Here is a 115,343-nt window from a genome sequence, read left to right as displayed (position 1 = left end):
ACCGTTCTCGCAAAGAGCGCGCTCATCAGGACGAGCCCAGGCACGGCTACGCTGGGGGATCGACCCACGTCCAAACCTCCGAAAAGAGGCAGGCGTAGATTGTCGCCTTTCCGAATGCCGGTCCGGCGTCCACATCCGGCACGATTTCATTTCCAAGCTCCGGCGGGATCGTCTGGTAACCGGGGTATGCGGCTTCGATCTCCGCTGCAATTGCTTCCGGTTTTTCGTCGGGGTCCCCCCTATCGTGAATCCCGTAATACGGCCCGAGCAAGCTCACGTGGAAGCTGAGCGAAGCCCTGTTAGAGAGCGAGGGAACGGGCTCCAAGTCCTTGGGTCGATAAATGCGAGCCGAATAGGCTGGGGTTACCCACCCCGCCAACAGACAGATCGACTCGTTTTGAAGACTGTATCGATCCCCCAAACGTCGGATCATCGTTTCCCAGATTGGGTATTGCACTCGTCCACGGTTCGCCGCCTCCACCAAACGGCGATGCTCTTCGGTATCCTCGTAGACAGGCTCGCCGGGAGGTACGTGGACGCGGTCAATATGTAGCATTCCCCGCGGGTAGAAGCGGTAGACGACGTCGAGCAGCTCGAAACGCGTAATTTCATTCACAACTTTACCCTTGCGCCCAAGCCCGGGTACATGGTCGGAAACGCCGCCCGCACGCCAGTGCGGAACGTATCGCAGAAGATCCCCTGGGGAAGTTTGTAGTCCATGCCAGCTCCGACGCTGTTGGCGACCGTTGCGCTCATGGTGGCCGCACGGCTGGGCGGGATTGCCCCCAGCGCCTCGGTCCGAAGTGGCATGCCGATGGTGATAGGGCAGTACCACTTGATGTAGGTGATTGGGAGACTGATTCTTATGAACTCCAGGTTGGCTTTGGCCTCTTGCCACCCGCCCGGGCCCGTACCGTTATGCTGGAGGATGGTGACAAACGGGAACTCCGATGGCTTGAAGTTCGGAAACGTGACCCCGTCCGGTGCTTCGGTCGGCTCCGTGTGATCCACTGGAAGGTTGACATCGCCCGAGGCCGGTGCTCGGACCCCGACGTCACCACCGCCGCCCAACGCGAGTCCCACGAAGCCGACGCTGAGCAATGCGCGAAAGGCAATCATCTCAATCTCCTTGCGGCCGAATACACCAGCATTGCAATCATTGCAAGCACGCACCTCGACCCTGATTTGCTGCTCGCAAGTCAATATCAGCCCATCGAAGATGAATTGCGCGTCGCTTTGCAGATCGCCGAAGACACGGGGACGCAAGCAGGGTCCGAAGCGTGGGAGGCATTCTTGGCGTATTACGGTGTGCTCTCGTCGATGGCCCAGCGCATGCCGGACTTGGCCGCCGAGCTGCAACCGGTGGTCGATTTCATGGCCACAGGCCCGCGAAAGAAGGCGACGTAATCGAATGCAGCAGCCCCAGTCGCTACGTCGTTTGGGGGCGCTCGAGCCAGGCTTCCAACTCCGCGGGAGTCCGTTCGATCACCATCGGCATCACCTGATCGGCACCGAGGTTCCGAATCCGCTGCACCAACGTCTTCCGTTCGGTAGCCGTGAGCGCTCGCCCAAGGCGGAGCTCGAACAATCGAACACGCTCCTGCATGAACTGCTGTGTGACCCGTCGCGTGACCCGTTGCGTGACCTGTTGCGTGACCTGTTGCGTGAGCTCAGCGCGCTCTTTCTTCTCGATCTCCCGGTACCACTCGAGCATGTTCATGATTAAACTCCCCGTTGTCGCAGGTGCCGGCGACGTGGGACTCGGCAACTGCAATTGTACCCGCTTCACCCAGCTCTTTGCAAGTCCCTTTTCCCAGGCATCTTCGGGCAACGCATCCAACTCGCGCAGGGCTTCCTCACACAGCCGTTCGTCCCCGAGCAACCTCAGCAGAAGCGTTTCCCGCGTTTTCGCTAGCTCGCGAATCACCACGAGGTCCACCTGCCAACCAGGATGCATCGTCTTGTAGTGCCCTGACGAACCCGCTATCGGTTGGAACCCAAAACGATGCAGCACCAAATTGGGGCGCCCTACGGTCAGATGCCACAAGCTTGGTCGCCGACAAACCGCCTTTGCACGTTCCTCGAGGATGCCCCACCACGCGTGGCGCTTGCCATACGAATCGTGAAATTCCCGCTCGTCGACACGATCGCTCCAAATCTCGATCACCGCCGGCGTCAACGCGATCTCCGCCAATACCCCGCCAAACCTCGGCGCGTCCCGCTGTTTGACCTCGTCCGGGACGTACCAAACATCGAAACGCTTCGCGTCCATCGGCGGAATCTCCACTTCGACGAGCGTTTCACCGTGCAATTCGAACAACCCGCTCACGAGTGTTTTCCCGAGCAGATCATGGGCTTTGGTGATCATGTTGAGGCGAGCCTCGTCTACCGTATGGCCTTGTCAAGGCATTCGTCCGTCCAGTCGATTCCTTTTCCCACACCGTTCGTCATAGTCAATGGGTTTGGCACGGGATCCTGAAAAAAACCCGGCCCAGCCAAACGTGACGCATGTCGACATCCTTCACGTTTGGCGCGACGCTCGATACACGTCCGCGAGCCAATCGGCTGTAGCAATGACCTGGGCTTGCCAAGGAGCTCCGGCGAGATCAAATGCATCGCCAAAGATGGGAACGAAAGCAATCGCTATGACCCACCAAGGGTCTTCCAATTCGGCAGTGCGGTCGCCCAATCAAAACCGCATCGTCACCGTTGTCACTTCACCACCGGGCAAATCCGGCAATACGACGACCATTCCGTCTTCGAGCGGCGATATCGTCGCGCCCGACGGCGCATCGACACCAACGATTTCCTTCGATACGCGGAGTCCAAGACCCGCAACGGGCGCGCTCGGGAAAAGTGTCACGGTGAGCGTCCGCGCGAATTCGTCGTATTCCATTCGGCGAATCTCCACATTGCCACGCGCCGCCCAGAATTGACCGAATGGAACGGGGCCCATCGCCTTCACTCCTTCGGGAAGCTTGGCAATGATCTCTTGCTGCGCCTCGAGCTTGTAATCGGTCACGTTCGGATGCACGAGCAGCGATGTGGGTGCTCCATTATCGGCATTCGCCGCAATGATGTCGAGCGCCTCGGCCGTACGCATGTCGAGCCGCGGCGGCAACTCGTCCTCGAGCGTGACGGGCAATTCAATGACAGGCACACCTCGCGCATCCGGCCATTCCGTGAGAAGCTCGAATGGGAAATTCGAAAGCACTTCGCCAATGGCTCGGGTCGAATCAATCGAATATCCGAGACGCGGAAGCGTTTCGGGCGAATTCGCATGATAACTCAGCTCGCCAGCCCGAAACGCAATGGTCTCGTGCTCGACTCCAATCGAGCGAAGCGCTCCGTCGATGAGCGACTTGGAGACCATGAGCTCGCCAATGAGCGATCCGTCTTTGGTGAGCAGCGGAGTGACATTGAAAGGTTGATAGGTGGGATATTGTTCGCTGCCGTCACCGAGCGGCAATTGGTCGAGCATTTTCGAATGCGCGACGGTATGTGACCCGACCGTATGACCAAGGGCGAGCATTTCAGCGAGCTGACAACCTCGCAAGGGTGTAAAAAATGGATTGTCCTGGCTATCGGGGACGTACTTGGTATGCGCAAAGTAGGTCGACGTGGCGCCTTGCGCTTTTTCCGCGGCCGCGAAAATGAGCGAATTGTCGTAACTGGGTCCCCAATCGAGATCGTGCGAGACGAGCAGCGCCGAACGGAGGCCAAACGGCGCGGTGTGCAATCGGACGCCAAATCGAACGCGGGCGTCATAAATGTCGCGCACCATGAGGAGCCACGTATCGGTCCCAGGCTCGAATACGTTGATGTAAGCGCGCGCCGCGCCCGAAAGCGGGTGGCCCAAATGATTGCGGATGACCGTGTCGCGGAAATCGACGCCAAAGACGTAGACGACACCCGGACCAACGACGCGGCGAGTGATCGCGGGAGCGCCATCGTCGAAACGCGCGAGCACTTCGGCATCCGAATTGGGCGCAAGCTCGAGCGCCCATGTATTGAGATAATCGCTGCCCTCCGACCCGAGCCGAATTTCACGTTCCTCCGGCCTATCGAGCGACGGAAACGCCGCCTCGCCGGCGCTCGTGAGCGTCACCGTCGAATGCTTTTGGTCGAACTTCGCCCCTGAAAGACCGGCAATTTCTGATAATTGCGGAACGTCTGAATGGCGCATGACGAGCGTTCCGCCCTTGGCGAGATAATCGATGATCGACTGCATTTCGAGCTCGCCCGGTATGACTTGCTCCGGATATGCCTCTGGGAAAAACATGGCCATGTCGTGCTGCAATGCGAGCTTCGGGGCCGTCGTCGTCGCCCAGGGCAGCCCCATGGCGGACGTGATACGCAGGACCGCACGAAGATCCTCGGGTTGGGGCGACAGCAGGAGCACACCAATTTGTTTTGGCCAATGCTCCGAAGGCGGCGTGAGCGTGATTTTATCGAGCTCGATGGGAGGCGCGAGCGAAACGTCTGCGACGGGCAAATTCGTAATGATGCCCGTCTCGTATTTGGTCTGGTCGATGCTCGCGCATATTTGCACGTAATCGAGTGCGGGTGACGCGTCGGGCGGATTGTCGTTTACATCAATTCCGCCGCAAGCGGGAACGCACGCGAGCAGACACGCAAGACGGATCGCCGGAGTTTTTCGATATGAAGCCAATGCCATGAACGCGAGCATGGCATGAAATTCGTTTTGAGTCCGGCAATCGAATGTTTTTTGATCCTCCTTCGGCGCTTCCGTTCTGAAACGAAACCATTGTGTCGAGATCGAGCTACCGAATTATCCATTTTTCCATTTTCATCGCTGGTAGAATTGGCGTCGCAACAAATGAGCAGTCTGGCGTGAGCGTGGGTACTGGCGGCTGCACACCGCTTCCGACGCGTTCGAGAGCAGCAGGATCCCGGTGCCCAACCAAGATGCAGCCGCGGGAATTTTCGCATGAGTGCACGCAAAATCACTTGAAAGTTCATACCATCAGGTGAGATAGTCCCCGTCATGCTTGGGGCGGCGCTTGTCGGCGAACGATTTGAACTTTTGGAAACAGCGGGCAGTGGGGGGATGGGCACGGTGTACCGGGCCATCGATCACGCCACGGGTAGCGTGGTTGCGGTCAAGGTGCTGCGAGATTCGGGGCCGGAGTCGATCAGTCGATTTGCGCAAGAGGCGCGCGTTCTGGGTGAAGTCGAGCATCCGCATGTCGTGCGTTATGTCATGCATGGCATTAGCAGCGCAGGCGAGCCGTTTCTCGTCATGGAATGGCTCGAGGGGCAAAGTTTGGCTGAACGTTTGAAGCAGAAACCGCTGAGCATCGAGGAGACGGTGGATCTCGGGCGGCGGGTGGCGAGTGCCCTCGGAGCGGCACATTCGCGTGGTTATGTGCATCGGGACATCAAGCCCACGAATCTATTTTTGGTGAATGGGGAAGTAGCGCGCGTCAAGCTGCTCGATTTCGGCATTGCGCGTCTCGATCGAGTGACCACGGCATTGACGAAAACGGGGATGCTCATCGGAACGCCTGGATACATGGCGCCCGAGCAGGCGAAGGGCGAGCGTGGGGGAATCGATGCGCGAGCGGATATATTTTCGTTGGGTTGCGTGTTATTCGAATGTTTGACGGGGCAGCCTGCATTTCACGGAATGCATGTGATTGCGCTGCTCGCCAAGCTGCTCATGGAGGAGCCGCCGCGCGTACGCGAGCTGTGTCCCGACGTGCCGCAGCCACTCGACGATTTGATTGGCCGCATGCTATCGAAAGAACCGGAACGACGACCTGCCGATGGTAGCGCGGTATTCACGGCACTCGATCGACTGGGCTCGTGGGATGCAATGGCCATTTCCCACCGGCCAGTTCACCCGGATTCGCTCACGCATGCGGAAAAGCGGCTCGTTTCGGTGGTTGCGGTGGTACCGTCGACGGCGGAGCACGTGGAAGAATCTGGGGTGACATTGGGGAGCATGCCGATTCCGGGAAAATTGCTCGCCGAGGTGCGTCGTGCGGCTCAACCCTTCGGTGCGAAGCTCGAAGAAATTGCCAATGGAATGCTCATTGCGCTGCTCGTCGGAACCGGGCCGGCGACGGACCAGGCGGCGGTGGCTGCGCGTTGCGCATTGCGGATGCGACTGCTGCTGCCGAATTCTCCCATTGTGCTGCTCACGGGGCGCGGAGAAAGCACGGGGCGATTGCCCGTCGGCGAGATATTCGAGAATGCCGTATCGCTGCTCGAAAAGGTGCAGACCGCGGACATCGAAGGGATGATTTGCATCGACGACGTGACACGCGCATTGCTCGATGTGCGTTTCGACGTGGTGGAGGCACATGGCTCCATCGTGTTGCAAGGCGAGCAGGACGTGGGCGCCGAAGCGCGGACGCTTTTGGGCAAGCCGAGTCCTTTTGTCGGGCGCGATCGGGAGCTCAGGAATCTGCTGGAGATCGTGGACGAGGCCATTGACGAGCAGCGGGCTCGCGCAGCATTGGTAACGGCGGAAGCGGGGGGCGGCAAGTCGCGATTGCGGTATGAATTCTTGAAGCGATTGAAAAGCGCCCATCCGGACATGGTCGTTTCCACGGGAAGAGGTGATTCGATTGGTGCCGGGTCGGCATTTGCTTTGCTGGGATCGGCATTTCGGAGCGCGCTGGGAATCACCGCGGACGAACCGCTGGAATGCCGCCGGAACAAGCTCGAATCCGCTGTGCGACCGTATTTGGGGGCGGACGATTCGAAGCGCGTGGTGGGATTTCTGGGTGAAATGATCGGAATTCCTTTCGCCGACGAAAATGACCCTCGCGTACGAGCAGCTCGCCAAAATCCATCGATCATGGCGGATCAAATTCAGTCGGCGTATGTTGATTTGGTTCGCGCGGTCGTCGCGAGCCATCCGGTGTTGGTGGTGCTGGAAGACCTGCATTGGGGCGATGGGCCTTCGATAAAATTGCTCGATGCAGCATTGCGGGAGCTTTCGGACAAACCATTCGTGGTCGTCGCCTTTGCGCGTCCCGAGGTTCGGGATATTTTTCCGCGGCTATGGGCTGGGCGGGAAATGCAATTGATGACGCTGGGCGGATTGCCCAAACGAGGCGCCGAAAGTTTGGTTCGGAGCATGCTGGGCGACGCGGCTGACGCGCAAACCATGGCGACCATCGTCGAACGCGCGGGTGGTAATGCATTTTACTTGGAAGAGCTGATTCGCGCGGTGAATGAAAGTCGCAGACAAACCTTTCCAGAAACCGTGCTGGGAATGGTCGAGACACGGATCTCGGCGATCGATCCCGAAGCGCGTCGAACATTGCGTGCAGCGAGCGTGTTTGGAAAAACGTTTTGGAATGGCGGACTCCACGAGCTCTTGCGCGACCAGCTCGCCGGCGACGCGACAGCGCACATCAAGCAGCTCCTCGACCAAGAATTGATCGTGCGTCGTGGATCGAGCCGGTTTTCAGGGGAAATCGAATACGAGATTCGGCACGCGCTCGTGCGTGAGGGAGCGTATGCGATGCTCACGGATCGCGACCGAGCGCTGGGGCATGAATTGGCAGGTGATTGGCTCGTACACGTCGGCGAGCAGGATCCGATGGTGCTTGCCGAGCACTTCGAGCGAGGGACGACGCCGGCGAAAGCGGCACCGCATTATGCAAAGGCGTCGGTGCAGGCCATGCGGGGCGCAGATTTCGCATCGGCCATTGCACGAGCGGAAAAAGGTCTGGCGGTGGGGGCCGAGGGCAAGACGAGCATTGCGCTGCGAGATACGCTAGCCCTCGCATATTTTCTGACGGCGCAATATGCCAAGTGTTTTGAAACGGCCGAAGGGATGATTGCGGAGGCGACGACGACCGATTCGGGTTACGCGCGATCCCTTGGAAATGCCGTGGCCAGCGCGATTTTCCTGGGCAAATTCGACGTATTGGCGAACCTCGTGCCCAAACTGCTGGCCGTCGAACCTCTGCAGGACGACGTTGCGGAATTTGCGCGATCCTTGTACGGGGTGTTCATCACGCTCGTCGTGGCTGGTCAACAAGACAATGCGCGCATCTATTTGGACCGATTGCAGCAAGTCACCGTGCCTTACCGCGAGACCGAGCTACTTGCCGCTGCGTGGGCGGATTTCGCGCTGATTTTCAGCGCCCGCGAAATCGATCACGATGCTTGGAAAGGGCTCGAGCATTGTAAAACCTCGGCATCTCGGTTCGAGGCTGCTGGCGCGCGTGAATTTTTGGCCATCACGAATGCCCACTTGGGTTTGTCTTACCTGCAGCTTGGTTTGCTCCGCGAAGCCGACGCGCTTTTCGACCGAGTGCTCGCGACGCCCGATGCCGGAAACCTCGCATTGACCTACGCCACGTATTACAAAAGCTTGCTGCTCGTCGAGACAGGAAAGCTCGAGGAAGCGTTCGCCGTCGCCGGATCGCTCGTGAAGAGCGCGCTGGCTGCGAGTGATTTCGTACTGCTATGGTGCGCACGGCTGACGATGGCCGAAGTGTTCATTGCCCAGGACAAACTCGACGAGGCGGACGGAGTGCTCGACGAATTGGGCGAAGCCAATGCTTTTTTACCTTTCTTGCGAGCGAAATTTTGGTCGCTACGATCCGAAATCAGGCGGAAGCAAGGTCGCGCCGCAGACGCCGTGGTTTTGGCGGCCGATTCCATCGCCTCGGGCAAAGCTGGTCCACGTTATAATTATGGCGAAGACCCATTGCAATTGCGCCACGCCTTGGCGCTGCATGCCGCGGGCGACCTCGATGCCGCTCGACGAGCCATTCGAGAAGCGCGGGACGATATCCTCGAGTGTGCCGTGAAAGTCACGGATGAAAGCGTGCGTCGCGCGTATTTGGAAAACCTCGGCGCTCACAAGCTGACGCTGACGCTTGCTCGGGAATGGTTGGGGGAATGATGCTCGAGAGCGCCTTCGTGCTTCCCTGAAAACTCGTCACTTTTTCCGCGCTCGTGGATTGTGCGCTTCGACCATCGAGCGGTAATCGAGCGTCGGCTGTTCACGCGCTGCAAGCGGACGAAGCTCGGGGACCATTTTCTCGAGCGACGCGACCATGGCGCCAAGCTCGCTGGCGCTCGTGGGCCGGCCATGCGTCATTTCGCGATACGCCGCCGCAATATCGGCAATGCCGCGACCCGATACGTGCCCGCGACGAGAAAGGTCGAGGAAACTGCGTCCGAGCGACGCACCATCGAAATTATGGGCTCCAATGAGGTCCTGCGCGACACGTAAAACGGCGCGACCAGGAATGCGGCCGGCTTCATGGAGCACGAAGGCGGCCTGAAGATAATTGTAAAATGGCACGACACGGGGGCCATATTGACGAAAATCAGCCGGTGACGATTGCCTGTCGAGATGAATCAAAATATGCTCGACGACGGGACCTTTTTCGACCATCCGAGCAAAATGAAGCGTATCGGCAATGGTGTCTTCGTACGCGCGCCCGCGCCGCATGATGTCGAGGATTTCTTCATTGGATACGCGCCCTTCACAAATGTCTGCATAAAGTGAATAAACAAAAGCATCGGCTTCGGCATCGTCGCCGAGCAAGACTTCGCGCACGATTTCCCCCGATTCGTCACGCTGTCCCAAAAGCTCGCAGCGCCTCTGCAAAAGCGCCGGAAGTTTATAACCGAGCTGACCGCGCAACGCGCGAAACCGCAAACGCAAAATATTCTGCAAATTGGGCTTCAATGTGAGCGACGCCCATTTCGCTCCATCGAGACGAAGTTTTTGTTCGATGCGCGAACGGAGCTGTTCAGGACTGCCGGAAAGAATGTGCGTCTCGACCCCCGCCCGTCCAAGCTCGCGAAGAAGCGCTGCCGCGCCCGGGACGGTGCGTTTTTGATCGGGTCTTTCAATAGCCGTGCGAGCCAAGTCGCGCAGGGTGTCGAAGTCGGTGCGCAGGTAGGTTTTGTCGAGGTCCCAACGCGCGACGTAACGTGGCCCGATGCGTCCCCCCGATTGCTTGGCGAATTCGGTTCCGGAAGGTTGTTCGGCAATCACACGGCAGCCCAATCTCTTCGCATTTTTTCGAGAGACGCGACGAGATCAGAGGCCCCGTGCGCTCTCGCATTTTCGAGAGCCTGAGCGTAGAACATCACGGCATCTTTGGCACGGTCGCGTTTGTGCGCAACATGCGCCAAGACGCCGAGCAGCCATGCACGTTCGACGCCCGCAGGGCCTGCAAGATCGAGCGCCTCGCGGAGGACACCGTCCGCATCGGTCAATGCGCCCGACGTTGCGAGCACTTCGCCGAGCTTGCGGCTGAAAATGAGGACGGCTTTTTCCGGCTCGTCGAGCTCACCTCGAAACATTTCGCGGCGTGCGAGCTCGAGACCCCGGCGAAGCGCGAGAACGGCCCCTTCGCGATCGCCGCGTTCGTTGGCCCTGTCGGCGACCTGTTCGAGCAGCATGAGCGCTTCGAGCGAATCTTGCGCGTGCTGCGCGTGGAGCGCTCGGACTTCGATGGGAAATGGCAATGGATCGCCCTCGCGATCGACGAGCGCACGGGCGTGCAAATCGCGACGCACGGCGACGGGCGTCGTGGCCAAAGTAATTTCACGAATCATGGGGTGCGCCGCGCGGAAACTGCCGAGGTCCTGCTTGACGAGCCCGGCGTCTTTGAGTTTCGTGAGCAATGCCGAAACTTCTTGGCTGTCTTGCAAGATGCGGCCGATATCGTCGAGGCCCGCGTCGTCACCGAGCACCGAAACGGCTTGGAGCACGCGCCTCGCTTCGAGCGGCAATCGTTCGATACGCTGCGCGATGAGGTCGGCGAGCTGCAGGGGTGGATTGGTGCCACCTTCCACCGAAAACCGCAATGCTTGATCGACGTAGAGCGGAGATAGCAGCGTTTCTTCCGTGATGTCGGTACGGTACGACAAGACGGGCGCTGCAATGTGCATGAGGAGCGTCGCGGGTATTCCTTTGAGCTTCAGCGTGGGACCAATCCACGCGGCGTCGAATTCGGGTGCGTGCGTGGCAATGAGGAGCAGCGAATGCATCGGCGGCTCGGCAACGACATCGGCGATTGCATTGCGACTGGCACCATCGACGGCATGGAAGTCATCGATCGCGAGAATGACGAGGCGCCCCCGATGGCGCTCGTTGGCCCGCATGATGGCCCATCGCAAGGCTTCGGCGGCCGTGAAACGTCGATCGTCCGGTAAAACTGCACCGAGCGTCGGCTTCGACCAGACCTTGGTGCTGGACGGAGGCGGCGGAAGATCGTTTTTCCCGAATACGGCCATGAGGCCAGCGCGAGCTTCCGGAGTGGCGCCGCGCCAATCGGAGACCTCGCCGCCACCTTCGGGCAATCCCGCAAGACGCGTAATGGCGGTACGGAGAGCATGATAACCCACGTCGGCTCCCCATGGATCCGGGGTCATTTTGACCACGACGTCGCCCGATTCGGCATTCCTTTGCAAGAACTCTTCGAGCAGCCTCGTCGCGCCGGTGCCAGGCTCGGCCACGATGCTCGCAGCGACGAGCGAGTTTTCCATGCCAAACCGCCGCGCTCCGAGCCAATCGAGGTCGCGTTCGCGTCCAACGAACCTGAGCGGAAATTCGGGCACTTGGGATGGTGCCGGCGATGGCGCTCGCGTACGGCCCGATCCTGCGGGCTTTTTGGCCGACCGGGGCTGCGAGGCGGGCGCAGGCGCAAGAACCCGCTCGCCACATTCTCCGCAAAACTTTTGCCCTCGAGGGACCATGGTGCTGCACGATCGGCATTGAATGCCCGCATCACCCAAGGGCATCGATATGGGCGCAGCTTCATTTTCGGCGAATACCGTGCGTAAATCGGCTGCGAATTGGTCCGCCGTTTGGTACCGCTTGTTGACGTCCTTTTCGAGCGCTTTCAGCGTAATGTTCACGAGCGCCTGAGGAATGCGCCTCGTGGGTGCTATGACCGACGGGTTTGGCGGTGGCAACGTGAGGTGCATGAGCACCACTTGGGTCGGCGATTCCGCCTCGAAGGGAAGCCGTCCCGTCAAAAGCTGAAAAAGCAATACGCCACAAGTATATAGGTCGCTCCGCCCATCGATGGGATCACCACGGCCTTGCTCGGGTGACATGTAATCGGGCGTTCCGCACACAATCCCCGGACTCGTGATGTGCGAGCTCGGCAATTCGCGCATTTTTGCCAAGCCAAAATCGACGACCTTGACGAAATCGCCCGCCTTGCGCATCGGCTCGAGCACGATGTTCTCCGGCTTGAGATCCCGATGAATGATTCCAAGCTCGTGCGCTTCCCCAAGACCCGCGAGCACCTGCATCATGACATCGACGATGCGCTTGAACGGCAGAGGCCCATCCTCGTAATCGACCCGCGCCAAGTCCCGCCCACGCAAGTACTCCATCACGAGGTAGAGTTGGTTGTCACTCTTACCGAAGTCGAAGACACTAACGATGTTCGGATGGTTGAGCCTGCTGGCGGCGCGAGCTTCCGTAATAAAACGAACGGATGCGCTTTCGTCACCGAGCAAATAGGGATGGATGATCTTGACGGCGACGGTGCGTCCGAGGGCTTTCTGCTCAGCGCGATACACGCGGCCCATGCCGCCGACGCCGAGCAGGTCGAGGATGACGTAGCCGCCGGGCAATGTGGTGCCGATCAGTGGATCGTCGGCGCGCGAGACAGCTTCGGAGATAGGAAAGCCGCAGATATGACAAAATCGATGTACCGGATCACACGAGGTTGCGCATTGGGGGCAGCGAATCTCCGACACGAGCGCACGGTATCACGGTCGGCGATGAAATGGGGGCCTCGATGAACATGTTCGCTGCCGTCGGCAACGTCGGCAGCACGAATCAGGCGCCCAAGACTTTCATCTTCCCCGCGTTTTTGGCTGGGACGACAACCATCGGTTAATCTGCACAACATGCCCACCGCGCGCATCCGCCTCGGCCAACTGCTCGTCGACGCGAAACTGATTCGCCAAGCCGACCTCGACGAAGTGCTCGCCCTCCAACGCTCCGACGGCCGCCGCCTCGGTACGCTCCTTTTGGAACGCGGACTCATCAACGAGACACAGCTTACACAAGTCCTCTCGCATCAACTGAGCGTGCCGTGGGTGTCACTCGTTCACATCGAATTTTCGCGGCAATTGCTGAACCTCGTCCCGCATCACGTCGCCGAGCGGTACTGCATGGTGCCCATCTACGTTCGGCACGTACGCAATCAGGGACAAACCCTGTACGTCGCGATGGACGACCCGTCGAACGACGAGGGACTACGCGAATGCGCAACGCACGCGGGGCTGCCCGTGAAGGCGATGATCGCTCCACCGAGCGACATTCGAAGCGCGATCCGCGTCTACTACGGAACCCGAGGAGCCCCGTCGATTCCTCCGGCACCCGAACCGCGACCGAGTCGACAGCCGACGCCGATGCCATCGATCGAAAGCCCATCGATCGAAGTGCTTCCTTCCGCTCAAGTTGCGTCGCTCGCGCCATCGGTCGACATGGAGATGGCGAGTGCTCCGCCGAGCGAAACGGCAAGCTCATCATCGGCGTTGCCTGCGCCAGAGCTCGACCTCGTTTTGCCCGAAGCGCTCGACATGAGCGCACCCGCGACCCTCACGGGCGTAGGTTCACTCGATGGTGCATCCGAGCTTCCGCCAGAGACGCTTCCGGACGCGGGCGCGAGTCTTCGGTTCGCCGATGCGGTCACGACAAACGTGCGCGTGCCGGTCGTCAGCGCGCGCGACGTGCCAAGCAGAGAGGAACGACTTCGGCTGTTCGACCTGATCACGGACGACACGAAGATGGAAGACTTCGAGCAACCACCGACGTCGACACCGGTCACCGAGATCCCGCAGCCGAAAGGTCCTGCGCCACGCATGATCGCTTTGACGCTGCTCGATGGAACGACGATCTCACTGCCTGCGCCGCGTAAGTCGAAAGCAGGAGCGGAGCACGCGGCGACAGCAGCACCCGCGGTCGAAGAAGACGAGCCGCCGCCGTCGACGTTGACGGACACGCGATCGGGTCTGACCGCGCGTGATCTGGTCGCAGCGCTCCGAGCGATCTGTCACGGAGCAAATCCGAACGAGATCCTCGGGCCGAACGAACGAATGGAAGCGATCGTCGCGGCGCTCTTGTCGGTGATGTTGCGGAAAGGCGTCGTCGCAGACTGGGAATTCGTCGACGAGCTGCGAAAGATTTGATGGTCAATCGCCCTGACGAATGGCGCCGACACGGATGAGCTCGTCGATATCTGCATCGGAGAGCCCTGCATCGAGCAAGACGCTGCGCGTGTGCTGACCGGGTCGAGGCGGCGGTTCGAAGGCGACATCGCGGGGCGTGACGGGCGTGCGGTATTGCGGACTCGGTCCTTTGGGCGTCTCGATGTCGAAGAACAATCCGCGCGACTCGATGAACGAATCTTTACGCAGATCCTCCTGCATCACGACCGGTTCGAGACAGCAGTCGGCCTTTGCTTGGATCTCGATCCATTCGGCGCGTGTCTTCTGCGCGATGGCATTGGCCACGATTTGTTTGAGCTCCACTTGATGCGGCCCTGGAAGGAGCGCCTCCATGCGTGGCTCGATGCCCGCAGCGGAGCAGAACGACAGCCAAAATTTTGGCTCGAGAGCTCCGAGGGCAAACGGATGACCGTCCTTGGACATGTACGTGTTGTACGCGGCGATTCCCCCGGTCAAACCACTCGCTCCGCGCGGCAAGCTCTCGCCTGAAAAAGCGGCGGCCAACGTTGCGGTGGCGAATCCGAGCACGCCGTCGGTCATCGATATGTCGAGCACGCGGCCTTGTCCCGTTCGTTCGCGTTCGGCGAGCGCTGCGAGGATCGCGATGACGCACCACATGCCACCGCTGACGTCCGCCATTTGGAAGCCCGGAAGCTGGGGCGGCGCGTCGGTTGGACCTTGGCTACCGAGCAGGCCCGAGCGCGCGAGGTAATTGATGTCGTGTCCCGCGCGATGAGCGAGCTCGCCGGTTTGTCCGTATCCGGTGAGCGCACAGATGACGAGACGCGGATACTTTGAACGCAAAACATCGTGCCCAAGACCGAGGCGTTCGAGGACACCTGGACGAAACTGTTCGAAAAGCACGTCGTACGATCCGAGGATTCGTTCGAATGCGGCTCGTCCTTCGGGCTTTTTCAGATCGAGCAGCGCGCCTCGTTTTCCGCGGTTGAGCAGGTCGAATGCGCCGGGAACCAAATGGCGCAAGTAGTCGCCACCTCCAAGGTCCTCGAATTTGTCCACCGTCGCTCCGAGGTCCGCGAGGACGAGCGTCGTGAAGGGACCTGGCAAAAGGCGTGAAAGGTCGAGAATTCTTTTTCCAAGAAGAGGGCGCATGGCGTTTTGTACTCAAACCGAATGCTGGAGTCGACGTGCAAAGGCCGGCTACCCGTGAAGGGACAGCCGGCCTTTTTTCGACGATCGAAAATCGATCAGAGAGAGAAGAGCTTCTGCAGTTTCATGGCGAGCATGTTGTTGCCCGCAACCTTCAGCTTGCCGCCGAAGAAGAGCTGCATGCCGTTGGCTTGGGGGTTCTCCATGAGCTTTTGGAAGTCTTCGGCCGCGAGCGTCATGGTGCATTCCGCCGTGCCAGGATTACCCGCCTTGCAGCTCGGATTGTCCTTCACGTCGATGAACCAATCACCGCCACCTTCGCCGGTGATGACGAATTGATACGTCGCGCCGATTTGCTTGGCAGCATCGGGGTTCTTGGCGATTTTGGCGGGAACTTCCTCGTTGAAGAGCTTCTGAATGTCGACGGCCATGTTGCCTCCTGAGGGGAGCCGGGGGTGTAGCCGGTATTGACCGTTCGCGTCAAGCGATCGGATTGAGGCCCAGACAGGATTTGGACGCTCGCTAAGCGCGTGCGCGTGACGTGCGGCGGCTCGCCTGTGGTGCGGTGTCCAGTGCGGACCTGACGGGCAACACGAAAAGCCGATCAATCGCGACACGGGCATCTCGCGGCGGAGGGTCCTCGGGCGCTGCTTGAACGAGGCGCAGGTCGCGCAGCATCGCTCGGTCGAATTGCGCCCAATCTCGCACCTCGAACGGAACGAACGAAGGCAAGAGCGACACGAGCACCGTTTCGCTGCCGCCTTGGCGAATCGATGTGCCTTGGTACACGGTCACCGATTGCCCGAATGCTTCCTGAAAGACGAAAGGCCGCCACTCGAGCGGTGCTTCCAGATCAAAACGTCGTTCACCGACGACGAGCTCGCGGCCGTCGAGCGTAAACGGAGCGCCGCGGGCATCCGAGAGCACGAGGCGCTGCTGGCATTCGGGATCGAGCTCTTCGACTGCGAGAACGAGCGATGCAAAATCCGAAGGGGTAAGCTCGAGCGGATCGCCGTCTGGTCCAATGGCCTCGAGCGCGGCGTCATCGCCGAGCACGGTAAAAGCGCGATCGACGAATGCGCCAAGCGTACGGCGTCCTGATTTTTCGAGACTCGTCCCGACGTAAAACAGGCCGTCATGCGAGCTCCACACGGCCACGATGCGATCGCGTTCGGGGCTTTTCACGAGCGTGAGGCCGAACGGATCACCTAGGTACGTGACAGCTCTGGGCACATCGCCGTGCGGCTGAAAATAGAGGCGCGGTCCGTCGAGCAAGATGCCTCTGCGGGCAGCTTTTCGTGGCGAACGTGTACGCGCTCGAATGGCTATCGCCAAAGCCATGAGGACGACTGGAACGGCGAAACGCACGAGGGGACTCGTCGCGCCCAAGGCGATGACGATCGAAGCGAGCACGAGGGGCAACACGAGATGCCACAGGCGTGAGCGCGGAGGTGGAGGTTCGTCTTTCGAAACGGCGGAGAAAAAACGCGCTCGCTTGGTTGGAGCGGTTGTCGCGGAACCGTCCGTGCCGGAGGAAAAACCTACGCTCGGCCTTGACGATGCGTCCGAAGTCGTCGACTCATCCGCCCGGTTCGCGGCTTCGTTGCGATTTTGGTCGCGTGCCATCGAACCTCCCGGGTACGTGTCGCCCAAGAGAAAGGTAGCACCCACGCCCACGCCAAGGGAGGGGTCTGGTAGCCCCGGCGATGCAAAACCATTTCCGATTTTGCATCGATGTGCACGAACCGGGGGAACGCCACCAAACGCGGTGCGTCACAGGCGTATCGTTCGAAGGCGCAACGAATTGGCGATGACCGAAACGCTGCTCAGACTCATCGCCGCGCTTGCAAACATGGGGCTCAGCAAGATGCCGAAAAACGGGTAGAGGAGCCCTGCGGCAAGAGGCACACCAATACCGTTGTAAACGAACGCGAAGAACAGGTTTTGCCGGATGTTCCGCATCGTGGCGCGACCGAGTCGACGAGCTCGCACGATGCCGCGCAAGTCGCCCTTCACGAGCGTGATGCCTGCGCTCTGCATCGCGACGTCGGTGCCCGTTCCCATGGCCAAACCCACGGCCGCTTTGGCGAGCGCTGGAGCGTCGTTGATTCCATCTCCTGCCATCGCAACGACTTTGCCGCTTTTCGACAATCGCTCGACGGCGGCGCTCTTCTGCTCGGGAAGCACCTCCGCCTCGACCTTGTCGATGCCGAGGTCGGCAGCAACGGCCATGGCAGTCGTGCGGCTATCGCCCGTGAGCATGACGATGTCGATACCTTCGACACGAAGCTCGGCAAGCGCTTCGATGGCCGAGGGCTTGATGGGATCGGCGATGCCGACGAGGCCGATCACGCGTCCGGCGCGCGCGATGAACACGACGGTTTGTCCCTTGGTACGAAGCGCTTCGGCGCGTGATTCGACATGACCGGTGTCGATGCCGAGCTCGTTCATGAATCGCTTGCTGCCGAGTGCGGTCGGTTCACCATCGATGCGTCCCGTGAGCCCATGACCAGCCACGACGCGGAAGTCGGCGACATCAGCGAGCGCGATGGATCGCGACTTGGCGGCTTCGAGGATCGCGGCGGCGAGAGGATGTTCGCTTCCGCGTTCGAGGCTCGAGGCAATGCGCAAGACGAACGCTTCATCGTGATCGTCCAGTGAAGCGACCGATACGACTTTGGGTTTGCCCTCGGTGAGTGTGCCGGTCTTGTCGACGACGAGCGTGTCGACGCGTTCGAGGACTTCGAGTGCCTCGGCATTTTTCACGAGCACGCCGGCGCGCGCACCGCGACCGGTGCTGACCATGATCGACATGGGCGTGGCGAGACCGAGCGCGCACGGACAGGCGATGATGAGAACCGCGACGGCGTTTGCGAGGGCAAACGCAAGACGAGGTTCGGGGCCGACGAGCATCCACACGATGAACGTGGCGATGGAGACGAGGATGACGGCCGGGACAAACCAGCCGGAAACGACGTCGGCGAGGCGCTGAATGGGAGCTCGCGTGCGCTGCGCTTCGCTCACCATGCGGACGATTTGCGCGAGGAGTGTTCCTTGCCCGACGCGATCGGCACGCATGACGAAGCTGCCCGTTCCGTTGACCGTTGCTCCGGTCACGGGGTCGCCCGCGCGTTTCTCCACGGGGATGGGTTCGCCGGTGATCATGGACTCGTCGACGACACTCGAGCCTTCGATGACGACTCCATCGACGGGAACGCGTTCGCCCGGACGAACTCGCAGTCGATCACCCACGGCGACCTTTTCGATGGGCACGTCTTCATCGGTACCGTCGTCACGCACGCGTCGTGCGGAGCGGGGAGCAAGCCCAAGAAGCGCTCGGATGGCGCCCGAGGTTTGTCTGCGCGCACGGAGCTCGAGCACCTGACCGAGGAGCACGAGCGTGATGATCACGGCGGAGGCTTCGAAGTAGACGGGGACGGATCCGCCATGGCCACGCATCGACGGCGGAAAGAGGCCGGGCGCGAGGACGGCGACGACGCTGAAGACGTACGCTGCGCCGGTACCGATCGCGATGAGGGTGAACATGTTGAAGCGGCGGGTGACGATGGAGCGCGCGCCGCGCTCGAAGAACGGAAAGCCGCCCCATGCAACGACAACGGTCGCGAGAGCGAGCTCGATCCACTTTTGCGGGGGCCATGCATGCACGGGCCAGCCGGGGATCATGGGTCCCATGGCAAAGACGAGCAGCGGGAGGCTCAACGCGGCCGACACCCAGAAGCGTCGCGTCATGTCGACGAGCTCGGGATTGGGCGGCTCTTCGACGGTCATGACGGCTTCTGGCTCGAGGGCCATGCCGCAGATGGGGCAAGGTCCGGGTTTGGACTCCCGAACCTCGGGGTCCATCGGACAAACGTAAACGACTGCCTCACCCCCTAACCCCCTCTCCACAAGTGGAGAGGGGGAACTGGCCTCACCCCCCGACCCCCTCTCCACTGCGTGGAGAGGGGGAGGAGAAGGTGCCAACCACTCTTGTGGTTCTGCCGCGAACTTGTCGCGGCACCGCGGATTGCAGAACCAGTACGTCGCCCCCTCGTGCTCGTGCGACCCGCCTTTGGCCGCCCCGGGCGTCACCATCATCCCGCACACGGGATCCTTGACCTTGGCCACCGCGGGCGACGGTGCCGCAGAAGGTGCCAGCTCCTTTTGTGGATGGGGTTCCGCCTTACTTTCCAAAGGTGCCAACCACTTTTGTGGTTCCGCCGCGAACTTGTCGCGGCACCGCGGATTGCAAAACCAGTACGTCGTCCCCTCGTGCTCGTGCGACCCACCTTTGGCCGCCCCGGGCGTCACCATCATCCCGCACACGGGGTCTTTGACTTTGGCCACGGGCGGAGAATCACCCATAGGTGGCTGGCCGCTTGCACCCTGTTCCATGCGACGCACGATGATTCACGAGTGACGCCGTGGCCAGTCTGCCGCTCAGCGCGACTGCTCGTCGCACTTTCCCTTCCCCTTTGGCATTTCTCGGCTAAGCTCCGCGCCCCCAACTCGCCTGGCGGTTCGCCGCCCCGGTTTCAGCGCTTCGAACCGGCCCCGCCATGGGCAAACCATGCTGCCGAGGATGCGATGAGGGAACGCGCATCACGCATGCGCAAGCACTTTGTCCGTTCGAACCCAAGAAGCGCGAAAAACGAGGCACATCGTCATGAACAAGAATCCCGGCATCGTCGGCACCAAAATCGGGATGACCCAGATCTTCAACGAGAAGGGTGAAGTCCTCCGCTGCACCGTCGTTCAAGCAGGCTGCGTCGTCGTCGGCAAACGCACCGTCGAGAAAGACGGCTACAGCGCGCTCATCGTGGGCGTCGGCGAACGCAAAGAAAAGCACACCAACAAGCCCTTGCTCGGTGCCTACCGCAAGGCGCAACAAACGCCGAAGCGCACGCTGCGCGAGCTTCGCATGTCGCCGGAAGAAGCAGCCAAGTTCGAGGTTGGTCAGAAGATCGGCGTCGATCAGGTCTTCGAAGAAGGACAATTCGTCGACGCGCAAGGCGTGACCCGCGGACGCGGCTTCACCGGCGTCATGCGCCGCTGGAACTTTGCAGGCGCCGTCAGCTCACACGGCACGCACGAGTACTTCCGTCACGGCGGCTCGATCGGTACGAACATGACCCCCGGTCGCACTTTGCCCGGCTTGAAGATGCCCGGCCACTACGGCGCCGAAACGTGGAGCACCTTGAACCTCCGCATCGCCAAGCTCATCCCGGAAGAGGACGTCGTCCTCATCGAGGGTGGCGTGCCTGGCGCCAAGAACGGCATCGTCATCATCCGTGGCGCCGTGAAAAAGAAGAACGGCGGCAAGAAGAAGACGGCGTAACGTCGCGGCCATGAAAAACCCCTACAAGAAGCCCGACGCCTTCACCAAGGCTGCCAAGGCTCAGGGGTTTCCCGCCCGCAGCGTATTCAAGCTCGAAGAAATCGACCGCCGGGTGCGCCTGTTCCGACAAGGACAACGCGTGCTCGATCTCGGCGCCGCACCCGGCTCATGGTCGATGTACGCCTCGAAAAAGGTCGGCCCCAAAGGTCGCGTCTTCGCCGTCGATCTGTCCGAAATCCCCCAATTTCTCGGCGCAAACGTCACCGTACTGCGCGGCGACGCGCTCTCGCTCTCGAGCGCAGAGCTCGCCCAAGCAGCGCCCTACGACGTCGTTCTGAGCGACATGGCACCCGCCACGACCGGCAGCAAAATCGCCGATCAAACGCGTAGTTTCGAACTCTTCGATCGCGCCGTCAGCGTCGCCGAAGCCCTGTCCGCTCCGGGCAGCGCGTTCGTGGGCAAACTCTTCATGAGTGAAGAATTCGTCAAAGCCCGCGACCGCCTTCGCTCGCTCTACACCGACGTGCGCGTCATTCGCCCCGAAGGCACTCGCAGCCAAAGCTCCGAAGTGTTCCTCGTAGGGCTCGGACGCAAAGCTCCCTGAAGTCGCTTCACACGACCTGCACGTACCCAGACTCCGCAAGCTTTACGATCGCTCGCGCCGTGTCGAGGTCGCTCGCCGCACTCGCATCGAGCACCGCTTGCAGATCACCGCTGTTCCAAACGGCCTGCCACACGTCGAGCTCGACCGGCGAAAGCTCCCGCAACCGAGGCTTCATCACGGCAGGAACCGCAAGCCTCGCCGCCTTGTCCGGCAACTTGTGCTCCATCGCTTGAAACTCGTCGAGCTGCCGCAGACCCTCCATGAGGATCTCCTGCACCGGCAGATCCACGGGGTTTTCCATGGGCAAATCGCTCGCCGGCGTCAGCTCGAACGAACCCTTCGTCCACTGCAACATGCGGAACGCACTCTTCAGCACGCCCGCCTTCGAGTCGTCGATCGAAGCGTGAATGACCGTTCCCTTGTCGAGGTGAATCCTTCCGACGTGCTGGTCGGTTTCGAGCACCAGCACGCCGGTTTTTTTGGACGAACCTAGAAGCTGAAGCAGATCGGGGAGCGGAATTTCGTCGAGCGCACCCGCCATGCCGCGAACTTGATTGCGGTTCGACGCTGGTCTTTGACTTCGCCGGCGACTCGACGATGGAGCAAGAGCGACCGAATCCGCGAGCACCACCTTGATGATGCTCGTCCCAATCAACACGCGATCGCCTTCCTTGAGCCGCGCGCGCTTGATGCGTTCGCCATTGACGAACGTGCCGTTGGTCGAGCCGAGATCTTCGATCAGGATCTCGTCCGTGCACTCGATGCGCGCGTGCCTGCGCGAGACCATGTCCTCGATGAGGACCATGTCGAGGTCACTCGAACGACCCACCACGATCTCGGGTGAATCCTCCAGAGGGAATTCTGCACCTTGGTATTTGCCGGAGATGAAGCGCAGCGCGAGCTTTTGCGGCGACGACACCTTGGGCCGTTGGCTGTCCATGCTCGAGCCGAAAAAACGCTAAAAGGACCTCGAAACGCGAGAAGGCGGACGACGACTTTAGAAGTCTTGCCATGCGATCGTCAAGCGTTCCGAATCGAGAAGCTCGAATGCGCCCCGCGTAACAAGGCGTGCTAAGGGGTGGCCTGTGAAAATCCCCGCTGGTGATCCGCTCGGTACCCACCGCGTCCTCGAACCCAAGGGCGCCTTGCCGCAACCCGCCGAACGGCTCGATAACGATTTCTCCAAGAGGTACGCGACGGAAATCGTCATCGACGTCGAGACACTCAACATCGATGCTGCCAGTTTTCGTCAGATGGAGGATGCCTCGAGCGGCGACCTGGATCGCGTCGCAGAGCTCGTGATGCAAACCGTCGCGCGTCGAGGCAAACAGCACAATCCCGTGACGGGTTCGGGCGGCATGCTTCTCGGCGTCGTCTCGCACGTGGGAGATCTGGCGGCCGAGCGCGGCTTCGTGCCAGGCGATCGCATCGCAACGCTCGTATCGCTCTCGCTCACGCCGCTCCACATCGAACGAATCACGGCGGTGCGATCTGCTTCGGCGCAGCTCGACGTCGTCGGCAAAGCGGCGGTTTTTCTCACGGGACCGATTGCGCGGATTCCATCGGACATGCCCGAACGGCTCGTCCTGGCGCTGCTCGATGTCGCCGGAGCTGCTCCGCAAGTGGCGCGGCTATGCGAAACGGACGATACCGTCGTGGTGCTCGGCGCCGGAGGAAAGTCGGGGCTTTTGTGCGTGGCCGAAGCGCGAAAGCGCGTGGGACCGAGCGGCAAGGTGATTGGGATCGAAGCGTTTCCGGCATATGCGGATGAATTGAAATCGCTAGGCTTATGCGATCACGTCGCCACGATTGACGCGCGTGATCCGCTCGCGGTGCGTGATGTCGTTTGGCCATTGACGGACAATCGAGGAGCAGATTTGGTGCTCTCGTGCGTGAACGTGCCCGGCGTGGAGCTTGCAGCCATATTGGCGAGCCGGCAGCGGGGCAAAGTTTACTATTTTGCCATGAGCACGAGCTTCACGGCCGCAGCGCTCGGAGCCGAAGGCATTGGGCGCGACGTGGATTTGTACATTGGAAACGGTTATGCCCTCGATCATGCCGACCATACGTTGTCGCTCGTTCGAGCGAACCCGAAGCTCATGGAAATCATGCAACGACGATACGCTTGACGTATTTCGTGCATACCGATCGCAACCCCAATCCAACGAGAAAAAGCCAAAACGATGACTTCTTCGCACAACACGCGGCCGGCGGGACCGGCTTCCATCACGGACCTTGCGCGCGAGCTTGGCGTTTCGGCAGAACATATCGAGCCTTATGGGCGAAACAAGGCAAAAATCAGCCTGGACGCATTGAATCGTCCGCCTGCGGGAGCAGGGCGTCTCGTGCTGGTATCGGCCATCAATCCCACGCCGGCGGGCGAGGGCAAGACGACGATGTCGATATCGCTGGCCATGGGAATGCGCCGGCAGGGCAAACGGGTCGTGGTTTGTCTTCGCGAACCATCGCTCGGACCGGTTTTCGGCGTGAAGGGCGGAGGCACCGGTGGGGGCAAAGCGACGCTCGTACCTGCGGACGACATCAATCTGCATTTCACGGGCGACATTCACGCCATCACGACGGCGCACAATCTGCTTTCGGCGATGGTCGACAATGCGTGCCATTTCAATTTGTCCTTTGGTGACAAAGGCAGCATCGATCCGCGCACCGTCACGTGGGGACGTGCGATGGACATGAATGATCGAGCATTGCGCAATGTCGTCCTGGGCCTCGGGCGAAAAGCCGATGGCGTGCCTAGGCAGGATCGATTCGACATTACGGCGGCAAGCGAAGTCATGGCCATCGTGGCGCTGGCCGAGGGACCGGAGGACCTCGAAGCGCGGCTTGGGCGAATCGTCATTGGTTCATCGACGACGGGTGCGCCCATTACGGCGGCCGATCTCGGGGCGGCACCGGCCATGACGGCACTCTTGCGCGATGCGCTTCAACCGAATTTGGTGCAAACGGCCGAAGGAGGCCCGGCGCTCGTGCACGCGGGGCCTTTTGGCAACATTGCACATGGTTGCAGCTCGAAGATTTCCACGCGGCTTGGATTGTCGCTTGCCGATTACGTCGTGACCGAGGCGGGTTTCGGTTTCGATCTTGGTGGGGAAAAGTTTTTGGACATCAAGTGCCGGAGCATGGGGGTTTTTCCGCGCGTGCTCGTGCTGGTCGCGACGCTTCGGGCGCTCAAGATGCACGGAGGTATCCCGGCCAAACTCGCCGGCGAGCCCAATGCGAAGGCGCTCGAACAGGGGCTCGTTCACATCGACAAACACCTCGAATCGGCGAAGTTTTATGGTTTGCCGGTCGTCGTGTGTGTGAACGTATTTCCGACCGATGCAGTGGACGAGCTCGAGCTGGTGGAAAAAGCGCTGGGTGCGCGTGGCGTGCGTGCCGTGCGTTGCGAAGGGTTTGCCCGAGGAGGCGAAGGGTCGGATGAATTTGCGAAAGTCGTGGCCGAGCTGGCGGATGCGACGGACGGCGCGCCGCCTCAAGGCCGGTTCACGTATGACCTCGACGAACCTTATCGAACGAAGATCGAAAAAATCGCGCGGACGATTTACGGAGCAGAGAGCGTATCCTTGAGTCCTGCGGCTGAAAAGGAGCTCGCGCGCATTGAAAAGATGGGCTACGGCAACTTGCCCGTGTGCATGGCGAAAACGCAGTATTCGCTGACCGACGATCCGGCGATCACGGGGCGGCCGACGAATTTCAGCATTACGGTGCGTGAAGTGCGTCTGAGCGCGGGAGCTGGGTTCGTCGTGGCACTCACGGGCGACATGATGACGATGCCGGGGCTACCGCGCGAGCCTGCGGCGCTCAAGGTGAAGCTGCTTCCGAATGGGCGCATTCGGGGGCTGATGCAGAACGATTAACCGGTCCCCAACCCGGGAGACACCGACCCCGGAATCGGCGTCGCCGTCGAAGACGGCACCCCGAGCGCATCTTTCGATGCCGCCGGCAATATCACCGCAAACGTCGTCCCCTTCCCTTCGTACGATTGCACTTCGATACGCCCACCTGCCGCTTGCGCGATGCCTTGGCTTATCGCAAGCCCCAAACCGGTTCCTTTGTCTTTCGTCGTGAAAAACGGCAAAAACAGGTTTTTCAGCACCTTTTGAGATATCCCGGGCCCCGTGTCCGTCACGATGATCTCGACGAATGGATCGTCCTGCGTTCCCATGCCCGGCAGCGCTCCTGGACGCACCCGCGTCTTGATGGTGATTTTGCCCCGCCCCAGCATCGCTTGCGCCGCATTGCGATACAAATTCATCACCACCTGCCGAAGCTGCTCGGGATCCATCACCACCCGCGGTAGCGTTGGGTCGAGCTGCACGTCCACCGTCAAATCACGGCTCGATCGCTCCGTGGAAAGCACTTGAAGCGTGCGCCGAAGCACGGCATTGACGTCGGTCGGAACCACCACGCCTTGGTTTGTCCGAGCAAGATCCAATACCGATCCGACGACCCGATCGAGCCGCTCGACTTCTTCCAAAATGATTCCAATGAATTCCTGCGCATTGGGATCGACTTCTTTCGCGTCCGGGCTCGGTTCGGCGAGGAGCTGCGCCGCGCCTTTGATGGCCCCGAGCGGATTGCGAATTTCATGCGCGAGACCTGCCGCCATTTGCCCCAGCACCGCGAGCCGATCACGCTCTTTCATGTGCTGGTAAAGCCGCGAGTTTTGAATGACCACGCCGATCTGCGTCGCCAGCGTGTCGACGAGCGCAATCTCTTCGGGGGAAAACGCATCGCGCACGCGATCGTCGGCCACGACGAGCAACCCAACGATTTCATTGTTTTCTGCCCAAATTGGAAAAACCACACCGCTGTCGGCCAAACTGCCCAAAACCGCCGCGGCGCTCAAAATCGCATCCGCCATGTCCGTCCGCTCGCCACGCCGTTTGCGCTCCCGAGCGTCCCGCTTTACTTCCTCGAGCGAGATCGGGCCCTTGACCAAACGATCGAGCAGCGCGCGTGCCGTCGCCATTTCGATGTGCGCAGACGTGTCGGAACCGAGCGACGCCAAACGATTGAATCCCGTTCGATCTTGATCGCGCAAATACAACGCCGCCTTGGTCACTCGACGCGATTGTTCGAGCGCCGCGGTGACGATGGGCCCGAGCTCGTCGAGCTCGAGCAAGTGCACGAGGCGCCGGCGCGCATCGGCGACTGACCTTTCGAGGTCAAAGCGATCGCGAAAAATGAGCTTCTGCGTCTGTTCTGCCACGCGTTCGCGCAGGGGATCGAAAAGCACGAGGATCACGATCGCGGCGAGCACTGCGTTCAAGTACATCGTGTCGAAACCGCCGACGACGGCGACGAGAACGTAAAAAATGGCCGCAATCAGCGTCGCAACGAGCGTTGCAACGGTGAGCCGCGCGAGCATCTCGTAGACGTCGAGCAAGCGTTCGTGGCGAAGGGCTTGTGCCAAGACAAACAGGAAGACGACGCTGAGCGCCGCGCCCACGGGAGGCGGTTCGACGCCGAGAAACCAGGCGAAATCCACGACGCTCGCAAGGCCCGCCAGGGCTCCGAGCACCACGAGCAAGCGCACGCGCCTTTGCGTCGCACGCGACCCGCTTTGTGCACCTCGCTGCCACAATTCGAAGAGACCCGCCGTGAGAAACGCGAATACGTGAAGGAACACGACGACACGAACGAGCGGATGATTTTGCGCTGGGCTGAGCAAGAGGAGCGCGAGCGGAACGGCCAGGAACATCGCCAAACGCGGCAAGCGACTCGGGCGTTCCGATTCGTGCGGGATCATCGCTGCGAACAGGTGAAGGGCAAACTGCGGCAAGAGCAGCGTCAGCACACCCGTAAAACGAGCGAGGACGGGCGAATCGAACAAGTTCGCGAGCGATTGCGACAAGTACCAAAGACCGATATCCCCAGCGAAGGCCGCGAAGAGCAGGTGCACGGTGCGCACGCGACCACGGAGAAGGATCGACACCGCAATCACGAGCGACAACGCGCCGCACACCAGTGTGGTCTTGGTTCGAAAGATCCGTGCCTATTTCCACCGGACGAACGTAGCTCGCCGCGACCGTGCGGGCGAGTCTCCCGGCGCGCCCATCCGTCGGTTTCTAGCGTCTCTCCGGCGACTGTGGTTCCATGCGCCGCCATGACGCGCTCATCACTTCTTCTCGTCTTCGGACTGCTCTTGGCAGCATGCGGCGGCGGCAGTGCCGCATCGACGGCGCCCGCGACCCCGACGGGGCTCAATGATGCCGACGCCTTGAAAAAGCTCGACGCCGAGCTCGCCAAGCCCATGCCCGACCTATGGAAGGAATCGTCGGTCGCGTTCATCACCGATCCCGTGGCGATGTGCGACAAACCCGACGTCGACGCGCAGGCGAAAACCGAAGCTTCGTCGCAGCTCGAGAAAGCCAAGAGCGCGCTGCAGGATGCGGGCGTCACCGTGCAAGAATCCGTGGACAACGCTTCGGTTGTGTTTTCAATCCGGATTTTGGCGAACTGCTCGGGCAGCGGCAGCCCGCTCGTGACAGGCGACGTATCCGCCATGCCAGGCAATGGTGCGGTTGCTGCAAAATCGGATTTGTTCGAGGTTTCTCGTTTCGATGCGGGGAAGGTAACGCTGGCGCTGCTACGAAATGACGATCTCGTGAAAAAAATGAGCGCGAAGTGATACCATGCCCTGATCTGGGCGCTCGCTTCGCGTGCGTGAATGGGCGTTGTTCAGCACCCTATCGGAGCACCACGACGGGAGAAGGCTCCCCTTCAATCCACGTTTCGTCGACCATGACGGACGGGTCGAAACCAATGCCGATACACGGATCGTGCCGCAGCGAGAAGAATTGAAGGAGGCGCCTGTCTCCAACACGCAGCGGAAAAATGACCTCCCCGCCATTTTTCTCCTCGAAACTCGAGAACGAGTAGAGCTGGGGAATGGGGCGAATCCAATACGCAACGCCTTCGACGTTGCCCGAATGTTGATAGATTGCGCCGACGTTTGCTTCGCATTTCACCTTGAGCCATTCGCGCACTCGAAAAACGGCACAATCCCCCGTCTTGAAGTTACGCCGCACCACTTCGACACGAGGCGCCGTCTTCCATTCCTCGAGCGTCGGCACAGGGCTCTTCGTCGTCGGAACCGATTGTTTCTCGAGCGGCTCGATGGGCAAAGGTCGCTCCGGCGAACCGGCAGATGCAGATGCAGATGCCGACGCTGACGGCGCTGCCGCGGCGGCCGTGGGCAGCATCGTCTCCGTGGACCACATGGCAACGATTGAAACGGATGCAGCCGAAAGCAACGCCCATCGCAGGAGGAAGCGGTTTTTCATAACGTCTCCAAATAGGCCACGAGCGCCTTTTTCTCGTCGGCGGAAAGGTGCATCGTCTTGCCCATCGTGTCCGGGTTTTTCTCGACGAGCGCTTGCAAACTCTCGTAGCGCCCATCGTGGAAATACGGCGCAGTCCCGCGCACCCATAAAAGCGACGGCGTCTTGAACGCCATGTTTTCCTCTTTGACGAACCCTGGTAACTTCGGCGGTTCACCGACGGGCATGGGAATGCGATCGGTAAAACCGGTCGCGGGAACATGGCATTTCGCGCATTGAGCTTTTTCGCTCTCGAAGATTTCCTTCCCCTTCTTTTCTTCTTCGGTGAGCTCACGCTTTATCGTCTCCGGAGGCACGAGCCCTTCGCGCAAGAACTTCACGAGATGCCCGGCCCGCGCCAAACGATTTTCTTTCGTCCCTTCCCCGAGTCGCCAGCGATGGAGACCAAAGCCACCCACGATACGCGCGGTGAGGTCTTCGCTTTCGCCGTGCCAGCCATAAGGACCCTTCGCGGACACTCGTCCTGCGAGCATGGGTGTTTGTCTGGGATGACCCATACCGACGAGGTTGTCGTCCTTGTCGTACTCGGAATCAATGGCATCGAAAGCGTTCATCCCTCCACAACCATACGCGCCGCTCACCCGAGCTCGTTCGCCGATGGCTGCGAATGATGCCATACCTGCCATGAAATTCACGAAATCCTCATCGAATGGCCCGGACTTGAAGTGTGTTTCATGCCAAACATGACCATCATCGCGCCCATCGGGATGACATCCCGCGCAAGCAAGCGATTCGCCGGTGATACGGTCGGTCGCATTGTAATAAAGTGCCCGGCCCAATCGAAACGATTCGTCTTCGGGCGTGTTCTTCGGCTCGACGAGCCGCACGGCGACGGATGTGCCGGCCGGGGCGGTGAATCCGTCACCTTTGAGCCGCACGCCCACGACCTCGTCGGTCGATCGGCAATACACGTAAGCGACTTGTTCATCCTGCGAAAGCGCAATGCCCGACGGCGCGCCGCACGTCGTCGCCACGTCGTAGAACTTGTTCTCATGACGCGTGATCTTGTGCGTGCTCATGAGGCCAAGCGTGGGATCTTGCATCATTGCGTCGAATTCGACCAATTTGTCGTCGCCTTCGCTGGCCACCAGAATCGACCGCTCGCTCGCTCGATACACCGCCGCTCGCGGCTGGACGAATGCATTGGCATCGATCTGCATGCCCTTGTCGGGGTTCACATCCGGTATGTCGCCATCATTGACGACTTTGAAGGGGTGCATGAGCATGTTCGAATGCACGGGCGGAACGAGCGGCGAATCGGAGCGGGGAATCCACACGTCGATGGCCGCGGCGCCAAACCAATTGCCGACGCCCGTGCCGAGCGCATGGCGCGGAAAGTAAAGCCGCTCCCCGCGGGGACTTGGTACCACGACATAGCCAAGCGATGCCGAGGTTTTCTCGCCCCCTCGATTCGGCGCCGCGGGCAATTCGAGCTTTTTCACCGTCGGCGCCGTACCATCGATGTCGCCAATTCGCGTGATGGCACGTCCCACGAGATGCGACACATACGCTCGTTTGCCGTCGGGCAATATCGTAATTCCTCGAGGCTCACGACCGACCTCCACAACCGATCGCACTTTGGCCGTCGCCAAATCCACGACCGACACGCGCGCCGCCCAAGCGCTCGTCACCGCAATGAAAGATTCGTCCGGAGCAAGCGTCACCCCCCACGCGTCCGCTGCAATCGTCACCCGCGCCGTTTCTTCGAGCCCCACCTTCCCCTTCCGCCGCAGAAATATCACGCCTCCGCCACCTTCGGGCATTTCTCGAATGGTCACGAATACGCGATCACCCGATGCGACCATTTGCGCCGGACGCCCAGGGAGCGGCACGGTGGTCACGACGGTATTTTCCGCTATCGGAAATGGCACCACGTGGATGGCGCGATGATCTTCGTCGGCGACGAAAAGCACGTCGTCGTCGGGAGCTCGCGTGATGGAAGAACCTTCACGCGTCGTCGGCGGTTTCTTTTCGACCACAGGCGCAGCCGACGCCGACGCCGACGCCGAAGGGCTCGATCCATCGGCCGAATCCTTGGTCCCTTGAGATGGCTTGCATGCGGCAATGAGTGGAACAAGAAAGAGAACGGCGATCGATGCATCGCGTATGGGCATGATGCCCTCAGCAGAGCACGATCGGTTGCACTTGCGCAAGCGTTTCGTCGCGCCGTGCTCGCAGAGGGATCAGCTCGTCACAGTCCGCGTCATTCCGTCAGGGATATTTTTCGACGAGCCGGACCCAATTTACAATGGTACCGAAGTTGCAACCGTATTGGGATTGGTTTCTATCGCCGCCAAGCGCATCGAGGATTTGGTCGCAACTGCAGCCGCCGGTATCCACGATACTGAACCGAGAAGCCGCCAGCCGTCCGTTCGACAGCCTCGTATCGAAAACGTATTTACCATTGATGACCCTGGCCATCTGCAGGGCGAAACGGTCGATGCCGAGTCGGCGTAGCGGCACATCCTCTGGAATTTCGGTCCCCGGACAGAAATCGAACGCGTCGAAAACACCGTCTTCATCGGAATCCGACGGCTCAGTCGACGGCGGATAGTACGGCGGAAACTCCACCGGCTCGCTGCACTCCTCCGTGAAAGCCGTGGAAAGCGCTTCGCTGTCGGTTCCAATATTTTCTTCTTCTGAAACCGGCGCAACCGTACAGGCCGATACTGCAAGTGCAAGACATGCCGCGGTCGAACCAATACTGAATTTTCTCATGTTAAGCTCCTCGTCGGGGGAGCTCGGCCCCCCGGGCGCCATAGTGACGCCAATTCCGAGGGGCGAGCAAGTCGATGCCCTCAATTCCACGCGATTTCGAGTCGCCCAAGATGGCGCATTGTCGCCCGAAGCATCGCTACGGGTAGCAATTCGAGAATGCCACATCCAGACGCGCAGAACGTCCGGCACAATTTTTAAATCCCAAGTTGGCGTTTCTGGTAGCGATTGCAGAGACTACGTCTTTGCGACTCTGCGCCTTTGCCCCTTTGCGATGAATTCTTCATGATGGATGGCGCTCGAGTTAAGCACGAATAGCGGACACTCTACCCCGACGTTTCCTCTCCCAATACTTTCTCGATTGCGTCGAAATTCTCCGAAGGCGCATCGCCAATCTCGCGCGCCAGCGGCACCTGCAGCTTCGACGCCGCCACGTACATCGGCACGAGATGCGGCGCCGCCCGCGTCATCATCTCGAGGGCCCGCTTCACCCCCGCCGCATCACCTCGACGAACAGGCCCCGTCAACGCCGCGGGCAATCCCATCGCTTCGACGTTGTCCGCCACACTTCGCAAGAGCGGCCCCAGCATCGCCGCCGCCGTCTTCGCATCCACGCCCGCTCGACCAAGGAGATCCACCCCACCCGCCGCAAGCGCCGCCGCACCGTTCGCAACGAGACCCGCAGATGCGTGATAGAGCACCCGGTCGAGCCCCGGGATCGTCCGCGGCGACATGCCGAGCTTCTTGCCGAGCGCCTTCGCGGCACGCACCGCACGCGCATCCCCATCCACATGAAGTTGCCCGCGCTCGAGCGACGGCGTGCGCTCGGTCGACGCAAACGAGATCATCGGATGCATCTGCGCCACGGCAACGTTCGCACTACGCAGCGGGAAAAGCGGCTCCGGACCAAGCGCTCCAGCACAATGCACGACCACCGCTTTGCGATGCCCCAACAGCTTCGCGTCGCGCAGTCGTTCGGCAAGCGGCTGCAACTCGCGATCGCGCACGGCCAAAATCACGAACGGCGCGTCGATTCGTTTTGTGGGCAAACCTTTGCGTTGCGCTCGCAGCGTGACCGGAACACCCAACCGGCGCAGCGTACGCGCCAAACCTGCACCCACTTTTCCGGCCCCGATGATGTACACGCTCTCCAATTCCGACATCAGCTTCTCCGGTACAAACCACGCTCCTCGATGAGCGCCAACACGTCACGCGGAACGAGCTTCTCGAGCCGCCCCATGTCCCCGCGCGCGAGCGCATCACGCACGTCGGTGCTCGATACGCGCGGCAAAATCGGCTCGGGCGCACCCGGAGTCATCACACCCGCGCGGCCCACGATGATGGGCGGGGCTATCTCGGAGATGCGATCGAATCGATGCCACTTGGGCAAGTCGTTCAGCACGTCTGCGCCCAGAAGCAGGCGCATCGACCAATCGGGATGGATCGCCGCGAGGTGTTCGAGGGTTCGTAGGGTCAAACTTTCGCCGTCCAGATCTCGTTCGACCGCGGAGATGGAAACGCGCGGAATCCAGGAAAATGACAACCGACACATCTCGAGCCTGTCTTCGAACGAAGCGAGCTCTTTCGAGAAGGGATGCTTGTAAACGGGCACGACGAGCACTTCGTCGATGGGTTCCGTCGACAGCACGTACACGGCTGCGAGCACGTGCGCGACATGCGGAGGATTGAAACTACCGCCAAAGATCGCGACGCGTGGCCCTTTCGCCCCGGTCGTTCCGGACGAACTCGACTCATCCAGCGTTGTCGCCACCTTGCACCCGCATCTTGATACCGGGCAGCATCGATCCGGTGCCTCCGAGCTGTTCTTCGGAGAGGATCGAGCCGTCGATGTTGCGAATTTCGACACGCACTCCACCGTTTGGTCCTTCGCCGAGCACCGCAAGGCCTCCTTGCGAACCGGCGAGCGGACCGGGCGTGATGAACATGCGCGAGCCGATGCGTTTGACTTTCGGTTCGGCGCTGCGGCCGTAGACGAACAGGGATGCGCCCACGACGTCGTCCTCATCGAGGATCGATTTGTCGTACATGAACAATGTCACGCGTCCATCGAAGAACTCGACCGTGCGTTTGTTGCCCTCGGGCAAACTCGAAAGCGCACGCAGTCGCGCGCGCGCTCGTTCTGCTGCGACAAACGCTTCGATGGCTTGAGACGAAGCGTTTGCGCATCGCACGGTGGCTCGTGCGAAGAGCGAATCTTCGTTCGGGTTGTTCCCCACGAGGTAACGCGCCCATGCTCGAGCGACGATGTCGAGCGCTCCGTCAGGCGCCAAGTACAGGACTTTTTGGACCCCGACGTCGTCGAGCAAGCACTCGATCGCTCGCGCGAGCAAACGCAGATCTCCCTTCGCGGGTCCGATGATCCCGAGGCGCATCGTCGCCAAGACTAGATCAGCCGCGGGCAGACTGGGTGGAGAACTCACACGGTCGAGCGCGATCGTTCGTATCGGGGCCGTATCCCTGGAGCACGGAGCCTGCACGCACCTTGACGCGCCCCCTCGGGCAGCCTTGAATTGGCCGTGCATGTGAGCGTGCCAATTTCATGAGGGACGCGTACCCGAGCGCATATCGGACTTCTCCGGTCGCCAAGAGGTAACCCACCGCCCTCGCCGATTGCGCGTTTGTCATGTCCGACAAAGTTTGCCCTCGAATTGACACGTGGTGTATGAGGTTTGCCCATGGGTACGACTTGGACCCCATGGCACCTGCTTCTGGCTGTGCTTCTGCGCCAGCGAGCGCCTGGGGATCGCGAGATTCAGAGCGAAGTGAAGCTGACGGCCGATGCGTTGCGCCTGGATTTCGTGTTTCTCCCTCAGGAAGATGCAACGGGTCGCGCCGCGGGAACGTTGAAAAAGCTCTGGGGATTGCTCACGAAGCACGTCGTCTGTGAATTCAAGAGCGTGGGACGACCATACCGCCGTTTCAATTTCGATCGGTTTTTCACGTACATAACGACGTATTATACCAACGAGGTCGAGGCGCTTGGCCGCCGAAGCGAGCTCTGCGGCGTGCTCCTGGTGACGAAGCGGTCGCCGACAATGGATGAGGACGTCCACGCGTATGGTCTGCATTGGCGGGACCTGGGTGATGGTTACTGGCAGCTCGAAGGTTGTCCTTTCAAGATTGTCGTGGTTGAAATTGAAGTCGTTGCGGACGCCGAGGACGACGATGTGCTACGCTTTCTGGCAGGGAAGCAGCCGAGGACGGTCGAAGGTCGGCGTTGGCTCGCAAAGCAGCTCGGAACCAAGGAGATCCAGATGAAGATGCACGAGTTGGAAGGGTTCGACGAGGTGCTGCAGACGCTCTTGCAAAGCTTGCCGCCGGAACAAGTCCTGTCGGCGTATGCGCCCGAAGAACGGCTCGCGGGGCTTGCGCCCGAGCAAGTCCTGTCGGTGTATGCCCCCGAAGAGCGGCTCGCGGGCCTTGCGCCCGAGCAAGTCCTGTCGGCGTATGCCCCCGAAGAGCGGCTCGCGGGCCTTGCGCCCGAGCAAGTCCTCCTGACGCTGCCCGACGAGGTGCTCCACGCACTTTCGGATTCCTACATCGACTCGCTTTCCGAGCCGACGCGAACGATGATCCGCAAACGCATCGGGCGCTGACGAGCGCGCGTGCTGCGGGTCTCTGAAGCTGCGGCCCATTTACAGACGTGGCCATGCCAGGTCCGGGCCAAACCGAATCTTCGGATTCACGTTCACCCACCGCATCGAGACTGGGTCGTACGACCGCCAGCCGTCATGCCGCAATCCTGACACCGCGTCGTGCTCCTCGTTATTGGCGCGTAGCTCGCACGCGATGGCCCGTTATCGCGTTTCACGAGGAAAGTCTGGGGTTCGGTGACGGTGGTCAGAATATTCCGATAATTTGCCCATGTTGCAGACTGTTGTTTACGATGGTGGCACAGACGCAATGCCGAACCTCAATTTCAACGGGGCAACGTATAACATCAACACGAACTCAACGCGGCAATTTCGGAATGATCCCGTGAGCTTTCTGCGCACGACATGGGTCAATCCGGCCAACTATGCGATCATGCACGGCTACGCGCAGTGGAACACGATATCCGGCAACGCTGCAGCGCTCAAAGTTGCGGGCGGCGGTGGAGTGCTCGCGCCCATCAACAACGACGACTTGTGCGACGTCACGCATTTCGACGACCAAAATGGGACCGTCACGGTCGGCCCCGTGGCTCGCGCTGGTCTCGCGGTCACTGGCGGCGCCTTGGAGACGCGGTATACGCTCGAGAATCCGCATACCTCATTTCCCCGCATCTTTTTCTTGCCATCGCGGGCCAACCAGATTTCGTGCTTGCGCTTGACGAGCACGATAGCCAATGGAGGACCGCGCATCGTCATGACCACGGCGGTCAATGGCTGTTCGATATTCGTGACGTGCGACGATCCCACGCAGCCGCTCAACGCCGGCAACAATGTCCGAATGTATCATGCCAATGGGATTCATGCCGGAGGAACGCGCGCCGAACAACGGCGATATACGCGGAAGTTGTTACGACGATTCGTCAACGTGCGATATTTCTACACGCATCCGCACCTGGCCCTGGAGCTCACGTCGGATCACTATTACAATTCGGATATCACGGACGAGCAGAATCGAAAAGCGGGCAAGGGCTACACGGTCAACAACATCAACGCGAGTGGCAGCACGTTTCTCGTATTTGGCTACATGAGCGGCAATGGCGTGTGGAATTTTCATTATCAATGGCATGTCGACATCGATTACGATCGCACTGGCGCGTCGCGATTCTTCCGAGGGCAAAACTTTCAGGGCGCCAAGCATCGACTACGTTCGCTGCACGTGCCTCAGCTTGCCGACTGGACCGACTATGCACACGGTCTCACGGGTATCCCTTGATCGGCGAAGACGTCAAGGAAATGGAGCTCTTGACGCATACTTCGGCACACACGGCCCCGCATCTGCGACATCGTTGGGGACACAACACCCACGGCGCGGGGGGCCGCAGAAATAAATCGTCGAGGATCAAAAAAATTTTTGAAATTTAAAAGAGACCTCCGACGAATAGGCGCGTCATGCGCTCGAATACGGTGGAGAACCGTCAACTTTAAGACACTCGTCGAAACGTGCCCGTTTCGATCGGACATTCTTTGTCCTGCTCACGAGCCATTTCCATGGCTTTCTTCGCCCATCCAGGTTAATTTAGCCGCCGCTCGCTCGACGAAATAAAAAATCGTCGTCCCGAGTGAGCGTAATCCAACGGACGGGTTGAAAACCTGAAGTTCAGGTATCGCGCCTTCATGCGCATTTCAATTCGTTCTCAGCATGAGGAGGTATTTGTGACGCTGGCGATGTTGCACGTCGATCGCGCTCGAACCCGCATGCCCATGGTATGTACCGTCATTTCATTGCTCGTTTTGGCGGTGTTCGTAGCGCTCTGTTTCGTATCGTGGTTGCTCGAGACGAACTCCCAAGCCCCTGATTTGCAGGGCGCGAAGTCGGTCCATGTCCCGCATTCGATGACGTCGGCAATGAACGCGTCGAAAGCGGAACCGCCGGATCCGTATGCATCGGAACCGTGGATCAGATACGGACGTGAATTCTGATCCTCAACATTTTCCCGCGGGTGCAGTGAGCCTGAATTGGCCCTGCACCCGCGGCCTTTTTGTCGAATCGAAAAACACTCGCTCGAGGTCGTCGTATCAGGACGCACAGAACTGCCGAGCACGAGCGTGCGGGTTTCGTAACGTCAACGGAGAAACTTGCCATCCGTTGGAATCCCGTCTAAGGGCTTGGACATGGCGTCTCGAACGCATGTCCTACGCGCGTCCATCTGGGCGAGCGTTTTCACGATCGCGCTCGGCGCCATGATCGTCGTCGGCTCGCGCCGCCTCGCAAACTTCGACGCAGCGCTCGTCGGATACACGTTCGCAACTTTGTTCGCGACGTTCGGCATCACGTACCGTTACGCGATGTGGCTGCAGCGTCCGCCGACGCGGATGTACTGGAGGCGCGGCTGGCAAGCGTTCGTGTCGCCGCGATTTCTCCTCGGCAACCTCGTGCGCTTCGTGCAACGCGCGGTCGTCGAGGTCGCGTTCAATCGGTTCATCGTCAAGCGAAACGCCTTGCGCGGCCTGACCCACTGGCTGCTCATGTGGGGATGCATTCTCGCCGCTGCGATCACGTTTCCGCTGGTCTTCGGCTGGATCCACTTTGAAACAGTGCCCGGCAACCTGAACACGTACCGCACGTATGTCTTCGGTTTTGCCGCGGGCGATTTCCCCGTGGACTCGTGGCTCGCGTTCGTCGTGTTCCACGGGCTCGTGTGGTCGTCGTTCCTGGTGCTGGCGGGCGTGATGCTGGCGTTCCGGCGGCGCATGATCGACCACGGCGCGATGGCGGCGCAGCAGTTTGGCGAGGACATCCTGCCGCTGGTTTTGCTGGGCGCGATCAGCGTGACGGGGCTGATGCTGACCGTGAGCTACACGTGGCTGCGCGGGTATGCGTACGACTTCCTGGCGATCCTTCACGCAGCGACGGTGATCGTGACGCTCTTGTGGCTACCGTTCGGGAAGTTCTTCCACATCTTTCAGCGGCCCGCGCAGCTTGGCGTGGGCTTCTACAAGGACGTCGGCGCGCGGAGCGAACAGGCTCGATGCAAGCGGTGCGACCGCGAATATGCGTCGGCCGCGATGGTCCGCGACCTCATCACGGTCGAGCGCGAGCTCGGCTTCAAGTACGAAACGTCTGGCGGTGCAAGTCACTACCAGCAGATCTGTCCGGCGTGCCGACGCGCGATGTTTGGTCTCGCGCAAGGCGCTCTTTGGCGTGGAGAAGATCATGGCGACGCTGCCCGTTGATGACTTGGCGATCACGCGGGCGTTCGGCCCGCATCTTTCGGCACGCACGCGTGGCGGAAGCGCCGTCGAGCCGGATCGGCTGGTGAAGACGCATTGCTGCTTTTGCGGTCAGCAGTGCGGGATCCAGCTCAAGGTGAAGGACAACGAGGTGATCGGGTTCGAGCCGTGGGAGGACTTTCCGTTCAACCGCGGGATGCTGTGCCCGAAAGGCGTCAAGCGCTACTTGCAAGGGTCGCACCCGGACCGGCTGGTGACGGCGCTGGCGCGGGATCCGTCGGTCGCGAGCGGGTTTCGGCCGATGGCGTACGAGCAGGCGATCGAGCGTGCTGCGCGTGAGATCCAGCGTATCCAGGACAAACACGGGCCGAGCGCGGTGGGTGTGCTCGGGGGCGCGAGCCTCACGACGGAGAAGACGTATCTGCTGGGGAAGTTCGCGCGGGTTTGTCTGAAGACGCCGTACATCGATTACAACGGGCGGCTGTGCATGGTGAGCGCCGGTGCGGCGAACAAGAAGGCGTTCGGCATCGATCGCACGACGAATCCATGGTCGGACATGGTCGGCACCGAGGTGATTTGGGTGGCGGGGTCGAACGTGGCGGAGTGCTCGCCGATCACGACGAACTACATTTGGCAAGCGCGCGAGCTTGGCGCGAAGGTGATCGTGCAGGATCCGCGTATCACGCCGATTGCGCGCACGTGCGACCTGTACTTGCCCATTCGGCCGGGGCGAGACGCGGCGCTTTTTGCGGGCGTGCTGCAGCTCATGATCGAGAATGGCTGGATTGATCGGGACTTCATCGAGCGGGAAACGGTTGGCTTCGACGAGGTGGCCGCGTATTGCGCGACGTGGCCGGTCGCGCGCACCGCGGAGGTCACGGGCGTGCCGGAGCGCTCGATACGCAAAGCGGCGGAGCTTTGGGGCACGGCGAAGTCGAGCTTTCTATTCCACGCACGAGGCATCGAGCATCATTCGAATGGCGTGCAGAATGCGCTCGGGACCATCAACTTGGTGCTGGCGTCGGGCCGCATTGGCAAACCAAAGAGTGGTTACGGGACCATCGTGGGTCAGGCGAATGGGCAAGGCGGGCGCGAGCACGGGCAGAAGTGTGATCAGTTGCCTGGTTGGCGCGACATATCGAACCCGGAGCATCGGAAATACATTGCTTCGGTGTGGAAGATCAAAGAGGCGGATCTTCCGGGGCCTGGCGTGGACGCGTACGAGATGTTTCGCAAAATCGACGCGGGCGAGATCAAGGGGCTCATTGCGATTTGCTTCAATCCGAAGGTATCGCTGCCGGACAATCAATTCGTGACGCGGGCGCTGGAAAAGCTCGAGTTCTTCGTTGCAATCGACTTTTTCCTGAACGATACGGCGCGCCACGCCGATCTGGTGCTGCCGGGGAGCCTGCACGAAGAGGACGAGGGCACGGTGACGCAGGTCGAGGGGCGGGTCATCAAGGTGAACAAGGCGGTCGAGTGTCCCGGCGAAGCTCGACAGGATTGGCGTATCATCCAGGATCTGGCCAAGGCGTTGGGGCGGCCGCACGGATTTACATTCGATGGGCCGCGGGCCATTTTCGACGAGCTCCGCGTGGCGAGCAAAGGCGGCGTCGCGGATTATTCGGGCATTACGTACGAAAAGATCGAGCGGCAAATGGGTGTGTTTTGGCCGTGCCCGAGCGACGATCATCCGGGGACGCCGCGGCTGTTCGAGCCTGGGAGCGACAATCCGGTCGCAAAGGGAAAAGGGCGGTTTTACTTTCCGGATGGCAAAGCGCGGTTCAACGTCGCCGATTACCGACCCGCGGTGGATGACGTCTCCGAGGAGTATCCGCTTTTTTTGACGACGGGGCGTGTCGTGAGTCAATTCCTTTCGGGGACGCAGACGCGTCGAATTGGCCCGCTCATCAAGCATTACCCGGAGCCGCGGATCGAGCTGCATCCGCGGCTCGCCGAAAAACTTGGGATTGCCGACGGAGACTGGGCGACGGCGGAGACGCGTCGGGGCGCGATCACGCTGCGCGCAATGGTGGTGACGACCATAAGGCCCGACACCATTTTCATTCCGTACCACTGGCCTGGCGACAAGAGCGCGAATCGGCTGACGGTGGCGGCGCAAGATCCCATTAGCAAGATCCCTCAATACAAGGTTTGCGGCTGCCGGCTTCGTCCGGCGGATGGCCCACCCGCATACGCCCAGGAAAGGGAGGCCCAACAATGAGCGTCCCGCGGCATCTCGAGTTTTTCGTCGACCCGAGCCGTTGCATCGGGTGCCGGTCGTGCGTGGAGGCGTGCACCGAATGCGATACGCACCGGGGCGAATCGATGATTCACCTGGAATTCGTCGATCGCGGGGCGTCGGTGCAGACGGTGCCCGTCGTGTGCATGCATTGCGAACAGCCGACGTGCGCGGAGGTTTGCCCGGCCGATGCGATCAAGCGCACTGGCGACGGTGTGGTGCAGAGCGCGCGCAAGCCGCGCTGCATTGCATGCGGTAACTGCGTGGTTGCATGTCCGTTCGGGGTGCCCGAGCTGTACATCGATCGGGCGATCATGATGAAGTGCGACATGTGTTACGACCGGACGTCGGTCGGCAAGAAGCCGATGTGCGCGACGGTGTGTCCAAGTCAGGCGTTGTTCTTTGGGACACGCGAGCAGATTCACGCGTTGCGGCCGCAGTCGATGCCGACGAACACGTTTCGATTTGGGGACCAGGTGATCCGGACGCGGGTCAACGTGATGGTGCCGCGGCGGCCGGCGGCGCCTGCGCAGATCGACGTGACCGCGGCGATGGATGAGCGCCCGCCGAGCCGTGCGGTGCGGCTGCCGGTGGTGGGTGACGACGCCGACCCCTTTGCGCAGGTGGAGGTCTGACATGGCCGACGATCCGCAGAGTCGTTTCGAGGAGGATCTGGCGCTCGACGCGCGGATCGACGCCGCCGATCGCCAGGGGCTCACGGGCACGGCGCAAGCGGACGTGTATGGGCCGACGCGCGACCCCGAGGACATCACGGTGCCACCGGACGGCCGGCCGATGGAGGAGCAGCCGCGGTGGCGGCACGACTTTGCGATCGACTGGCCGCAGGATCACCACGTCGCGCGGCGTGACTTCACGCGGTTCCTCGTGCTGACCAGCGGGGCGTTCGTCGCTGGGCAGGGTTGGATCGCGGGGCAGAGCTTGGTCCGGCAGCGACGTCCGTCGCCGCCGCGCAAGCGGATTGCCGCGGTGACCGACGTGCCCGTGGGTCAGTCGCTGATGTTCGATTACCCGAGCGACCACGATCCGTGTTTGCTGGTTCGCCTTGCCGAAAACAAGCTCGTCGCGTTCAGCCAGAAGTGCACGCACCTTGCGTGCGCGGTGGTGCCGCGCTTCGACGAGGGCGTGTTTCTCTGCGCGTGCCACAAGGGCTACTTCGATCTTGCGACGGGCCGCAACATATCGGGGCCGCCGCCGCGGCCGCTGCCGCAGATCGAACTCGACATCGTCGATGGCGAGGTATTCGCCGTCGATGTGACCGCGAGGACCGGTTGATGTCGCGCCCGGCTCGCCAATCGACGCGCGCGCAGCGAACCACGGTCGTCTATGGCGTCCTGTGCTTCGTGCTGCTGCTGGTCGTCCTCCAGCTTTGGCTTCTCACTGCGACGATGAACGCGTTTCTCGGCGGTGACGACGCCGTGGTTTGGCCTGCTCTCGGGGCCAGTTTCGCGTGCCTCGCGCTCAACCTTGGCCTTTTGCGTTACCTCGGACGCCGATGACCACCTCGCCGGGGCGACTTGCCGCGATGCACCCGGCGTATTTCGCGCTGGTCATGGCGACCGGTATCGTCTCGTTGGCTTGTCACACGATGGAGCTCTTTGTTCCGGCGAAGGTGCTCTTTGCGCTCAATCTTGCATTCTACCCGGCGCTTTGGATCCTCACGATGGTGCGATTCGTGCGCCACCCGTCGCAGGTGATTGCCGATTTTCGCAACCACGGTCGTTCGGTCGGCTTTTTCACGACCGTGGCGGCGACCTCCGTATTTGGTTCCCAGTGCCTATTGGTTGCCGATGCGCCTCGCGCTGCATTTGCGTTCTGGGTGGCGGGGATAGTGCTTTGGGCGCTGCTCACGTATGCGGTGTTCACGATCATCGTCGTGAAGCCGGAGAAGCCTGCGTTGGCCGAGGGGATCAACGGCGGCTGGCTCGTATCCGTCGTCGCTGCGCAATCGGTGAGCGTGCTCGGCGCGCAGCTCGCGCCGCATTTCGGGGATAGCGCGCCCATTGCGCTTTTGTTTTGCCTCGCGATGTGGCTCGGGGCCGGCATGCTTTATTTGTGGATCATTTCGCTCATTTTTTATCGTTATGCATTCTTCGCGATGAGCCCCTCGGATTTGGCGCCGCCTTATTGGATCAACATGGGTGCGGCGGCCATTTCGACGCTTGCTGGCACGATGCTCGTCGCCGCGGCGCCTCATTCGCCGGTCATCGACCAGGTGCTCCCGTTCGTGCGCGGATTGACCTTGGCGTGGTGGGCGACGGCGACCTGGTGGATCCCGATGCTCCTCATTTTGGGCGCGTGGCGGCATCTTGTACGACGATTCCCGCTCCGTTATGATCCTCTATATTGGGGCGCCGTCTTCCCGCTCGGCATGTACACCGTCTGCACGGCGCGGTTATCGCACGTCGTCGATGCGGGGTATTTGCTTTCCATTTCGCGTGTATTCGTCTACGTGGCGCTTGGCGCGTGGGCGCTTGCCGCACTGGGAATGACGTTGTCGCTCGTTCGCCAAGGTCGAGGCTCACCCGATGTTGCTCCATCGGCAAAGCCGTGAGCGCGAGCCAACGAATGCGCCAAAGGCGGGCCCTTTGAAAACGCGTCAACGAATTTGAATGGCATCGGCGACGACGTGATGACCGGCCGTGAATGGAAACGTGCCAAGGCTCTGCCACGCACCTCCGCCCAATTGCTGATTTTTGGTCACCGTACACCTCGTTTGTCACCATCTTTATCACCACCGGACTCGCCGAGGCATTCAGTGATGCGGCTCATGTAAACGGCCCAGGGAAAGTCGATGCCCGGATCATTCGGGCGATTGACGGGATCGGGTTGGTAATGGCCAAGGATATGATTGCGGTCGCGTACGAGGTTGTGGCGTTTGACGACATCGCACGCGAGGTTGGCCGACGCGGCGAGTTGTCCTTCGGTCCATGGGTTGGCAAGCGAGTACGAAAAACCGCCGTGTTCGATACCGATCGAACGCGGGTTCGTCGGAAGCCCTTGCCACGATTTGCCGACGTGGTGCGCCGTATCCATTTCGTCGACGAGCGCCGAGACCTCCGAGCCGGTCTCATTGACGACGTAATGGGCGCTCGTCCTGCTGGGATTTTTCAGCGACGTCAACCAGCCCCAACAGGACGTATAACTGCCAGCGCAGGTGTGCACGACGAGAAGCTCGACGTCGTGACCTCTGCGCCCCGACGTGTAATTGGCTGCCGGCGCCGGTCGCCATATCGCGCCTGAATAAAACGCTCGGGGCAGCTCGCCTCCACGCAGCGTCACGTGCAGAAACGGGAAATTGGCGGTGACGTGCCGGACGGCTTTTAGAATTTCGCCCATGCCGCTGTCCTCGGGTGCGGTGATGCCTTCACGGAGCACGCGATACACTTCCTCGTGAATGAAATGCGAGGACGCTTCGAGGTTTGGATTGTCGAACAATGCGGCAATGGCGGGCGCCCACGCGCCAAGGTCGTCACGATCGACATCGAGGGTCGTGGCGTGCTGATCGAGCAATGCGGCCGCGGCCATGATGTTTGCCCCTGGGTCTGCTTGGACGTCCGTTTCCGGGACACCCGCGAGCTCGGCGCCTTTTGAAATGGCGTCGCCACGCAAAGCCATGACACCATACGTCGGCGGTAATCCTTCGATGTCCGATTCTTCCCCGGGGACGTGATAAAGGCGCGTTTCGGAATACCCGATCGCCACGAGAATCGGCACCGGCACGTTGAACTTTTTCGACGCTGCCTCGAATTGCGCCTGATATGGATATTGTTTGACGCCCGGCGCCTCCGTACCCCCAAAATTCTCTGCGAACTCCATTCCCGCGTCACCACATCCGGTGAGCAGCAGGGATGTCGATATGACGGGCAAAATCATCCGCAAGCCGAGCGTACGCGTCATAGCTGAGCCTCTTGTCGTTGGAGTGAAAAAGCATCGAGCGCCTTCGGCACAAGGGCTCGAGGCAAGCAACCCACATGCCCACGACAAATGGTCGAGCTTGGCAGGTTTGAACCCCTACGTTGTCGAGCAAGCTCGAAGCACCCGTGCTATACGCGCTCTAGACGCATGTTTCGGCGCACAGGGCCACTCCGAGATCCAGTCACAGTCTACCTCGATGGGTCAGCCTTGCCTGCCGAGCGTGGAGAACCTCTGGCCGTATCGCTCCTCGCAGCGGGAAAAACCATCCTTTCGCGCAGCCCCAAGCTTCACAGGCCGCGAAGCGCATCGTGCATGCGAGGTGGTTGCGAAGGTTGTTTGATGCGCGTGCAAGGCACGCCGAACGTGATGACGTGTCTCGAGCCAGCGCGCGGCGACGAACGCATCGAGTCGCAAAACGTCGTAGGATCGCGCAAGGCGGATCTTTTGAGGGTGAACGATTGGCTCTTTCCGCACGGCTTCGATCATCATCACTTCATGACGGACGTGCCGGCGCTCGGCCCGCTCGTTCAAAGCTTTGCACGCAAAATATCCGGCCTCGGACGGCTGCCGTCGGAAGCGCAGCCGATGCAGCCTGCGCGTCGTGTCGATGCAGACGTCGTGGTGATTGGCGCAGGCCTCGCGGGGCTCGTCGTGACGCGTCGGCTCGAAGCTCGAGGCAAACGCGTTGTGCTGGTGGACGATGGCGTGCGGATCGGCGGGTCGCTCAATGCATTGCCTGATCGCACCGAGCTATGCGATTCGCTGCGTCCCAAAGAAGCGACGGTGTTTGTCCGGGCCACCGCAGCGGGGGTTTATCTGGGCGAGGTCGTGGTGGCAACGGCGGACGAAGCGGTGGTCGTTCGAGCCAACGACAAGGTATTCGCGACGGGCGCGCATGATGGGGTGCTCGCATTCGGCGGCAATGATTTGCCAGGCGTGTTTTCGGCACGAGCGTTATGCGTGATGCTGGCGTACGGCGTGGAGCCGGAAGAGGCGTTTGTCGTGGTAGGGGACGGCTTTTGGGCTGACGAGCTGGGGAGGCGCCTCGGGGATCGGGTGATACGCATTGGCGAAGACGCCATCGTGGGCGTGCGAGGAACGAGTGGGGTCAAGAGCGTGACCGTGCGTGATGGACAAGGCGAGAAAACGATTCGGACGAAGGTCGTAGGGGTTTCGAGTCACGGTGCGCCGGCATTCGAGCTTGCGGCGCAGGCGGGGGCGTCCGTGCGATTCGAGGCGGATCGCGGTTATGCAATCGAATGCGATCGAAATGGTCGCGCGGGAGACGGATTGTGGGCCGTTGGGGAATGCACGGGGCAGCCGTTCGACGTGGATGGCATCATGGAGGCGGCCGAGCGATGTGCGCGAGCGATTCTTGGTGAATGACTTACGAGGTTTGAGGGTCGGTCGAATCAGAATGTGCGAACGCCGGCCGTGATGCCGGGCCAACCCAAAAGCGGATTCGAGTTCGGGTCGAGATTCGAAGTGTCGTAGGGAGCCATTTGCGCTTCTGCGGGCGAAATGGCCGCCACGACGCTGTAGCTCGGACCCGCGAATGCGCCAAGATTGGCACCCATTTGGACCGATACGAGCGCGCGCGCTTGCGCAACGAATGCGGTCGGCGCCAAATCGTCGATGTCGTGGTGCGAATAGCCAAGGACGTCGATATCGAGCGAAAGTCGCTCGCTGAGAACTACGCGGCCGCCGAGACCGAGCGTCAAGACCCCACGCGGCTCGTCGCCGGTCGCGCGGAATCCGGCGCCGTAAATATTGTGGAAATGATCGCTGCCGTGCTCGAAGCCAGCCATGAAAACGCCAGACTCCTGCCCCCAAACGTCGAAATGGAGACGCCCGCGGCGAACGATGTTGATGAGGCCAAATGAATAGGTGGACGTATCCGCATAATTGATGATGCCAATCTGCACGCCCTTCACGTCGCCCGTGGCAATGTTGACGCCACCGACTTGCCATCCCGTCACCTCGTCCGCAATCGAGACGACGCCAAGCTGCACGCCGCGGACGTCGCTCGCGTAATCGACCGCGCCCGCCTGGACGCCATACATCGCGCCAGGCGCCACATTGACGCCGCCGATCTGCGTGCCGTTAAGGTTGCTCGTGTAATTGAATCCCAGCGCCAACTGCACGCCGCGCACCTCGCGCGCCACGACATTGCCGACGCCGACGATTTGCACCCCGCACGCGAATTCACGCTGGATGTTCAGCCCAAAGCCGATCTCCAATCCCGAAAGGCCCCTCGAATACCCCGCCAACAAATTCGCCGATATCGCGCGAACCGTGTCCGTCCCCGTGAACCTCGATGTGCCAAGGTGCGGCACCACATCGGCACCGGCGAATTCACGCATATTCGTCGGGCGTGCGCAAGGACTGGGCACCGGCATATCGTTCGGCGCAGCCGCACGGCGCACAGCCAGCCGCACGGGCGGATTGGCCGAATCGCGCAGCGTTTCCTTTTCGGGTGCCGGCTCTGTGCCTTTTTCGGCCACGACAGGCTCGTCAGGCGTCGGGCTCGGCGCAATCGCCTCGTCGACGCTCGGCTCTGCCTCCGGCCGTTTTCCCAATAGGGCCGCAAGCTCCGCCGCTTCGTCGCGCGTGAGGTTGCCGGCGAGCAGCGCAATCGTCTCCGCCGCATTTTCCGGATCGTCGGGCAAATCAATCGTACGCTCGATGTGTTTACCGCCCCCTTCGGGCGATCGATACGTCAATGCAATGCGGCGCCCGGGTTCGCCGCGTAAAACGAGCGCCGCCTTCCCGTCCGGCGTTTTCCCCGCAAAGACGACGCCGCTCCCTATTTCGCGCCCAATGGCCACGCGCACCGATTCCGGATCGATGTCCCACGGCAAACCCTCGACCACGAGCGCGACCTCGGCCGCGGCCGGTGCGTCCGCGCGCGCGCCGGCCGCATACGTCGCCACGACAAACGCCCACGCCGCGCAGATGGCGAGCCTCCGCGCGAAACGAATCACGGCGCGCCCCCTTGCATTGCATCGACGAGCGAACGGGCCTCGGCTTTACGATAACCGCCATACGCACCGGCAGCAAAAGGCTCGAGCGCTCGTTGCGCCTCGGCCTTGCGCCCGAGCCTCACGAGGCAAAGCGCGCGATTGTAACGAGCCTCCAGTGCGAAACGCCCGCGCGGTGCGGCCGCGAGGTACGCGTCCCACGCCGCGAGCGCCGCGCTCGAATTACGCGTGACGAAATGAGCCTCGTGTGCGGCGCGATAAAGCGCCTCGGCCGGATCGACGCGCACCTCGGGCGCAGCAGCCGCCGCGTCCACCTTCGGCACGTCCGCGGGCGCCGCGTCCACCTTCGGCACATCGGTCGGCGCAACGATCCGCGGGGGCGCAGCCGCGGCCATCTTTGGCGCCGCTGCGGCTTGGCCTTCCACGTCCTCGGGCTGCGGCGCAGGCTCCACGTCGGTCGGTGCAGGTGCCTCGACAACTTCTGCTGCAGGCTCGGGCGCTTTCACATCGAGCGCTTTCGCGACCCGCCGAGGCGCGGGCGGATCTGCGGGCACATCCACCGGCGCCTCTTCAACTTCCGCCCGCCCAAAGCCCAAATTGTCTTTCAATTCGTACCACACGCCAGGCAATCGATGTGTCGCCGACGCCCACGCGACCGAGCCGACGAGCACCGCGGCGATCGGCACGAACACGCGAATCGCTGCGAGCTTTCGTGCACGGCGCTCCTTCAGCGTGCGCACGATGCGCGCGCGCGTTTCGGCTTGCTTTCCAGGCGATCCATCGGCTTCCTCGCGCAGCGCGCGCGTCGCCTCGCGGAGCAGTTCGTCTTTCATCGGCTCTCCTCCTCGTCGAGCAGGGCCCGGAGCTTCTGCTTCGCGTGGAACAAGCGCGTGCGCGCCGTCGCCTCGGGTACGCCCATGATCTCCGCCGCTTCTCGCGCGCTCCGCTCCTCCACTTCGCAGAGCACGAAAGCCACTCGTTGCGCGTCAGGCAGCTCGTCGAGCGCGCGATGCAGCGCCTTTGCGAGCGCCGCGCGGTTTACCTCGCGCTCAGGGTTCGGCGTCTCCGGCAAAGGTTCGCACCCGAGCTTCTCCATCATCGCGCGCCGTCGCGCAGCAGCGCGCACATAATGCCGCGCGTGGTTCACGGCGATCGACACGAGAAACGTCTTCAGCGACGATTCGCCCCGAAAACGCTGCGCCGCGCTCGGAAGGGTCACGAACACGTCGTGGACGAGGTCCTCGGCCGCCGCATCGTCGCCCGTGAGGCGCCGGGCAAAGGCGCGCACCGAGGCGTAATGTTCGTCATACACCTCGGCGATCGCCGCGTTATCTCCTCGGCGCAGCCGCTCGATGAGCTCGTCTTCCTGCGCGGCCTGTGAGGCGCGCGAGAAAAAGAGCGGCGCTAGCAGATCGAGGGCCCTCATCGCCCCTCGTTGTGCCCGCTCAGCTGCCTATCGTTCAACCCCTCGGTCGATTTTTTTCGTGCTTCTGGTTTCTCCCGGCATATCAGTGTTCTACATCACATCAAAACAAAGTTTGAACGAATCGAACTCGTGCGGGTACGGAGGGACGAACGACGGCGCGGCGCGCGGACACGGAGCGCGCCATGGGCCGTGAACAACGATAACCCTTCATCGGGAGTGGTGACGAATGAATACGCGTCGCAGAGCCCACGCTTGGGCATTGGCATTGTTTACGGGTTTTTTGACGTTGACCGGCGGTTGTTACATCAACCACGGCGAGTGGAATGACGACGACGCATGGGTCGATGGCACGCCGTTGAATTCGGCGGTTTGCGCCGATTATTGCGATCATCTCCTCGGCTGCGACATCATCTCCAATCAGACTTGGAAAAACTGCTTCGACGGTTGCAGGTCGGCGCATGACATGGATCCTCCGTCCGCGATGGGTGGAATCGAGTGCGTCCTTCAATCGGGCTGCGCCTCGTCACTCGATGCATACCCGTGCGCGAACGAGCCGCATCCGAGCAGCGGCAACGACGGAAGCGGTGGCTTTGGCGGCGGCGGTGGCGACGATAACAGCGGCGGATGGGGTGGCGGCGGCGAAGCGGCTTGCCAGGCGGATTGCGATTGTCCGAGCGGCAACCAATGCATCGACGGATCGTGCAAGACGCCCTGTGTTGCTTCGTGCGAATGCGCCGTGGGCGAAAGCTGCGTTTCCGGGTATTGCGCCCCGCCTCCGGCCCCTCAAATATCTTGCCAAGTCGATTGCGATTGCCCAAGCGGCCAAGCTTGCTTCGGCGGCATTTGCGGGACGCCTTGAGCCCGCTCGTCGTAGCTCGATGCAGGTGCGCATCGAGCGACTGAATGACGAGCTTTCCTTTACGGCGCTTCCGGAGCGACGGGCGGATGTTCGCACGTCACCGGACCGATATCCGTCGACTCTTTGAAGCCGTCGCATACGCCGAGGTTCGCGTAGGTGGCATTGCCATTGTTTTTCAGACAATTGGTCAATTCACCCATCGCGTTCATCTTTTGCGGATCCACGCATCCATCGTCCAAGACATCGGGAACCGGCTCGGCAACCACGATGGCCCCAATCGTCGGAGCAGGCAACAGCCCATTGCTCGTGAACGTGTTGTCGTGAATGTAGTTGCCTTCGGGGTATTCGTCGAAGTTGGGATCGCTCGACGTACCGACGAACGTTTCCGTGAAGCTCAGAATGAGCACGCCCGTCGTGTCGTTGCCGCGAATTTGGTTGTGCGCGATTTCATTTTGATCCGTCGCGAGCAGCACCATGCCGCAGCCGTGCGGTACGTTGGCCACCATCGTGCCGGGTTCGGCGAAATTCGGCAAGTTGTTGTTTTCAAAGATGTTGTCGTGCACGAGCGATCGTCCGACGCCACCGTTTTGGATGGGCAGGTCGGGCAAATTGAAGATGAGGAATCCGGCGGTGTTGTCGTGCGCGTGATTGCCATACGCCTCGGCTTCGATGGTGTTTTCGAGCTCGTAACCGGCGACGTTTCCATACGCTTCATTATCGCGGAGCAGGACGCGTTTCGATTGGCCCACGTACACGCCCGCGTCACGCGAACCTTTGACGACGCAACCTTCGATGGTAACGCCCTCGCTGCTGACGGGATAAAGGCCGTAGGCGCCATTCTTGAGCGACCCATCGGCATCCCAGATGACCGCGACTTTGCGGAATGTAATGTCTTTTACGCCGGTCGCGCGGATGCCGTCACCCGGCGGGTTCTTCACGGCAAACGCTTCGACCATCACGCGGTCGCTCGTGATTTGAATACCGTTGGCGCCAACTTTTTGGCCGCTGAAGTCGAGGATGGTGACGTCTTTGCCTTGACCTCGAAGCTCGAGGCCAGTTACCGCAATGGATAGCTCGGTGTCGAATTTGAACGTGCCAGGGCCAAGGCACACAGTGCTATCGGCCGCCGCATTGATGAGCGCCTCTTGCACATTTTCGCCATCGTTCGCGGACGGCTGGACGACCTTGTCGCATCCTGTGTAATCGGGCGCGGGCGGACCCGCGGGCGCAGCAGGTTCGCCGCAGGCAGGGAGCAGGAATGCAGAAAGCAAAAGGGCAAACGAAGAAAGGGCGACGTTACGGGTGTTCATGACAAGCCTCCTCGGCAGCATCACTCAGGATACATGAGAGACCGCGGCGCCGTCCATGCTCGCTTTCAGCGGCCCTTCCAGCTATCGGGGTGACGGTGCTGATGCATGACGGCAACGATCTCGATCATGCGATTCGTTTCCCTGTAAATGATTCCGTAGGGAAAGCGATGCATTGCGCAACGCCTTACGCCCTCGGTTAGCTTGGGCCATGCTGCTGGCATGTCACAAATTCGACGGATCGTGACGTTGACCTCGTCCAAGAATTCTCGACCCAATCCAGCCGCACGTTCGTCGTAGAACAAAATCGCTTCACGCAGCTCTTTGCGCGCCGCCGGATGGAACTTGAATCGCCTCATTGGCACATTGCGCGTAATTCTCGCATTACGTCGTCACCATCGAGCAATTCTACCTCGCCCGCATCGATCTGACGTGTCCGCTCGCCGGCCTCGCGTGCCCAACTACGCTCGATCTCCTCAGTTTCCGATGTACCAAGGCTGTCTAGAATGATGCGCGCCAGCAGCGCTCGCGACGCCGCGGGCATGGAAAGGATCTCGTCGGTGAGCCGTTGCAGATCAGGCGGCATGGGAGTCTCCAGCCACAAAGCGTACCAGATTCGAAACGCTGCCGCAACGCAGTCCTCACGAACACTCTGACAAACGTCCGCACTCACCCATCGATCAGCGATTCGAATAAGCCTAAACCACCGGCGGTGAACACCACGCCGAACACACCCATGATGGCTATGTAGTCAAATAGCTCGCTCAAAGACGCGCCGCCAAATAGCTCACGCGTTCCCGCCACCGCCGCGAGCAGCGTCGGCGCGAGCAGCGGGAAAAAGACGCTCGCGAGCACCAAGTCGCGAGCTCGCGTGCGCACCGTCATGGCGCCGAAAAGCGTTCCGACAGCCGCAATCCCCGGCGTTGCAGCGAGCGAAATCAACGCGAGCCCAAGGCCCGTTTCCAAAAGATCCACGGCAAAAAGCAGCGCTGCGACCGGCACGACGATGAGCTCCACGAACCATACGAAAATCGCAATGCTGACCGCTTTTCCGGCAAATAGAGCCGCCCGCGACAACGGCAAGACCAAAAGCCCAGATAGCGCGCCTTCTTCACGCTCGCGCTGCCAGCTTCGACCAATGGCCAAAACGGACGCGAATGCAACGGCGACCCAAATGACGCCCGGCGCGACATTCTGCGTGGTCTGCTGCCCCGCGTGAAATGCGAGCGACGCAATGACCGCCACGAGCACCGCGAAAAAACCACTCGTCGTGACGATTTCGCCCGTGGACAGCTCGATTGCGAGATCTTTGCGAGCGATGATGACCGCTTGTCGAAGGAACCGTTTGAAGTGCTTCATACGGCAATCGCCTGCGACAAACAGTGTTGGGCTGGCTGGTGATTAAAGAATGAACACGCTCAGCGTCACGACTTCGCGCCAGAATCCGCCTTCGCTGCGGCTTTCTGCGCCTTCGCCCGCTTGTCCGAGCTCTTCCACAAGTCGTACAAACGCGGAACCGGGTACGCCTCGATACGCGAGCGCAGGCCGGCATCCTTCGAGCGGTTCTGCAGCGCCAAGATCTCGTCGACGAGCTTGGCCCGCGACCCGAACTTGTCCTTGACCGCCGTCAGCGTGGCGTGGAGCCGCAAAAGCTTCGCGTTCGACACGTGCTCGAGTCCCCGCGAACCACCCTGATCCGAATTCATTCGCGGCAGCCACATTTCTTCCGACGCGAGCTGCTTGACGGCCTCGATGAGCTTTGCTTTCTCACCAAAGCGCTCCTTGACGATTGCAAGCGGAGCCTTGATTGCCATGCCGTTCTCCCTGGCGCGCTACGACCGACCCATGCCCGAAGCACCACGCCGTGTGAAGTGCGCGAGATGACTCGCGCGGAAAATGAGGTCCGCCTATGTAGCAGACTGGACGCCGCGATCGCAAGGCCCATCGTTCACAAAATTTGCGCCCTTCTTGTTATTCATACACGTACAACACAACACAATAAGGCCGACCAAGGGTAGCGAAATGCGAAGAATTCAGCACCAAGCTGTAAGCTGCAACCCATGACATGAGCGAACCTGTCGTCGCATCCGCCCTGCTGTTGTGCTAGAGGCGCGGGCCATGTCGTCTGGCAAGCCTCGCGTCCGTTTCGCTCCCTCCCCGACGGGTTATCTGCACATCGGTGGAGTTCGCACTGCGCTCTTCAACTGGCTCTGGGCTCGCAAGACGGGCGGAACGTTCATCTTGCGCATCGAAGACACCGATCGGGAACGCAGCACGCCCGAGAACGAGCAGATCATCTTGCGTGACATGCGCTGGCTCGATCTCGCCTGGGACGAAGGTCCCGATGTCGGCGGTTCGTGCGGGCCGTACCGGCAGATGGAGAGGCTCGAGATTTACCGCGAATTCGCGGACAAACTCATCGCCAAAGGCGCCGCCTACCGCTGCTACTGCACGAAGGAAGAGCTCGATGCGCAGCGCGAAGCGCTCAAAAAACGCGATCCGAAAGCGCAGTTCCGCTACCCGGGGACGTGTCGCGACAGGGTTGGTCCTGCGCCTGAAAAGCCGAGCGTCCTGCGATTTCGCGCGCCTTCTGCGGGAAACGTCACGTACCGGGACTTGGTCTTCGGCGAGGTCGTGACGCCGAAGTCGACGCTGCAAGATGCCGTGCTCATGCGTTCCGACGGCGTGCCGCTGTACAACCTCGGCGCGGTCGTGGACGACATCACGATGGGGATCACGCTGGTGGCGCGCGGGCGCGATCACATGATCAACACGCCGCCGCAGATACTGCTGTACGAAGCGCTCGAGGCAACGTTGCCGCAATTTGCGCACTTGCCGATGATGCTCGCCCCGGACGGTCAGAAGCTTTCGAAGCGTCACGGGGCCGTTTCGGTGGGCGAATACCGCGATCGAGGCATTTCAGCGGCGGGTTTATTGAACTACTTGGTGCGTTTCGGTTGGTCCTTCGGCGATCAAGAAATTTTCTCGATGCCGGACCTCATTTCCAAGTTTGGCTGGGAAAACTGCAGCAAGGCCGATGGCAAATTCGACATGAAGAAGCTTTCGGCGATTGCTTTCGAGCACCTCAAGAACCCGGCGCTCACGCCCGACGACGTGTACATTGACGAGCTTTCGCGGTTCATTGAAAGGCGCGGGTTTTCCGGCGTCGATCGCGCTCGGATCGCGTCGCTTTTGCCGCTCATTCGCGAACGTGCGCAATCGTGGTCCGACGGGGCCGAAGCGCTGGATTACTTCTTCCGCGATTTGCCCGTCTACGACGAGAAAGCCGTCAAGAAAGTCCTCGGGCCCGAGAAAGCGGGGACGCTCGAGAAAGTTCGCGATTTGTTTGCGTCCACCCATGACTTCAGCGCGAAGAACCTCGATGCGCGATTTCATGAATTCATTCAGGCAAATGGGCTCGAAATCAAGGACGTCGCGCAACCCGTGCGCGTGGCCGTGACGGGTAGGTCCGCGAGCCCGGGTCTTTTCGACGTGCTTGCATTGATTGGCAAAGAACGCGTTCTTGCCCGAATCGACCACGCCATTACGCTTTGCCGCAGCGCTGCGAGTTGACGAGCCGCCCATGACATTTGCAAGTGGAGCGCTTTTTGCGTTGGGTCCGGCGCCGATGAGTCCGTCGCTTTGGGAGACGGGGATCAAGGCGCTTTTTCCGCTCGTGGCATGTTTGGCGCTGGCGCCCGTGCTGTGGTTCTTTTTTGGAAGTACGTGGCGCGAGCTCGATGTCATTGCGCACGAGCATCAGCGCAAGACGCTCGTTTCTGGGCGTTACGATGCGCGTCCTGCGGTGCTTTTCGTCATCACGGCGCTGGTGCTTTCTTTGCAGGAATATTACGGAGGCCGCGAATTTTACGAAACGCATCTTCGACCGGCGCTGCGCGATCTGGAGAGGTCCGGGTCGATGTTTGCTGATTTGGTCAACATGCGGCGCTACAACGAGCTTTACAGTTATGGCTGGTGGGCATTTACCCGTGTATTCGGGTATGTCGTGATGCCCATGGTGATCTGGAAGATCATTTTTCGCAAAGACAGTTTGCTCGACATGGGTCTGCGCGTAAAAGGTTTTTCCAAGCACGCGTGGATTTATTTGTTGTGCCTGGGCGTCGTTTTGCCGGCGGTTTACATCGTGTCGCTCACGCCGGAATTCAGTAATTATTATCCATTCTACAAGCAGTGTTCGCGGTCGTGGGTCGATTTTCTCCTTTGGGAATCGATGTACGCGGCGCAATTCTTTGGGCTCGAAGTGTTTTTCCGCGGATTTTGGCTATCGGGCTTGCGGACGACTTTGGGCTCGGGCGCCATTTTCGCGATGTGCGTGCCTTATTGCATGATTCACTACGGCAAACCGTACTTGGAAGCTGCGGGGGCCATCGTGGCAGGCATTGCGCTCGGATCGCTGGCGATGCGGACGAAGAGCATTTATTCGGGATTTTTGGTGCACCTCACGGTTGCGCTGTCCATGGATTTGCTCGCGCTGTCGCATCGCAATGGGCTGCCGACGTCTTTGTGGGGGAAGTAGCCGGGCCAGGATTTGCACGCTTGCTTCGCGCGCGTGACGGTCGATGGGGTCGAGGCTCCTCCCTGGCCAAAGCCGCCGCCCCGCCCTTGACCATTGACCTTGCACAGATTGTTCGCTGCGCTAGGCTCGGATCGAATGCTCGCTCCTTTACCCAAGCCCGTTCGGTTCGTCCTCGGTGCCCTCGTCTTGGGCACGCTTTCGCTCGTACCGCACGCCGCTTCCGCGGACATCTACACGTACACGGATGCGCAAGGAAACGTGCACGTGACGAGTCAACCCACGCGCGGAAAGCCTGGAACGAAAGTCGACAAGATTTCATCCGGCAATGCAAACGGGAGCAAAAAGAAGACGCGAGACATCATGCCCGTGATGCCGAGCGATCGTTCCCCGGAGCGGCATAATCGGTACGATGCGTGGATTCGCGAAGGAGCACGCCTCTATCGCCTTCCGGAAGAATTGATTCGAGCCGTCATCAAGTGCGAAAGTGATTTCGATCCGCGGGTCGTTTCGCCCGTCGGCGCGCAAGGTCTGATGCAAATCATGCCAGCCACGGCGCTGCGCATGCAGGTGCGCGACGCGTTCGATCCTCGCGAGAATATCCTTGGAGGAGCGCGATATCTGCGAATTCTCGCAAACACCTTCAATGGAGACTTGGAGCTCACGGTCGCGGGCTACAACGCGGGTGAAGCGGCAGTTCTGCGATATCAAGGGATTCCGCCCTATCAGGAAACTCAAGGCTACGTTGGTTGCGTGGTTTCACATTACCGAACTTTCAAGTCTGCCCGAATCGCCGAGCGAGAGACCATGCCGGCGAAACACACGCCCTGAACGCACTGCGCCAGCGCCCGTCGCCCCAAGCCCCACGCGTCCAACGCAACGCAGCAGTCCCTTCGCACGTGCAGGTCGTCCCTGAAACGACCGTCCCGTGTGCTATCCTTGTACGACTCGGGTTGCACGAAACTCGAATTGTTCTATAGGCAGCTCGCCTTGCCCGGCCCCTGCTGGGCTGTGCCTATGCATCCATGAAAGGAGCCGCGCCGGCGCGCAGCCATGACCGACCATAGCCTCGTCGAGCTCCAAAAGCGTCACACGTACGAGATCGTTCCGCTGAAGCCTCCCGTGGACCCGTCGATGTTCGAGTACAAGAACTTCAAGGACGTGCCCGAATGGCGGCGGATTCCCGCATACGCCGACGTGACGGACGAGCAGTTTTACGATCACCGCTGGCAGTCCAAGAAGTCCATCACTCGGCCAGACAAACTCCTCGAAGCGCTGCGCGGACTCGTGAGCGAAGAGTTCATCCAGGATGCGACCGAAGGGTTTGCCCGCGCGCCGATGAGCGTGCGCGTGTCGCCGTACCTCTTGTCGCTCATCGACTGGAACGACCCGTATCGGGATCCTTTGCGCACGCAGTTCATCCCGCTCGCGTCCCGCTTTCTGCCGGACCACCCGAAGCTCGGTTTGGATTCGCTGCACGAACGGGCCGACGCGCCCGTGCCGGGTTTGACGCATCGGTACGCCGACAAAGCGCTCTTCTTGCCGCTCGATACGTGCCCCGTGTATTGCCGCTTCTGCACGCGCAGTTATGCCGTCGGGATCGATACCGAGGAAGTCGAGAAAACTCACTTCAAGGTCGACGAGCAAAGGTGGCGCGCCGCGTACGCGTACATCGCGTCGCGTCCGGAGCTCGAGGACATCGTCGTATCGGGCGGGGATGCGTACAACTTGCGTCCCGAACAGATCCGCTCGATTGGTGAGACGTTGCTGAAGATGGACAACATTCGGCGCATTCGTTTGGCGACGAAGGGTCCGGCCGTGATGCCGCAGAAAATCCTGACGGACGACGAATGGATCGACGCGGTGACGTACATTGCGGACCTTGGGAGAAAGCTCCACAAGGAGGTTGCGGTGCACACGCACTTCAACAATCCGAACGAGATCACCGGGATCACGCGCGATGCAATGCTGAAGCTGTTCGAGCGTGGAATCACGGTGCGCAACCAAAGCGTGCTCATACGCGGCGTGAACGACGATCCGGAAACGATGAAGCTGCTCGTGAAGCGCCTCGGGCACTTGAACGTGCATCCGTATTACGTGTACGTGCACGACATGGTGAAAGGCGTGGAAGAATTGCGCACGACGGTGGCGACGGGCATTGCGATTGAAAAGCACGTGCGCGGCTCGACGGCTGGATTCAATACGCCGACGTTTGTCGTGGATGCACCCGGTGGAGGGGGCAAACGCGATGCTCATTCGTACGAGCATTACAATCGGACGACGGGGATCAGCGTGTACGAAAGTCCGAGCGTAAAACCCGGGCAAAAGTACATGTATTTCGATCCGATCGATCAGCTTCCGCCTGAAGGTCAAGCGCGCTGGGCGAATCCGGCCGAGCACCAAGCGATGATCGCCGAGGCGCTCGAGGCCATCCGTTGACCGAGCGCCGCTACGCGCTCGCATGACCTCTTCCATTCATCCAACGAGTACGGCTGGCCGCGGAGCGAGATGCTCCGCGGCACGATGCTGCGCGATTTTTACTTTCTCTTGAGCTTTGGCGGGGGCGAAGGGGACTGATAATTGGCGAGCGCATTTTGCAATTCTTTTTGGACGCGCATGGCCAATTCTTCGGGTTCGACGACGCGTGCGGTTTCGCCAAACCCCAAAATCCACGACGTGAGCTCGGTCATGTCGGCGATGTCGAGCGTGAGGCGCACGCCGCCACCTTGCAGTTCTTCGATGACTTGGGAGGGGTGCACTTTGCGGGTGCTGACGTATTCGGCGACCTTGGCGCTGAAGTCGATGACGACGCGTTTTGCAGCTCCGCCGGACCAGATGCCGAACGTGCCTTGGAAGTAATCTTCGACGCGGAAGTCTGCGGGCAAGTTGAAGCGTTCGGTGGTGGCGCATTCGGTGTCGCGCATGCGGTCGAGCAAGAACGTGCGGATTTCGCCGCGGCCTCGATGAAGGCCGACGCAATAAATGGCGTCCTTGTAGAGGACCATGGCGTAGGGCTCGATGGTGACTTTTTCTTCGCGGCCGTCGCGCGCACGTCGATAACGACATTGGAGGGGGCGCAAGTCGGCGACGGCTTGGAAGATGTCGTCGAGCGCTTCGGTGTGTGCGGCGTAGTCTTTGGGGGCGAACGGCAGGTACAAGAAGCGTTCTTCGAGGCGCGCATCGGCAACGCCTGCATTCGGGCCGCGGCCAGGGCGGCGAGCGACACCGAGGAGTTGCTGGGCGGCCAAGTCGATCTCTTCGTAGAGCGTGGAGCCTCGCATGGGCTCGAACAACCGTCGCGCGGCGAGGAGCGCGTATGCCTGGGTGCGGCGAACTTCGACGCGCCGAGGTGCCTCGCCGGGGGCAAGGCGCCACAAGCGTACGCCGCCGGGTTTGGCCGAGGTTGACACGAGGTCCAGGTCGCGGCGGACTTCGGCGAGGTAACGGCGCATCGACCGGGGCGTGACCTGGAGCTCTGTTGCGAGCTCGTAGATGGTCAAACCCTTGGGATGTTTTTGGAGCAGCGCGCGCAAGTTGTCTAGGCGGCGATGCTGCGTAAACGGGCCCTTGGGACGACCTCGGCCCTTCGGAGAGCCGGGCGAAGCGGAAGTTGTTCGAGCGTCGGACACCGATGTCGACGCGGGTAGAGGGCGGCGGGAAGCGCTGGACGAGTTTTGCGTGGACACGTGAGCGCCCACTTTCGTCCACATGTCGAGCGCGTTGTCAACGGGTTTGCGACGGGCGAGCCCAACGATGCGCAGGTCGGTGGTGGATGCTCCGGAATTTGCGCAGGAGGTGAGCCGGCGAAGCAAGTCAGGTAGGAGGCGACGACCGAGTTACGGCCGCCGGGTTTGAAGAAACCTCGAAGATTTTACCACGGCCGGTCGCGCATCGTGGTTTTGTATTTTTCCTTATAAAGATCGTGACATTTTTTGCATGACGCTTTGGCGCCATCGATGTCGCCGGCCTTGGCCTTTGCGGAGCCATCTTTCGATATGGCTGTCCACTGTCCCATGCCGGGCGGAGGTTTGGCGGCAATGTAGTCCAAGCCTTTGGCGATTTTTTCGGGATCGCCGCTCGAGGACGCCGGGCCCATGACGCCCTTCATCCAACCTTGCATGGGGCACGGTTTCTGCCCCTTGGCCCCGCAGTCGTAGGTTTTTGGACCGCTCGCCGATGATGCCGCGGCAGCGCTCGTGGCCGGAGCAGCCGTGGCGCTCGAAGCGGCACTCGCAACCTCGGTCGGCGGCGTCGCGGACGCTGTGGCGGGCGCCGCACTGGAATCTGCCTTCGGCGCTTCTGCGGTTGCTGCAGGAGCCGCACTTGCGGCGGGAGCAGCCGACGCCGCAGCGGCTGAAGGTTTGGCTTCGGGGGTCGTCGCTGGAGCATCCGTTTTGGTTTCGTTGCACCCGAGGACTCCTGCAAGCGCGACGACGGCCGCGAACCGCACTACATGTCTCATCCTGCTCTCCTTCATCGTGGCTTTGGGGCCGGTTTCGGCGATCTTTTGGCACCGTACGTTTCGCGTCGTGACTGTCGGCCGGCCCTACCGGGACGTTCGCCCGGAGTATAGAGTTTGCACGAACTCGAGCCCATTGTGGCAAGACGAAAACAACGATGCCACTTTCGAACCTGATTCTTGGGGCGCCGACGCAAACGCGCGTCAGTCGAGAACCCATTCAGCCCGCGCCTGCCCCTGCTGACGAACCGAGGTTGCTGTTCACACGGGGCGTCAAGTATCCGCAAGCAGTTGCCTGGTTCAGCGTTCGCTCTTTTTGGGGGCACCTGTGGCATCTGGCCGCAAGTGTCATCGCGACCGAAGACATCGATAGCCGTGCGTGGATGCGCCCGAGCACGCCTGAGGCGATGACTCAGAGGGTCATCGCCGTCCTTGGTGGAAAGCCGAACGCGTCGTCCCTCACCGAGGGACTCGAGCGTGACCTTTGGATCGATTTTGTCGCCGACACGGGCGATGACAGCTCGGTTAGCGAAGCCGTGGCGCGCATGTTGTTCTCGACGTACGAGGTTGAGGATCCGCTGCGCCCCGGGGACAAACTCTTCCTACCGCGTGGCGACATGCTGCTCTTCGGTGGGGATACGGCCTATCCAGTCGCGACGGAGCTCGAGATCCACAACCGCGTGATCGTACCGTTCTCACGCGCGCTTGCCGAGGTTCGGGACAACAAGCGACGAGTGCTGGTGGGGATTCCTGGCAACCACGACTGGTACGGAGGTCTCGACGGTTTTGGTCGCATGTTTCGTTCGCGCCGAGGAACGGTTGATGCGGCCGGAGCGGACAGACCGAACGAGGTCGTGCGGTTTGCCGAAATCCAACACTTCGTGCAATGGGTCGAAGCCTTCCGCGTTGGCCGCTACGTGACGAAGCGATCCATTTTGCCGCTCAGCGGATACGTCACCGTGCAGGACGCGAGCTACTTTGCGCTGCGGCTTGCGCCAGGGCTCGACTTATGGGGTGCCGATCGGCAACTTCGGGCGGTTGACTTCGAGCAGCGCGCTTTTTTTGCCGAGCTTCGGGAAGAGGGTCGGGGGCTCGTTCTATGCCTCGCCGACCCAGCAAGAGCGTTTCTTGAGACCAACCCTGCCGGGCAACACATCCTCGATGCGCTGCACTTGCGCCTTGACGATGACGGGCTCTTGGTGCTGACAGGCGACACGCATCATTACTCGCGAGAACGAGTTGGAAACAGTGAGCACGTAACGGCAGGCGGGGGCGGCGCGTTCCTGCACCCGGCACGAATGGCGCGCATGGGCATGACGCCGCCGGCCGCCGAATTCCCAGGGCCCAAGGCGTCCCTTGCGCTCGCATTGCAGATCCCTTGGCAGATGGCGCAAGGTCGGTCGGGGTACTTGGTGCACCTCGCAATCGGAGCGATCTATGCCATCGGCCTAGGGCTCGATCGCTGGCTAGGTATTCCCCCGCTTGCGATTGCGCTGGGCACCGCCTTGGTCGTCGCGTTTGCATGTCGGATGCTTGCGGGTTTTCGTAACCGAGCGCTTGGCATCTACCCGCTCGCAACGCTTGCCGGGCTGGCAATGGGATTCTTGCCGCATGTCACCCACATGGCGTTGAGCTACGCGTTCACCAAAGCGGGTATTGATGCCTCGCACATCATGGCCGTCGAACCATGGTTCGCCCTCGTCATCGCCTCCTTCAGCGCCGCATTCGTGTTCGGTGGCTACTTGACGTTGCTCACGTTCTTCGGAATCGAACAACATCAAGCCTTCAGCGTACTTTCGCACCCAGGGTACAAGCACTTCGTGCGCCTACGCGTGCGACGCGACGGTCGAACGATCGACGGCTGGGTGCTCGGCAAGGTGGATCCTTTGTCCGCGTCGGATCCGGTCGTATTGGTGGACCGGTTTACTTGGACAAACGACGGCCTGAGCACCGGGGCGAAGTCAGCTATTTTACCCCGTCGAAGTTGACCGCGTGGTCTCGATGCCTCGAGCTCCGGCGTTGGCGGCGCTCTACTTCGACCGCACTACGTACTAGCCCGCTACGCACACATTTACGCCATGGAGCACGCGCATCTGATACGTGCCACTTGGAAATGGAACCGAGCGGTCACCTGCGCGCCATGCTTGGAATGCCTTTCGATATGCGGCGCGGAAGGCTCGCACGGCACGCGCAGCAATGCGGGCCGCTTCGGCATTGCCACGCCCAACAGCAAATGTGGGGATACGCTGGCGCAAGGGCTCGGGTGTCGTGATGCGCTTTTCCGGAGGCACTCTGGCCGCCCGTTTTGCGCCGAGCACGCGACGCGCTGGGATGCGTGCGTGCGCAGCGGCTTCGAGTTTGGCAAGTTCCGCCGTGATATCCTCGCGAAATGCTTGTGCGTCTGCTTCGGAAATCGGCGGTGGCAGCGTAACTTCGAAATTGGTTTCGAATTTCCATTCAGGGTTTTTCGGGCTGAAGCAGACGTCAGGGCGTTGTGCTTGGATGGATCCTTTTCCAATGTCGTCGACGTTCGTTTTTGCGCCTGGCCATTCGTGCGCGTGACGAACGAGTCCCACTTCAACGGGGTTTGCCAGGGTGTAAGCGATTTTCTCCACGATGGCTTGCCGTGTGCACAATTCGACGACACTCGTCTGAGCGCGATCCCAAGGCGAGCCGTCCCATTTTCGCAGAATTTTGATGCCACGCGCGACGAGTTGGTGAAACATCTCGAAAAAGCGCGGCAGTCGACCCTGCGGGTCGGAAACGACGTAATGCAAGTGCGTCGACATGGCGCAGAATGCGTGAAGTTGAATGCCGTGACGATGCGCGGAGACGATGAACGCATAGAGAATGAAGCGGGTCATCTCGGGATCGGGGCGCAACAGGCAATGGCGACGCTCGATGCGGCGCGTGATGAGATATGTGGCACCAGGATGAATGGGACGGGGCTTGCTCATGGCCGGGGCATATTGCGAGAAGCATGCCGACGGATCGCGCTCAACGATTTCGCATAGTTACGAGCGAATTTAGGCCGACCGAGGGTGGCGACCGCCATGGCGGAGGGTGGCGGCCGCCACCCTCCGCCATGGTCAAGCGATCTTCGTTACGCTCAACAGTCGAAACCACATGATTTCAACAGCTTGGCTTCGAGCATGGGCTGGCAACCGCCAACGTCGGAGGGTTGCATCCGCTGAAATACGCATTTTGTCTTACGCGATTCTCCCCAATACGAGCGGCGTACCTTCCACGGCCTCATACGTAATTCGGAACGCTTGCTGCACCCGCTCCAAAAGCGCCTCGCCCGCACCGTGCGTACGAACATGCAACCGTGCAAGCGATTGACCTCGCTCAACCTTGGCTCCACGCGCCACCAACACCTCGATCCCCACGGCGTGATCCACGGGTTGGTCCGCTCGGGTCCGCCCCGCACCCATGGCAACCGCGGTCAGGCCCAACTCCAGCGGATCAATGGACGCGACGAACCCATCGTGATCGGCCCGGACAACCACGTGGACAGGAGCTTCAGGCAACACCGACGGATCTTCGACCACCCGAGGGTCACCCCCTTGTGCCTCGATCATCCGCTCGAATACGCGCGCCCCCGCGCCAGTCGCAATCGCCCCTTTCAGCTTACCACGCGCCTCGGCATCGCTTGCAGCTACCCCTCCTAAAACAAGCATCTCTGCGCCCAGCGCCAGCGTGCATTCCACGAGATCCGCCGGCCCATTGCCACGAAGCACCTCGATGGCCTCCCGCGTCTCAATCGCATTCCCAATAGACGCGCCAAGCGGAGCGCTCATATCAGTAAGCACCGCAACAACGCGTTTCCCCGCAGCAATTCCAACCCGAACCAGCGCTTCAGCCAAAACGCGCGCCTCGCCCTCGGTCTTCATGAACGCGCCACGACCAACCTTCACGTCGAGCACCAACGCGTCGATCCCCTCGGCAAGCTTCTTCGAAAGAATGCTCGCCACGATGAGCGGTATCGACTCCACCGTCGCCGTCACGTCCCGCAACGCGTAGATCCGCTTGTCCGCAGGCGCAATTCGAGCGGTTTGTCCAATCATACACACACCGAGGGTGCGCATGATACGTACGAAAGCATCCACATCGAGCGACACGTTGAAGCCTGGGATGGCCTCGAGCTTGTCCAACGTGCCACCCGTGTGCCCAAGCCCTCGGCCGCTCACCATCGGCACCGGAACCCCGCACGCCGCAACCAGTGGCGCCAAGCAAATCGATACCTTGTCGCCCACCCCGCCCGTCGAGTGCTTGTCCACCTTGATGCCGGGCACCCCGCTCAAGTCGATGACGTCCCCCGAGTGCAGCATCGCTCGCGTGAGCGCCGCCGTCTCTTCGTCATCCATGCCGCGAAAGAAGATCGCCATGCACAGCGCGCTCATCTGGTAGTCCGCAAGCTCGCCGCTTCCGAACGCCCGCACCAGCCGTTCGATCTGCTCGCTCGACAACCGTCCACCGTCGCGCTTCTTCGCTATCAGCTCAACCAAGGTCTGCACGAATCGGGAGCTTACATCGACTCGCCCCTCCAATGCGCACCATCCTGCCTCCCCACCACGTCCGCCTCGCGCTACGTTTGTCCAGCGATGAGTGTGAGCGGCAGAGGGCGAGATCTCACAACCCTCGGTTATCGACGTATCGTCAAACTACTCGTAACCCTGGTCATCGTCCCGTCCGTGCTCCTCAGCGCGATCGGCGTGTCCCTCGTCGTCCTCGGCGAAGCTCGGTACGACATCCTCATCGGAATTCTCGTCCTGACCTTCTCGAGCGCCCTCGTCACTGGCGTCATCTTGGTCTGGGTCTTTCTGCACCGCGAACGCAACCTGTCCGAGCTTCAGGCTGACTTCGTCTCCAAGGTCTCCCACGAGCTCCGTACGCCGCTCACATCGATCCGGATGTTCACCGAAACCCTCGTCCTCCGACGCGGCGACAAAGATGCCGAAGACCGCTGCATTCAGGCCCTCAACAAAGAAAGCGCCCGCCTTCAGCAGCTCATCGACCGCTTGCTCGATTGGGGCCGCATGGAAAGCGGCCGGCGCGTCTACGAGCTCAGCGAACAGGACGTCGCACCCATCATCGACGAAGCCATCTCGGCCTTCGAACCCACCCGCGAACGTAGGCACGTCGACCTCGACGTCCGCATCGATCCCAACCTCCCCAAGCTCTGGTGCGACAAACAGGCCCTGGTCATCTCCATCGTCAACCTGCTCTCGAACGCCTACAAGTACGGTGGGCAGCCACGAAAGATCGAGCTATCCACTTCGCAAGCGGGACGGGACATTTGCATCACCGTGCGCGACAACGGCAAAGGCATCGCGCGTCGCGAGCACAAGCGGATTTTCGAGAAATTCTACCGCGTCGACGACTTGCTCGCGCGCCAACAAGAAGGCTCCGGCCTCGGCCTTGCCATCGTGCAACACGTCATGCGAGCGCACCGTGGACGCGTGATCGTGGACAGCGAGCAAGGAAGGGGAAGCGCGTTCACCCTCGTCCTGCCGCTCGACAACAAGGCGCATGCAACGCGTCAAGAACCCACGACGGGCGGCGTGGCCTAAGTGCATCTAACTTCGCGACATTCCGTGTTATTGAGCCGAGCAGCATGAATCGGGTCGGACAAAGCGGTGGCACGTCGAAAACGGTCCTCATCGTCGAAGATGACGAAAGCATCGCGATGGGCCTCGAGATGAACCTTTCTGCCGAGGGGTACCGCGTCCTCGTCGCAACCGACGGAGAAACCGGACTTGCCCGCGCCAAAGAGGGCAGCGTCGACCTCGTGATCCTCGACGTCATGCTCCCCAAGCTGAACGGCTTCGAGCTTCTCCGCATGCTCCGAGGCGAACGCCACACGATGCCCGTCATCATGCTCAGCGCGCGCGGCGCCGAGATGGACAAGGTCATGGGCCTCGAACTCGGCGCCGAGGACTACATCACGAAGCCGTTTAGTTTGGCCGAGCTGCTTGCCCGCGTGAAAGCGGTCCTTCGCCGAGATGCCATTGCCCGAGGTGACGACACGAACCCCGTCCGAGCTGCCGACCTCGAGATTCACCCCTCACGCCGCGAAGTTCGCCGCTCGGGCCAGCTCGTCGAGCTCACGGCGACCGAGTTCGACATACTTGTCTGTCTCGTCAATGCCGGCGGTCGCGTGCTCACGCGCGAGCAGCTTCAGGCACAGGTGTGGGGTCCCGGTCATCACGGCACCCCCCGCACCGTCGACAACTTCATTCTTCAGCTTCGTACCAAGCTCGAAGACTCACCGGCAAACCCTCGTCACATCATCACCGTACGTGGAGTCGGCTACCGGTTCGTCCCTTGAATCACGGCGCGTGGCAGAACTTGTTGATGCTGTCCACGAGCGGGTCTTCTTGCTTGACCGCTTTTTCGACCGCCGCTTTCGCCGTGTTCACTTTGCCGAAGTCTTGCGAATCTGCCGCGGCCACCATCTCCCGAGCGGCCTTCGCGACCTCTTTCGCCATCGCTTGATAGTCCTGCGACAGCTTCTTCAATTCGGGAACCGAAAGCTCCACCTTGGCTGCATCTGCCGCGACGGCCTCCATCGTATCGGCCATCGTCTTGTAGTCGGCCGTTCCTGATGGATCGTTCGCGTTCGCCTTCGACGCCTTGTTCAGGCTCTCGACTCCCTTGTTGATGACCTCGATCAGCTGATTGCACTCGTTGATCTTCTTCTGCCCGCAGCCGGTGGTACCGACGAGAAGCACGACTCCCACGATCGCGCACGACATCACCGATTCCTTGTGCATCTTCGACTGTCTCCTCTGAATCATCGAGGTTTGGAGTGAACAACGCCGCGGGGATGTCACGAGCGCACCCGCCAGTTGCCATGAAATGTGCGTCCCACGTCGTCCGCCGTCGGATCGGTCACGATGATTTCCGGTCGCCCATTTTCGGCATACACGATCGTGTTCTGCCGATAAACACGGCCAAACGCGATCGCTTCGTCACGCTCCATGCCGTACACGAGCCACGCCGGTTCACGCCAAACGCCATCCGGTTCGGCTTCTGATCCGACACATGGCTCGACGCGATAGCACCCGAGGATCAGCAAATCGCGCAGAACGTGATGCCGCTGCTCGTTGACCTTACGTGGCAGTAACATCGAACGCGGGTTGTACGCCGTCAGCACGGCAAACCGTCGCGTCAGAATCTCGGGGAGCGCCGAGTGATCTTGGACGATCTCGCCATCGAGCGACGCGCGAAGCGGCGATCCGTTCGGCCCGGGTAGCTCGTAAATCGTCGCTAGATACGAACGTAGCAGCGCTTGGTCCATAACCGTTGACGGCTCCTACCAGAGGAGCGGCCTGCCCGCTACCTCTGCTCCAAAGGGTTTCATGGTCGCGCTCGCCGGGCCAAGCCCATGAGCGTCTTTTCCTTCCGCCCTTCGTGCGCTAAGCCCTCTCCTTCGATGATCGACGTCCATCGGCTCTCCAAGTCGTACGGCGCATTTCGCGCAGTCTCCGACATCTCGTTCCATGTCGAACGCGGAGAAGTCGTGGGTTTTTTGGGGCCCAACGGTGCAGGCAAAAGCACCACGCTCCGCATGCTCGCAGGTTTCCTCGGACCATCTGCAGGCCGCATCCGCATCGACGGTCACGACATCGCCGACGAACCGATCCTGTCCCGTCAAAAGCTGGGCTACATGCCCGAGACGTGTCCGCTCTATCCCGAAATGCGCGTTCGCGAATACCTCGCATTCCGCGCCGAGCTCAAACGTTTGCCGCGCCGTGATCGATCGCGCGCCGTCGATGACGTCTCGAAAGAAGTCGACATCGCAGACGTCGGCGATGTCCTCATTCGCCACTTGTCGAAGGGCTACCGGCAACGCGTGGGCCTCGCCGATGCGCTCCTCGGTGATCCCCCCGTTCTCATCCTCGATGAACCAACCGCGGGCATGGATCCCAATCAAATCCGCCAAGTCCGAGACCTCGTGAGAAAGCGCGGCGACAAACACGCCATTCTTTTGTCCACCCACATTCTTTCCGAGGTTGAAGCAACCTGCACCCGCGCACTCGTCATCGCCCGCGGCAAACTCGTTGCCTCCGGCTCGATCGCCGAGCTTCGCGAAATGCGTCGAGCATCCGGCCTGCGCATCGTCGTCCGCGGCGACCGCGCTCGAGCTCTCGAGGTCGTACGCGCATCCAGTGGCGTTGCCAAAGCCGCCGTCGACGACACTGCAACACCGTCGCCCGATGCCATCACGATCACCGCTTCGTACGATCGCGATGCCCAAGGCAACGACACCGCCGAGCTCATCGTGTCGGCCCTCGTCGATGCAGGGCTTTTCGTGCGGGAAGTCGTCCCGCGAGCAGCGTCTTTGGAACAAGTTTTCGCTGAGCTTACGCGTGGCGACGAAAGGTTTGTCGAAGATGAATCATCGTCTTCCGAAGAGCCAGGAAAGGGTGACGCGTGAGGGGTTTCTGGCCGATCTTCAAGCGTGAGCTCTTCGCGCTTTTCGTCACGCCGCTCGCGTGGGTCGCGATTACGTCGTTCCTGCTCCTCCAGGGGCTGCACTTTTTCCTCATCGTCATCAATTTCGCTTCGGCTCCGCCGGAATCGATTGGCGACAGTGGCCCGGTGCAATCGTTTTTTGGTCAAACGATGTTGCTCTACGTCCCGCTGCTCGTCGTGTGCCCCTTGCTCACGATGCGCTCCTTCGCGGAGGAGCGACGAAGCGGCACCATCGAAACGCTTCTCACGGCCCCCGTCAGTGCCGTGGGCGTCACGCTCGCCAAATACGCCGCGGCGCTCGTGACGTATGCGGCCATGTGGGCGCCGACCTTGCTCTACGTCGTCGTCATACGCATGCAAAACGGCGACATCGATTGGCGCGTCGTCGGCACCAGCTACCTCGCGGTGCTCGCCATCGGCGGTGGGTACTTGGCGATTGGCATCATGACCAGCGCCCTCGCGCAAAGTCAGCTCACGGCTGCCGTGCTCTCGGCGCTCGCGATCTCCGGTCTGTTTTTCTTCGGCCTCGCCGAGTTCATCGTGCCCGATGGAACGGTGCACGAGATCGCCACGCACATATCCGTTTGGACACAAATGAATGACGCGTCCCGTGGCCTGCTCGATTCGCGGCGATTGGTTTACGACGCCACGGTAATCGCCCTCCCCTTGTTCGTCACCACGCGAGCCGTCGATGCCTGGAGGTGGGGATGAGCGACGACAAACCCACCAAGGACACGGATCCGACCGACGTTCCGAAGCGTTCGTCAGGTAAAACCCAACGCAAGAAGCTAAAAAAAGCAGCCCCCGCTTCAGAAGGCTCGGCGAAAAAAACAACGCGTGCGGAACCCGAAGCGGCCCCCGAGCGCACGAGCGTCGCGCCGGCCGGAACCACGGCAAGCACCAAGTTCAGCGTCATCATCGGGCTCGTCGCAGCGATGGTCCTCGCGCTGCTCGTCAACGTCGTTGCGGCTCGGCATTACCGACGTTGGGACTTCACGAAGAGCGGCTTGTACACGCTCAGCCGCGCCACCGTCGAAACGCTGCACGCGCTCAGCGAACCGATTCGGATCGACGTGCTCGTACCAGCCTCCGATCCGCTCTCGTTATCGATGCGGCATTTGCTCGCCGCGTATGGCGCCGAAACGACACGCCTCGACGTCCGATTCACCGATCCCGATCGTCATGCCGCCGAGTTCCTCGCGATCCAACGCAAGTACGACGAGCGCGTCATCGAAGGTCGGGTGATCACCGATGCCTCCATCGTCGTCTCTCGAGGCGACCGAGCGCACTTCATCACGCCGCGCGACCTCGTCGAAATCGAGGATGCGGAAGACATGCGCGCTCGTCCGCAGCTCGAACAAGCGCTCACGGTTGGCATTCGCGCCGTCGTGTCGACCGATCGCCCGCAGGTCTGCTTCACCACGGGTCACGGAGAAAAATCCATCGAACAGGGCTCGAGCGGCCTCGCGTCACTGCGGGATCGTCTCAGGCTCAATGGGCATGACGTCGTCAGCGTGTCGACCAAGCCTGCTGCGGCGGACAAGGACGACAAGAACGCGGCACGCACGTCGTATGCGGGTTGTCGCGTCGTCATCGTTGCTGGTCCAACGGAAAAGTTTTCCCAAGAGGATGCGCAAAAGCTCACGGCGTTCGTCGAACAGGGAGGCAACGTGCTCGTTGCCGCGGGGCCCGTGCCCGATGACAACTCGGAGCACTACGTCGACCTGGGGCTCGGAGAATTGTTTGGAACGTTTGGCCTCGAAATAAATAAAAATTTCATCTTCGAAACAGATCCGCGATTGCGTTCGTCGCGAGGGTTTGGCGAAACGTTCATGCCCATCACCAAACCACACGCCGTCACCGAAGGGTTTCTCGGAGCGGAACAGACCGGGTCGGGTCCTGTGCTCACCGTCGCAAGCTCGATGAAAGCAACGGGCAAAGGTGCGGCTGCCGTAGCGCCGCTGCTCGTCACGAGCGACGACGCGTTTGGCATGGTCGACTTCTTCGCATGGGCAAAGGACCCCTCGGAACCCGTTGCCAAGGATGGCGACACCAAGGGGCCGCTCACGGTTGCATTTGCGTCCGAACTACCTGCTCGACAAGGCGCAGCGCGCGGTGCGCGCATGGTCGCGGTCGCGTCGTCGTCTCCCATGATGGGCGAGAACTGGATGGCCGACGAATTGCGCGGCACGGCGGTTTTCATCGAGAGCGCGATTGCGTGGCTCACGAGCGCGCCCACGCCCATCGACATCCCGAAGAAGCCTGCGATGACCGCTGGCTTGAGGCTTTCCGAAGAATCGCTCACGTCGATTTTTCGCTACGTCGTCGTGTTCATTCCGCTCGCCAGCGTGCTCGTGGGTCTGGCGGTTCAGTTGCGACGACGCAGCACGGAGCGGAGGCGCGGGCCGACACCGCGTGACGATCAATGAGTCTCGCCGCCACGGCAAAGCGGCACGCGACCACGATCGTCCTGTCCGTGCTGGCAGTGTCGGGCGCGGTGTATGTCTTCGTGATCGATCGAGGCGCGGTCACCACGCAAGAAGCCGAGCAGCGTAAGCGCAACATTTTCATTGCATGGCGCCCGGACGACATCTCCGAGGTGACCATCGAACGCAGCGGCAAAACGGGCAAACTCACACGAAGGGCGCCCGATGCACGCGGACAACGTTTTTGGGACGTCTCGCTCGGGGCAGCTACGTTTTCCGCGGAAGAGCAGCAGGTCGATCAGTTTCTCGGGACGCTCGAGTTTGCCACGTACGAACGCGCTGTTGCGTCAGGCAGCGTCGAACCGAGCGCGCTCGGAATGGACCACCCTCGCCTCCGCGTATCCGTCACGACGAGTGGTCGCACGACGCAGCTCACCCTCGGTGCTGCGGCGTCGTCGCCTCCAGGTGCTGTGTATGCCGAGGTCAAGACCGATGCGGGCACGAATCTTTTCGTCGTCACCAAAGAGCTCGCCGAAGCGCTCGATATGGATCCAGAGTTTCTTCGAGCTCGAAGACTCGTGCCTTATTCATCACCGGACATCGCGCGATTCGAGGTGGTTTCGCCATCGTTTGCGTATCACCTCGAGCGCGCGCAGCCGGACAGTGACGAAATGCGCCTCGCGGGTCCCACGAAGGAAGCGAAGAAGCGAGTGTCGCGGCGCGTATTCGATGAATTTCTGAGCACGCTCGGACGCACGGATGCAGCTTCATTTTTGGCCGACGACGTCGCGGACAAGGCGTCCAGCCCAGCCGTCACCATCACGTTCGTGCCCAAAGATTCAGCGCGCCCGCGGGGTGTTCTTGCCGTCGGTGGTGATTGCCCGGACAAACCCGAGCATGTCGTCGCGATCCAGCGTGAACCAACGCGCATCTCCGCGTGTGTGCCGAAAGCGATTGCCGATGGCTTGACCAAGTCTCCCGATGCGCTCGTGGATCGAGCGCTCTTCGTGGGCAGCCTCGATGAAGTGCAGGAAGTGGCCTTCACGTCCGGCGACAAACGGCTGGAGCTCGCGCGCAAGGGCACGGCATTTCACCAGCGAATGCCCGTGGATCGCGAAGTCGATGCATCGGCTGGACGAGCTTTGCTGGAAGGGCTTCTCGGCCTGCGTGCGACCGATGTGCTCATCGATCCGGATCGTGCGGCCATGGGCCTGGACAAACCTTACGGGACGATTCGTCTCACGTCGCTCTTGCCAGCGCATGGCGAAGACGGGGGCGACGTGGAACGCGTCGAAGAAATCGTCGTCGGCGCGCCGCGAGGAGACGTCGTGGCCGTGTCGCGAGGCAAAGATGGTGACGTGCTCGTGCTTCCAGCCGCTGCGCTTCGCGATCTGTTCCCCAGTGACGTTGCGCTGCGAAGTCTCACCGTGATCGATCATCCGGAGACCGTTGTTCGTGCGCTCCGAATCGAACAGGGAGATCGGGTCCAACGCATCGAACGCACGGCAGAGGGTGGATGGAAATTGACGGAGCCTTCGGGACGAGGGCTCGCCGCGGACATCGGTCTCGGCTCGGACGTTGCGACGACACTCTTTCCGTTGAAGGTCGAGCGCTTCGTTGCTGAAAAGGACGATGGATCCTTTGGTTTGGACAAACCGCGCATCGTCATCGATGCCGACATCGGATCGGGAGATGCGGGTGCGCGCAACATTCGCGTATTGATTGGAGCACCAACGACGAGCGGTTCGTTCGCGCGGATCGCTGGCGACGATGCCGTGTTCGTTGCGCCGCGTGCGGTCGAGGCGGTGGCAAACCAGTGGCTACTCGATCGAGCTGTTTTCAGTCTCGATCTGGGTGACATCGTGAAGGTGACCGTTGCATCGACGGACAAAGGCAAGAAACCGTTGGTGCTCGAACGAGTGGGCGATGCTTTGCGGATCGTGGGGGATCCGTCGGCAACTGCGCGCGCAGCGGAATTGCGGGATGCGCTTGGCGAGCTTGCCCCGGATGTCGCGGTGAGCGTGGGCGCACCGCGCAAGGAACAGGGACTCGACCCACCCGCGTTGACGGTGACCATCGAACGCGCGCGGCGTGACGATGGCTCGAGCAGCCCCGTTGTGGATCCGCAACGCACGGTGCGATTCCTGTTCGGGTCGACCGATGTCCACCGCGGGCGTGAGATTGTATACGCACGTCGAGACGGGGTCGACGCGACGTACGTTATCCCGCAGTCCAAGGCACGCGTGTTTTACGACACGTTTCGTTAGCAGTCGTTCGCAATAGGAATTACCTAACGTGGTCGATTTGGCTCAAATGAGCCACCCTCGGTTCGAATATTTGCGATAAGAGCTACCAAATTCGGCACCCTCGGTTCGAACGGGCCGTCGGTTGTCGTGGTTTTTCCTACCGAATGTTCCCCGCCTAATTCTGGCATTCGTGTCGACCAGGTCCACGAAGTGGGGTGCGGCGGTAAACGACCGAACGCCGTTTTTCGACGCCTGGAGTGTCTCAACAAAAGGATCGTCTTGCGGTTAGACTGGCCGGGCCCATGTCCACCGACCCGCGATCCACTTTGCCTGGTCTTGCCGCGCTTCAATCCGAAACGCTTGGCAGCTCTGATATCTGCGTCGCCGTTCTCGACGGTCCCGTTGATCTCACGCATCCCGCTTTCGCTGGAGCGAACGTCACGGCAATCGAGATGCCGGCCTCTCATGACGAAGCTGCTGATCGCGCGCATGGCACGCACGTAGCGAGTGTCGTGTTTGGTCAGCCTGACAGTTCGGCTCCTGGTGTCGCGCCTCGATCGCGCGGGATCATCGTGCCCGTTCACGCATTTCGAGCGGACCAATCGGTTCCCGCAGGAAACCCGCCCGACCTTGCGCGAGGCATTCGCGAAGCGCTCGAGCACGGTGCACACATCGTGCTGCTGCATGGTGGTGCACTCTCCCCCGATGCCGGAATGCTCGATGCCCTCGCCAAGGCGCTTGCACGCGCTGCCGAGCGTAACGTGCTCGTCGTCGTCGCCGCTGAAGGTGACGGCAACGAACACTTTCACGTGCCGACGGCCGCATCGACCGTGCTTGCTGTCGCCGCCGAGGACTCCGAGGGCAAGCTGCTCGACTTCGGAATGTGGGGACCGACGTATCGAGACAGTGGTGTCGTCGCACCTGGTGAATCGGTCATCGGAGCGGCCCCTGGTGGAGGCACGGTTGCTCAAAGCGGAGCGACCTTTGCTGCGGCGCGCGTGGCCGGCATTGCCGCCTTGTTCCTCGCGATTCAGCAGAGCCGAGGGCAGAAGCCCGATTGTCGTGCCGTTCGCAGTGTCCTTTTGCAGAGCGCCACACCGCTTTCGGCTGCCGAGAGCGAGCGCGGCAAAGGCGTCCTCCGCGGGCGCCTCAACCTCGACGCCGCCCGCAAATTGATTTAGCTCCGTACGAATTGCTGTCGCCGAACAATTCGCTCAAGGCCAAATCGGGGGGTATGGGGGGCGGAGCAGTCGGCTCGTCTTTTGGGTCGTAGACCCAAAAGACTTATAGAGCCGCCTGCGAGCCCCCCATCGTAAACAAACTCTCGCGCAGCGCGCGTCCCACGCGCGCGAAGCGAGCGTACAGATCCAGGCCCGTACTCAAATTGAGCGGCCCGATTTGCCCTACTTCCAAGTGTGCAGCGTCTTAGAAGAAAAACGGCACGTCCACTTGCACGATCTTGTACTCGGCGCCCGTGCCAGCGAACCCCGTGGGCAGGTCGAGCCCCAGCGTCAACGACACACCCGGACGCAGCCACATCTTTTCATTCAGCTTGATGTGCGCCCGTGGCCCGAACCCGAGCGTCCAGTTGTCCATGATATCGGGGTTGTTCATCGCCTCGAACGCTGGGTTCGACGCCCAGTATTGGTAGCGAAGCTCAGCGCTCAGGGACATCTGCGGAATCGGAAAGTAGCCGAAATGCAGCCCAAACACGAGGTTTGTCTTGGCCGCATCCTTGTCGACCTCTTCGCCTCGTACGCGGATGAGCTCCAGCACTGTCGCTTCGAGCTGCACCGTCATGTCGTGGCCGATGTACGCGATGTCTGCTCCGACGATGGGCGTCATGTAGTTGATTTGAAACAGCGCGTTGTCCACGGAAGCTCGCCCGAAGATGCCTGAAGGTAGGTTCGCGCCACGCCTCGCCATGTTCGGCTCGTTGCCGCCACCTTGCCCAATCGGGATCGTCGTGCCCGCAAAGAAACTCGCCTTGAAGCTCTTGCCAAGCGGCAGCGCGTAGAGCGCTCCAACGGCCGGATTGACGAATGCCGTTGCGCTTTCACCTCCCGCCGGCGTGTTGCGGATGAATCCAAAACGCGCAATCACCGCCAGGTTCGGTCGAACCTTGAAGCTCCCCAGAAACAGGATCGGTTGCGTGTCGCGCGCCTTCGAGAATGCAAAAACCATATCGGCGCGCACCACGTTCGCCGCCGCCACCGGTCGCAACATCCACGGCATCGAATAACGAGGTGGCGGTGCAGGTTTTGGTACCGGTGCCGCCTCCGATGCAGCTTGTGCAGGCTCAGCCGAACCGGCTGTCTCTGCCCACGCAGAGGTTTCCATCGACAAACCCGCGACGAGCCCGCAGCTCATCAGGGACATTCGCAAGACGTGCCGGACAAGGCCTGGTTTCTGGCTTTTCATCGGACTCTCCCCTTTTTCTTTGCGCCTCACGAGATGTCTATCGTGCGGTGAATTGGAAGAACAGCCGAAAAACCAGCGTCATTGGCGCAAAATCTGCACTCGCATGCATGCCCAAGTGCGCTTGTCGAAGGGACTCGTGACGCGCGCTGTGCTAGTGAGGCGCTCGATGATTGATTCGTTTCGATCAGCGCAAGTCCTCGTATTTTCAAGCGTGCGCGCATTCGATCCCGCTCGAGGGCTCGACGCCATCGTGGATGTCGTCATCGAAAACGGTGTCATCTCGCGCGTTGGCCAGGGCGCAGCAACGCCTGACATTCTCTCGTCCGAACACGCGCACGTCATTCGTGGCGAAAGCTTGCTTCTCCTCCCCGCGTTCGTCGATTTGCACGCGCACCTACGTGAACCGGGCCAGGAGTACAAAGAAGACATCGCTTCGGGCCTTGCGGCTGCTGCCGCCGGCGGGTTTGCCCACGTGTGCGTCATGCCAAACACGCGACCCGTCAATGACACGCGCAGCATCACCGAAGCGATGATTGCCAAAGCAAAGTCGATCGGCGGCCCGCAGCTTCATCCCATCGGAGCCATCACCATCGGCCAAAAAGGCTCCGAGCTCGTCGAAATGGCCGACCTCAAGGACGCCGGTGCCGTCGCCGTATCCGACGATGGTCGCTGCGTCATGTCGAGCGCCGTCATGCGAAGGGCCCTCGAATACGCAGCCAACTTCGACCTGCCCGTCATTCAGCACGCCGAAGACCATTCCCTCACCGAAGGCTCGCTCATGCACGAAGGCGCCATCTCCACGCGCCTCGGCCTGCGCGGTTGGCCTCGCGTCGCCGAAGACATCATCGTCGCACGCGATGTCCTCCTCGCAGAGCTCACGGGCGCCAAGTATCACGTCGCGCATGTCTCTTCGCGAGGCGCCGTGCGCATCTTGCGGGAAGCCAAAAGCCGCGGCATCCACGTCACCGCCGAAGTCACGCCGCACCACTTGTCGCTCACGGACGCAGCCGTCATCGGCTACGACACCGCGTGCAGGGTCAACCCGCCCTTGCGCGAACCCGAAGACGTCGCGGCCCTCTGCGAAGCGCTCGAAGACGGCACCATCGACGCCGTTGCCACCGATCACGCCCCGCATTCGTCGCTCGAAAAAGATTGCGAGTTCGCCGAAGCATCGCCCGGCATGATCGGCCTCGAGCTCGTCGTCCCGCTGCTGCTCGAACGCGTGCGCGAAAAACGATTTTCACTCGAACGGCTCATCACCGCGCTCACGGCGGCACCTGCTCGAATCGTTGGTCTCGACGCACCAAGCTTACGCATAGGCGCGCGAGCCGATGTTTGTCTCGTCGATCCAGAACGAACGTGGACCATTGAACCCACACGGCTGCGATCGAAGAGCAAAAACACGCCGTTCCTGGGCAAACAGGTCCGGGGCCAGGTGCTCTTGACCATGGCGTCGGGTCGCATCGTTCACGCGTCACCGATCGAGGAGCAAGCAGCACGATGAGCGGAGAACGAGCCTATCTGTGCCTCGCCGATGGCACCGTGTTCGAGGGAATCGCGTGCGGCGCGCCCGGCGTGAGCGTCGGCGAAGTCGTCTTCACCACGGGCATGACGGGCTACCAAGAAGTGCTGACCGATCCGTCCTATTGCGGACAAATCGTCACCATGACGGCGCCCGAAATCGGCAACACCGGCATCAATGCCGAAGACGACGAAAGCATCTCGTCGACGCCTCACGTGGCCGGGTTTGTCGTGCGAGACCTATCGACCATCTCGTCGAATTATCGAGCCACCGAAACGCTCGACCAGTACCTCGTCAAACATGGCATCGTCGCGATCTCCGGCATCGATACACGTCTGCTCACCCGCACGATTCGTGATCGCGGCGCGCAAAACGGAGCGATCGGAAAAGCCCCACCGGAAGAGCTCATTCGCCGAGCGCGCCAAGCGCCCCCCATGGAAGGACTCGACTTGGTCGAACGCGTCAGCGTGCGCGAGCCCCGCGAGTGGACCGAGACATCGGGATCGTTCGGCGTGATTCGCCCAAGCCCATGCGCCGAAGGACGTCACGTGGTTTGTCTCGACCTCGGCGTCAAACGAAACATCCTGCGATCACTCGCCGACATCGGATGTCGCATCACGGTCGTACCTGCGCGAACGACGGCCGACGAAATCCTCGCCCTCGAACCCGATGGAGTGTTCATTTCCAACGGGCCAGGTGACCCCGCAGCCGTGTCGTACGCAATCGACACCGTCCGAGCGCTCGTTGGCAAAAAGCCCATGTTCGGGATTTGTCTTGGCCACCAAATCTTGGCGCTCGCCGTGGGAGGCAAGACGTACAAGCTCAAGTTCGGACATCGAGGGATCAACCAGCCCGTGAAAGACCTCGAAACGGGGCGCATCGAGATCACCACGCAAAACCACGGCTTTGCCGTCGACCTCGCTTCCCTCGGAGGCAAGGCTCGCACGACCCACGTTCACCTCGACGACGGCACCAGCGAAGGCCTCGAGCTCCCCGAGCTCGGAGCATTTTCGGTCCAATATCATCCCGAGGCGGCTGCGGGACCGCACGATGCGTTTTACTTGTTCGAGCGTTTCGCGACTCGATTTGCTTCATGACCACGCACCAGGAAAAAAAGATGACGCGCAAGAGCGAGCGGCAGGACGTGCAGATCGTGGAGATGCCTTCTCGCCGCATCCATTTCGTCAGCCTCGGATGTCCCAAAAATCGCGTCGATTCCGAAGTGATGCTCGGTGTCGCCAAACGCGCCGGATACGACCACGTAGCCGATGCCGAAGATGCCGACGTCATCGTCGTCAACACGTGCGGGTTCATCGGCGAAGCGAAGAAGGAATCCATCGACACGATCTTCGAGATGGCGCGGCTCAAGGACGAAGGTCACTGCCAAAAGCTCGTCGTCGCGGGGTGTTTGTCCCAGCGTCACCCCGACGAAATCGCCGCGGAAATGCCCGAAGTCGATCACGTGCTCGGTTCGAGCGACATGTTGGCACTCGAACGAGTATTGTCCGGACAAGCGGAGCGCGTGCTCGTCGGAAACCCGGCCGATTGGGTCGTTCGCGCGTCGGATCCGCGAGCCCTGTCGACGCCTTCGGGAAGCGCGTACGTCAAGATCGCCGAAGGCTGCAATCGGACGTGCTCGTTCTGCGTGATCCCGAAGCTGCGCGGGCTTCAGCGATCGCGCCCCGTGGAAGACGTCGTCACGGAAGTCGAACAGCTCGTGGCGATGGGCGTGCGCGAGATCAACCTGATCTCACAGGACACGATTGCGTACGGGCGAGACCTTCCAGCGGACAAGCGCGCTTCACTCAGCGAGCTCGTGCGGCGCGTAGCGGACGTATCCGGCGTGCATTGGGTGCGCTTGTTTTACCTCTACCCGGAGACCATCACGACCGAGCTCATCGAGCTCTTGGCGCAGCACGAGCGCGTCGTTCCGTACGTGGACATGCCTCTGCAACACGTAGCGGACGGCATGCTTCGCCGCATGAAGCGCGGCCATGGAGGCGATCGCTTGCGCAAGCTCGTCACGCGCATGCGCACGTCGATCCCGGACCTCGTCTTTCGTACGGCGTTCATCGTCGGTCACCCGGGGGAAACGGACGACGAATTCACCGAGCTGTGCGACTTCGTGAAGTGGGCCGAGTTCGATCGGGTCGGCGTGTTTCGCTATTCGGACGAGGAAAGTTCGGCCAGCGAAAAGTTGGAAGGCAAAGTACCTGCGCGCGTGGCCGCGAGTCGCCATCGGAAGCTGATGAGCATTCAGCGCAAGATTTCGCATGCGAAGAATGCCGCCCTCATTGGCCGGGAGCTCGAAGTGCTGGTGGAAGGCACGAGCGACGAGCACGAGTACGTGCTGATGGGCCGTCATCGAGGGCAAGCCCCGGACATCGACGGGCAGGTGTACTTGTCGGGAGGCGAGGCGCACGCTGGCGAATTTCGACGCGTACGCATCACGCAAGCGAGCGACTATGACCTCGTGGGCGAGCTTTTTGCCGAGGACGAGAGCGAGTCGACGATGCCCTCGCCGCAGAAGAAGCCGGCGCGGCGTTTGCGCGTGGTGCAAACCGATGGACGCATCCTGTCAACTTAGTTGTCTCGCCGAACCAACCTCGGTGCAGCCTTTCACCCGCATTTGACGTAGGTTCGCAAGAGGCATGGTTTGTGCAGCTCAAGCCGGGCGTGATGCAACGCCGCTCTTTCTCCCTTGCCGCGGTGTCGTTCCTGGTGCTTGCCGGGTGCGTCAGTCCAACCTTGCCGCTTCCCCCGCCGGACGCGCCTCTGAGCCTTTCGGTGGACGTCACGACGAGCGAATGGTTGATCACGGGCAATTGCCTTCAGGGCGCGCTCGTGACGGTCTTCAACGAAGCGACGGGCCAAGGGTCGGTCGTCGAAGATCGGGATCTCGACGGCAAGTACGAGATTCGTTTGCAGGCGACCCGTTGTGACCTCGCGTGGGTGCAGCAAACCATTGGGCAGGACGCCAGTGCACCGACGACGTTCGTCATCGACGAGACGGTCGACGGCATCCCGATCGACCCTCAAGCGTGCAAGTGACCGGCGCCTTCTTCTGAGCGCCGAGGGTGTGGCGTTTGCAGGAGAGTTTTCATGAGCGCGCGACCGTGATACGGATGGGATCATGGCCGCCATGCCTCTACATGCCCACGCTGGGCCGACGAAGGTCCTGGTCGTCGATGACGAGCCTGCAATGAGGCAGGTGCTCGAAATCGCCTTTCGTCGTCAGGGGCTCGAAGTGGTGGCGGCCCCGGGCGTCCGAACGGCGATCGAGGCATTGCAGCAAAATCCCCAGCCTTTTCCGCTCGTGATCACCGACTTGCTCATGCCCGACGGCTCGGGCATCGATGTCCTCTCGGCGGCAAAGACGCGCAGCGCGGCGACCGAGGTCATCGTGATGACGGCGCACTCGACGGTCGACAGTGCGATCGATGCCATGAAAAAGGGGGCATATGATTTCGTCACGAAACCATTTTCGCCCGCGGAAATGCTCGCATTATCCCAAAAAGCCCTCGAAAAAACCGTCATTCAGCTCGAAAATCAAAGCCTCAAGGCGCACATTTCGCGTCTCGAGCCTTCCACGCGCGAGCTTTTCACGAGCCCTGCAATGGCAAAGGTCGCTGAAATCGTGGAAAAGGTCGCTCCCACGCGTACGACCGTGCTCATCACGGGCGAAAGTGGAACGGGCAAAGAGCGCGTGGCGCGGGCGCTGCATCAGCGCAGTGATCGCGTAAGTGGCCCATTCATCGTGGTCAACTGCGGAGCGCTCCCCGAAGCGCTCATGGAAAGCGAATTGTTTGGGCACGAAAAAGGCTCATTTACGGGAGCAGGTGCGCGAACGCTCGGTCTTTTCCGCGAAGCCGATGGCGGCACCCTATTGCTGGACGAAGTCGGTGAATTGCCAGCATCGCTTCAAATCAAGCTTCTTCGGGTGCTGCAAGAACGTCGCGTGCGTCCGGTTGGAGCAAGCACCGAGGTCCCGGTCGACGTGCGCGTTCTTGCCGCGACGAACCGCGATGTCGAAGCGGACGTGCGGGACAAGAAATTCCGCGAAGATCTTTATTATCGACTCAATGTCATTCGCATCGAGCTTCCGCCCTTGCGCAAACGAACGGGAGAAGTGCCGCGCCTAGCGCAATGGTTCGTGCAGCGTTTTGCGAATGAATTCAGCAAAGACGTTCGAGGACTCACGCCCGATGCATTACGAGTGCTCGATGCATATGCATTTCCGGGTAACGTCAGGGAGCTCGAAAACATGATGGAGCGCGCCGTGGCGCTCGCGTCCGGACCGGCCATTGGGCTCGGCGACTTGCCGCCTGCGGTGAGCGGATTGTCGGCGAGTCCCGCGCCATTTTTATGGCAACTGCCCCCGGACGGATGTGATCTCGACGATGTGCTCGGAGAGCTCGAGCGGCGGCTCATCTTGCAGGCCCTCGAACGAGCCGGGGGCGTGCGCAAGATGGCAGCGAAATCGCTCGGCATCTCATTTCGATCGTTACGTTACCGCCTCACGAAGCACGGGCTCGATTCCGGCGTTGGATCGGATGACGACGATGAGGGGGAAGGCGCGATCTCGGGTTCTGGCGTATCGAGTGGCCGCCGAGAAACGTCACTGAAGACGACCTCGCAGTGACGCTTTTTGTCACCATGCTGGTGCGATGCGATACGCCAAAATTTTGACATGAAGACTGCAATGCGACCTCATTTGAACAATCGAGCAGGATTTTGGCTATACCCCGTTTTTCGTCCAACATGCGTCATGTTTAGCTCATTACGTGGCATGGAGCGTGCTTATTGCAGTCGCGTGACGCGAAATGGTCAAAGTTCTGCGAGCGAACGCTGCGAACGCGGGTTCACGCTCGTCGAGCTCATGATCGTGGTCGCGATCGTTGGAGTTCTTGCGGCGCTTGGAGTTTTTGGATTTCGCAAGTATCTCCGAGCTGCGGCGGCGGCGGAGGTCAAGGCGGTCATTCAGGGTATTCGAGTTTCGGAAGAGGCCATCAAAGCCGAAACTTTTCAGTATCGGGGCTGTTCGACTTCGCTCACGAATTGGTATCCTGCAACGCCGGATGATCGGAAGCATCATTGGGACAACGGCCAAGTTGGCAATCCCGTTCACGATTGCTGGATGGAGCTCAATGTAACGACCGATGGGCCGGTTCGTTTTGGTTATGCGGTCGTCGCGGGTATTGCCCCGCAGCCGGATGCAATTCCGAACATTGCGTATTGTACCAATTGGGCAGCCGCGCATTCGACCATCGATGGCCCGTGGTTCGTCGTACAAGCGGCTGGCGATCAGAATGCCGACGGCATCATGTCGCTATTTGCTTCCTCGTCGGCCACGAGCGAAATTTGCGTGGAACCTACGCACGGCGACGATGAATGAATTTTTTATTTGACAATGGTCATCGACTTGCATGAAGATGACCATTTTATTGAAAGCATGAAGTTTACATCATTCGAGTCGTGCTCGAAGGTGTGTGGTCGTCCAATCACGCGTCGTACCATTGACGCGTTCGTTCCCTGGTGAAAGAGAGAGGTTTGTCATGCGTGCATTCAGCCGATACGCCAAGCGCGGTTTTACCCTCGTCGAACTCATGATCGTCGTCGCCATCATCGGCGTCCTCGCGGCCCTCGCCATCTTCGGCGTCAACCGCTACCTCAAGAGCGCAAAGACCTCCGAGGCGAAGAATTCGGTCGGTCGTATTGCTCGCGGTGCCCAGGAAGCTTACGAGCGTGAAGCCAACTCGCAGGAAATGGTTGCGCTCGGCAATACGTCGGCCGCAGCCAGCCACGCGCTCTGCCTGAGCTCCAGCCCCGTCCCCATGGACAATTCGGTTCCGGCCTCCAGGAAGTACGTCCCGGAAAACATTCCGGACAAAGATTTCAACACGGGCACGGCGAGCATCGGTTGGAAATGCCTGCGCTTCGACATGAACGACCCGATTTACTACTCGTACCATTACCAGAAGGACGGCGCCTATTACGGTCCGACAAACGGCGCCGCAGCAATCGGTACGAACGGCTTCGAAGCCGCTGCTCGTGGTGACCTCGATGCCGACAACGTCACCAGCATCTTCACGCTCTCCGGACAGGTCGAAAGCACAACGGGCACCTTGAACCGCTCGACGCAGGTCTTCATCTACGAAGAGTTCGAATGATCCACGCCTAGTGCGGTGGGACCGAATGGCCCGGACCAACGTGGTCCGGGCCTTCTTTTTCCATTGATTCGTAGCTTCGCAAAACCCCTGCGGTTTTCCCTTGATCTGATATTGGAAATCGACCTCGCCTCGCGCTACAACGATCGCCATGTTTCGATCCTGGACCGCCGTCGAAATGAGCATCGCCTTTGCCATCGGTGGCAGCTTTCTCGCCGTCGCAGTCCCCGCGTTTGTCCGGAACCTCCACGCCTCCAAACTCAGCGAACCCGTCGAATATCTCGACCAGATGGTCTCCAACGCCGTCGCCTACGCAAACGCCAAGCCTCACGACATCAGTTTTCCTCCGTCGGTCCCCCTCACGCCTGCCGAAGTCCCGCGCGGCGTGCGCGTCACCGATCCGCCCGAAATTTGGGAACACTTGACCTGGCGTTCGCTCGACTTCCGCATCGACGAACCGCACGCATTTTCCTTCCGATTCGATAGCGAAACGGACCCCGCAACCGGTATCGCCAGGTTTGTCGCCACGGCCCACGGCGACCTCGATGGCGACGGCAAACTCTCGACGTTCCAAGTCCGCGGCGAACGTTTGCCCGGACAACCAGCTCGCGTATTGCCCGGAATGTATGTCGATCGGGAGGTCGAGTAATGCCGCGAAAGTCGGATATCGCTCGCTCCGCCGCGCTACTTGCCGTGGCCGGCCTTTGTATTTTCAGCGTTCGAGCCAAAGTCGCCGATGCGCACGCGCACGCGAAAGAAACGAGCGACGTGCATTTGTTGCCGCCGCCCAAAGAGGTCGTGGCGATGTCGATGGGCTATCGCGCAGCCCTCGCCGATCTCCTCTGGGCGCAAGTGCTCGTCGGACAAGGCCTGCGCACGATGGATCGACGCCGCTACGATACGGTCGCGGATATGCTCGATACCATCAATGAGCTCGACCCTGAATTTCGCGATCCGTATCTGTGGTCGGACGCGCTCATCACACTCCAAGTCACCGAAGTGCGGCGCGAGGACCTCGAGCGCACGCGGGCCATTCTCGAGCGAGGTATCCGCAATCGACCGCTCGATCCGGAAGTTTGGCGCACCGCGGGGCAATTCCTCGCGTTTACCGGGCCAGGCACGTTGATAAAGGACCCGGAAGAACGTGAAGCGTGGCGAAGGGATGGCGCAAAACTGCTCGCCCGCGCCGCCGAGCTTGGTGGTGACAAAGGTTATGCAGGCTGGTCGGCCGTAGCGAGCGCAAACATTTTGAATCGTCAGGGCGAACGCGATGCCGCAATTCGACTCATTCAGCGCACGCTCGCGGTCACCGAAGACGACGAGCTTCGTGACAGGCTCCAGCGACAACTCGCCATGCTCATTGGAGAACAAAAGGTCGAAGCGTACAAGCAACGCCAACTGGAGCTGCTCGAGATTTCCAGAAACGACCTTCCCTTCGTCGGAAAAACCACGCTGCACATCTTGGGTCCCCCGTTCGACACGGCGTATTGCGCCGGGGGGAAAACCGGAAACGGAAAAACGATGTGCCATTACGTGGAAATCATGGGCGGCCGCCGACGAGACATCACGCGGCGATGAACATCTCCCCTGATTGAGCAGCTTCACGGTTGGCGTCGTCGCGCCGCCAATTGGGCTTCGAGCTTGCGCAATCCTTTGTGATCCGGCGACAGCGCGAGACCGCGCTGCACATGTTGTTCCGCAACGTCGAAAGCGCCCAAGTTCGCATGCACCAGGCTGAGCAGGTATTCGGCTTCCGGATTTTTCGGCTGAATCGAAAGCGCCTTCTCCGCAGCCTCGCGCGTCTCCTCGTAACGTCGCGCATTGACGTGCACGCTCGCGAGGTTCACCCACGCCGATGCATTGTCGGGAGACAACCGCGTTGCACTGCGGCATTCACGTTCCGCCTGCTCGAGCCGATTGCTTCGCAATTCGACGACGCACAATGCATTATGCGCCTTGGCCATGTCTGGTTGGATTTTGATGAGTCGTTCGAGCGTCGTGCGCGCATCGTCCACGAAACCTCGACGGAGCAGGTGCCGCGACGAAATCATGAGCCAATGCGGATGATCCGGCTCTTGTTCGAGCGCGCGATCGGCCATGCGTTCTTCCGACTGCCAATCGGTTCCCCGTAAAACCGTGAGCATCCCCAAGACGACCGATGCTGCAATGCTTGGAACCATCCAAATGCGACGAATGGGCGCTCGTGTTTCGATGGCTTCGCTCACCACGAGCACGAGACCAATTCCCAAAAGCGACCAAAAGCGATCACCGAAGACGTTTTGTGACGGTCCAACGTTGGCCGCGAGCATCAGCGACGAGCAGCCGAGCGTGCATGCCGCGATGATTGCACCTTTTTTGCGCTTCCACGAATACACGAAGCTGCCCACGAATGCCGCGACGAACATCCCGAGCACGATCAATCCAGTGGAAAGCGATCGCGTCACGCTCCAATGATGCACGTCCAAGCCCAGAGGCACGAACGTGAGCCGCGTATACGTCAGCGCGAGATCGGCGAGTCCGGAGAGAAAAACGGACGGAGACATGCCAAAAAGCACGTCGGTCGCTCCGTAGATGCCCAAACTGCGACGCAATGCCAAATAGAGCCCGACCACGACGAGCGACGCGAGCCATTTGACGCCCTCGGCCTTCACGCTCGAACGCAAACCTCCATGCTGCACGATGTCGGCGAGGACGACGGCAGGAAAAAGTACGATACCGACTTCTTTCGTGAGGAGCGCAAGCGCCAGAAATAGCGGAAAAAGGATATTCTTTCGAGCATGCGTATTGGCCATGAGCGCCGCCACGGAAAAGAAAAGAACGAGCGTATCGAAGCGACCCGACAACCAAATGACGGCTTCGCTATTGAGCGGGTGCAGCGCCCAGCAAAGCGAAATGATGGTCGCGATTGGGATTCCGAGCTTGGGATGGGTTCGAAGGATCAAACGCGGCAAAAGTGCGGCGGTTCCCGCAAAAATCAATATATTTCCAAGGCGTAACCACCAAAGCTTCGGCCCGAGGAGCATGATCTGCATCCAATACAGCGTCATGGGCAACGGCCGGTAGTATTGGGTGGACGAGTGCATTGCGCTGGCCTCCCAGAGGTCCTGCGTCCACAGCTCGAACAACCCCGACGCCTTGGCAAGGTAAGGGTTTTCGAGGATGAGCAATCGGTCGTCGATGACGCCTTCGTGGTTCAGCGTCGGCAAGTAAATCACAAAAGCAACGAGCGCCGGGAGCCAGATCAGATGCTCTGCACGCGGCCTCCACGTTTTTGGTCGAGGTTCGCTGGTTTTCGTATCGTTTTCGGATGCTTGCAGACCCATGCGAACGTAAAGCTATCATGTCGCGTTTCGGTTGCCTACTTTGGTGCCAATCGAATCACACGCGGACGCCCGCGCCAACCCGTCGTAGGCACCAAGGCATCATCGGGCACGTTCAAAGGCACAGTGTTCGGATATTCGGTACGCACACCATAATCCAAAAGCGGACGCTCGTCGTCGACGATGCAGCCCCAATGATGATCACGCACGGCTGCCCTGAATTCGTCGATCATGCGCTCCCGCGCGCCTCCTGGGTGATCGATATCCCATAGGCTGATGAGGTGCGACGACGGTGCAAACCCCGCTTGAACGGGTAGCCATGCAGCAAATGGTGAAAGCACCGGCGCTTTGCAACGCCGCACCTGCTCGACGATGCGCCGGCCAATGGCGACGTCTTCTGCACGCGGCGATAACCTCGCGATGTCGTTCGGCTCCGCGACCCACGTCAATTGAGCGCTCCACGCGACGGCACACGCGGCAAAGCTCGGCCAACCGGGCCATGCATGACGTAAGCGCGCGCTCGCCGTCGTCATGGCCACGACGAGCGCCCAATGCCCAGGAATCAGGACATTCGTGTAGCCGCCTTGGTGCCCGCGCATGAGCGCAGAAATGAGCAATGCACAAAGTCCGATTCCACCGCCATACACCCAGCGCCACGAGACTTTGCGTGCAGCCAAATAGGACAAGCTCACGACGATACTTGCGCCGACCGTTGCACCGAAAAGCACGAGCGTGCCCATTCGGATGGAGTCGTCGAGCAGCCCCACACCAACGGGCCAAGCGAGATGAGGCATGAGTGCCACGCCGATTGCGCCACAGAGTGCCGGAATGCCGACGATGACAACCCCACGGTACACGCCGAGCTTCATGCCGCGCATGAGAATCATTGCAATGGCGACTGCCCAGGCAATGCCCAAAAGTCGCGCCAATTCGCCAAAACTGCCTGGAAATGCCTGATGACGGATCATGGGATGCGCAAGCGGAACACCCACCACATAAGCAATGAATCCTCCGTGCGTGACGTGATTCAGCCATAACGTCAGAAAAAACGCGGGCGCGGCCGCGAGCACGCCAAATCGAAGCGCTTTTCGAAAGCCGTCACGGGCCCACATCCCGAGCATCATGGGAAGCCCGAAGAGGGCATACGAATGCTTGACCAGAAATGCCGCGCAAAGAAAAACGGCTGCCGCGACTCGAGCTTTTTCGTTACGTTCGGCACCGAGCACGATGGCCCACGACAAAAGGCCAATGGCGAGTCCATCGACACGCGCGAGATCGTAAAACGCCCCCGATCCTCCATAACACAATAAAAATAAAAATCCGCCCAGAATGCCCATCATCGGATCGCGCAATTGACGAGCTCCGCACCAAACGATGGCACCTGCCGCGGCAAACGAGCTTGCCAGCGATACGGTTCGAGCCAGCGGGTAATCGAGAGGAAAAAACATCGACAAAGCCGCAACGACCGCGGCGTATCCCGGAGGATAGAGATAGGGGACGAATTCGGACGCAGGCGCATCGTAGAGCGGCAATCCGTGCTTGATTCGCCACGCATGACCCAGCATTCCGCCTTCCATCCACTCGAGATCCAATGGATGGAAAATCCGAAGGCTCCATAGGTGCAAAAGCGGCACGAGCAGCAGCATCGCCAAGCCGAGCACCGACACGTCGAGCAGTCTGTACAAGCTTCGATGCGGCGTTCGTTCACCGCGACGAGCCATGGGCCACATCGCGACCATGGTACTCGATGCGGCGCGCAATCGCGAACTTCTTCGGTGCTCGACCGAATCATGGTATGCATGCGCCGTCGATGGTGCGCCTCGAGGTCACGTTCCCCGCGCTGCTCGTAGCGCTCTCAGCCGCGTGGGCGCTCGGCACGCTCGTCTTTGGCCCGCACTTTCACGCAGACGATGCGTACATCGTGGCGCGTTATGCGGAAAACCTCGTGCATCACGGGCGCCTCGTGTGGAACGTGGGGGAAGCGCCCGTCGAAGGTTTTACCGGGTATACGTTGTTGATTGTCATGATGATCGCGTCATGGCTGCACATTCCGCCCCTCGCCGCGGCGACGACCTTGGGCGTGATATCATGGTTTGTCGGAGCGCGAATCTTGTATTCGTGTCACGCGCCGCTCGGAGCATCCCCGCTCGCTGGAGCCGTCGCGGCATCGCTATTTCTTTGCGCGGCGGAGCAATCGACGCACGCCATCTCGGGCCTCGAAACCGAATTTTTCATGATGTTGACCATCGCGTGCGCCGCGATTGCTGCGCGACGTTGTCATGAAAAGCCTGGCGCGGGTTCTCTTTGGCCTTTGCCGCTGCTCGCGACGCTTTGCGGCTTCACGCGCCCGGAAGGAATCGTCGTGGGAGGAGCATTCTTGCTTGGGGTTTTGATTCGCGAACGTGCTGCATGGCGCGCATGGCTACCCGCAATTGCCGTGGGTCTCGTGCTTCCGCTCGGCGCATTGCACCTTTTTCGACGAATCTATTTTGGTAGTTTCTTTCCCAATACCTATTACGCAAAACTGGGCAAAACGGGTGAATTCGGCGTTTTTTGGTCGTCGTTTGCGGCGCATGCTCAGAAATATTTGGTCCCAGCGCTGATCGCGGCCGTTGCCGTCACGGCCATCGTGCGCTTTTCCGGCGGAAGACCTGCTTCCCCGTCGGATTCGACCAGGCATGCGCGCCGCGTGTTTTTCCTGGGCGCCGGCCTGAGTTACGCCGTCATTGGCGCGAGCTACGTGCGTAGCGACCTCGTCATGAATTATTCCGAGCGATTCGCTTATCACTTCTTTGGTTTGTCCTCGCTCCTCGTGCTCCTCGCGGTGGGCGAAGTCCATCGGCATTTTCGATCCATCGTCGCCCCGCGAGCGCTCCGTTCCTGCATCTTCGTGCTCGTTGCCGTGTGCCTCTATCTGCCCGTCGCCAATGCAATCGAGCAACTGCCGCGCGAACGCATTTATCGAGCCAGCTATTCGCTCGGAACGAATACGCATTACATTCCCGTCGCCCATTGGCTGAAGGAACATTTTCCGCCTCACGCAACGCTCGCCGTGTATCCGGATGCGGGCATCGTGCCCTACTCGACCCGTTTGCGAACCATCGATTTTGGAAAATTGAACGATACCTACCTGGCCCGAACGGCGCGCGACCCCTCCGCAGTCGTCGAATACTTTTTCCGCCAAAACCCGGATGCGCTCATGATTCACCTCGTGAGAGGTTTCGACAAAACCTACGACGAAGCGGGTGACAGGCTCCTGGCCGATCCACGATTTTCGCAATATCGACTCATATTGCTGAGCCTCGACCAAGGCATCGGGACGGCGCTTTTCGTGAAACGATGATCAAGCTCGCTTTCGGCATGACGATCGGATTGCTCCTCGGCGCTGCCCTATCCGCCGCGGTCACGCCCATCGCGGGTATGGAAGGTTTTTCTGGGCACGTGTCCACCATTGCGCTCGGATACGCATGCAGCACGTGCATCGGCGCGACGCTCGGGCTCTTTGCGGGACGCCGTAGCGGTTTTCGCAATCGCAAGACGAGCGCTTTCGCAGGCGGCGTCATTGCTGCGCTCGCTACGTACGTCCTGCGAAGCTTGCCGCTTCCGTGGCTGAATCTCGTTTGGCTCGATGGAACGGCAGGACCGGCCGCCGAGTTGCCTCTCGTCGTGCTGCCTGCGGTTGGTGTGCTGCTTGGGGGAGTTTTCGGTGCCGCGACTCGGGCGACCGAGAGGAGCGAATGAAGGCTTAGAACTTGACGGCGGCGGTCTTGGTTTCGCCCGCCTTGACGGTCACGGAAACGCTCTTCCTACCCTTTTCGGGGTGGATGAAGACGACGGTGTGCGAACCAGCAGGAACGCTGATGCCGACCTTGGGCGTGCTGCCAAGCGGGCGGCCATCGAGCACGACCTTGGACACGGGGATCGAGTTGATGTTGAGCGTGCCGTTGCCCGTGGCAGGTTTATCCGCCGGTTTCGTCGAAGTCGACGCGGATGTGCCGGTGGAGGATGTTCCGGTCGACGAAGTCCCCGTCGATGTGGTGCCCGTCGACGCGGAGCCGGTATCGGATGCCGAGCCCGACGCAGAACCCGTGGCCGAGCCCGACGCAGAACCCGATGCACTGTCAGAGCTTGCTTCGGCCTTCGGAGCGGCGAGATCGATGCGGATCTCCGCTTCCGCTTTGCCGTCGTCGAACGCGAGGTCGCGCGTGAAGTCGTCCATGCCCTTCTTCGTGGCGACGAGCTTCCAGCCTTCCGTGGGATCGAGATCGATCTTGACAGGTTGGCTCTTCCATTCCTTCTCGGGAATTTTCTTCTCGACCTTCTTGGCGTTGACGAGCTTGACCTCGGCATCTTCGGTCACGAGCGTGAGGATGATCTGACCCTTCAGCACCTTGAGCTTGATCGGGCCGATCTCCTTCATCTTGCCCGCTTCGACGTCGACGGACTGTTCGAGACGCTCGTAACGATCACCAGCGTCGAACTTGAGCTTGTGCGAGCCGGGCTTTACGTCCGCGAGGTCGATGGGCAGCGTGCCCTTGTCGGTTCCATCGAGAAAAACCTTCGTGTTGGGCGTAGCGGCGAGGATCTTGATGCCGGTCGCGTTGTTCGCCGTTGCGGGAGGCGTCGACGAACCAGCGCCCGTATCGATCGTGACGATCACCGGCACTTCCTTGCCGGCTTCGACGGTGGCCGTCACTGGCTCGACAGGACCGCCGCCTGGAACGATGACTTTGACCGTCCTGGCACCGGGATCGAGATCCGCGACGATGCACGGCGTGATGTCGCACTTCTTCTGTCCGTCGACGAAGATCTCGGCCTTGTCGACCGCGCCTCCGCCCTTGGCCTGCAGGTCGATCTTCAGCGTGCCTTTCTTCGGCATGAGCATGAAGACCGCCAAGCCAGCGACGGCGAGCAGAGCCAACACCGACACGATGATGCCGACCTTGCTTCCGCCCGAGGCTTGCTGCTGTTGCGGCATCGCACCGACGAGATCGGGGACGTGACGCACGGCGGTTGCTTCGGAGCGCGTCGTATGCGGCGGTGCCGACATGGGAGGCATCGACGGCAGCGGCATCGATGGAGACGCGAGCGTTTGCGCGCCCGGGTGTGCTCCTGGATGCATGGGAACTTGCGACGGAAGCGGCACCGCCGAAGGCATCGGAACGGCTGACGGCAGAGGCACCGCCGATGGAAGCGGCATGGATTGAGGCGGCGGAAGCGGCGCAGGGCGAACGGAGCTACCCGAGCTCGACAAGAGCGCCGCCGCGGCGCCCATGGCGGGCATTCCAGCCGCGGGCATGCCGGCAGCAGGTCGCGGTCCTGCGGGAGCAACGACCTCGTTGGGATTCTGCCCTGCGAAGACATGCGTGGACTCTTCTTCGTCGTCCCAGTCCATGTCGACGCCTTTGCCCGGTTGAGCTGCCGCGGCAGCATCGGCTACGGGCGGAGCGCCTACCGGAGGCGGCATAGGAGCAGCCATCGCGCCGACCGGAGGCGGAAGCGGCACCGCGCCCCCGGGAGGTGGCGGCAGCGGCATCGAGCTCGATGCAACCGGAGGCGGCATGGGCAGCGATCCGGGTGGCGGAAGTGGAAGCGACGAAGGTCCACCAGGTGGCGGCGGAAGCGGAACTGCCGAGCGTTGTGACGGCATGCCTGGACCCGGCATGGTGCCTGGCGGAGGCGGCAGCGGAGCGACTGCACTGCCCGGCGGCGGCGGTAGCGGTACCGGCGCAATGCCACCAAGCAGCGTGCCCTTACGAACTCCACCCGCCGGTGGAGGAGGTACCATTCCCGGCATCGTGCTGCGAGGACCCTTCTTCGCGAGTCCTTCGAAGACGTCCAAATCGCTGCCCTTATCATCGGCCATGTTCAGCCACTCCTCAGGAGATTGCGGCACTTACCGCAAACGACGGGACACACCCTTCGCATATCTCGCGTCACGCGAGTAGAGGTTCGGTGTTCTTGCATGAACAACACCACCGCGCGCACGGACAACGGAAAAAAATGACACGGCTAGACTAACCAAGCTTTGAGAATTTCGCGAGTTTGTTGCGCAAGCATCTCGCGATCCATCGCGGGTTTGGCGGAAGTTCAGCGCAACCCCCTCAAAACGGCGCGTGTCAGCAGCCCCGCGCGTGGGCGACATTGTCAGTTTCCGGCCGAATCTCCACCCGCCGCTTCCTCGGTCTTCGGCTTCTTGAAGTACCGAATTCGTTTGGCTTGCAACGGATACCATGTGCTGAGCGGCACGATCGGCGTCGCCTCGTGAAAACGCTTCGCTCCTGGAGCATCGACGCGCACGAGGCGCACCGACGTCGGCGTCGATGGAGGATGCACCGCTGCGCCCGACAAATCCGTGTCGCCACCGAGCGCCAGCGCGAGCGGTTTGGCGAGAAGAACCCGCGACGATGCACCTGCATTTGCAAGCAGCTCGTCGAGTTTCTTCGCAGCATCGGGCGGTGGAGGCCCCGCGGTCGAAAGCTCGGCGTAGAGCAGCATGCCGTCGACATCGAGCACGCCCACGGCTGCGATGGCCGTTTGCGTTGCGGCCGCACCCGTCGCGATGCGCAACGCTCCTTCGACCGGCGGTTCCACACCAATCGCAAACGCACGGGGAGAAGCCCAGAGCGACGCTGCCGTCGTACCTGCGTCGGCCGGCCCCGCGTCCATCACGGCCACGGTTTTTCCTGACGCACGGCTCGACGCAGGCGACGCACTCACGACGCGCGGATCGATCTTGACGATACGCACCTTCGCATCGGGCATCGCCGCATCGAGACGCACTTCCGTCACCGCGAGCGAATACGGGAAACCATGCTGCGGCAAACCCTTGACGCGAAAAACACCTTCCCCCTCGGCGGGCGGCTGCACGATCGGCGTGATGTTCGCGCCCGGGATCATGTGTCTGAGGGTCATGTAGAAGAAGTCGCGCGCTTCGCGACGAATGTACCGAGGGAAGTTCATCAGGCCCATGCCGCGAATGAACCGGCGACCCCGAAACTTGAAGCCGTCGATCCCCGACACCGTTCCTTCGGCTTCCCAATCGTTCTGCAGCGGCCTTCCAAGCGGAGGCATGTCTTCACTGCGAGCCACCGTGTAGAACTCGAGACCGCTGTGACCTGCGTTCATGTCGAGCGCCAAGCCGTACGAGCACCGCGCTTGGATCATCGACTGCGCCAAACCCTCTGGCCCAAGGTCGGCTCCGTAGAAGTACGCGACAAACTTCTCCTTGGTCAAACACATCCCCGTTCGCACCGTGTGCGTCTTGTCCGCCCACCCCGGCGGCGTACCGCCCCACCACGTGCGCCCGTACGGATTGATCGTTCCGTCCTGAACGAGCACCGTCATGTTCTGGCGGTACGACAAGACATCGGTCGGAATCGATTGATCTTCCGGCCACGTGCCGAACGCGGAGTTGCCATCGCGCATCACGGCAACGGTCGCTGCGTACGGTTTCGGCGGCAAGTACACGACGCCATCGGCCATCATGCCGAACTCGCCGTGAAGCGCTTGAAAGCCCGCGTTCGATGCGGCCACGACGCGTTCGAGCACCGCGGGATCGCGTGGAATGAGCCCCGGTCCTGCTTCTCCTGTCGCGCCTTTCGGTTCGACCGTTCCTGCCATCATGTGCAGCTCGACCTGACGCGGATCCCACAGCGCGATGAACACGCGCGTCGTCTTGCGTGACTTGTCCGGACGGATGTACGTCGTGACAAACGCTGCAGGAACCCCTTCGGCACGGCGCACGAACGGATCCTTGTCTTGCGGGTTCCACTGCCCCTCACCTGGAAGCGCGGGCGTGATCCACGGCTCGAGCGGCGCGGGAGGCCAGCCGATTTCCGGATCCGTGGGGATGACACGCGTGGGCGCGCTGAGTTTGTCTTGGCCAAGATCCGCCGCGATGTCCTCGGCCGCGGCGTTCTCGTCACGCATGCCTTCCCTTTGACGCAAAACGATCTCCAGCCCGGTGAACGCGATCGCTTTGACCGTTTGCATCGCTTCGTCACCCACGACGTCGCGCACGCGATCGACCGCCCACGTCACGACGTTCCCCGGCCGCGCGACCTCGTGATCCACCGCGCTGAGCCACGTGGGAAGCACAGCTTCGCCGGTCAGGGCCACGCGCGCGCTTCGACCTTCGTCGGTCACCACGAGCGCGCCTTCCTCCAGCGCACAACGTACGCGTGCTGCAGGCGGCTGCGCCTCGTTCGATGCCGCATCACCGCCTGGGTTTGTCTCGGCACCGTGAGCTGGTTCGGACGCGGGAGGTTCGTCACTTGAAACCGCGAACGTGCGCTTGCCGATGCCGCGGATCTGCCCCGTGTCCTGCGCGTTCGTGATGGCCAATTGAAGCCGCTCGACACGCCCGAAGTCCGCGGTTTCCCCAGATTGTCCGGACAATTCGATCACGTGCACCGTGGTATGGCTGCCCGCGACGAGCGGATGCGCCACATAAGCAAAGCGTTCACCCGCGACCGACGGCGCCGATTCGTCTGCGCCGCTCGTCTCGGTGATGTTGTACATGCCGCCCACTTCGAGCAGCACGCCTTCGGGCGACAGCTTGGCGTGAACGAGGAATAGATCGTTCGGATCACCCGCGACGGGCGGCGTCCGCACGATCGCGCGGCTCGTCGCTCCGAGGGCCCCAAACACACCGCGCGGCGCGTCGATGAACGTCACGTCTTCTGCGCGCGTCGGGATCCCACGCCGACTGAGCTCGGCCGCAAGGGCACTCGACCGGTCGGGAACCGGTGCTGCGCCCGATCCATGCACGAGGACCGCGAGCAAAGCCGCTCCAAGTGCCGTGAAAGCAACATGCCGCCGCCGAGGTTCGGCTGACGAGGAGTAACGGGAAGTGACCATACGGCGCAAAAACGCTCGAAACGCCCCTTGCCTGCCCGGAGGGGACAGATGAGCAGGGGCGGCATTATCACTGGTCGCTCGGATGGGCCACATTTCCTGCGGAGGGCCCACCCGATCCTGGCGCCTTAGACTTTCCAGCGTCCCTGGAGTACCTCTTGCCCTCGATGCTCGCGCAAACTCGACTCCTCGCCGCAGAGCTCCTTCGTGGCGTACAGGCGCGTGGAGTGACTCGCCTTCAGCGTGCTCTGGCTCCGCAACCGATCATCTCCGACATCCGCGGACGACAGTATGCGTACCCCCAGGATCTGGGCATTTCGACGACCTGGCTTGGATCTCCCTCGTCGCTCATCGGCTGGACGGTGCATTTTCGCGGGGCGTACGAGCTTGGAACGCTTGGCGTGCTCGCCGCGCTGCTCGAACCAGGGGATTCCGTGGTCGAAGGTGGGGCAAACGAAGGGTACCATACCGTTTTCATGGCGGCGCTCGTGGGGCGCAGTGGACGAGTGTGGGCGTTCGAGCCAAACCCATTACCTCGACAAACGCTGGAAAAGAACACGACGGGCACGCCACAGGTGACGATTCGGCACGAAGCATTGGCGGCCGAGCCTGCGGAATCGAGGGATTTTTATGTGCCTCGCGGGGACGTACCGAATCAAGGGTTGGGGGGCTTTGCGCACAATTTCACGCAGCCGACGGAAAAGGTCACGGTGCGCATCGAAACCGTGGATCGCGTGATTGGCGATGCCCGCGTGAGCCTCATCAAGCTGGACGTGCAGGGATTCGAGCACGAAGTGATGGCGGGCGCGAAAGACGTGGTCGCACGCGATCTCCCGTATGTTTTATTCGAATCGATACCGGGCGAGCAATCGGGCCGCGAAGTTGCGGCGATGTTGCGCGGTTTTGGGTATTCGTTGTGGCGCGTGGATGAACGGATGCATCATCCGTATTTTTCGCTGGAACCGGCGGGGAAACTCGAGGCGGCGAGCAATTATCTCGCGATGCCGCCGCCTCGAGCCCGCAAGCGTTAATCGTGCAGCTTGGTCAGATTGAGACCACCTGCATACCAATAACTCGTGTAGTCGCCATACCCGTACACCGTAATGCCGAACGGCTGACTACCGGTGATCGTGTGGTTGCCGCCGTTGATTTTGGCAAGGCTCACGCGGGCGAGTCCAAAGCCGGTGTTTCCGATCGCCGTGAAGCCTCCGACGTTGCTTCCATCGAGCGTCACGGTCGCTCCCGTCGGTGCGACGATGTTGACGTACGCGGTCGTGTAATTGGTCGGCGTGTGGAACAGGTAGCTATTGCGGTATTGTTCTTTGCCGACGGCGAGCGCCATCGCCGGATCGCCGGAGTTCTGCGCGGGCGGAGCGCTTTGGCCCACCATGTATTCGGCGACCGTGATGGGCTCGTTGGCGGTGATTTCGAAGCTTTGGCTCGTGTTGGGAATTTCGGCCCATTGGCCCGCTTGAGCAATCGATGTCGGCGCGCCTGCTTGGGGCGGATCGTACGTGAGCGTCGTGTTCGGCTTGGTCGCGACGATTCGAACGAACCGAATTCTCGGCGTCATCCCGCCCGTCGGCACGAGCGGCGCGGTCACGATGAATTTGTTCGACAAGGTTTCGAAGGGGAACATCGATTCCTCGATGTGATCGCAATAGCCGTAGTCGTGCGGAACGTAGATGCATTGGTGACCGCCGATGACCTGCACGGGTTTGTTCGCTGAAACCAGCGTCCCCGTCACGTCATTGGGATCGTTGGTTCCGGTGCCACCGTTCGAAACGATTTCGATGACGTCTCCGGCATTCAACGTCACCGTACCGGTGCCATTCGTTCCAATGCCATTGACGCCGGACTTCACTTGTCCACCGCCGGGTGCCGCCGTCACGTTGACTACAGTATTGTCGTCTTTTGCCGTGACCGCGTAGAAGCCGGACATGCCCGCGAAGTGGTGCCGCGCGACGACACGATACGTGCCCGTCCAAACGTTCGTCGGCAAAAGAAGCGATGCATCATTGCTGTACGAGCAGTTGGCTTGGTTGACCAAACAATCGCCGCCGTTCGTATAATCGAGCGGGCTGAATTGGTAGACGGTGACCGGCTGATTCGATCGCAATCGATAGGCGCCTTGGTTGACGCGTACCGAACCGGGCATGGGCACGGCGCTGTTGGACGTGGGGCCTTTGAGCGTTTGATCCCACGCGAAGGGAATGATTTGCACCGCGCCGGGCTGCACGGTGTACGTTCCCAGCACGGTGGCACCTTTGGAAGCCGTCACCGTCGCGGGGGAATTGCCCGTGTTCGACACTGCAGCGGCGAACGCGAACGACAAGCTGACGATGTTGGCCGTGATGGTCGGATAATAATCGCAACCAATGTAGCTCGTTCCAAGCGATTTCAGGCTGCACGTGCCGTCGCAACGTCCCGTTGCGGGATTGCACGAGGTGCCCATGAGCGGGTCGCAAATTTCGGTAATGGTGCTGAGGCCATCCGGGCAGAACGTGCCCACGTTGCCATTGCAGGATCCCGTTCCTGCTTCGCACGCGACGCATCCGGGCGGTTCGGGGCTGCCGTCGCAATCGTCGTCCAAACCATTGCAGAGCTCGTTCTTGGGCAACACTTGGCCGGCACAAGGCCCATATCCCGTGCCATCGGCTTCACATGTCGCGACGCCGGCTTTGCACGTACCAACGCCTTCGGTCCCGGGCGAGCCAAAATAACACGCCACGGTCGTGCCTGGCACACATGCGCACGGGCCATCCTGGAACGTGTTCCATTCGCAACCGTCCATCGGATTCTTGTTGCAGTCCGCAAACCCGGCGTTGCACGCGCCCATGCCGCAATTGCCATCGACGCAAACCGCCGCGGCATTGTCCGGCTGGGGACAAGCGTTCGTGCACGACCCGCAATTTTGCACGTCGTTCGCCAAATCGTAACACTGCGTCGAACAGCACGAGAAACCGGGTTGGCACGGCTGAATCGGCGAACATCCAGGAAAACACGTCTCGGAAAAGCACACCGACCCTTGCGGGCAATCGGTATCGATGACGCACCCGACGCATCTGTTTTCGTTCGTATTGCAAATCAATGGCGCCATGCAGTCGGTCGGATCCGTACACCCGACCTCGCATTCATTGAAATTCGTGCAGTATTGCCCAGGCGGACACACGTCGTCGGCTCCCCCAGGAAGACACTTGACGCACGTATTGGTCATTGGATTGCACACGGGCCCCTTGGGTGACGCGGCACAATCGGCAGATGTGGTGCATTCGGGCGGCAGAGATCCCCCGGAACCGCCCTGCCCCGCAGCTCCAGCAGTTCCCGCAGAACCACCTTGACCGCCAATGCCTCCCGTCGACGAAGACGCGCCGGCTTCTCCACCCATGCCACCTTGCCCTGCCGCGCCACCGGTCGTCGTCGGATTCGAGGACGAGCTGCAGCCCGCGCCTTGACCGACGACGCCGACGAAGCCAATGCCTCCCAACATCAAAAGTACCGCTGAAGAGGAAAAACGACTCGGAAACGCAAGTCGGGGCATACGAATTTCCTTTCACTCTCGAACGAGCTGGACGGGATAAGGCCAACTCCACGATTATCCCGGCTCTTCGGAAATGAAAAGTACCCATGACCGGAGGCCGCATCGCTCCGTCGCCTCCGTGCTACACCGGCGCGATGGTTTCACCGGAGCGCGATACCAACATCATCGACGAAACTCGCGTCCGTGCGCTCGCTCGGCTCGCGCGGCTCGAGCTGCCCGACGAGGAAATCCACAAGCTGACCGGGGACCTGGGAAAAATCCTCGCGCACGTGAAACAACTCGAAGAACTGGACCTGACGGGTGTCGATCCCACGGCGCACGTGGCCTTCGAAGAGCCGCATCTGCGCTCGGACACGCCGCATCCGAGCTTGCCGGTGGACTTGGCGCTGCGCGAAGCGCCTCGGGTGTCGATGGAAGGTTTCGCCGTGCCGGCCTTCGTCGACGAGGGTTGAGCCATGACAAACAGCTCGGTTTGCGACCGATCCATCTCTGAACTCGCCGATTCCATAACGCGCGGCGACGTGTCGGCGGAGGCCGTGGCAATCGCTTACCTCGACCGCATCGCCAAACGCGACGCCGGGCTCCGCGCGTTCCTGACGGTCCAGCGCGAAGAAACGCTCGAAGCTGCACGTGCCATCGACCAAAAACGCGCGCGCGGCGAAACGCTCGGACCGCTCGCCGGCGTTCCCATCGCCATCAAGGATGCTCTCTGCACGCGCGATGCGCCCACGACCGCTGGATCACGAATTCTTTTGCGCTCCAACGAAGCGGGCGCTTCCCCGCAGCTCGGCTTTCGTCCACCTTACGACGCGACGGTCGTCGCGCGGCTTCGTGCAGCCGATGCGCTGCTCGTGGGAAAAACCAACATGGACGAATTCGCAATGGGTTCGTCGAACGAGAACAGTGCGTTTTTCCCGGCCAGAAATCCGTGGGACACGTCGCGCACACCGGGAGGTTCGTCCGGGGGAAGCGCGGTCGCCGTAGCGGCGGGTATGTCGCTCGGTGCGCTTGGATCGGATACGGGTGGAAGCATTCGTCAACCCGCGGCGCTCACGGGGACCGTGGGCGTCAAGCCAACGTACGGTCGCGTGTCGCGTTATGGGTTGATCGCTTTTGCATCGAGCCTCGATCAGGTGGGTCCCTTCGCGTGCGACGTACGCGGCGCAGCGCGCATTCTGCGCGTGATCGCGGGGCATGATGCGCACGATCAAACGAGCCTCGCGGCGCCGGTATCGGACTACGAAGCAGCTTGCAGTCGCGACGTGCGGGGCCTTCGCATCGGTGTGCCCGAAGAATATTTTGGCGAAGGGCTTGCGCCCGAAGTCGAAGCGCGTGTGCGTGAAGCGTTGAAGGGGCTGGAATCGCTGGGCTGCACGATGCATCCCGTGCATCTGCCTCACACGAAGTACGCCGTTGCCACGTATTACGTCGTCGCGACGGCCGAGGCTTCGTCGAACCTCGCGCGTTACGACGGCCTGCGGTTCGGCGCGCGAGCAGCGGACGCGACGAACCTCGAGACGCTCTACGCTCGCACGCGCGGAGCAAACTTCGGTCGCGAAGTGGCTCGACGCATCGTCCTCGGAACGTTTGTCTTGTCCACCGGGTATTACGATGCGTATTACCTGCGCGCGCAACGAGTACGCACGCTGTTGCGACGCGACTTCGAAGAAGCGTTCCGTCATGTGGACGTCATCGCAACGCCGGTTTCGCCCACGGTTGCGTTCCCTCTGGGCGAACGTGTGGACGACCCGCTCGCGATGTACTTGGCGGACGTGTACACGCTTCCCGCGAGCCTTGCGGGGGTGCCGGCGATCAGCGTGCCGTGTGAACCGGCCGCTCCCACGGCAAACGCTCCATCGCTGCCCGTGGGTTTGCAGCTCATCGGCCCGCCGCTCGAAGAAGCACGCCTGTGCGCCGTTGCAGCAGCATGGGAGCGTTTGTCTCCGGCGCGAGGTTTGCGTCCCGAGGGTTTGGCATGAACGAACCAGCGAGCGACGTTCGAATCATGCTTGCGGGACCCGAGCACATCGAGGGGCTCGCCGAGCTCTTTCATGCGGCCGGATCGCCTTGCTTTTGTCGGTTTTGGCATTTCACCGGGACGAACAACGAATGGCTCGACGTGTGCGCGAATGCGCCGCGGGAAAACGCCGACGTTTTTGCACGAGCGCTCGCGGAACGAAGCGACGAAGCGCGCGGCATCGTGGCGCTTCATGAAGGCCGAGTCGTTGGGTGGCTGAAGGTCGCGCCGGCGTCCGTGATGCGAAAGGCGTACGAGCGACGCTTCTACAAGCAGTTGCCGGTGCTCAAAGGCGATCGTGAAGGCGTTTTCCTCATCGGATGTGCGCTCGTGCATCCCGCATATCGCAAACGTGGGGTAGCAAAGGCGCTCGTTGGGGGAGCCGTCGAGCTTGCTCCGTCGCTCGGAGCTTCGGTGCTCGAAGCTTTACCGTGCAGGCCGAATGAGCCTGCTGTCATGGATGAAGCGCTTTGGACGGGACCGATGGGCGCGTTTATGGCGCATGGGTTTGTCGAAGTGGGTGGTTTCGAGATGTATCCGGTTCTGCGCAAGACTTTTGCGCCGAGGTAGCCGTGCGAAGCGTAGCGATCGTCGCCCCGATTTCCCTAGCGCTCATCGTTACGCTGCCGTGTTGCAATCGTTGTTCGTCGTCGACCGTCGATGCTCCGGATGCTTCGGAGGTCGAGCCTCCGGAGGTGGTCGAGGTCGATGTTTTGCCGCCGCCTGCTGCGTGGAAGTTCGAGCCCGTTCGGCTTGGACCAACCTTCCTGGGGCCGGCATTGCCTCCGGGATGCAGCATGCGCGAGCCGCTCGTGCGCGCCAAAGTTCGCGCGTCGACGCGGTTTGTCGCGGCATCATCGGCCCTCGGGTCGCTCGTCATTGCGGACGCGGACACCGCGGAGACGCCGCCGCGGCTGACGGGTGTAGCGGCGTTCGAGCTGGATCCGGCGGGCACGAGCAGCAAGCCGTTTGCAGTGCCCTGGACCGAGGCGACGGCGATGCCGCGATTGGCTCGGACGAACACGGGTGCATGGATTGCGGCGTACTCGGAGCCCACCGCGGACAAACTGTCGAAGGTGTTCGTCTTTCAGAACAACGCGGCGACATCCATTGGCGAAGGGGAATCGTTCGACGCCATCGACTCGAGCTGCAACGGAGACGTCTGCGTGCTGCTCACGACGCGTCTTGCCAAGGTTTCAGCGCCCGGTGCGGATGTTTGGATGGGCAAACCGAACGAATCCGTAACATCGTGGCGCAGGCACGAGATCGTTCCGCAAGCGGGCGACAGTGATGCAAGGCCGTCGTGCATCGCGAGGCTCGATGTGGTCGCGACGGATGCCGATGCGGGCGGTCGGAGCGAGCCCGTGGTGGGTTTGTTCGAGGCATCGGATCTGGTGTTTTGGGGCGTTGGATCCGCGGACAAACCTCGTGAGCTGGGCCGAGTGCCTGCGCCTCACGGTATCGTCGATGCGACGGTGCTGGGTCGTCCCGTGGCGCTCGTGTATGGCGCTCCGGTGGATGACGACGGTTGTGCGAAGCAAGGCGGGATCATGCGGTTTTCGCGGCTTGGGGCGCCCGACGTGGATGTGCGCGCGCCGGCGCCTGCAACGAGCGGCGCGTTGCGGCCTCTCGCGCGCGGCGGCCTTGCGACGTACATCGCTCCGATTGAATGCCGTGCAGCGCGCAAGGTCGTCTACGCGGTCGTCCTGGGCGAAGACGGCGCGCCGACGTCGGCGCCGATGCCCGTTGGTGACGCATCGAGCTTTGCGGTGACGACCCAAGGCGACAACGTGGACCTGTGGATCCAGCGTGACGATGACGTCGTGTGGATCCGCGCGACGTGCGCGGCGCCGTGACACCGTTTCGCTCGGCCCAACCAAGCCGTTACAGGGATGTTGCACGTGCCCCGCGAAAGGGTACTGTCGTGCCCGCTCCGCATGGAATCTTCCTCGGAAAACGCAACATCAGCCCCGCGCATCAAGCTTGGCAACCGCGTCGTCGCCGTCACGGGTGCTGCCTCGTTTCTCGGACGAAACCTCGTGGGACTCCTCGAAGAAGACCCACAAACGCAGCGCATCGTCACCATCGACATCGCCGCTGCAAGCACCGCGCGCGACAAGACAAAACACTTCCCGCTCGACCTCACCGCACCAGCAACCGAAGAACGCGTCGCCAACATCCTCGCCAGCGAACACGTCGACACGCTCGTGCACCTCGGCTTCTTGCCTTCGCCCACGCACGCGACGGTGTGGTCGCACGAGCTCGAATCCGTCGGGACGATGCACCTCATCAACGCGGCGAGGCAAACGGGGTTGCGCAAGTTCATTCAGTGGAGCCAAACGCTGCTCTACGGAGCGCACCCGACAAACCCGAACTTCTTGACCGAAAGGCACCCGCTACGCGCCGACGCGGACGAACCGTTCTTCGCGGACAAGATCGCCGCCGAACGGGAAATCAACGCGTTCGCAGCGAAGTCGAAAGGCACCGTGGTGACCGTCTTGCGCACGGCGCCCATCGTGGGCCCCACGGTGCGCAACTGGGTCACGCGGTACCTGTCGCCTGAAAAGGTGCCCACGCTCCTCGGCTTCGATCCGCTGTGGCAACTCGTGCACGAAGTCGACGTGCTCGCGGCCTTCAAGCTTGCAATCGATCGCGATCATCCGGGCACGTACAACATCGTCGGTGAAGGCGTCCTGCCGCTATCGACGATCATTCGTCTCGCTGGACGCAAAGCGACGCCCCTCCTGCACCCGCTCGCGGGCCCTGTCGTTGGAGCCATGTGGGTCGCGCAAATTTCACCTTTCCCGCCGAGCTTCTTGCGCTACCTCCGCTACGTGTGCGTCGCCGACGGGGAGAAAGCCAGAAGCATGGGGTTTCGCCCCGCGTACACCACCCGCGAAGCGCTGCTCGACTACGTGAACGCCGAGCGGCTTCGGGACGCCAATCTCTTGCAGGAAACGCCTGCCACGACGGAAGCGCGCCATGGGAAAGAAACACAAACGCAAGCACAAGCAAACCGGTAGCGATCGTCCGTCGAAGCCCGAACAGACACCGACGACGAGCGCCGTGTTTGTCGCAACCGACCCAGCTCGTGCTGCGTTCGTCGTCACGGAATCGGCAAGTGCTGCGTTCGTCACGACAGACCCCGTAGAGCGTGTTGATCAGGTTCTGTCCGCGGAGGTACCGGGTGAGGCGCAGTCCGTGATGTCAACGACCACCGATGCGTCCCTCGATGAGCGACTCGTTGCCGGCTACGACCTCGATGTCGACAACGCTGCCGACGTCGCGCCCGTGGGTCCCACGGAACCGGGTTTGTCTACGGGGTTTGGCCAGGACCAGGAAGACCCCCAAGCCGCCGAACGCTTCGGCGTCGAAAACCCTCCCGCCATCGATGCCGCTACGGCGGCGACCAGCGCCGAGGACATCGAGCAGCAGATTCGCGACTTGGAAGCGCGTCTCGACCGCATGTTCGACAAGGCGCGCGAGGGCTCCGACAAACCTCCGGCGCCCGTTCCATCGGACAAACCATCCTCCCCCACGCCCGTTCCGCAGCGCCCATCCTCACCAGGGCAAGCAACCGCGGACGAAGTTCTTTCGCCCGAGTTTTATGCTCGGCAGTGGGGACGCGCAGGCCTGCGTAGTCGTTCGGAAGAAGTCGACGAATTCGGGCTCGATCCCACGTTCGAACAGCGCCTCCTTCCATCGCTCGATTTTCTTTACAGCCGCTACTTCCGCGTCGCTGTCGAAGGCGTTCAGCACATCCCCGCGCAGGGACGTTGCCTCATCGTCGCCAACCATTCGGGCGGTCCCCTGCCCTACGACGGCGCGATGCTCCGCACCGCCGTTCGTCGCGAGCACGCCGCGCATCGTGAGCTTCGCTGGCTCGCCGAAGACTTCATCTACTACCTACCTTTCGTCGGCACCTTCATGACCCGCATCGGAGCGGTTCGCGCTTGCCAAGAAAACGCCGAGCGGCTGCTTGGCAAAGGCGCGCTCGTCGCCGTGTTCCCCGAAGGCGCCAAAGGCATCGGCAAACTTTATCGCGACCGCTACAAGCTCCAGCGCTTCGGCCGCGGAGGCTTCGTGCGCTTGTGCCTGCGCACGCGCACGCCCATCGTGCCTTGTGCCATCGTCGGCGCCGAAGAAGCGAACCCGATGCTCTACCGCATCGAGTACATGACCAAAGCGCTCGGCATTCCGTACTTCCCCATCACGCCGACGTTCCCCGCGCTCGGTCCCTTGGGTCTCATGCCCGCACCCACGAAGTGGAAAATCCGTTTCGGTGAACCCTTCACGTGGAGCGGTTACGGCGCGGAAGCGGCCGATGACGAGATCCTCGTCGGACGTTTGTCCGAACGCGTTCGTGCGTCGATCCAAACCATGCTCGATCGGATGGTTGGCGAACGTCGATCGGTTTGGTTCGGTTGAACATGGCCGATGACGACAGTTTGCCCGAGGCGCTCGAAGGCGTCCTCGTCGTGGACAAACCCACCGGGCCCACGAGTCACGATGTCGTCGGCAAGCTCCGGCGCACGCTGCGCATGCGACGCATCGGCCACGCCGGAACGCTTGATCCGCTAGCCTCCGGCGTGCTCGTCGTGCTGCTTGGTCAAGCCACCAAGCTCGGCCCGTACCTCACGCTCCACGACAAACGCTACGACGCGCGCGTCGTCTTCGGTCGCAGCACCGATACGCTCGATACGCAAGGAACCATCACGAGCGAAACGCCGCTGCCCGAATGGCTTTTGCAAGAGATCGAACAGCTCGCATCCGGCGCGCCCATCGATGCAGCACCACGTTTGGCAGAAGCTGTCGCGCACGAACGCGCACGCAAGGCGCAAACCCCGCCTGCGTATTCCGCGATCAAGGTAGCTGGACAGCGCAGTTACGATCGCGCCCGTCGAGGAGAAGCCGTCACGCTCGAAGACCGTCCCGTCGAAGTCACGTCCATCGAGCTACGAGGAGCGGGGTTCGTCGAACAGAACCGTCTCGGTTTCGTCGACATATCGCTCGACGTCAGCAAGGGGTACTACGTCCGATCCTTTGCGCGAGACCTTGGACAAACCCTTGGAGTTCCATCTTGTCTCGGAGCCCTCCGGCGCACGCGGAGCGGTCCGTTTGACCTCCAAGAATCGGTTAGCCTCGACGCCGCTCGTTCGATGCTCGAGGCGTCGGTCATCCCCCTGGCAAAAGCCGCCGCGCGTTGCATGTCCACTTCGGTGCTCACCGCATCTGGAGTAACCCGAGCGATCCAGGGAAAACTCCTATCCGCACAGGATTTCTCCGTTCCTCCAGCAATTTCTGATGAGCCCTCGGCATGGATGTCACCGGAGGGCGACTTGGTGGCGGTCGGCGGTGTGCAAGCGGATGCGTATGTGGTCCGACGAGGTTTTACGGCGAACCGAACTGCAACGACTGACGCTTCTCGTGTATGATTGGCCTGCTACGCCCACGTCACTCCGACGGGGGCAACGGTTTTGGCCGGTTGCACCGCGGAAGCATGGTCCGCTACGATTTGGGCGGTAGGGGAGTTCGGTTTTGAGTCCAAATGATGTTCCACTGACGCTCTTGGCCATTGCCATGGTGTCAGCCATAGTCGGGGCGTTGTTCGCGGCAGCGGACACGGCTCTGACGACACTGAGCGGCCCTCGTTTGAGTGCCCTCATCGAGCAGGCCGAGGGGGCCGACAAGAAAGCGTTTGAACGCATTCGCACGGCCGACATGAAGCTGCGCTCGCGGTACTTGCTCGGCAGAATCGTCAGCTCGACAGCCACGGCAATTTTCACCTTTTTGGTGCTGCTTCCACGCTTTGGGCAGGGCGCTGCGTGGATTGCTTTTGGCATCGTCGTGGCGTTCACGGGCATCCTGTACGAAGTCACCACGACGCTTGCGCGCAAATACGCCGATCACGTGGCGCCCATGGCCGCGCGATACTTGCGTCCGCTCGAGATCGCGATGTTTCCGCTCGCCATTCCGCTTGGATGGCTTGGTGCGGCCATCTCGCGCAAGGATGTCGTTGGCGAGCCGCCGGATCCGCGTGTCGCCGAGGCCGAAGTCGAAATGCTCGTCGACGAGGGCGAGCGAACGGGGCTGTTCGACCCCGAGCCTGCGGAGATGATCCGCAATGTGCTCGAATTTCAGGACCGAACGGCCAAGGATGTGATGGTTCCTCGATCACGTGTCGAAGCGATCGAAGTTTCGACGCCGATCGAGAAGGTGCTGCCGTTCGTCACGGAGAGCGGACATTCGCGATATCCCGTCTATCGCGAACAAATCGACAACGTCGTGGGTCTTTTGTATGCAAAGGACCTGTTCAAGCAGATCGAGGAGTGCCGGCCGAAGAACACGACGCTTCGAGAAATCGTGCGCAGTCCGGCGAACTTCGTGGCGGAATCGCAACCGCTGTCATCGCTGCTCAAAGAGATGCGTTCGCGTCGTCAGCACTTGGCGATCGTGGTCGACGAGTTTGGCGGCGTCAGCGGCATCGTGACGCTCGAGGACGTGCTCGAAGAGATCGTGGGCGACATTCGAGACGAACACGACCTCGAAGAAGCACCGCCGATTCAGGACTTGGGCAATGGGCGCATCTTGGCGGACGCGGCTGTGAGTCTGCGTGATTTGTCCGCGTATCTAGGAGCGGACATGCCTGCGGAAGACGGCAACACGCTGGAAGGGATGATCACCGAGCATCTCGGCAAGATCCCTGAAAAAGGGACGAGTTTGAGCAAGTTCGGGATGCGGTTCATCGTGCAGGACTGCGACGAACAGCATATCGGGCGCGTGGAGATCATCCGTCGCGCATCGACGCCTGGACCCACGTGAGGGCCTCACCCCCTAGCCCCCTCTCCGCAAGCGGAGAGGGGGAATAGACCTCACCCCCTAACCCCCTCTCCGCAAGCGGAGAGGGGGAACAACGCTCTTCCTCCCCCTCTCCCTCCTTAGGGAGAGGGGGTCGGGGGGTGAGGCATACTCCCCCTCTCCACGGAGCGGCGAAGCCGCGAAGCTGGAGAGGGGGTCGGGGGGTGAGGCGCGAGAAGCGATCAGCCGCCCGCCGTGACCTTTTGCAGCTCGGACAACAAGCCATCACCGAGCTCGATCGTTCCGGTGACCGGGTTTTGCGGATCGCTTTCGTCGCCCTTGAGCTCCTTGCGCAAGTCGACGAACGCCTTGCGAAGGTTACGCATGGCCTCTTCGCTCGTGAAGACCGCGGTGCTCGCAGGATCGATCGGCACGACGATGTCCTGACCGGGGAGATCGCCCTTCGTGTACCGATTGAGCTTCTTTTCCGCCGGTTTGCCGCGTTCGATCTTCGTGATGGTGTACGTCGCAGGCCAGTCTTTGCCGAGAGCAAATGGTTCCTTGTTCGGAACGAACTCGGCAATGACGCCTTTTTGATCGGACCGGAAGAGCACGGAGAAGTTCATCACCGGCTCTTTCTCTTCCTTCCAAGCTTTGGTGACAGGGTCCTTGACGAAGTCGAGCAAACGCTTGAGTTTGTCCTTATTTTCGTTCAAGGCCTCGCAGCTCGACGTGAACTTGAGGAGCTGGCGTAGGGCGCTGGGCTTCAAGCCGGAGATCGCGCTGCCGTCGACCTTGGTCGCGTCGAACGGGATGTTGACCGCGCCGAGCTGAGCGGAGAGCTCCGCCGGGTACTCCTTCTTCTGAAGTTTGTCCGCGGACTCGGCGAGCAAGTTGTCGAGCTCCTTCATCTTCTCGTTGGCGCCTTTGATGTCGCCCATGAGCGCCTTGGCGTTCGCGATGACTTGCTTGCCGCGGTCGGCCTTTGCTGCCTGACCACCGACGACGTAGCCAAGGCCAATGCCGAGCAGAGCCGTGCCGATCGCCGCTCCGATGAGCGTCTTCTTGGCCTTCTCGCGCTCCTTGATGATCTCCTCGCCAACCTCGACCTTGATCGTTTGTTGCACGACCGTGGGCTTGGGCGGAGGTTCGGAGACGGCGGGCTTGGCCCCTGCGAACGGGGGTACGGGGATTCCGGGCGTGATACCCGGCGGCGGTGCGATGCCTTGAGGCGCTCCAGGGCTCGACGGCTGCGATCCGCCGGGCACGGGCAACGGCACGGACTGCGTGCCGATGTTGGTTTTACCGAGCCGGTCCTTCAGATTGATCTTCGGTTTCTTGCTCTTGTCGTCAGCCATCGGCTCCTCGTAGCGAGACGCGTTCCGCCATTCGTGTACGACTGCGAGAGGGACAGACACCCAAGCCGTTGCGGGATTTGGATTTCGCAACAACGCAGGGCATCGTGGGCACCATGGGGCATGCGCCCAGAGCGCACGTTACCGGCCGGATGCATCCGGTGTCAACCAAACGGCCATTGCGATTTCACGAGACCTTGGATGACCGCACCAAGCGACGGATCGCGATACTTCATCCCGCACGGATGCTCCCGTTTCTACGCGATCGCAGGTTCCAAGCTTGGCCGTTTTCCCTTGATTTACCGATAAAAAAAGCCTCTCGCGGCCCAGCCCCGAACACCAAAACTGCTACGCTCGCTCGCTCGGGGGAACCGATGCGACTGCTCGTCATCGATAACTACGACTCTTTCACTTATAATCTTGTCCAATATCTCGAAATACTCGGCGCTCGTTGCGACGTCCGCAAAAACGACGCCATCGACGTTCGCGGCGTTGCAGCGCTCGCTCCCGACGGAATCCTGATTTCGCCAGGTCCGTGCTCACCCAACGAAGCCGGCGCGAGCCTCGCCATCATCGAAGCCCTCGCTTCGCGGCAACCCATCCTCGGGGTTTGTCTGGGCCATCAAGCTCTCGCGCAAGTTTACGGCGGCCGCGTCGTTCGTGCCGAGCGCATCATGCACGGGAAAACGTCGCCGATTCACCACGATGGCCGCACGCTCTTCACCGGTTTGCCGCAGCCGTTCGTCGCGACGCGGTACCACTCGCTCATCGTCGATCGTGACAGTTTGCCCGCGGATCTCGAGATCTCCGCGTGGACGCACGAAGGCGAGATCATGGGCCTGCGGCACAAGCGTTTTCCCGTGGAAGGCGTCCAGTTCCACCCCGAATCCATCTTGACCGTGCGCGGCATGGATCTGCTCCAAAACTGGCTCGATGCCGTGAAGGCTCACGTGCTCGGTAACCAAGGAGCAGCGGCATGAGCGCGACGGCGATTCAGTTTCACCACGTCTTCGCTGAAATCGCGAACGACACGGGCCCTTCACCTCACATCATCCGCGAAGCGCTCGATGCAATCCTCGCCGGAGCATGGACGCCCGTTCAAGTCGCCGGATTTGCCATCGCGCTGCGCATGCGCGGCGAAGAGGCGAGCACGATCGCGGCCGCAGCTCAAACCCTTTGTGCTCATATGATCGAAGTCGACCACGGTTTGCCCGTTGTCGTCGACACATGCGGCACCGGCGGCGACGGGCTCGGCACGATCAACATCTCGACGGCCGCTGCGTTCGTCGTCGCTGCAACGGGCGCACCCGTGGCCAAACACGGCGGCCGCAGCGTTTCGAGCCGCTCGGGGAGCGCCGACGTCATCGAAGCGCTCGGCATTCCGATCGACATCGCCCCGGAACGACAAGCGTCCGTGCTCCGATCTGCGGGCATCGCGTTCCTCTTCGGCCCGACGCATCACCCTGCCCTGCGCCACAGCCAAACGGTTCGACGCGAGCTCGCAGTACGCACGATCTTCAACGCGCTCGGGCCTCTCGCGAACCCCGCCCGAGCAACCCATCGACTCTTGGGCACCTACGACGACGCCTTGCGCCCGGTGCTCGCAAAAGTCCTCGCGGAAATGGGCGTGCGTCGCGCTTGGGTCATACGCGGCGAAGACGGGCTCGACGAAGTGAGTCCATTCGGACCAACGCGAATGACCGAAGTTGCCGAGGGTAAACTTCGGGAACGAATCATTCGGCCCGAAATGTTTGGCCTCAAATCATCACTTCCGGGTGCCATCGATGGAGGTTCTGCTGAGGACAACGCGCGCGTGATCCGTGCGGTTCTCGAAGGACAAACCCATCCCGCTCGCGATGCGGTGATCCTGAACGCCGCGGCTGCTCTTGCGGTTTGTCGGGAAGTCGATGACGAAAAGCTATTCCCGCAGCTCGCCGTCGAAGCTGCTCGCGCGATCGACTCGAAGCATGCGCTTCGAAAGCTCGAAACGCTGCGCATGACGGCGAACATCGTGCGGCGCGCGGCATGACGACGCGGACAAACCTGCTCGGTCGCATCCTTGCGTCGAAGCGCGCCGAGGTTGCACGGCTCATGGCTGGTCCGCGGCCCCATACGCACCACCGGCCCGAAGGATTGTCCTTCCAAACGCTGCGGCGTCCGCTGGGTGAGCCCCTGCGACTCATTGCCGAGGTCAAACCGCGGTCACCGTCGGCTGGCCCCTTGTCGAGCGTGATGACGGCGGACGAGCGAGCTTGCGCGTACGCAAGTGCAGGCGCGGTGATGATCAGCGTGCTCGTGGACGAGCCGTTTTTCGGAGGCTCGTACGAAAACCTCGCCGCGTGTCGTGAAACGCTCGACGACGTCTACGGGGCATCGCGCCCGCGACTTTTGTGCAAGGAATTCATATTGGATCCCGTGCAGCTCGATTACGCAGTTGCGGCAGGTGCGGATGCCGTGCTGCTCATTGCGCGAATCGTGACGCCGGAGGAGCTCGGGGCGCTCGTGGTGCAAACGCGCAATCGGGGGCTCGAGGCATTGGTGGAGGTGACGACGGAGGATGAATTGCGTGCAGCGGAAGGAGCGGGGGCGCGTGTGATTGGGGTGAATGCGCGCGACTTGGATACGCTGGCAATGGATCAAGCGCGTGCGGCGGCGGTATTGGCGCGCATCGAGGGGAATGCGGTGCGCGTGCACTTATCGGGACTGGCGACGGCGGAAGACGTTGCACGCATTGCACGAGGTCCCGCGGATGCGGCGCTCATTGGGGAAGCGCTGATGCGACAGGACGACCCGACGGAATTGCTGAGCGAAATGGTGCGTCGCGCCGCGGACAAACGTTAGGGCGATTGTTCTTTGGTTTCTTCGGTGGTTGTTTCGGCGGGCTTGGGAATGATCCAAAAGGGTGAGAAGTCGATTTCGAGATCGAATGGCGGAAGGCGCATACGATCGTTCTCCTCGGCAGACTCCACAAGCGCCGGGAGGCCGTTGATGGACCGGTACACCTCGACGAGGTAAAGCTCAGGCTCCACGAGCCAAATCCACTCGACACCGAAGCGGGCGTACAGCGGAAGTTTCTTGCCGCGGTCCTTGCGTGCGGTCGACGAAGACAGCACCTCGCAGCAAAAATCAGGAAGGATCGTGATGGGAGATCCGTCGGGCGGATCTGGGCACCGCTCCACGCGCCAACCAGCAATGTCCGGCGCCGTCGTTCGGTCCCCAAAACGCACGTCCGGCTCCAGCTCGATCCACCAACCAGTTCCACCAGAGGGCACATCGACGCCGCCCAGGGCGCGATACAATTGCGCCGCGGCTCGACGATGCTTGGCACGTGGGCGCGCCATGGTGCTGATGACGCCCGGTTCGAGAATCTCACCCGTAACGCCTTCGGGAAGACGCTCGATCTGCTTCCAAAGCTCTTCGAAGGTCGGGCCTCGTTGTACCAAGGTCGGACCTCGTTGCTCGTCCTCACTCGTCGTGAGTTTTCGTGCAGGCTCACCCATCGCGGGCAAGCCTAGCACAGGCGCGACTATCGCTTCAGCAGATTCGCGAACGGGTTGTTCGTGAACTTCGCTTGCTGCTGCGACGAACCTTGCTGCCCTCGGCCCTGGGTTTGTCCCCGCTGCTGAGGTTGCCCTTTTGCCTGGTTCGGCGCATTCTGCGAGGTTTGTCGCGTATCCGGCCGATCGTTTTTCCGGGCCGAAAGCGCTATGCGCTTGCGCGCCATGTCGACCTCCATCACCCGCACCTTGATCTTGTCCCCCACTTTCACCACATCGCTCGGATCCTTGACGAATTTGTCCGCCAATTGCGATACGTGCACGAGGCCGTCCTGATGCACCCCAACATCGACGAATGCCCCGAATGCCGTCACGTTCGTCACGATCCCTTCGAGCTCCATTCCCACTTTCAAATCATCCATCGTGCGCACGTCGTCGCGGAATTTTGGAGCCTCGAAAACGGCGCGCGGATCGCGCCCCGGCTTTTTCAATTCAGCCACGATGTCGTTCAGCGTGAATTCTCCGACGTCATTGCCCACGTAACGCCTCGGATCGATTCGCCCGATGAGCTTCATGTCCCCCACGAGCGACGCCACGGGTACGCCGAGATCCGTCGCGATTTTCTCGACGAGCGCATATCGTTCGGGATGCACGGCGCTCGCATCGAGCGGGTGTTCGCCCCCGTGAATACGGAGAAACCCGGCGCATTGCTCGAAGGTCTTCGGCCCGAGTCCTTGGACATCCAACAATTTCTTGCGGCTCGAAAATGCCCCGTGCGTATCGCGATGCGCCACGATTTTCTTGGCCAATGAAGGCCCAATTCCTGCCACACGCGCAAGCAGCGGCGCGCTCGCCGTGTTCAGCTCGACGCCCACCATGTTCACGCAGCTCTCGACGACTTCATCGAGCTTTTTCGCGAGCAATACTTGGTATACGTCGTGCTGATATTGCCCGACGCCAATGCTCTTCGGATCGATCTTCACGAGCTCGGCCAGCGGATCCTGCAACCGTCGCGCAATGCTGATCGCTCCACGCACGGTCAAGTCCAAATCCGGAAATTCGTCACGCGCCACGTCGCTCGCCGAATACACGCTCGCCCCGGCTTCGCTCACCGATAGGCACATGACCTCTTTCAAGCCTTCGGCCACGAGCACATCTCGCACGAATTGCTCGGTTTCCCGCCCATGCGTGCCATTTCCAACGGCGACCGCATGCACGCCGTATTTCCGACAAAGATCGCGAATCGTTTTCTTTGCCTTTTCAATCGCTCCGTCACCTTGAACCAAATAAATATTTTCATTGGTCAAGAGTTTGCCCGTATCGTCCACGACGACGCACTTGCAACCCGTGCGTTGACCAGGATCGATTCCAAGCACCGTGTGCCGCCCAAACGGCGCCGCCAGCAACAGCTCGCGAAGGTTCTGCGCAAATACATCGACCGCCGCTCGATCCGAGATCTGCTTCATTTCGACACGCACGTCGATTTGAACGCTCGGCGCAAGCAGGCGCTTGTACGCGTCGGCAACGGCTTTCGACATTTCCCCCGCCCACGGAGATGCCCCGTCGAGACCCGCGAGCTTGCCGATCGGCCCGAGCTGCGCTTCGCCATCGAGGTCCACCGACGCCCGAAGAATACCCTCCGCCTCGCCGCGACGAATGGCCAAATACCGATGCGACGGCATTCCAGCCACCTGCCCCTCGAACGTTGCATACGTGTCGAACTTCGTCGCTTTCCCCTCGTGCTCCTCGTTTTTCTTCACGCGAATCACGCCATCGCGCATGTAAGCTTCGCGCACGAGCTTTCGGACTTCGGCATTTTCAGCAATTCGCTCGGCACAAATATCGCGCGCCCCAGCAAGCGCTGCGATCACGTTCGGCACTTCCTTCGCCGCATCGACGAACGCTTCGGCTTCCTTTTCGGGACTGCCCTCTTTCGCTTGCGACCAAATACGATCCGCCAAAGGCTCCAGCCCCCGCTCCTTCGCAATGATCGCCCGCGTGCGCCGCTTCGGCTTGAACGGCAAATACAAATCCTCGAGCTCCGCCTTCGTCGCTGCCGCCAATAACTTCTTCTGCAAATCCGGCGTGAGTTTTCCTTGTTTGCCGATTTCGTCCAGAACGGCGCGGCGTCGTTCGTCGAGCTCCACCAAGTACGTGCGACGTTCCTCGATGGCCCGGATTTGCACTTCGTCGAGGCCGCCCGTGGCTTCCTTGCGGTAACGCGCAATGAACGGCACCGTCGCACCTTCGGCCAAGAGCGCCACGACCGAGGAAACGCCCGACCGCGGCAACGAAAGCTCGGCAGAGAGCATCGGCACGGGATCGAACGGAGGCAGGGGCGATGCGGGATTCGTCGAGGCTTGGTTCGAGTCGGTCGTAGCAGTCATGAGGCGGGGCGGTTTATTCAGAAACTGGACGGTTGTCCAGGGGAAAATGCGTGCGATCTACCGCACCGTCGTGAACGTAACGCCGGGCGATTGCGCCGAGCCCGCCAGCTCCGGGTTTCAACGAGCCAATGCCACGAGAAACGTTTCGTAGTAGCCCGATCCGTAGGTGGGTCCGAGGCCAAAGTCGACGGTTCCATAGACCGAACCGGCGACGTACACGCGCCCCGTGCCGTCGACCGCCACGCGATACCCAGTTTGCCTGTCGACGTCGCCCCATGCCTGCTGAAACATGGGCTCGCCGCTGGCCCTGAGCTTGCCCACGAAGGCATCCGAGCTGCCCTTGGAAACGAGCTCCAAAGGCCCGAATGCCACGCG

Annotated in this window: 99 protein-coding genes (1 of these 99 only partly in view); 54 read left to right on the top strand and 45 right to left on the bottom strand. The window is 61.2% G+C overall.

Features of this window, described 5'->3' with window-relative positions:
- Positions 1-46 precede the first annotated feature (46 nt).
- Positions 47-556, bottom strand: coding sequence for a hypothetical protein (locus IPM54_06140; GenBank protein MBK9259401.1), 510 nt, complete (start codon positions 554-556; stop codon positions 47-49).
- A 56-nt stretch (positions 557-612) separates the two neighbouring features.
- Positions 613-1,119: a hypothetical protein gene (locus IPM54_06135; protein ID MBK9259400.1), complete on the bottom strand. Its 507-nt coding sequence runs from the start codon at positions 1,117-1,119 to the stop codon at positions 613-615.
- 66 nt (positions 1,120-1,185) lie between these two features.
- Between IPM54_06135 and IPM54_06130 the strand changes: the two genes are divergently transcribed.
- Positions 1,186-1,407: a hypothetical protein gene (locus tag IPM54_06130; protein ID MBK9259399.1), complete on the top strand. Its 222-nt coding sequence runs from the start codon at positions 1,186-1,188 to the stop codon at positions 1,405-1,407.
- A 22-nt stretch (positions 1,408-1,429) separates the two neighbouring features.
- Here IPM54_06130 and IPM54_06125 read toward each other — a convergent pair whose 3' ends face one another.
- The 3 genes from IPM54_06125 to IPM54_06115 form a co-directional block, all read right to left on the bottom strand.
- A complete protein-coding gene (locus IPM54_06125) occupies positions 1,430-2,368 on the bottom strand; it encodes a hypothetical protein (GenBank protein ID MBK9259398.1) in 939 nt (312 codons plus the stop codon).
- Between the two features lie 153 nt (positions 2,369-2,521).
- Positions 2,522-2,689 (bottom strand): hypothetical protein, encoded by a 168-nt coding sequence (locus IPM54_06120; protein MBK9259397.1) that lies wholly within the window; start codon positions 2,687-2,689, stop codon positions 2,522-2,524.
- Positions 2,690-4,690 carry a hypothetical protein gene (locus IPM54_06115; protein MBK9259396.1) on the bottom strand — a complete coding sequence of 667 codons (2,001 nt, stop codon included), beginning with the start codon at positions 4,688-4,690 and terminating at the stop codon, positions 2,690-2,692.
- Between the two features lie 318 nt (positions 4,691-5,008).
- On the opposite strand from IPM54_06115, the gene IPM54_06110 reads away from it, so the two are divergent.
- On the top strand, positions 5,009-8,896 hold the full coding sequence (locus tag IPM54_06110; GenBank protein MBK9259395.1) for a protein kinase: 3,888 nt from the start codon (positions 5,009-5,011) through the stop codon (positions 8,894-8,896).
- 36 nt (positions 8,897-8,932) lie between these two features.
- Here IPM54_06110 and IPM54_06105 read toward each other — a convergent pair whose 3' ends face one another.
- Complete coding sequence (locus IPM54_06105; protein MBK9259394.1) at positions 8,933-9,949, bottom strand: hypothetical protein; 1,017 nt, start codon at positions 9,947-9,949, stop codon at positions 8,933-8,935.
- A 50-nt stretch (positions 9,950-9,999) separates the two neighbouring features.
- The gene (locus IPM54_06100; GenBank protein ID MBK9259393.1) at positions 10,000-12,729 is read right to left on the bottom strand and encodes a protein kinase; all 2,730 of its coding nucleotides are present in this window, start codon (positions 12,727-12,729) and stop codon (positions 10,000-10,002) included.
- A gap of 153 nt (positions 12,730-12,882) precedes the next feature.
- Between IPM54_06100 and IPM54_06095 the strand changes: the two genes are divergently transcribed.
- Positions 12,883-14,169, top strand: a complete 1,287-nt coding sequence (locus IPM54_06095; GenBank protein ID MBK9259392.1) for a hypothetical protein — start codon at positions 12,883-12,885, stop codon at positions 14,167-14,169.
- A 3-nt stretch (positions 14,170-14,172) separates the two neighbouring features.
- Here the strand turns inward: IPM54_06095 and IPM54_06090 are convergent, their stop codons facing one another.
- The 4 genes from IPM54_06090 to IPM54_06075 all read right to left on the bottom strand — a co-directional run bounded on the left by IPM54_06090 (position 14,173) and on the right by IPM54_06075 (position 19,683).
- On the bottom strand, positions 14,173-15,321 hold the full coding sequence (locus tag IPM54_06090; GenBank protein ID MBK9259391.1) for a CoA transferase: 1,149 nt from the start codon (positions 15,319-15,321) through the stop codon (positions 14,173-14,175).
- A gap of 95 nt (positions 15,322-15,416) precedes the next feature.
- A complete protein-coding gene (locus IPM54_06085) occupies positions 15,417-15,749 on the bottom strand; it encodes an SCP2 sterol-binding domain-containing protein (protein ID MBK9259390.1) in 333 nt (110 codons plus the stop codon).
- A gap of 91 nt (positions 15,750-15,840) precedes the next feature.
- The gene (locus IPM54_06080; protein ID MBK9259389.1) at positions 15,841-16,944 is read right to left on the bottom strand and encodes an IMP dehydrogenase; all 1,104 of its coding nucleotides are present in this window, start codon (positions 16,942-16,944) and stop codon (positions 15,841-15,843) included.
- A 147-nt stretch (positions 16,945-17,091) separates the two neighbouring features.
- Positions 17,092-19,683: a heavy metal translocating P-type ATPase gene (locus IPM54_06075; GenBank protein ID MBK9259388.1), complete on the bottom strand. Its 2,592-nt coding sequence runs from the start codon at positions 19,681-19,683 to the stop codon at positions 17,092-17,094.
- Positions 19,684-19,984: 301 nt separating this feature from the next.
- On the opposite strand from IPM54_06075, the gene rplC reads away from it, so the two are divergent.
- Both rplC and IPM54_06065 read left to right on the top strand, forming a co-directional pair.
- On the top strand, positions 19,985-20,656 hold the full coding sequence (gene rplC / locus IPM54_06070) for a 50S ribosomal protein L3 (GenBank protein MBK9259387.1): 672 nt from the start codon (positions 19,985-19,987) through the stop codon (positions 20,654-20,656).
- A 10-nt stretch (positions 20,657-20,666) separates the two neighbouring features.
- Positions 20,667-21,260: an RlmE family RNA methyltransferase gene (locus IPM54_06065; protein MBK9259386.1), complete on the top strand. Its 594-nt coding sequence runs from the start codon at positions 20,667-20,669 to the stop codon at positions 21,258-21,260.
- 7 nt (positions 21,261-21,267) lie between these two features.
- On the opposite strand, the gene IPM54_06060 is transcribed toward IPM54_06065, so the two are convergent.
- Positions 21,268-22,200, bottom strand: coding sequence for a DUF4388 domain-containing protein (locus IPM54_06060; protein ID MBK9259385.1), 933 nt, complete (start codon positions 22,198-22,200; stop codon positions 21,268-21,270).
- Between the two features lie 151 nt (positions 22,201-22,351).
- On the opposite strand from IPM54_06060, the gene IPM54_06055 reads away from it, so the two are divergent.
- Both IPM54_06055 and IPM54_06050 read left to right on the top strand, forming a co-directional pair.
- Positions 22,352-23,389, top strand: coding sequence for an L-erythro-3,5-diaminohexanoate dehydrogenase (locus tag IPM54_06055; protein ID MBK9259384.1), 1,038 nt, complete (start codon positions 22,352-22,354; stop codon positions 23,387-23,389).
- 54 nt (positions 23,390-23,443) lie between these two features.
- Positions 23,444-25,138 (top strand): formate--tetrahydrofolate ligase, encoded by a 1,695-nt coding sequence (locus IPM54_06050; protein MBK9259383.1) that lies wholly within the window; start codon positions 23,444-23,446, stop codon positions 25,136-25,138.
- On the opposite strand, the gene IPM54_06045 is transcribed toward IPM54_06050, so the two are convergent.
- A complete protein-coding gene (locus IPM54_06045) occupies positions 25,135-27,273 on the bottom strand; it encodes a GAF domain-containing protein (protein ID MBK9259382.1) in 2,139 nt (712 codons plus the stop codon). The genes IPM54_06050 and IPM54_06045 overlap by 4 nt on opposite strands.
- A 117-nt stretch (positions 27,274-27,390) precedes the next feature.
- On the opposite strand from IPM54_06045, the gene IPM54_06040 reads away from it, so the two are divergent.
- Positions 27,391-27,915, top strand: a complete 525-nt coding sequence (locus IPM54_06040) for a hypothetical protein (protein MBK9259381.1) — start codon at positions 27,391-27,393, stop codon at positions 27,913-27,915.
- Between the two features lie 58 nt (positions 27,916-27,973).
- On the opposite strand, the gene IPM54_06035 is transcribed toward IPM54_06040, so the two are convergent.
- From IPM54_06035 to IPM54_06010, 6 genes are all read right to left on the bottom strand, one after another.
- Positions 27,974-28,570 carry a hypothetical protein gene (locus tag IPM54_06035; protein MBK9259380.1) on the bottom strand — a complete coding sequence of 199 codons (597 nt, stop codon included), beginning with the start codon at positions 28,568-28,570 and terminating at the stop codon, positions 27,974-27,976.
- Positions 28,567-30,741, bottom strand: a complete 2,175-nt coding sequence (locus tag IPM54_06030; GenBank protein ID MBK9259379.1) for a hypothetical protein — start codon at positions 30,739-30,741, stop codon at positions 28,567-28,569. The genes IPM54_06035 and IPM54_06030 overlap by 4 nt, the downstream gene beginning before the upstream one ends.
- 97 nt (positions 30,742-30,838) lie before the next feature.
- A complete protein-coding gene (locus IPM54_06025; GenBank protein ID MBK9259378.1) occupies positions 30,839-31,345 on the bottom strand; it encodes a hypothetical protein in 507 nt (168 codons plus the stop codon).
- Between the two features lie 323 nt (positions 31,346-31,668).
- On the bottom strand, positions 31,669-32,505 hold the full coding sequence (locus tag IPM54_06020; protein ID MBK9259377.1) for a DUF2520 domain-containing protein: 837 nt from the start codon (positions 32,503-32,505) through the stop codon (positions 31,669-31,671).
- Positions 32,505-33,101: a nicotinate-nicotinamide nucleotide adenylyltransferase gene (locus tag IPM54_06015; protein MBK9259376.1), complete on the bottom strand. Its 597-nt coding sequence runs from the start codon at positions 33,099-33,101 to the stop codon at positions 32,505-32,507. Before IPM54_06015 ends, IPM54_06020 begins: the two co-directional genes overlap by 1 nt.
- Positions 33,094-33,735, bottom strand: a complete 642-nt coding sequence (locus IPM54_06010) for a hypothetical protein (GenBank protein MBK9259375.1) — start codon at positions 33,733-33,735, stop codon at positions 33,094-33,096. Before IPM54_06010 ends, IPM54_06015 begins: the two co-directional genes overlap by 8 nt.
- A gap of 303 nt (positions 33,736-34,038) precedes the next feature.
- On the opposite strand from IPM54_06010, the gene IPM54_06005 reads away from it, so the two are divergent.
- The 9 genes from IPM54_06005 to IPM54_05965 all read left to right on the top strand — a co-directional run bounded on the left by IPM54_06005 (position 34,039) and on the right by IPM54_05965 (position 43,001).
- Positions 34,039-34,959 carry a hypothetical protein gene (locus IPM54_06005; protein MBK9259374.1) on the top strand — a complete coding sequence of 307 codons (921 nt, stop codon included), beginning with the start codon at positions 34,039-34,041 and terminating at the stop codon, positions 34,957-34,959.
- Between the two features lie 382 nt (positions 34,960-35,341).
- Entirely contained in the window at positions 35,342-36,229 is an 888-nt protein-coding gene (locus IPM54_06000) for a hypothetical protein (GenBank protein MBK9259373.1), read from the top strand.
- A 440-nt stretch (positions 36,230-36,669) separates the two neighbouring features.
- Complete coding sequence (locus IPM54_05995) at positions 36,670-36,936, top strand: hypothetical protein (GenBank protein MBK9259372.1); 267 nt, start codon at positions 36,670-36,672, stop codon at positions 36,934-36,936.
- A 330-nt stretch (positions 36,937-37,266) separates the two neighbouring features.
- Positions 37,267-38,190 carry an MFS transporter gene (locus IPM54_05990; GenBank protein MBK9259371.1) on the top strand — a complete coding sequence of 308 codons (924 nt, stop codon included), beginning with the start codon at positions 37,267-37,269 and terminating at the stop codon, positions 38,188-38,190.
- On the top strand, positions 38,171-40,411 hold the full coding sequence (locus IPM54_05985; GenBank protein ID MBK9259370.1) for a molybdopterin oxidoreductase family protein: 2,241 nt from the start codon (positions 38,171-38,173) through the stop codon (positions 40,409-40,411). The genes IPM54_05990 and IPM54_05985 overlap by 20 nt, the downstream gene beginning before the upstream one ends.
- Complete coding sequence (locus IPM54_05980; protein ID MBK9259369.1) at positions 40,408-41,064, top strand: 4Fe-4S binding protein; 657 nt, start codon at positions 40,408-40,410, stop codon at positions 41,062-41,064. Before IPM54_05985 ends, IPM54_05980 begins: the two co-directional genes overlap by 4 nt.
- Positions 41,065-41,314: 250 nt before the next feature.
- Entirely contained in the window at positions 41,315-41,722 is a 408-nt protein-coding gene (locus IPM54_05975; protein MBK9259368.1) for a Rieske 2Fe-2S domain-containing protein, read from the top strand.
- Entirely contained in the window at positions 41,722-41,946 is a 225-nt protein-coding gene (locus IPM54_05970; protein MBK9259367.1) for a hypothetical protein, read from the top strand. Before IPM54_05975 ends, IPM54_05970 begins: the two co-directional genes overlap by 1 nt.
- Entirely contained in the window at positions 41,943-43,001 is a 1,059-nt protein-coding gene (locus tag IPM54_05965) for a tellurite resistance/C4-dicarboxylate transporter family protein (GenBank protein MBK9259366.1), read from the top strand. The genes IPM54_05970 and IPM54_05965 overlap by 4 nt, the downstream gene beginning before the upstream one ends.
- A 146-nt stretch (positions 43,002-43,147) precedes the next feature.
- On the opposite strand, the gene IPM54_05960 is transcribed toward IPM54_05965, so the two are convergent.
- On the bottom strand, positions 43,148-44,347 hold the full coding sequence (locus tag IPM54_05960) for an N-acetylmuramoyl-L-alanine amidase (GenBank protein ID MBK9259365.1): 1,200 nt from the start codon (positions 44,345-44,347) through the stop codon (positions 43,148-43,150).
- Positions 44,348-44,512: 165 nt separating this feature from the next.
- On the opposite strand from IPM54_05960, the gene IPM54_05955 reads away from it, so the two are divergent.
- Positions 44,513-45,751 (top strand): (2Fe-2S)-binding protein, encoded by a 1,239-nt coding sequence (locus IPM54_05955; GenBank protein ID MBK9259364.1) that lies wholly within the window; start codon positions 44,513-44,515, stop codon positions 45,749-45,751.
- Between the two features lie 26 nt (positions 45,752-45,777).
- Here the strand turns inward: IPM54_05955 and IPM54_05950 are convergent, their stop codons facing one another.
- From IPM54_05950 to IPM54_05940, 3 genes are read right to left on the bottom strand one after another with little or no spacing between them, the layout of a single operon-like run.
- Positions 45,778-47,349 (bottom strand): hypothetical protein, encoded by a 1,572-nt coding sequence (locus tag IPM54_05950; GenBank protein ID MBK9259363.1) that lies wholly within the window; start codon positions 47,347-47,349, stop codon positions 45,778-45,780.
- Positions 47,346-48,179 carry a hypothetical protein gene (locus IPM54_05945; GenBank protein ID MBK9259362.1) on the bottom strand — a complete coding sequence of 278 codons (834 nt, stop codon included), beginning with the start codon at positions 48,177-48,179 and terminating at the stop codon, positions 47,346-47,348. The genes IPM54_05950 and IPM54_05945 overlap by 4 nt, the downstream gene beginning before the upstream one ends.
- Positions 48,176-48,772 carry an RNA polymerase sigma factor gene (locus IPM54_05940; GenBank protein MBK9259361.1) on the bottom strand — a complete coding sequence of 199 codons (597 nt, stop codon included), beginning with the start codon at positions 48,770-48,772 and terminating at the stop codon, positions 48,176-48,178. Before IPM54_05940 ends, IPM54_05945 begins: the two co-directional genes overlap by 4 nt.
- A gap of 226 nt (positions 48,773-48,998) precedes the next feature.
- Between IPM54_05940 and IPM54_05935 the strand changes: the two genes are divergently transcribed.
- A complete protein-coding gene (locus IPM54_05935) occupies positions 48,999-49,631 on the top strand; it encodes a hypothetical protein (protein MBK9259360.1) in 633 nt (210 codons plus the stop codon).
- A 59-nt stretch (positions 49,632-49,690) separates the two neighbouring features.
- Here the strand turns inward: IPM54_05935 and IPM54_05930 are convergent, their stop codons facing one another.
- The 5 genes from IPM54_05930 to IPM54_05910 form a co-directional block, all read right to left on the bottom strand.
- Positions 49,691-50,941 (bottom strand): right-handed parallel beta-helix repeat-containing protein, encoded by a 1,251-nt coding sequence (locus tag IPM54_05930; GenBank protein MBK9259359.1) that lies wholly within the window; start codon positions 50,939-50,941, stop codon positions 49,691-49,693.
- Positions 50,942-51,006: 65 nt separating this feature from the next.
- The gene (locus IPM54_05925) at positions 51,007-51,297 is read right to left on the bottom strand and encodes a type II toxin-antitoxin system RelE/ParE family toxin (GenBank protein MBK9259358.1); all 291 of its coding nucleotides are present in this window, start codon (positions 51,295-51,297) and stop codon (positions 51,007-51,009) included.
- A complete protein-coding gene (locus tag IPM54_05920; GenBank protein ID MBK9259357.1) occupies positions 51,294-51,524 on the bottom strand; it encodes an addiction module protein in 231 nt (76 codons plus the stop codon). The genes IPM54_05925 and IPM54_05920 overlap by 4 nt, the downstream gene beginning before the upstream one ends.
- An 83-nt stretch (positions 51,525-51,607) precedes the next feature.
- Positions 51,608-52,297: a heme exporter protein CcmB gene (locus IPM54_05915; protein ID MBK9259356.1), complete on the bottom strand. Its 690-nt coding sequence runs from the start codon at positions 52,295-52,297 to the stop codon at positions 51,608-51,610.
- Positions 52,298-52,362: 65 nt separating this feature from the next.
- Positions 52,363-52,752, bottom strand: a complete 390-nt coding sequence (locus tag IPM54_05910; GenBank protein MBK9259355.1) for a hypothetical protein — start codon at positions 52,750-52,752, stop codon at positions 52,363-52,365.
- Positions 52,753-53,056: 304 nt separating this feature from the next.
- Here IPM54_05910 and IPM54_05905 point away from each other — a divergent pair, with 304 nt between their 5' ends.
- The 4 genes from IPM54_05905 to IPM54_05890 all read left to right on the top strand — a co-directional run bounded on the left by IPM54_05905 (position 53,057) and on the right by IPM54_05890 (position 57,911).
- A complete protein-coding gene (locus IPM54_05905) occupies positions 53,057-54,511 on the top strand; it encodes a glutamate--tRNA ligase (protein ID MBK9259354.1) in 1,455 nt (484 codons plus the stop codon).
- A gap of 10 nt (positions 54,512-54,521) precedes the next feature.
- Entirely contained in the window at positions 54,522-55,475 is a 954-nt protein-coding gene (locus IPM54_05900) for a CPBP family intramembrane metalloprotease (GenBank protein ID MBK9259353.1), read from the top strand.
- 135 nt (positions 55,476-55,610) lie between these two features.
- Positions 55,611-56,303, top strand: coding sequence for a lytic transglycosylase domain-containing protein (locus IPM54_05895; protein MBK9259352.1), 693 nt, complete (start codon positions 55,611-55,613; stop codon positions 56,301-56,303).
- A 222-nt stretch (positions 56,304-56,525) separates the two neighbouring features.
- Positions 56,526-57,911 (top strand): KamA family radical SAM protein, encoded by a 1,386-nt coding sequence (locus IPM54_05890; GenBank protein ID MBK9259351.1) that lies wholly within the window; start codon positions 56,526-56,528, stop codon positions 57,909-57,911.
- 98 nt (positions 57,912-58,009) lie between these two features.
- Here the strand turns inward: IPM54_05890 and IPM54_05885 are convergent, their stop codons facing one another.
- Both IPM54_05885 and IPM54_05880 read right to left on the bottom strand, forming a co-directional pair.
- Positions 58,010-59,182: a WYL domain-containing transcriptional regulator gene (locus tag IPM54_05885; protein MBK9259350.1), complete on the bottom strand. Its 1,173-nt coding sequence runs from the start codon at positions 59,180-59,182 to the stop codon at positions 58,010-58,012.
- Between the two features lie 161 nt (positions 59,183-59,343).
- Positions 59,344-59,592, bottom strand: coding sequence for a hypothetical protein (locus IPM54_05880; GenBank protein ID MBK9259349.1), 249 nt, complete (start codon positions 59,590-59,592; stop codon positions 59,344-59,346).
- Between the two features lie 746 nt (positions 59,593-60,338).
- Here IPM54_05880 and IPM54_05875 point away from each other — a divergent pair.
- Positions 60,339-61,919 carry an AtpZ/AtpI family protein gene (locus IPM54_05875; GenBank protein ID MBK9259348.1) on the top strand — a complete coding sequence of 527 codons (1,581 nt, stop codon included), beginning with the start codon at positions 60,339-60,341 and terminating at the stop codon, positions 61,917-61,919.
- Between the two features lie 63 nt (positions 61,920-61,982).
- On the opposite strand, the gene IPM54_05870 is transcribed toward IPM54_05875, so the two are convergent.
- The gene (locus tag IPM54_05870; protein MBK9259347.1) at positions 61,983-62,888 is read right to left on the bottom strand and encodes a transposase; all 906 of its coding nucleotides are present in this window, start codon (positions 62,886-62,888) and stop codon (positions 61,983-61,985) included.
- 252 nt (positions 62,889-63,140) lie between these two features.
- On the bottom strand, positions 63,141-64,448 hold the full coding sequence (locus tag IPM54_05865; GenBank protein MBK9259346.1) for a thymidine phosphorylase: 1,308 nt from the start codon (positions 64,446-64,448) through the stop codon (positions 63,141-63,143).
- Positions 64,449-64,535: 87 nt separating this feature from the next.
- Between IPM54_05865 and IPM54_05860 the strand changes: the two genes are divergently transcribed.
- Complete coding sequence (locus IPM54_05860; protein ID MBK9259345.1) at positions 64,536-65,504, top strand: two-component sensor histidine kinase; 969 nt, start codon at positions 64,536-64,538, stop codon at positions 65,502-65,504.
- Between the two features lie 44 nt (positions 65,505-65,548).
- A complete protein-coding gene (locus IPM54_05855) occupies positions 65,549-66,262 on the top strand; it encodes a response regulator transcription factor (protein MBK9259344.1) in 714 nt (237 codons plus the stop codon).
- 1 nt (position 66,263) lies between these two features.
- Here the strand turns inward: IPM54_05855 and IPM54_05850 are convergent, their stop codons facing one another.
- Together IPM54_05850 and IPM54_05845 are read right to left on the bottom strand one after the other, a co-directional pair.
- Complete coding sequence (locus tag IPM54_05850; protein MBK9259343.1) at positions 66,264-66,689, bottom strand: hypothetical protein; 426 nt, start codon at positions 66,687-66,689, stop codon at positions 66,264-66,266.
- Positions 66,690-66,763: 74 nt separating this feature from the next.
- Positions 66,764-67,234: a DUF3293 domain-containing protein gene (locus tag IPM54_05845; protein MBK9259342.1), complete on the bottom strand. Its 471-nt coding sequence runs from the start codon at positions 67,232-67,234 to the stop codon at positions 66,764-66,766.
- Between the two features lie 135 nt (positions 67,235-67,369).
- On the opposite strand from IPM54_05845, the gene IPM54_05840 reads away from it, so the two are divergent.
- From IPM54_05840 to IPM54_05820, 5 genes are all read left to right on the top strand, one after another.
- A complete protein-coding gene (locus IPM54_05840; GenBank protein MBK9259341.1) occupies positions 67,370-68,374 on the top strand; it encodes an ABC transporter ATP-binding protein in 1,005 nt (334 codons plus the stop codon).
- Positions 68,371-69,123, top strand: a complete 753-nt coding sequence (locus IPM54_05835; GenBank protein MBK9259340.1) for an ABC transporter permease — start codon at positions 68,371-68,373, stop codon at positions 69,121-69,123. Before IPM54_05840 ends, IPM54_05835 begins: the two co-directional genes overlap by 4 nt.
- Positions 69,120-70,841: a GldG family protein gene (locus IPM54_05830; GenBank protein ID MBK9259339.1), complete on the top strand. Its 1,722-nt coding sequence runs from the start codon at positions 69,120-69,122 to the stop codon at positions 70,839-70,841. Before IPM54_05835 ends, IPM54_05830 begins: the two co-directional genes overlap by 4 nt.
- Positions 70,838-73,105: a DUF4340 domain-containing protein gene (locus IPM54_05825; protein MBK9259338.1), complete on the top strand. Its 2,268-nt coding sequence runs from the start codon at positions 70,838-70,840 to the stop codon at positions 73,103-73,105. The genes IPM54_05830 and IPM54_05825 overlap by 4 nt, the downstream gene beginning before the upstream one ends.
- A 281-nt stretch (positions 73,106-73,386) precedes the next feature.
- Entirely contained in the window at positions 73,387-74,265 is an 879-nt protein-coding gene (locus IPM54_05820) for a S8 family serine peptidase (GenBank protein ID MBK9259337.1), read from the top strand.
- 244 nt (positions 74,266-74,509) lie between these two features.
- Here IPM54_05820 and IPM54_05815 read toward each other — a convergent pair whose 3' ends face one another.
- The gene (locus IPM54_05815; protein MBK9259336.1) at positions 74,510-75,505 is read right to left on the bottom strand and encodes a hypothetical protein; all 996 of its coding nucleotides are present in this window, start codon (positions 75,503-75,505) and stop codon (positions 74,510-74,512) included.
- A 166-nt stretch (positions 75,506-75,671) separates the two neighbouring features.
- On the opposite strand from IPM54_05815, the gene IPM54_05810 reads away from it, so the two are divergent.
- From IPM54_05810 to IPM54_05785, 6 genes are all read left to right on the top strand, one after another.
- Entirely contained in the window at positions 75,672-77,009 is a 1,338-nt protein-coding gene (locus tag IPM54_05810; protein MBK9259335.1) for a dihydroorotase, read from the top strand.
- The gene (gene carA, locus IPM54_05805; protein ID MBK9259334.1) at positions 77,006-78,124 is read left to right on the top strand and encodes a glutamine-hydrolyzing carbamoyl-phosphate synthase small subunit; all 1,119 of its coding nucleotides are present in this window, start codon (positions 77,006-77,008) and stop codon (positions 78,122-78,124) included. Before IPM54_05810 ends, carA begins: the two co-directional genes overlap by 4 nt.
- A 62-nt stretch (positions 78,125-78,186) precedes the next feature.
- A complete protein-coding gene (rimO, locus tag IPM54_05800; protein ID MBK9259333.1) occupies positions 78,187-79,614 on the top strand; it encodes a 30S ribosomal protein S12 methylthiotransferase RimO in 1,428 nt (475 codons plus the stop codon).
- A gap of 71 nt (positions 79,615-79,685) precedes the next feature.
- Complete coding sequence (locus IPM54_05795; GenBank protein MBK9259332.1) at positions 79,686-80,078, top strand: hypothetical protein; 393 nt, start codon at positions 79,686-79,688, stop codon at positions 80,076-80,078.
- A gap of 82 nt (positions 80,079-80,160) precedes the next feature.
- Entirely contained in the window at positions 80,161-81,669 is a 1,509-nt protein-coding gene (locus IPM54_05790) for a sigma-54-dependent Fis family transcriptional regulator (protein ID MBK9259331.1), read from the top strand.
- A 147-nt stretch (positions 81,670-81,816) separates the two neighbouring features.
- Positions 81,817-82,422 carry a pilin gene (locus tag IPM54_05785; GenBank protein ID MBK9259330.1) on the top strand — a complete coding sequence of 202 codons (606 nt, stop codon included), beginning with the start codon at positions 81,817-81,819 and terminating at the stop codon, positions 82,420-82,422.
- A gap of 69 nt (positions 82,423-82,491) precedes the next feature.
- Here IPM54_05785 and IPM54_05780 read toward each other — a convergent pair whose 3' ends face one another.
- Positions 82,492-82,635, bottom strand: a complete 144-nt coding sequence (locus IPM54_05780; GenBank protein MBK9259329.1) for a hypothetical protein — start codon at positions 82,633-82,635, stop codon at positions 82,492-82,494.
- Here IPM54_05780 and IPM54_05775 point away from each other — a divergent pair.
- The 3 genes from IPM54_05775 to IPM54_05765 all read left to right on the top strand — a co-directional run bounded on the left by IPM54_05775 (position 82,583) and on the right by IPM54_05765 (position 84,772).
- Entirely contained in the window at positions 82,583-83,197 is a 615-nt protein-coding gene (locus IPM54_05775) for a type II secretion system protein (protein ID MBK9259328.1), read from the top strand. The two genes, IPM54_05780 and IPM54_05775, sit on opposite strands and share 53 nt — an antisense overlap.
- Before the next feature lie 148 nt (positions 83,198-83,345).
- Positions 83,346-83,843 carry a hypothetical protein gene (locus IPM54_05770; GenBank protein ID MBK9259327.1) on the top strand — a complete coding sequence of 166 codons (498 nt, stop codon included), beginning with the start codon at positions 83,346-83,348 and terminating at the stop codon, positions 83,841-83,843.
- Entirely contained in the window at positions 83,843-84,772 is a 930-nt protein-coding gene (locus tag IPM54_05765) for a hypothetical protein (GenBank protein ID MBK9259326.1), read from the top strand. Before IPM54_05770 ends, IPM54_05765 begins: the two co-directional genes overlap by 1 nt.
- Before the next feature lie 23 nt (positions 84,773-84,795).
- On the opposite strand, the gene IPM54_05760 is transcribed toward IPM54_05765, so the two are convergent.
- Complete coding sequence (locus tag IPM54_05760; GenBank protein ID MBK9259325.1) at positions 84,796-86,517, bottom strand: tetratricopeptide repeat protein; 1,722 nt, start codon at positions 86,515-86,517, stop codon at positions 84,796-84,798.
- A 35-nt stretch (positions 86,518-86,552) separates the two neighbouring features.
- Positions 86,553-88,244, bottom strand: a complete 1,692-nt coding sequence (locus tag IPM54_05755) for a hypothetical protein (protein MBK9259324.1) — start codon at positions 88,242-88,244, stop codon at positions 86,553-86,555.
- Positions 88,245-88,261: 17 nt separating this feature from the next.
- Here IPM54_05755 and IPM54_05750 point away from each other — a divergent pair, with 17 nt between their 5' ends.
- Both IPM54_05750 and IPM54_05745 read left to right on the top strand, forming a co-directional pair.
- The gene (locus tag IPM54_05750) at positions 88,262-89,857 is read left to right on the top strand and encodes a hypothetical protein (protein ID MBK9259323.1); all 1,596 of its coding nucleotides are present in this window, start codon (positions 88,262-88,264) and stop codon (positions 89,855-89,857) included.
- A complete protein-coding gene (locus IPM54_05745; GenBank protein MBK9259322.1) occupies positions 89,854-90,255 on the top strand; it encodes a hypothetical protein in 402 nt (133 codons plus the stop codon). The genes IPM54_05750 and IPM54_05745 overlap by 4 nt, the downstream gene beginning before the upstream one ends.
- Positions 90,256-90,259: 4 nt before the next feature.
- Here IPM54_05745 and IPM54_05740 read toward each other — a convergent pair whose 3' ends face one another.
- Positions 90,260-92,380, bottom strand: coding sequence for a PEGA domain-containing protein (locus IPM54_05740; protein MBK9259321.1), 2,121 nt, complete (start codon positions 92,378-92,380; stop codon positions 90,260-90,262).
- Between the two features lie 281 nt (positions 92,381-92,661).
- Positions 92,662-95,376, bottom strand: coding sequence for a hypothetical protein (locus IPM54_05735; GenBank protein ID MBK9259320.1), 2,715 nt, complete (start codon positions 95,374-95,376; stop codon positions 92,662-92,664).
- A gap of 155 nt (positions 95,377-95,531) precedes the next feature.
- On the opposite strand from IPM54_05735, the gene IPM54_05730 reads away from it, so the two are divergent.
- Positions 95,532-96,404, top strand: a complete 873-nt coding sequence (locus tag IPM54_05730) for an FkbM family methyltransferase (GenBank protein MBK9259319.1) — start codon at positions 95,532-95,534, stop codon at positions 96,402-96,404.
- On the opposite strand, the gene IPM54_05725 is transcribed toward IPM54_05730, so the two are convergent.
- Complete coding sequence (locus IPM54_05725) at positions 96,401-98,914, bottom strand: hypothetical protein (protein MBK9259318.1); 2,514 nt, start codon at positions 98,912-98,914, stop codon at positions 96,401-96,403. The genes IPM54_05730 and IPM54_05725 overlap by 4 nt on opposite strands.
- A gap of 134 nt (positions 98,915-99,048) precedes the next feature.
- Here IPM54_05725 and gatC point away from each other — a divergent pair, with 134 nt between their 5' ends.
- From gatC to IPM54_05685, 8 genes are all read left to right on the top strand, one after another.
- The gene (gene gatC, locus IPM54_05720) at positions 99,049-99,366 is read left to right on the top strand and encodes an Asp-tRNA(Asn)/Glu-tRNA(Gln) amidotransferase subunit GatC (protein ID MBK9259317.1); all 318 of its coding nucleotides are present in this window, start codon (positions 99,049-99,051) and stop codon (positions 99,364-99,366) included.
- 3 nt (positions 99,367-99,369) lie between these two features.
- The gene (gene gatA / locus IPM54_05715; GenBank protein ID MBK9259316.1) at positions 99,370-100,893 is read left to right on the top strand and encodes an Asp-tRNA(Asn)/Glu-tRNA(Gln) amidotransferase subunit GatA; all 1,524 of its coding nucleotides are present in this window, start codon (positions 99,370-99,372) and stop codon (positions 100,891-100,893) included.
- The gene (locus tag IPM54_05710) at positions 100,890-101,501 is read left to right on the top strand and encodes a GNAT family N-acetyltransferase (GenBank protein MBK9259315.1); all 612 of its coding nucleotides are present in this window, start codon (positions 100,890-100,892) and stop codon (positions 101,499-101,501) included. Before gatA ends, IPM54_05710 begins: the two co-directional genes overlap by 4 nt.
- A 2-nt stretch (positions 101,502-101,503) precedes the next feature.
- A complete protein-coding gene (locus IPM54_05705) occupies positions 101,504-102,787 on the top strand; it encodes a hypothetical protein (protein ID MBK9259314.1) in 1,284 nt (427 codons plus the stop codon).
- Between the two features lie 36 nt (positions 102,788-102,823).
- On the top strand, positions 102,824-103,954 hold the full coding sequence (locus IPM54_05700; protein MBK9259313.1) for an NAD-dependent epimerase/dehydratase family protein: 1,131 nt from the start codon (positions 102,824-102,826) through the stop codon (positions 103,952-103,954).
- Positions 103,955-104,135: 181 nt separating this feature from the next.
- Positions 104,136-105,359 (top strand): 1-acyl-sn-glycerol-3-phosphate acyltransferase, encoded by a 1,224-nt coding sequence (locus IPM54_05695; GenBank protein MBK9259312.1) that lies wholly within the window; start codon positions 104,136-104,138, stop codon positions 105,357-105,359.
- A 2-nt stretch (positions 105,360-105,361) separates the two neighbouring features.
- Positions 105,362-106,366 carry a tRNA pseudouridine(55) synthase TruB gene (gene truB / locus IPM54_05690; GenBank protein ID MBK9259311.1) on the top strand — a complete coding sequence of 335 codons (1,005 nt, stop codon included), beginning with the start codon at positions 105,362-105,364 and terminating at the stop codon, positions 106,364-106,366.
- Positions 106,367-106,469: 103 nt separating this feature from the next.
- Positions 106,470-107,753, top strand: coding sequence for an HlyC/CorC family transporter (locus IPM54_05685; protein MBK9259310.1), 1,284 nt, complete (start codon positions 106,470-106,472; stop codon positions 107,751-107,753).
- A 218-nt stretch (positions 107,754-107,971) separates the two neighbouring features.
- Here the strand turns inward: IPM54_05685 and IPM54_05680 are convergent, their stop codons facing one another.
- Entirely contained in the window at positions 107,972-109,087 is a 1,116-nt protein-coding gene (locus IPM54_05680) for a formin (protein ID MBK9259309.1), read from the bottom strand.
- 371 nt (positions 109,088-109,458) lie between these two features.
- Between IPM54_05680 and IPM54_05675 the strand changes: the two genes are divergently transcribed.
- The 3 genes from IPM54_05675 to IPM54_05665 are packed head-to-tail and all read left to right on the top strand — an operon-like array spanning position 109,459 to position 111,925.
- Positions 109,459-110,064: an aminodeoxychorismate/anthranilate synthase component II gene (locus IPM54_05675; GenBank protein ID MBK9259308.1), complete on the top strand. Its 606-nt coding sequence runs from the start codon at positions 109,459-109,461 to the stop codon at positions 110,062-110,064.
- Positions 110,061-111,113, top strand: a complete 1,053-nt coding sequence (gene trpD, locus IPM54_05670) for an anthranilate phosphoribosyltransferase (GenBank protein MBK9259307.1) — start codon at positions 110,061-110,063, stop codon at positions 111,111-111,113. Before IPM54_05675 ends, trpD begins: the two co-directional genes overlap by 4 nt.
- Complete coding sequence (locus IPM54_05665) at positions 111,110-111,925, top strand: indole-3-glycerol-phosphate synthase (protein MBK9259306.1); 816 nt, start codon at positions 111,110-111,112, stop codon at positions 111,923-111,925. The genes trpD and IPM54_05665 overlap by 4 nt, the downstream gene beginning before the upstream one ends.
- Here IPM54_05665 and IPM54_05660 read toward each other — a convergent pair.
- The 3 genes from IPM54_05660 to IPM54_05650 all read right to left on the bottom strand — a co-directional run.
- Positions 111,922-112,584 (bottom strand): Uma2 family endonuclease, encoded by a 663-nt coding sequence (locus tag IPM54_05660; GenBank protein ID MBK9259305.1) that lies wholly within the window; start codon positions 112,582-112,584, stop codon positions 111,922-111,924. The genes IPM54_05665 and IPM54_05660 overlap by 4 nt on opposite strands.
- A gap of 26 nt (positions 112,585-112,610) precedes the next feature.
- On the bottom strand, positions 112,611-114,968 hold the full coding sequence (locus IPM54_05655) for an RNA-binding transcriptional accessory protein (GenBank protein ID MBK9259304.1): 2,358 nt from the start codon (positions 114,966-114,968) through the stop codon (positions 112,611-112,613).
- Positions 114,969-115,085: 117 nt separating this feature from the next.
- Positions 115,086-115,343: the 3' portion of a hypothetical protein gene (locus IPM54_05650; GenBank protein ID MBK9259303.1), read on the bottom strand. It continues 1,122 nt past the right edge of the window; the window shows 258 of its 1,380 coding nt (coding positions 1,123-1,380); the start codon falls outside the window, past its right edge; the stop codon is at positions 115,086-115,088.

This window comes from Polyangiaceae bacterium (assembly GCA_016715885.1).
Lineage (GTDB): Bacteria > Myxococcota_A > Polyangia > Polyangiales > Polyangiaceae > Polyangium.
This window is presented reverse-complemented; position numbering and strand designations above follow the sequence as displayed.

Coding starts and splice junctions, on each gene's coding strand:
- IPM54_05945 (MBK9259362.1), bottom strand. CDS start 48,179: ATGAAAGACGAACTGCTCCGCGAGGCGACGCGCGCGCTGCGCGAGGAA.
- IPM54_05850 (MBK9259343.1), bottom strand. CDS start 66,689: ATGTCGTGCGCGATCGTGGGAGTCGTGCTTCTCGTCGGTACCACCGGC.
- IPM54_06090 (MBK9259391.1), bottom strand. CDS start 15,321: ATGCGCCCTCTTCTTGGAAAAAGAATTCTCGACCTTTCACGCCTTTTG.
- gatC (MBK9259317.1), top strand. CDS start 99,049: ATGGTTTCACCGGAGCGCGATACCAACATCATCGACGAAACTCGCGTC.
- IPM54_06020 (MBK9259377.1), bottom strand. CDS start 32,505: ATGTCGGAATTGGAGAGCGTGTACATCATCGGGGCCGGAAAAGTGGGT.
- IPM54_05780 (MBK9259329.1), bottom strand. CDS start 82,635: ATGAGTTCGACGAGGGTAAAACCGCGCTTGGCGTATCGGCTGAATGCA.
- IPM54_05980 (MBK9259369.1), top strand. CDS start 40,408: ATGAGCGTCCCGCGGCATCTCGAGTTTTTCGTCGACCCGAGCCGTTGC.
- trpD (MBK9259307.1), top strand. CDS start 110,061: ATGAGCGCGACGGCGATTCAGTTTCACCACGTCTTCGCTGAAATCGCG.
- IPM54_05790 (MBK9259331.1), top strand. CDS start 80,161: ATGGCCGCCATGCCTCTACATGCCCACGCTGGGCCGACGAAGGTCCTG.
- IPM54_05695 (MBK9259312.1), top strand. CDS start 104,136: ATGTCAACGACCACCGATGCGTCCCTCGATGAGCGACTCGTTGCCGGC.
- IPM54_05770 (MBK9259327.1), top strand. CDS start 83,346: ATGTTTCGATCCTGGACCGCCGTCGAAATGAGCATCGCCTTTGCCATC.
- IPM54_05870 (MBK9259347.1), bottom strand. CDS start 62,888: ATGAGCAAGCCCCGTCCCATTCATCCTGGTGCCACATATCTCATCACG.
- IPM54_05740 (MBK9259321.1), bottom strand. CDS start 92,380: ATGGCCGATGATAAGGGCAGCGATTTGGACGTCTTCGAAGGACTCGCG.
- IPM54_05930 (MBK9259359.1), bottom strand. CDS start 50,941: ATGAACACCCGTAACGTCGCCCTTTCTTCGTTTGCCCTTTTGCTTTCT.
- IPM54_06125 (MBK9259398.1), bottom strand. CDS start 2,368: ATGATCACCAAAGCCCATGATCTGCTCGGGAAAACACTCGTGAGCGGG.
- IPM54_05765 (MBK9259326.1), top strand. CDS start 83,843: ATGCCGCGAAAGTCGGATATCGCTCGCTCCGCCGCGCTACTTGCCGTG.
- IPM54_06135 (MBK9259400.1), bottom strand. CDS start 1,119: ATGATTGCCTTTCGCGCATTGCTCAGCGTCGGCTTCGTGGGACTCGCG.
- IPM54_05860 (MBK9259345.1), top strand. CDS start 64,536: ATGAGTGTGAGCGGCAGAGGGCGAGATCTCACAACCCTCGGTTATCGA.
- IPM54_05735 (MBK9259320.1), bottom strand. CDS start 95,376: ATGGTCACTTCCCGTTACTCCTCGTCAGCCGAACCTCGGCGGCGGCAT.
- IPM54_05665 (MBK9259306.1), top strand. CDS start 111,110: ATGACGACGCGGACAAACCTGCTCGGTCGCATCCTTGCGTCGAAGCGC.
- IPM54_05655 (MBK9259304.1), bottom strand. CDS start 114,968: ATGACTGCTACGACCGACTCGAACCAAGCCTCGACGAATCCCGCATCG.
- IPM54_05700 (MBK9259313.1), top strand. CDS start 102,824: ATGTTGCACGTGCCCCGCGAAAGGGTACTGTCGTGCCCGCTCCGCATG.
- IPM54_06030 (MBK9259379.1), bottom strand. CDS start 30,741: ATGCCCATACGCGATGCATCGATCGCCGTTCTCTTTCTTGTTCCACTC.
- IPM54_05985 (MBK9259370.1), top strand. CDS start 38,171: ATGGCGACGCTGCCCGTTGATGACTTGGCGATCACGCGGGCGTTCGGC.
- truB (MBK9259311.1), top strand. CDS start 105,362: ATGGCCGATGACGACAGTTTGCCCGAGGCGCTCGAAGGCGTCCTCGTC.
- IPM54_06075 (MBK9259388.1), bottom strand. CDS start 19,683: ATGGGTGATTCTCCGCCCGTGGCCAAAGTCAAAGACCCCGTGTGCGGG.
- IPM54_06005 (MBK9259374.1), top strand. CDS start 34,039: ATGGGTACGACTTGGACCCCATGGCACCTGCTTCTGGCTGTGCTTCTG.
- IPM54_05900 (MBK9259353.1), top strand. CDS start 54,522: ATGACATTTGCAAGTGGAGCGCTTTTTGCGTTGGGTCCGGCGCCGATG.
- IPM54_05815 (MBK9259336.1), bottom strand. CDS start 75,505: ATGAAAAGCCAGAAACCAGGCCTTGTCCGGCACGTCTTGCGAATGTCC.
- IPM54_05840 (MBK9259341.1), top strand. CDS start 67,370: ATGATCGACGTCCATCGGCTCTCCAAGTCGTACGGCGCATTTCGCGCA.
- IPM54_05745 (MBK9259322.1), top strand. CDS start 89,854: ATGATCAAGCTCGCTTTCGGCATGACGATCGGATTGCTCCTCGGCGCT.
- IPM54_06085 (MBK9259390.1), bottom strand. CDS start 15,749: ATGGCCGTCGACATTCAGAAGCTCTTCAACGAGGAAGTTCCCGCCAAA.
- IPM54_06040 (MBK9259381.1), top strand. CDS start 27,391: ATGACGCGCTCATCACTTCTTCTCGTCTTCGGACTGCTCTTGGCAGCA.
- IPM54_06095 (MBK9259392.1), top strand. CDS start 12,883: ATGCCCACCGCGCGCATCCGCCTCGGCCAACTGCTCGTCGACGCGAAA.
- IPM54_05675 (MBK9259308.1), top strand. CDS start 109,459: ATGCGACTGCTCGTCATCGATAACTACGACTCTTTCACTTATAATCTT.
- IPM54_06080 (MBK9259389.1), bottom strand. CDS start 16,944: ATGGCACGCGACCAAAATCGCAACGAAGCCGCGAACCGGGCGGATGAG.
- IPM54_05875 (MBK9259348.1), top strand. CDS start 60,339: ATGACTCAGAGGGTCATCGCCGTCCTTGGTGGAAAGCCGAACGCGTCG.
- IPM54_05830 (MBK9259339.1), top strand. CDS start 69,120: ATGAGCGACGACAAACCCACCAAGGACACGGATCCGACCGACGTTCCG.
- IPM54_05680 (MBK9259309.1), bottom strand. CDS start 109,087: ATGGCTGACGACAAGAGCAAGAAACCGAAGATCAATCTGAAGGACCGG.
- IPM54_06050 (MBK9259383.1), top strand. CDS start 23,444: ATGACTTCTTCGCACAACACGCGGCCGGCGGGACCGGCTTCCATCACG.
- IPM54_05710 (MBK9259315.1), top strand. CDS start 100,890: ATGAACGAACCAGCGAGCGACGTTCGAATCATGCTTGCGGGACCCGAG.
- IPM54_05890 (MBK9259351.1), top strand. CDS start 56,526: ATGACCGACCATAGCCTCGTCGAGCTCCAAAAGCGTCACACGTACGAG.
- IPM54_05660 (MBK9259305.1), bottom strand. CDS start 112,584: ATGGGTGAGCCTGCACGAAAACTCACGACGAGTGAGGACGAGCAACGA.
- IPM54_05915 (MBK9259356.1), bottom strand. CDS start 52,297: ATGAAGCACTTCAAACGGTTCCTTCGACAAGCGGTCATCATCGCTCGC.
- IPM54_05905 (MBK9259354.1), top strand. CDS start 53,057: ATGTCGTCTGGCAAGCCTCGCGTCCGTTTCGCTCCCTCCCCGACGGGT.
- IPM54_05845 (MBK9259342.1), bottom strand. CDS start 67,234: ATGGACCAAGCGCTGCTACGTTCGTATCTAGCGACGATTTACGAGCTA.
- IPM54_06035 (MBK9259380.1), bottom strand. CDS start 28,570: ATGAAAAACCGCTTCCTCCTGCGATGGGCGTTGCTTTCGGCTGCATCC.
- IPM54_05955 (MBK9259364.1), top strand. CDS start 44,513: ATGTTTCGGCGCACAGGGCCACTCCGAGATCCAGTCACAGTCTACCTC.
- IPM54_06065 (MBK9259386.1), top strand. CDS start 20,667: ATGAAAAACCCCTACAAGAAGCCCGACGCCTTCACCAAGGCTGCCAAG.
- IPM54_05755 (MBK9259324.1), bottom strand. CDS start 88,244: ATGTGGCCCATGGCTCGTCGCGGTGAACGAACGCCGCATCGAAGCTTG.
- IPM54_06140 (MBK9259401.1), bottom strand. CDS start 556: ATGCTACATATTGACCGCGTCCACGTACCTCCCGGCGAGCCTGTCTAC.
- IPM54_05750 (MBK9259323.1), top strand. CDS start 88,262: ATGCGGCGCGCAATCGCGAACTTCTTCGGTGCTCGACCGAATCATGGT.
- IPM54_05925 (MBK9259358.1), bottom strand. CDS start 51,297: ATGAGGCGATTCAAGTTCCATCCGGCGGCGCGCAAAGAGCTGCGTGAA.
- IPM54_05940 (MBK9259361.1), bottom strand. CDS start 48,772: ATGAGGGCCCTCGATCTGCTAGCGCCGCTCTTTTTCTCGCGCGCCTCA.
- IPM54_05775 (MBK9259328.1), top strand. CDS start 82,583: ATGCGTGCATTCAGCCGATACGCCAAGCGCGGTTTTACCCTCGTCGAA.
- IPM54_06010 (MBK9259375.1), bottom strand. CDS start 33,735: ATGCGCCTCGGGATCATCGGACCCGCGAAGGGAGATCTGCGTTTGCTC.
- IPM54_05960 (MBK9259365.1), bottom strand. CDS start 44,347: ATGACGCGTACGCTCGGCTTGCGGATGATTTTGCCCGTCATATCGACA.
- IPM54_05855 (MBK9259344.1), top strand. CDS start 65,549: ATGAATCGGGTCGGACAAAGCGGTGGCACGTCGAAAACGGTCCTCATC.
- rimO (MBK9259333.1), top strand. CDS start 78,187: ATGCCTTCTCGCCGCATCCATTTCGTCAGCCTCGGATGTCCCAAAAAT.
- carA (MBK9259334.1), top strand. CDS start 77,006: ATGAGCGGAGAACGAGCCTATCTGTGCCTCGCCGATGGCACCGTGTTC.
- IPM54_05825 (MBK9259338.1), top strand. CDS start 70,838: ATGAGTCTCGCCGCCACGGCAAAGCGGCACGCGACCACGATCGTCCTG.
- IPM54_05820 (MBK9259337.1), top strand. CDS start 73,387: ATGTCCACCGACCCGCGATCCACTTTGCCTGGTCTTGCCGCGCTTCAA.
- IPM54_05895 (MBK9259352.1), top strand. CDS start 55,611: ATGCTCGCTCCTTTACCCAAGCCCGTTCGGTTCGTCCTCGGTGCCCTC.
- IPM54_05935 (MBK9259360.1), top strand. CDS start 48,999: ATGAATACGCGTCGCAGAGCCCACGCTTGGGCATTGGCATTGTTTACG.
- IPM54_05725 (MBK9259318.1), bottom strand. CDS start 98,914: ATGCCCCGACTTGCGTTTCCGAGTCGTTTTTCCTCTTCAGCGGTACTT.
- IPM54_05880 (MBK9259349.1), bottom strand. CDS start 59,592: ATGCAAGGTTGGATGAAGGGCGTCATGGGCCCGGCGTCCTCGAGCGGC.
- IPM54_05970 (MBK9259367.1), top strand. CDS start 41,722: ATGTCGCGCCCGGCTCGCCAATCGACGCGCGCGCAGCGAACCACGGTC.
- IPM54_06110 (MBK9259395.1), top strand. CDS start 5,009: ATGCTTGGGGCGGCGCTTGTCGGCGAACGATTTGAACTTTTGGAAACA.
- rplC (MBK9259387.1), top strand. CDS start 19,985: ATGAACAAGAATCCCGGCATCGTCGGCACCAAAATCGGGATGACCCAG.
- IPM54_06060 (MBK9259385.1), bottom strand. CDS start 22,200: ATGGACAGCCAACGGCCCAAGGTGTCGTCGCCGCAAAAGCTCGCGCTG.
- IPM54_05885 (MBK9259350.1), bottom strand. CDS start 59,182: ATGTGGACGAAAGTGGGCGCTCACGTGTCCACGCAAAACTCGTCCAGC.
- IPM54_05920 (MBK9259357.1), bottom strand. CDS start 51,524: ATGCCGCCTGATCTGCAACGGCTCACCGACGAGATCCTTTCCATGCCC.
- IPM54_05785 (MBK9259330.1), top strand. CDS start 81,817: ATGGAGCGTGCTTATTGCAGTCGCGTGACGCGAAATGGTCAAAGTTCT.
- IPM54_06025 (MBK9259378.1), bottom strand. CDS start 31,345: ATGAGAAAATTCAGTATTGGTTCGACCGCGGCATGTCTTGCACTTGCA.
- IPM54_05910 (MBK9259355.1), bottom strand. CDS start 52,752: ATGGCAATCAAGGCTCCGCTTGCAATCGTCAAGGAGCGCTTTGGTGAG.
- IPM54_05810 (MBK9259335.1), top strand. CDS start 75,672: ATGATTGATTCGTTTCGATCAGCGCAAGTCCTCGTATTTTCAAGCGTG.
- IPM54_05760 (MBK9259325.1), bottom strand. CDS start 86,517: ATGGGTCTGCAAGCATCCGAAAACGATACGAAAACCAGCGAACCTCGA.
- IPM54_06115 (MBK9259396.1), bottom strand. CDS start 4,690: ATGCTCGCGTTCATGGCATTGGCTTCATATCGAAAAACTCCGGCGATC.
- gatA (MBK9259316.1), top strand. CDS start 99,370: ATGACAAACAGCTCGGTTTGCGACCGATCCATCTCTGAACTCGCCGAT.
- IPM54_05965 (MBK9259366.1), top strand. CDS start 41,943: ATGACCACCTCGCCGGGGCGACTTGCCGCGATGCACCCGGCGTATTTC.